General features: G+C 35.2%; 106 protein-coding genes, 8 tRNA genes, 2 rRNA genes, 2 pseudogenes and 2 riboswitches (2 of these 120 cut by a window edge). Of the genes and pseudogenes, 98 read left to right on the forward strand and 20 right to left on the reverse strand.

Features of this window, described 5'->3' with window-relative positions:
- The 8 genes from TETH514_RS04590 to TETH514_RS04625 all read left to right on the forward strand — a co-directional run.
- Window positions 1–1,800, forward strand: a 23S ribosomal RNA gene (locus tag TETH514_RS04590); it begins 1,498 nt to the left of the window's first position.
- Window positions 1,801–1,832: 32 nt separating this feature from the next.
- Window positions 1,833–1,984 (forward strand): 5S ribosomal RNA (gene rrf / locus TETH514_RS04595).
- Window positions 1,985–1,993: 9 nt separating this feature from the next.
- Window positions 1,994–2,068 (forward strand) — tRNA-Asn (locus TETH514_RS04600).
- Between the two features lie 6 nt (window positions 2,069–2,074).
- Window positions 2,075–2,149 (forward strand) — tRNA-Glu (locus TETH514_RS04605).
- 9 nt (window positions 2,150–2,158) lie between these two features.
- Window positions 2,159–2,234 (forward strand) — tRNA-Ile (locus tag TETH514_RS04610).
- Between the two features lie 25 nt (window positions 2,235–2,259).
- Window positions 2,260–2,336, forward strand: a tRNA-Asp gene (locus TETH514_RS04615).
- A 9-nt stretch (window positions 2,337–2,345) separates the two neighbouring features.
- Window positions 2,346–2,421 (forward strand) — tRNA-Phe (locus TETH514_RS04620).
- 28 nt (window positions 2,422–2,449) lie between these two features.
- A tRNA-Thr gene (locus TETH514_RS04625) sits at window positions 2,450–2,524 on the forward strand.
- Between the two features lie 169 nt (window positions 2,525–2,693).
- Here TETH514_RS04625 and TETH514_RS13135 read toward each other — a convergent pair.
- Both TETH514_RS13135 and TETH514_RS12250 read right to left on the reverse strand, forming a co-directional pair.
- Window positions 2,694–3,005 (reverse strand): CGNR zinc finger domain-containing protein, encoded by a 312-nt coding sequence (locus TETH514_RS13135; RefSeq protein WP_367670395.1) that lies wholly within the window; start codon window positions 3,003–3,005, stop codon window positions 2,694–2,696.
- A 25-nt stretch (window positions 3,006–3,030) separates the two neighbouring features.
- Window positions 3,031–3,282: pseudogene (locus TETH514_RS12250) on the reverse strand (ATP-binding protein); the annotation flags it as partial.
- A 253-nt stretch (window positions 3,283–3,535) separates the two neighbouring features.
- Between TETH514_RS12250 and TETH514_RS04630 the strand changes: the two are divergent.
- From TETH514_RS04630 to trxB, 21 genes are all read left to right on the forward strand, one after another.
- A complete protein-coding gene (locus tag TETH514_RS04630; RefSeq protein WP_003868477.1) occupies window positions 3,536–4,030 on the forward strand; it encodes a ferritin-like domain-containing protein in 495 nt (164 codons plus the stop codon).
- Between the two features lie 21 nt (window positions 4,031–4,051).
- Window positions 4,052–4,426, forward strand: coding sequence for a class II SORL domain-containing protein (locus tag TETH514_RS04635; protein ID WP_003868478.1), 375 nt, complete (start codon window positions 4,052–4,054; stop codon window positions 4,424–4,426).
- Window positions 4,427–4,642: 216 nt separating this feature from the next.
- Window positions 4,643–4,728 (forward strand) — tRNA-Tyr (locus tag TETH514_RS04640).
- A 3-nt stretch (window positions 4,729–4,731) separates the two neighbouring features.
- Window positions 4,732–4,807, forward strand: a tRNA-Lys gene (locus tag TETH514_RS04645).
- Window positions 4,808–5,150: 343 nt separating this feature from the next.
- A complete protein-coding gene (locus tag TETH514_RS04650) occupies window positions 5,151–5,663 on the forward strand; it encodes a hypothetical protein (protein WP_003868479.1) in 513 nt (170 codons plus the stop codon).
- Window positions 5,664–5,681: 18 nt separating this feature from the next.
- Window positions 5,682–7,322 (forward strand): carbon starvation protein A, encoded by a 1,641-nt coding sequence (locus tag TETH514_RS04655; RefSeq protein ID WP_003868480.1) that lies wholly within the window; start codon window positions 5,682–5,684, stop codon window positions 7,320–7,322.
- Between the two features lie 351 nt (window positions 7,323–7,673).
- Window positions 7,674–9,038: a sodium:alanine symporter family protein gene (locus TETH514_RS04660; RefSeq protein ID WP_009052830.1), complete on the forward strand. Its 1,365-nt coding sequence runs from the start codon at window positions 7,674–7,676 to the stop codon at window positions 9,036–9,038.
- Window positions 9,039–9,440: 402 nt separating this feature from the next.
- Window positions 9,441–9,941 carry a Na+/H+ antiporter subunit E gene (locus tag TETH514_RS04665; protein ID WP_003868482.1) on the forward strand — a complete coding sequence of 167 codons (501 nt, stop codon included), beginning with the start codon at window positions 9,441–9,443 and terminating at the stop codon, window positions 9,939–9,941.
- Window positions 9,922–10,197: a monovalent cation/H+ antiporter complex subunit F gene (locus tag TETH514_RS04670; protein ID WP_003868483.1), complete on the forward strand. Its 276-nt coding sequence runs from the start codon at window positions 9,922–9,924 to the stop codon at window positions 10,195–10,197. Before TETH514_RS04665 ends, TETH514_RS04670 begins: the two co-directional genes overlap by 20 nt.
- A 1-nt stretch (window position 10,198) precedes the next feature.
- Window positions 10,199–10,516: a monovalent cation/H(+) antiporter subunit G gene (gene mnhG / locus TETH514_RS04675; protein WP_003868484.1), complete on the forward strand. Its 318-nt coding sequence runs from the start codon at window positions 10,199–10,201 to the stop codon at window positions 10,514–10,516.
- A gap of 1 nt (window position 10,517) precedes the next feature.
- Window positions 10,518–10,769 (forward strand): hydrogenase subunit MbhD domain-containing protein, encoded by a 252-nt coding sequence (locus TETH514_RS04680; protein ID WP_003868485.1) that lies wholly within the window; start codon window positions 10,518–10,520, stop codon window positions 10,767–10,769.
- Between the two features lies 1 nt (window position 10,770).
- On the forward strand, window positions 10,771–11,496 hold the full coding sequence (locus TETH514_RS04685; RefSeq protein WP_009052829.1) for an MnhB domain-containing protein: 726 nt from the start codon (window positions 10,771–10,773) through the stop codon (window positions 11,494–11,496).
- A complete protein-coding gene (locus TETH514_RS04690) occupies window positions 11,493–11,858 on the forward strand; it encodes a sodium:proton antiporter (RefSeq protein ID WP_009052828.1) in 366 nt (121 codons plus the stop codon). Before TETH514_RS04685 ends, TETH514_RS04690 begins: the two co-directional genes overlap by 4 nt.
- Before the next feature lie 8 nt (window positions 11,859–11,866).
- Window positions 11,867–13,327 carry a complex I subunit 5 family protein gene (locus tag TETH514_RS04695; protein WP_012268645.1) on the forward strand — a complete coding sequence of 487 codons (1,461 nt, stop codon included), beginning with the start codon at window positions 11,867–11,869 and terminating at the stop codon, window positions 13,325–13,327.
- A 101-nt stretch (window positions 13,328–13,428) separates the two neighbouring features.
- The gene (locus TETH514_RS04700; RefSeq protein WP_003868490.1) at window positions 13,429–15,021 is read left to right on the forward strand and encodes a complex I subunit 5 family protein; all 1,593 of its coding nucleotides are present in this window, start codon (window positions 13,429–13,431) and stop codon (window positions 15,019–15,021) included.
- Between the two features lie 29 nt (window positions 15,022–15,050).
- A complete protein-coding gene (locus TETH514_RS04705; RefSeq protein WP_009052825.1) occupies window positions 15,051–15,713 on the forward strand; it encodes a transporter associated domain-containing protein in 663 nt (220 codons plus the stop codon).
- A 158-nt stretch (window positions 15,714–15,871) separates the two neighbouring features.
- Complete coding sequence (locus TETH514_RS04710) at window positions 15,872–17,392, forward strand: FAD-dependent thymidylate synthase (RefSeq protein WP_009052824.1); 1,521 nt, start codon at window positions 15,872–15,874, stop codon at window positions 17,390–17,392.
- Window positions 17,393–17,409: 17 nt separating this feature from the next.
- On the forward strand, window positions 17,410–17,724 hold the full coding sequence (locus TETH514_RS04715; RefSeq protein ID WP_003868493.1) for a MazG-like family protein: 315 nt from the start codon (window positions 17,410–17,412) through the stop codon (window positions 17,722–17,724).
- Window positions 17,725–17,802: 78 nt separating this feature from the next.
- Window positions 17,803–17,985, forward strand: a complete 183-nt coding sequence (locus TETH514_RS04720) for a hypothetical protein (protein ID WP_003868494.1) — start codon at window positions 17,803–17,805, stop codon at window positions 17,983–17,985.
- 15 nt (window positions 17,986–18,000) lie between these two features.
- On the forward strand, window positions 18,001–18,276 hold the full coding sequence (locus TETH514_RS04725; protein ID WP_003868495.1) for a spore coat protein: 276 nt from the start codon (window positions 18,001–18,003) through the stop codon (window positions 18,274–18,276).
- A gap of 56 nt (window positions 18,277–18,332) precedes the next feature.
- Window positions 18,333–19,280, forward strand: coding sequence for a thioredoxin-disulfide reductase (gene trxB, locus TETH514_RS04730; RefSeq protein WP_255345463.1), 948 nt, complete (start codon window positions 18,333–18,335; stop codon window positions 19,278–19,280).
- Between the two features lie 28 nt (window positions 19,281–19,308).
- On the opposite strand, the gene TETH514_RS04735 is transcribed toward trxB, so the two are convergent.
- Window positions 19,309–20,292: a LysM peptidoglycan-binding domain-containing protein gene (locus TETH514_RS04735; protein WP_009052822.1), complete on the reverse strand. Its 984-nt coding sequence runs from the start codon at window positions 20,290–20,292 to the stop codon at window positions 19,309–19,311.
- A gap of 105 nt (window positions 20,293–20,397) precedes the next feature.
- Here TETH514_RS04735 and cwlD point away from each other — a divergent pair, with 105 nt between their 5' ends.
- From cwlD to TETH514_RS04765, 6 genes are all read left to right on the forward strand, one after another.
- On the forward strand, window positions 20,398–21,078 hold the full coding sequence (cwlD, locus tag TETH514_RS04740) for an N-acetylmuramoyl-L-alanine amidase CwlD (protein WP_003868498.1): 681 nt from the start codon (window positions 20,398–20,400) through the stop codon (window positions 21,076–21,078).
- Between the two features lie 83 nt (window positions 21,079–21,161).
- Window positions 21,162–21,794 carry a pyrophosphatase PpaX gene (gene ppaX, locus TETH514_RS04745; RefSeq protein WP_003868499.1) on the forward strand — a complete coding sequence of 211 codons (633 nt, stop codon included), beginning with the start codon at window positions 21,162–21,164 and terminating at the stop codon, window positions 21,792–21,794.
- 18 nt (window positions 21,795–21,812) lie between these two features.
- Window positions 21,813–22,757 carry a MoxR family ATPase gene (locus TETH514_RS04750; protein ID WP_003868502.1) on the forward strand — a complete coding sequence of 315 codons (945 nt, stop codon included), beginning with the start codon at window positions 21,813–21,815 and terminating at the stop codon, window positions 22,755–22,757.
- Complete coding sequence (locus tag TETH514_RS04755) at window positions 22,750–23,904, forward strand: DUF58 domain-containing protein (protein ID WP_003868503.1); 1,155 nt, start codon at window positions 22,750–22,752, stop codon at window positions 23,902–23,904. The genes TETH514_RS04750 and TETH514_RS04755 overlap by 8 nt, the downstream gene beginning before the upstream one ends.
- Window positions 23,873–26,065: a transglutaminase domain-containing protein gene (locus TETH514_RS04760; protein ID WP_003868504.1), complete on the forward strand. Its 2,193-nt coding sequence runs from the start codon at window positions 23,873–23,875 to the stop codon at window positions 26,063–26,065. Before TETH514_RS04755 ends, TETH514_RS04760 begins: the two co-directional genes overlap by 32 nt.
- An 88-nt stretch (window positions 26,066–26,153) precedes the next feature.
- Window positions 26,154–26,567 (forward strand): universal stress protein, encoded by a 414-nt coding sequence (locus tag TETH514_RS04765; protein ID WP_003868505.1) that lies wholly within the window; start codon window positions 26,154–26,156, stop codon window positions 26,565–26,567.
- 9 nt (window positions 26,568–26,576) lie between these two features.
- Here the strand turns inward: TETH514_RS04765 and TETH514_RS04770 are convergent, their stop codons facing one another.
- Window positions 26,577–26,972 (reverse strand): BON domain-containing protein, encoded by a 396-nt coding sequence (locus TETH514_RS04770; protein ID WP_009052821.1) that lies wholly within the window; start codon window positions 26,970–26,972, stop codon window positions 26,577–26,579.
- Window positions 26,973–27,473: 501 nt separating this feature from the next.
- On the opposite strand from TETH514_RS04770, the gene TETH514_RS04775 reads away from it, so the two are divergent.
- From TETH514_RS04775 to TETH514_RS04865, 19 genes are all read left to right on the forward strand, one after another.
- Window positions 27,474–28,712 (forward strand): IS110 family transposase, encoded by a 1,239-nt coding sequence (locus tag TETH514_RS04775; protein WP_172632714.1) that lies wholly within the window; start codon window positions 27,474–27,476, stop codon window positions 28,710–28,712.
- 272 nt (window positions 28,713–28,984) lie between these two features.
- Complete coding sequence (gene cdaA / locus TETH514_RS04780; protein ID WP_009052820.1) at window positions 28,985–29,818, forward strand: diadenylate cyclase CdaA; 834 nt, start codon at window positions 28,985–28,987, stop codon at window positions 29,816–29,818.
- Window positions 29,808–30,998, forward strand: coding sequence for a YbbR-like domain-containing protein (locus TETH514_RS04785; protein WP_009052819.1), 1,191 nt, complete (start codon window positions 29,808–29,810; stop codon window positions 30,996–30,998). Before cdaA ends, TETH514_RS04785 begins: the two co-directional genes overlap by 11 nt.
- 200 nt (window positions 30,999–31,198) lie before the next feature.
- Window positions 31,199–32,263, forward strand: coding sequence for a butyrate kinase (gene buk / locus TETH514_RS04790; protein ID WP_172632713.1), 1,065 nt, complete (start codon window positions 31,199–31,201; stop codon window positions 32,261–32,263).
- A gap of 13 nt (window positions 32,264–32,276) precedes the next feature.
- On the forward strand, window positions 32,277–33,173 hold the full coding sequence (ptb, locus tag TETH514_RS04795; RefSeq protein ID WP_003867443.1) for a phosphate butyryltransferase: 897 nt from the start codon (window positions 32,277–32,279) through the stop codon (window positions 33,171–33,173).
- 25 nt (window positions 33,174–33,198) lie between these two features.
- A complete protein-coding gene (locus TETH514_RS04800; RefSeq protein WP_009052817.1) occupies window positions 33,199–34,266 on the forward strand; it encodes a Glu/Leu/Phe/Val dehydrogenase in 1,068 nt (355 codons plus the stop codon).
- A 120-nt stretch (window positions 34,267–34,386) separates the two neighbouring features.
- Window positions 34,387–35,460 (forward strand): butyrate kinase, encoded by a 1,074-nt coding sequence (gene buk, locus TETH514_RS04805; protein WP_172632711.1) that lies wholly within the window; start codon window positions 34,387–34,389, stop codon window positions 35,458–35,460.
- A 14-nt stretch (window positions 35,461–35,474) separates the two neighbouring features.
- Entirely contained in the window at window positions 35,475–36,149 is a 675-nt protein-coding gene (locus tag TETH514_RS04810; protein ID WP_009052816.1) for a hypothetical protein, read from the forward strand.
- A 14-nt stretch (window positions 36,150–36,163) separates the two neighbouring features.
- The gene (locus tag TETH514_RS04815; RefSeq protein ID WP_003867447.1) at window positions 36,164–36,376 is read left to right on the forward strand and encodes a 4Fe-4S binding protein; all 213 of its coding nucleotides are present in this window, start codon (window positions 36,164–36,166) and stop codon (window positions 36,374–36,376) included.
- Window positions 36,377–36,391: 15 nt separating this feature from the next.
- Complete coding sequence (locus TETH514_RS04820) at window positions 36,392–37,459, forward strand: 3-methyl-2-oxobutanoate dehydrogenase subunit VorB (RefSeq protein WP_009052815.1); 1,068 nt, start codon at window positions 36,392–36,394, stop codon at window positions 37,457–37,459.
- Window positions 37,459–38,208, forward strand: coding sequence for a thiamine pyrophosphate-dependent enzyme (locus tag TETH514_RS04825; RefSeq protein ID WP_009052814.1), 750 nt, complete (start codon window positions 37,459–37,461; stop codon window positions 38,206–38,208). The genes TETH514_RS04820 and TETH514_RS04825 overlap by 1 nt, the downstream gene beginning before the upstream one ends.
- A 2-nt stretch (window positions 38,209–38,210) precedes the next feature.
- Window positions 38,211–38,768 carry a 2-oxoacid:acceptor oxidoreductase family protein gene (locus TETH514_RS04830; protein WP_009052813.1) on the forward strand — a complete coding sequence of 186 codons (558 nt, stop codon included), beginning with the start codon at window positions 38,211–38,213 and terminating at the stop codon, window positions 38,766–38,768.
- Between the two features lie 38 nt (window positions 38,769–38,806).
- On the forward strand, window positions 38,807–39,697 hold the full coding sequence (locus TETH514_RS04835) for a bifunctional enoyl-CoA hydratase/phosphate acetyltransferase (RefSeq protein ID WP_003867451.1): 891 nt from the start codon (window positions 38,807–38,809) through the stop codon (window positions 39,695–39,697).
- 28 nt (window positions 39,698–39,725) lie between these two features.
- Complete coding sequence (gene iorA / locus TETH514_RS04840; RefSeq protein ID WP_003867452.1) at window positions 39,726–41,459, forward strand: indolepyruvate ferredoxin oxidoreductase subunit alpha; 1,734 nt, start codon at window positions 39,726–39,728, stop codon at window positions 41,457–41,459.
- Between the two features lie 6 nt (window positions 41,460–41,465).
- Window positions 41,466–42,041, forward strand: coding sequence for an indolepyruvate oxidoreductase subunit beta (locus TETH514_RS04845; protein ID WP_003867453.1), 576 nt, complete (start codon window positions 41,466–41,468; stop codon window positions 42,039–42,041).
- Window positions 42,042–42,162: 121 nt separating this feature from the next.
- Window positions 42,163–42,762, forward strand: coding sequence for a 1-acyl-sn-glycerol-3-phosphate acyltransferase (locus TETH514_RS04850; RefSeq protein WP_009052812.1), 600 nt, complete (start codon window positions 42,163–42,165; stop codon window positions 42,760–42,762).
- Window positions 42,763–42,830: 68 nt separating this feature from the next.
- Window positions 42,831–44,174 carry a phosphoglucosamine mutase gene (gene glmM / locus TETH514_RS04855; protein WP_003867455.1) on the forward strand — a complete coding sequence of 448 codons (1,344 nt, stop codon included), beginning with the start codon at window positions 42,831–42,833 and terminating at the stop codon, window positions 44,172–44,174.
- Between the two features lie 260 nt (window positions 44,175–44,434).
- Window positions 44,435–46,261, forward strand: a complete 1,827-nt coding sequence (gene glmS / locus TETH514_RS04860; protein WP_003867456.1) for a glutamine--fructose-6-phosphate transaminase (isomerizing) — start codon at window positions 44,435–44,437, stop codon at window positions 46,259–46,261.
- A gap of 467 nt (window positions 46,262–46,728) precedes the next feature.
- Entirely contained in the window at window positions 46,729–47,118 is a 390-nt protein-coding gene (locus TETH514_RS04865; RefSeq protein ID WP_009052811.1) for a secondary thiamine-phosphate synthase enzyme YjbQ, read from the forward strand.
- A 2-nt stretch (window positions 47,119–47,120) separates the two neighbouring features.
- On the opposite strand, the gene ligD is transcribed toward TETH514_RS04865, so the two are convergent.
- Both ligD and TETH514_RS04875 read right to left on the reverse strand, forming a co-directional pair.
- Window positions 47,121–48,044, reverse strand: coding sequence for a non-homologous end-joining DNA ligase (ligD, locus tag TETH514_RS04870; protein WP_009052810.1), 924 nt, complete (start codon window positions 48,042–48,044; stop codon window positions 47,121–47,123).
- A 13-nt stretch (window positions 48,045–48,057) separates the two neighbouring features.
- Window positions 48,058–48,870: a Ku protein gene (locus TETH514_RS04875; protein ID WP_009052809.1), complete on the reverse strand. Its 813-nt coding sequence runs from the start codon at window positions 48,868–48,870 to the stop codon at window positions 48,058–48,060.
- Window positions 48,871–49,002: 132 nt separating this feature from the next.
- Here TETH514_RS04875 and TETH514_RS04880 point away from each other — a divergent pair, with 132 nt between their 5' ends.
- The gene (locus tag TETH514_RS04880) at window positions 49,003–50,271 is read left to right on the forward strand and encodes a serine hydrolase (protein WP_009052808.1); all 1,269 of its coding nucleotides are present in this window, start codon (window positions 49,003–49,005) and stop codon (window positions 50,269–50,271) included.
- A 93-nt stretch (window positions 50,272–50,364) separates the two neighbouring features.
- Here the strand turns inward: TETH514_RS04880 and ytaF are convergent, their stop codons facing one another.
- The gene (ytaF, locus tag TETH514_RS04885) at window positions 50,365–51,033 is read right to left on the reverse strand and encodes a sporulation membrane protein YtaF (protein WP_081448146.1); all 669 of its coding nucleotides are present in this window, start codon (window positions 51,031–51,033) and stop codon (window positions 50,365–50,367) included.
- 98 nt (window positions 51,034–51,131) lie between these two features.
- Here ytaF and TETH514_RS04890 point away from each other — a divergent pair, with 98 nt between their 5' ends.
- Window positions 51,132–51,419 (forward strand): DUF503 domain-containing protein, encoded by a 288-nt coding sequence (locus TETH514_RS04890; protein WP_004403250.1) that lies wholly within the window; start codon window positions 51,132–51,134, stop codon window positions 51,417–51,419.
- A gap of 116 nt (window positions 51,420–51,535) precedes the next feature.
- On the forward strand, window positions 51,536–53,179 hold the full coding sequence (hcp, locus tag TETH514_RS04895) for a hydroxylamine reductase (RefSeq protein ID WP_004403247.1): 1,644 nt from the start codon (window positions 51,536–51,538) through the stop codon (window positions 53,177–53,179).
- A 70-nt stretch (window positions 53,180–53,249) separates the two neighbouring features.
- Here the strand turns inward: hcp and TETH514_RS04900 are convergent, their stop codons facing one another.
- On the reverse strand, window positions 53,250–53,648 hold the full coding sequence (locus TETH514_RS04900; RefSeq protein WP_003867464.1) for a helix-turn-helix domain-containing protein: 399 nt from the start codon (window positions 53,646–53,648) through the stop codon (window positions 53,250–53,252).
- A 177-nt stretch (window positions 53,649–53,825) separates the two neighbouring features.
- Here TETH514_RS04900 and TETH514_RS04905 point away from each other — a divergent pair, with 177 nt between their 5' ends.
- The 11 genes from TETH514_RS04905 (at window position 53,826) to TETH514_RS04955 (ending at window position 62,541) form a co-directional block, all read left to right on the forward strand.
- Entirely contained in the window at window positions 53,826–54,011 is a 186-nt protein-coding gene (locus TETH514_RS04905) for a helix-turn-helix transcriptional regulator (RefSeq protein ID WP_003867465.1), read from the forward strand.
- 298 nt (window positions 54,012–54,309) lie between these two features.
- Window positions 54,310–54,675 carry a DUF6514 family protein gene (locus TETH514_RS04910; protein WP_003867466.1) on the forward strand — a complete coding sequence of 122 codons (366 nt, stop codon included), beginning with the start codon at window positions 54,310–54,312 and terminating at the stop codon, window positions 54,673–54,675.
- A 95-nt stretch (window positions 54,676–54,770) separates the two neighbouring features.
- On the forward strand, window positions 54,771–55,187 hold the full coding sequence (acpS, locus tag TETH514_RS04915) for a holo-ACP synthase (RefSeq protein WP_003867467.1): 417 nt from the start codon (window positions 54,771–54,773) through the stop codon (window positions 55,185–55,187).
- Window positions 55,150–56,682 carry a bifunctional ADP-dependent NAD(P)H-hydrate dehydratase/NAD(P)H-hydrate epimerase gene (locus TETH514_RS04920; RefSeq protein WP_009052807.1) on the forward strand — a complete coding sequence of 511 codons (1,533 nt, stop codon included), beginning with the start codon at window positions 55,150–55,152 and terminating at the stop codon, window positions 56,680–56,682. Before acpS ends, TETH514_RS04920 begins: the two co-directional genes overlap by 38 nt.
- 11 nt (window positions 56,683–56,693) lie before the next feature.
- Window positions 56,694–57,704: an outer membrane lipoprotein carrier protein LolA gene (locus tag TETH514_RS04925; RefSeq protein WP_003867469.1), complete on the forward strand. Its 1,011-nt coding sequence runs from the start codon at window positions 56,694–56,696 to the stop codon at window positions 57,702–57,704.
- Window positions 57,705–57,725: 21 nt separating this feature from the next.
- Window positions 57,726–58,892: an alanine racemase gene (gene alr, locus TETH514_RS04930; RefSeq protein WP_003867470.1), complete on the forward strand. Its 1,167-nt coding sequence runs from the start codon at window positions 57,726–57,728 to the stop codon at window positions 58,890–58,892.
- An 89-nt stretch (window positions 58,893–58,981) separates the two neighbouring features.
- Window positions 58,982–59,257, forward strand: coding sequence for a CopG family ribbon-helix-helix protein (locus TETH514_RS04935; RefSeq protein WP_003867471.1), 276 nt, complete (start codon window positions 58,982–58,984; stop codon window positions 59,255–59,257).
- A gap of 2 nt (window positions 59,258–59,259) precedes the next feature.
- Window positions 59,260–59,610 carry a type II toxin-antitoxin system PemK/MazF family toxin gene (locus TETH514_RS04940; RefSeq protein ID WP_003867472.1) on the forward strand — a complete coding sequence of 117 codons (351 nt, stop codon included), beginning with the start codon at window positions 59,260–59,262 and terminating at the stop codon, window positions 59,608–59,610.
- Window positions 59,611–59,937: 327 nt separating this feature from the next.
- Complete coding sequence (locus tag TETH514_RS04945; RefSeq protein ID WP_003867473.1) at window positions 59,938–60,783, forward strand: YitT family protein; 846 nt, start codon at window positions 59,938–59,940, stop codon at window positions 60,781–60,783.
- A gap of 15 nt (window positions 60,784–60,798) precedes the next feature.
- Window positions 60,799–61,620 carry a transketolase gene (locus TETH514_RS04950; protein ID WP_012268649.1) on the forward strand — a complete coding sequence of 274 codons (822 nt, stop codon included), beginning with the start codon at window positions 60,799–60,801 and terminating at the stop codon, window positions 61,618–61,620.
- Window positions 61,621–62,541 (forward strand): transketolase family protein, encoded by a 921-nt coding sequence (locus TETH514_RS04955; protein WP_003870015.1) that lies wholly within the window; start codon window positions 61,621–61,623, stop codon window positions 62,539–62,541.
- 28 nt (window positions 62,542–62,569) lie between these two features.
- On the opposite strand, the gene TETH514_RS04960 is transcribed toward TETH514_RS04955, so the two are convergent.
- Window positions 62,570–63,085, reverse strand: coding sequence for a ferredoxin domain-containing protein (locus tag TETH514_RS04960; protein ID WP_003871225.1), 516 nt, complete (start codon window positions 63,083–63,085; stop codon window positions 62,570–62,572).
- A 183-nt stretch (window positions 63,086–63,268) separates the two neighbouring features.
- On the opposite strand from TETH514_RS04960, the gene TETH514_RS04965 reads away from it, so the two are divergent.
- A complete protein-coding gene (locus TETH514_RS04965; RefSeq protein ID WP_009052805.1) occupies window positions 63,269–64,513 on the forward strand; it encodes a 6-phosphofructokinase in 1,245 nt (414 codons plus the stop codon).
- 13 nt (window positions 64,514–64,526) lie between these two features.
- Here the strand turns inward: TETH514_RS04965 and TETH514_RS04970 are convergent, their stop codons facing one another.
- The 3 genes from TETH514_RS04970 to thiC form a co-directional block, all read right to left on the reverse strand.
- Window positions 64,527–65,891, reverse strand: a complete 1,365-nt coding sequence (locus TETH514_RS04970) for a Na+/H+ antiporter NhaC family protein (protein ID WP_009052804.1) — start codon at window positions 65,889–65,891, stop codon at window positions 64,527–64,529.
- Between the two features lie 257 nt (window positions 65,892–66,148).
- Window positions 66,149–66,307 (reverse strand): rubredoxin, encoded by a 159-nt coding sequence (gene rd, locus TETH514_RS04975; RefSeq protein WP_003867480.1) that lies wholly within the window; start codon window positions 66,305–66,307, stop codon window positions 66,149–66,151.
- 85 nt (window positions 66,308–66,392) lie between these two features.
- On the reverse strand, window positions 66,393–67,691 hold the full coding sequence (thiC, locus tag TETH514_RS04980) for a phosphomethylpyrimidine synthase ThiC (protein WP_009052803.1): 1,299 nt from the start codon (window positions 67,689–67,691) through the stop codon (window positions 66,393–66,395).
- Between the two features lie 45 nt (window positions 67,692–67,736).
- Window positions 67,737–67,844: riboswitch (TPP riboswitch) on the reverse strand.
- 184 nt (window positions 67,845–68,028) lie between these two features.
- A riboswitch (SAM riboswitch) is annotated at window positions 68,029–68,140 on the forward strand.
- A 67-nt stretch (window positions 68,141–68,207) separates the two neighbouring features.
- On the opposite strand from thiC, the gene TETH514_RS04985 reads away from it, so the two are divergent.
- The 19 genes from TETH514_RS04985 to TETH514_RS05075 all read left to right on the forward strand — a co-directional run bounded on the left by TETH514_RS04985 (window position 68,208) and on the right by TETH514_RS05075 (window position 98,613).
- Window positions 68,208–69,500, forward strand: coding sequence for a homoserine dehydrogenase (locus tag TETH514_RS04985; RefSeq protein WP_009052802.1), 1,293 nt, complete (start codon window positions 68,208–68,210; stop codon window positions 69,498–69,500).
- Window positions 69,501–69,539: 39 nt separating this feature from the next.
- The gene (locus tag TETH514_RS04990) at window positions 69,540–70,823 is read left to right on the forward strand and encodes a homocysteine synthase (RefSeq protein ID WP_009052801.1); all 1,284 of its coding nucleotides are present in this window, start codon (window positions 69,540–69,542) and stop codon (window positions 70,821–70,823) included.
- Window positions 70,824–70,843: 20 nt separating this feature from the next.
- On the forward strand, window positions 70,844–71,944 hold the full coding sequence (locus TETH514_RS04995) for a homoserine O-acetyltransferase (protein ID WP_009052800.1): 1,101 nt from the start codon (window positions 70,844–70,846) through the stop codon (window positions 71,942–71,944).
- 97 nt (window positions 71,945–72,041) lie between these two features.
- Window positions 72,042–73,178 (forward strand): Gfo/Idh/MocA family protein, encoded by a 1,137-nt coding sequence (locus tag TETH514_RS05000; RefSeq protein ID WP_003867486.1) that lies wholly within the window; start codon window positions 72,042–72,044, stop codon window positions 73,176–73,178.
- 44 nt (window positions 73,179–73,222) lie between these two features.
- The gene (locus TETH514_RS05005; RefSeq protein ID WP_012268650.1) at window positions 73,223–74,605 is read left to right on the forward strand and encodes an RsmF rRNA methyltransferase first C-terminal domain-containing protein; all 1,383 of its coding nucleotides are present in this window, start codon (window positions 73,223–73,225) and stop codon (window positions 74,603–74,605) included.
- 108 nt (window positions 74,606–74,713) lie between these two features.
- Window positions 74,714–83,377 (forward strand): GH36-type glycosyl hydrolase domain-containing protein, encoded by an 8,664-nt coding sequence (locus TETH514_RS05010; RefSeq protein WP_009052799.1) that lies wholly within the window; start codon window positions 74,714–74,716, stop codon window positions 83,375–83,377.
- A 440-nt stretch (window positions 83,378–83,817) separates the two neighbouring features.
- Window positions 83,818–84,795, forward strand: a complete 978-nt coding sequence (locus tag TETH514_RS05015) for an ABC transporter ATP-binding protein (protein WP_003867490.1) — start codon at window positions 83,818–83,820, stop codon at window positions 84,793–84,795.
- Window positions 84,761–85,468 carry an ABC transporter permease gene (locus TETH514_RS05020; RefSeq protein ID WP_003870609.1) on the forward strand — a complete coding sequence of 236 codons (708 nt, stop codon included), beginning with the start codon at window positions 84,761–84,763 and terminating at the stop codon, window positions 85,466–85,468. The genes TETH514_RS05015 and TETH514_RS05020 overlap by 35 nt, the downstream gene beginning before the upstream one ends.
- An 11-nt stretch (window positions 85,469–85,479) precedes the next feature.
- Window positions 85,480–86,868 (forward strand): GldG family protein, encoded by a 1,389-nt coding sequence (locus TETH514_RS05025; protein ID WP_009052798.1) that lies wholly within the window; start codon window positions 85,480–85,482, stop codon window positions 86,866–86,868.
- Window positions 86,865–87,767: a DUF4340 domain-containing protein gene (locus TETH514_RS05030; protein ID WP_009052797.1), complete on the forward strand. Its 903-nt coding sequence runs from the start codon at window positions 86,865–86,867 to the stop codon at window positions 87,765–87,767. Before TETH514_RS05025 ends, TETH514_RS05030 begins: the two co-directional genes overlap by 4 nt.
- A gap of 727 nt (window positions 87,768–88,494) precedes the next feature.
- Window positions 88,495–89,514, forward strand: a complete 1,020-nt coding sequence (locus tag TETH514_RS05035) for a LacI family DNA-binding transcriptional regulator (protein ID WP_009052796.1) — start codon at window positions 88,495–88,497, stop codon at window positions 89,512–89,514.
- A 58-nt stretch (window positions 89,515–89,572) separates the two neighbouring features.
- Window positions 89,573–90,394, forward strand: a complete 822-nt coding sequence (locus tag TETH514_RS05040) for a sugar phosphate isomerase/epimerase (RefSeq protein WP_004400615.1) — start codon at window positions 89,573–89,575, stop codon at window positions 90,392–90,394.
- Between the two features lie 25 nt (window positions 90,395–90,419).
- Window positions 90,420–91,598 carry a substrate-binding domain-containing protein gene (locus tag TETH514_RS05045; RefSeq protein WP_004400613.1) on the forward strand — a complete coding sequence of 393 codons (1,179 nt, stop codon included), beginning with the start codon at window positions 90,420–90,422 and terminating at the stop codon, window positions 91,596–91,598.
- Window positions 91,599–91,726: 128 nt separating this feature from the next.
- Window positions 91,727–92,899 (forward strand): Gfo/Idh/MocA family protein, encoded by a 1,173-nt coding sequence (locus TETH514_RS05050; RefSeq protein ID WP_004400611.1) that lies wholly within the window; start codon window positions 91,727–91,729, stop codon window positions 92,897–92,899.
- Window positions 92,900–92,987: 88 nt separating this feature from the next.
- A complete protein-coding gene (locus TETH514_RS05055) occupies window positions 92,988–94,487 on the forward strand; it encodes a sugar ABC transporter ATP-binding protein (protein WP_004400609.1) in 1,500 nt (499 codons plus the stop codon).
- Window positions 94,471–95,451: an ABC transporter permease gene (locus TETH514_RS05060; RefSeq protein WP_004400607.1), complete on the forward strand. Its 981-nt coding sequence runs from the start codon at window positions 94,471–94,473 to the stop codon at window positions 95,449–95,451. The genes TETH514_RS05055 and TETH514_RS05060 overlap by 17 nt, the downstream gene beginning before the upstream one ends.
- A gap of 44 nt (window positions 95,452–95,495) precedes the next feature.
- On the forward strand, window positions 95,496–96,410 hold the full coding sequence (locus TETH514_RS05065) for a sugar phosphate isomerase/epimerase (RefSeq protein ID WP_004400606.1): 915 nt from the start codon (window positions 95,496–95,498) through the stop codon (window positions 96,408–96,410).
- A 79-nt stretch (window positions 96,411–96,489) separates the two neighbouring features.
- On the forward strand, window positions 96,490–97,428 hold the full coding sequence (locus tag TETH514_RS05070; protein WP_009052795.1) for an ROK family protein: 939 nt from the start codon (window positions 96,490–96,492) through the stop codon (window positions 97,426–97,428).
- A gap of 27 nt (window positions 97,429–97,455) precedes the next feature.
- The gene (locus TETH514_RS05075; RefSeq protein ID WP_004400602.1) at window positions 97,456–98,613 is read left to right on the forward strand and encodes a Gfo/Idh/MocA family protein; all 1,158 of its coding nucleotides are present in this window, start codon (window positions 97,456–97,458) and stop codon (window positions 98,611–98,613) included.
- Window positions 98,614–98,666: 53 nt separating this feature from the next.
- On the opposite strand, the pseudogene TETH514_RS13140 reads toward TETH514_RS05075, so the two are convergent.
- From TETH514_RS13140 to TETH514_RS05095, 4 genes and pseudogenes are all read right to left on the reverse strand, one after another.
- A pseudogene (locus tag TETH514_RS13140) lies at window positions 98,667–100,613 on the reverse strand (FAD-dependent oxidoreductase).
- Window positions 100,614–100,774: 161 nt separating this feature from the next.
- Window positions 100,775–101,068: a HEPN domain-containing protein gene (locus tag TETH514_RS05085; RefSeq protein ID WP_009052794.1), complete on the reverse strand. Its 294-nt coding sequence runs from the start codon at window positions 101,066–101,068 to the stop codon at window positions 100,775–100,777.
- Entirely contained in the window at window positions 101,052–101,399 is a 348-nt protein-coding gene (locus TETH514_RS05090) for a nucleotidyltransferase domain-containing protein (RefSeq protein ID WP_003870621.1), read from the reverse strand. Before TETH514_RS05090 ends, TETH514_RS05085 begins: the two co-directional genes overlap by 17 nt.
- A 144-nt stretch (window positions 101,400–101,543) precedes the next feature.
- Window positions 101,544–102,116 (reverse strand): Uma2 family endonuclease, encoded by a 573-nt coding sequence (locus TETH514_RS05095; protein ID WP_009052793.1) that lies wholly within the window; start codon window positions 102,114–102,116, stop codon window positions 101,544–101,546.
- A gap of 339 nt (window positions 102,117–102,455) precedes the next feature.
- On the opposite strand from TETH514_RS05095, the gene hisZ reads away from it, so the two are divergent.
- The 9 genes from hisZ to hisIE all read left to right on the forward strand — a co-directional run bounded on the left by hisZ (window position 102,456) and on the right by hisIE (window position 109,979).
- The gene (gene hisZ / locus TETH514_RS05100) at window positions 102,456–103,598 is read left to right on the forward strand and encodes an ATP phosphoribosyltransferase regulatory subunit (protein ID WP_009052792.1); all 1,143 of its coding nucleotides are present in this window, start codon (window positions 102,456–102,458) and stop codon (window positions 103,596–103,598) included.
- A 1-nt stretch (window position 103,599) separates the two neighbouring features.
- Entirely contained in the window at window positions 103,600–104,241 is a 642-nt protein-coding gene (hisG, locus tag TETH514_RS05105) for an ATP phosphoribosyltransferase (RefSeq protein ID WP_003870626.1), read from the forward strand.
- Window position 104,242: 1 nt separating this feature from the next.
- Window positions 104,243–105,526 (forward strand): histidinol dehydrogenase, encoded by a 1,284-nt coding sequence (gene hisD / locus TETH514_RS05110; protein ID WP_009052791.1) that lies wholly within the window; start codon window positions 104,243–104,245, stop codon window positions 105,524–105,526.
- 1 nt (window position 105,527) lies between these two features.
- A complete protein-coding gene (gene hisC / locus TETH514_RS05115; RefSeq protein WP_009052790.1) occupies window positions 105,528–106,583 on the forward strand; it encodes a histidinol-phosphate transaminase in 1,056 nt (351 codons plus the stop codon).
- A complete protein-coding gene (hisB, locus tag TETH514_RS05120; protein ID WP_009052789.1) occupies window positions 106,580–107,164 on the forward strand; it encodes an imidazoleglycerol-phosphate dehydratase HisB in 585 nt (194 codons plus the stop codon). Before hisC ends, hisB begins: the two co-directional genes overlap by 4 nt.
- 61 nt (window positions 107,165–107,225) lie before the next feature.
- On the forward strand, window positions 107,226–107,837 hold the full coding sequence (hisH, locus tag TETH514_RS05125) for an imidazole glycerol phosphate synthase subunit HisH (protein WP_006569521.1): 612 nt from the start codon (window positions 107,226–107,228) through the stop codon (window positions 107,835–107,837).
- The gene (hisA, locus tag TETH514_RS05130) at window positions 107,828–108,535 is read left to right on the forward strand and encodes a 1-(5-phosphoribosyl)-5-[(5-phosphoribosylamino)methylideneamino]imidazole-4-carboxamide isomerase (RefSeq protein WP_009052788.1); all 708 of its coding nucleotides are present in this window, start codon (window positions 107,828–107,830) and stop codon (window positions 108,533–108,535) included. Before hisH ends, hisA begins: the two co-directional genes overlap by 10 nt.
- Complete coding sequence (hisF, locus tag TETH514_RS05135) at window positions 108,536–109,297, forward strand: imidazole glycerol phosphate synthase subunit HisF (RefSeq protein WP_003866545.1); 762 nt, start codon at window positions 108,536–108,538, stop codon at window positions 109,295–109,297.
- 22 nt (window positions 109,298–109,319) lie between these two features.
- Window positions 109,320–109,979, forward strand: a complete 660-nt coding sequence (hisIE, locus tag TETH514_RS05140; protein WP_009052787.1) for a bifunctional phosphoribosyl-AMP cyclohydrolase/phosphoribosyl-ATP diphosphatase HisIE — start codon at window positions 109,320–109,322, stop codon at window positions 109,977–109,979.
- Between the two features lie 32 nt (window positions 109,980–110,011).
- Here the strand turns inward: hisIE and glyA are convergent, their stop codons facing one another.
- Both glyA and TETH514_RS05150 read right to left on the reverse strand, forming a co-directional pair.
- Entirely contained in the window at window positions 110,012–111,253 is a 1,242-nt protein-coding gene (gene glyA / locus TETH514_RS05145) for a serine hydroxymethyltransferase (RefSeq protein ID WP_003866547.1), read from the reverse strand.
- Window positions 111,254–111,582: 329 nt separating this feature from the next.
- A complete protein-coding gene (locus tag TETH514_RS05150) occupies window positions 111,583–112,518 on the reverse strand; it encodes a dipeptidase (protein ID WP_003866548.1) in 936 nt (311 codons plus the stop codon).
- A 137-nt stretch (window positions 112,519–112,655) separates the two neighbouring features.
- On the opposite strand from TETH514_RS05150, the gene TETH514_RS05155 reads away from it, so the two are divergent.
- On the forward strand, window positions 112,656–114,065 hold the full coding sequence (locus tag TETH514_RS05155) for a PIG-L deacetylase family protein (RefSeq protein ID WP_009052786.1): 1,410 nt from the start codon (window positions 112,656–112,658) through the stop codon (window positions 114,063–114,065).
- Window positions 114,066–114,077: 12 nt separating this feature from the next.
- On the opposite strand, the gene TETH514_RS05160 is transcribed toward TETH514_RS05155, so the two are convergent.
- Both TETH514_RS05160 and TETH514_RS05165 read right to left on the reverse strand, forming a co-directional pair.
- Window positions 114,078–115,163 carry an endospore germination permease gene (locus TETH514_RS05160; RefSeq protein WP_004400576.1) on the reverse strand — a complete coding sequence of 362 codons (1,086 nt, stop codon included), beginning with the start codon at window positions 115,161–115,163 and terminating at the stop codon, window positions 114,078–114,080.
- 54 nt (window positions 115,164–115,217) lie between these two features.
- On the reverse strand, window positions 115,218–115,343 hold the 3' portion of the coding sequence (locus TETH514_RS05165) for a Na/Pi cotransporter family protein (RefSeq protein WP_004400573.1). It continues 801 nt past the right edge of the window; the window shows 126 of its 927 coding nt (coding positions 802–927); its start codon lies beyond the right edge, outside the window; the stop codon is at window positions 115,218–115,220.

A 115,343-nucleotide genomic window follows, 5' to 3' on the forward strand; every position in this document is an offset into this window, starting at 1 on the left:
GACTTAGGATATATAGATAAGACATTGCATAACGAACTAATAGAAGAATACACAGCTTTAAGGAAGCAAATATACACGATGATAAAGAAGTGGAGAGTATCCGACATCTGACTTCCGACATCTGACTTCTGTTTGGGGTAGGGGAGCGTACTGTACGGGTAGAAGGCCAAGCGGAAGCGAGGCTGGACTGTACAGTAGAGAGAATGCCGGCATGAGTAACGAGAGTAAGGTGAGAAACCTTACCGCCGGAAGCCTGAGGTTTCCTGGGGAAGGGTAATCCACCCAGGGTAAGTCGGGGCCTAAGCCGAGGCTTAAAGCGTAGGCGATGGGGAACCGGTAGAGAATCCGGTACCACCGAGGGCCGCAAAGAGATGCGGGGACGCAGCGAGATAGGTGGAGCGTGCGGTTGGTAGGGCACGTCCAATCAGGCACCGAAGGGTACGTAGGCAAATCCGCGTACTGGCAGGGGTCTGAGAAGGGGAGCCGGAAGGCGAAGCCACCGAAGCAGCTGCCGAGAAAAGCCGCTATCGAGGCCTGAGGTGCCCGTACTACAAACCGACACAGGTAGGCGAGGAGAGAATCCACAGGCGAGCGGGAGAACCCTCATTAAGGAACTCGGCAAAATGACTCCGTAACTTCGGGAGAAGGAGTGCCGAAAGGCCGCAGAGAAGAGGCCCAAGCGACTGTTTACCAAAAACACAGGTCTCTGCTAAGTCGGAAGACGAAGTATAGGGGCTGACGCCTGCCCGGTGCTGGAAGGTTAAGGGGAAGTGTGAGAGCACTGAACCGAAGCCCCAGTGAACGGCGGCCGTAACTATAACGGTCCTAAGGTAGCGAAATTCCTTGTCGGGTAAGTTCCGACCCGCACGAAAGGCGTAACGACTTGGGCGCTGTCTTGATGAGGGGCCCGGTGAAATTGTAGTACTCGTGAAGATGCGAGTTACCCGCGATTGGACAGAAAGACCCCGTGGAGCTTTACTGTAGCCTGTCACTGGATTTTGGTAATTCTTGTACAGGATAGGTGGGAGACAGAGAAGGTAGGGCGCCAGCCTTACTGGAGTCGACGTTGGGATACCACCCTGGGATTACCGGAATTCTAACCTATAGCCGTGAAACCGGCGTAGGGACAATGGCAGGTGGGCAGTTTGACTGGGGCGGTCGCCTCCTAAAGGGTAACGGAGGCGCCCAAAGGTTACCTCAGCGCGGACGGGAATCGCGCGAAAGAGTGCAAAGGCAGAAGGTAGCCTGACTGCGAGAGAGACATCTCGAGCAGGGACGAAAGTCGGGCTTAGTGATCCGGCGGCAGTGAGTGGGAACGCCGTCGCTCAACGGATAAAAGCTACCCCGGGGATAACAGGCTGATCTCCCCCAAGAGTCCACATCGACGGGGAGGTTTGGCACCTCGATGTCGGCTCATCGCATCCTGGGGCTGAAGTAGGTCCCAAGGGTTGGGCTGTTCGCCCATTAAAGCGGTACGCGAGCTGGGTTCAGAACGTCGTGAGACAGTTCGGTCCCTATCCGTCGCGGGCGTAGGAAACTTGAGAGGCACTGCCCCTAGTACGAGAGGACCGGGGTGGACGAACCGATGGTGTACCAGTTGCACCGCCAGGTGCACAGCTGGGTAGCCAAGTTCGGAAGGGATAAACGCTGAAAGCATCTAAGCGTGAAGCCCGCCTCAAGATTAGGTTTCCCATCCGAGAGGGGTAAGACACCTCGAAGACCACGAGGTAGATAGGCCGGGGGTGTAAGAGTGGAAACACTCTTAGCTGACCGGTACTAATCAGTCGAGGACTTGACCGAGAAGGCTTTGTGCAGTTTTGAGGGTCTAGATTTCCGGTGGCGATAGCGGAGGGGAAACACCCGTTCCCATTCCGAACACGGTCCACAAGGGGCCCCCAGACGGTCGCAAGACCGGCTGGGGTGCTAGTTAAGCCCTCCAGCGCCGATGGTACTGCTTTCGCGGGAGAGTAGGTCGCTGCCGGAATTAAAATATTCCTCAGTAGCTCAATGGTGGAGCAACCGGCTGTTAACCGGTAGGCTGTAGGTTCGAGTCCTACCTGAGGAGCCAAATCGTGGCCCCGTGGTCAAGTGGTTAAGACACCGCCCTTTCACGGCGGCAACATGGGTTCGAATCCCGTCGGGGTCACCAAATAAATATGGGCCTTTAGCTCAGCTGGCAGAGCGGTCGGCTCATAACCGATTGGTCCGGGGTTCAAATCCCTGAAGGCCCACCATTTCAATAAAATTAAATAATAATGCGGCCCAATAGCTCAGTTGGTTAGAGCGCCAGCCTGTCACGCTGGAGGTCGAGGGTTCAAGTCCCTTTTGGGTCGCCATTATGTTATGCCTCGATAGCTCAGTAGGTAGAGCAAGGGACTGAAAATCCCTGTGTCAGTGGTTCGATTCCACTTCGAGGCACCATAATTTTTTTATGGAGGTTTTAGTTATTGCTGGCGTAGCTCAGTGGCAGAGCAGTTGATTCGTAATCAACAGGTCGTGGGTTCGAATCCCACTGCCAGCTCCAGTTAAATCAAGGTTTCCAAGCCCATCGGTAAAGTGAATCGATGGGTTTTTTCTTGTTTTCGCTGCAAAAACGCTGCAATCTGATGATGTAAATGTTTCAAAGTTGCTTTGCAGCATTTGAAATTGCAGCGGACTTTTCCCTCCTGTAGAGCAAAAGGAATTCCGGGCCTCTATGAGGAGGCTTTTTCTTTTTGCCTGTAATAGTGCGTTAAGCGGTTTGCTTTATTTCGACATTCCTCACTGCAAAAGCGCTTATTGGGTTTATCAGCATAAAACAGCCTCTCACAATAATTGTGTGCACATCTTCTTATTATTCTGCCTTCTGCGAGGTCAAACCACAACCCCAAATAGCAAGCATGAAGCAAAGAAGGGCAATGCCATGCCGGCTCAAAGGTGCTATTCTGAGAAGAAGTGTAAAAGTCAATATATTTTTGTACAAAAAGTGGAATATAATTTTGTACAAAAAATGTACTAAGATACATTCGAAGAACTGTTAAAATATTCAACTTATGACTTTAATCTATATGAAGGCCCTTTTATTGATATAACATGCGAATGATGAAGTAATCTATCCAATATTGCATTAGTTATTGTTGCTGATCCAAATACTTCTGCCCAATTAGAAAAGGGCATATTAGTTGTAATAATAGTACTATGTTTTTCATACCTTTTAGATATTAGCTGAAAAAATATATTTGAAGTATCTGTGTCTATTGGTAAGTAACCTACTTCATCTATTATTAGTACTTTATACTTTGAAGACTATTATTTATGACTTTCTTTTAAAAGAAAATAGTTAGTTTATAATTTTTTGTTAAATATATGTTAAATATAAAATTTTTAGAGCTTTTTGACTTTGGGATAAAGTTGTGGTATAATGAAAAACAAGGATGTAGTAGAAAAAAATGCTGTATCAATATAAATAGACGGTATTTGAAGATAGCTTTAAATTCAGTTTACACAAGCTAAAGATAAAAGAATAAACTAAAAATATGTGGGAAGGAGAGTTTATATGGGAACAAAGGGAAGAGAGATAGTGGGAAAAGAGGTTGACAAGATAATTGAATTTTTAAACAAAGCATTAGCTGATGAATGGTTGGCTTATTATCAGTATTGGATTGGGGCAAAAGTTGTAAGAGGGCCAATGAGTGGAGCAGTAGCTGCTGAACTAAGTGAGCATGCAGGAGAGGAATTAAGCCATGCTGAGAAGTTGGCAGAGCGCATCATTCAATTAGGTGGAACACCTATATTAAAACCAGAGGATTGGTATAAGCTTACCAATTGCGGTTATGATACGCCAGACAATCCTGAAGTTAAAGTTATTTTGGAGCAAAATATAAAAGGAGAACAATGTGCTATAGAAGTTTACAACAAAATGTTGTCAGAACTTAAAGATGTTGATCCTGTGACATATCATTTAATTTTAGAGATATTAGAAGATGAGATAGAGCACGAAGAAGATTTAGAGAACTTAAAAGAAGACATGGATATGATGAATAAAAAATAATAAAAAGTGAGGAGGATATTTATGGAGAAATTTGGTTCATTATATCAAAGTGGAGATTGGAAAGGAGAAAAACACGTTCCTGTCATACATATCTCTGACAAGGTCAAAAAAGAAGAGGTAGTTGAATTAAGAGTCAATATAGGAGAAGAAATTCCACATCCAAATACGCTAGAACATCACATCAAATGGATTAAAGTGTATTTTCATGGTGAAGGAGATAAATTCCCTGTTGAGATAGGTAATTACAATTTCACATCTCACGGAGAGTATGGAGTGTTTACAGAACCCGACTTGACAATAAAGTTTAAAGTTGAAAAATCAGGGACAATCTATGCGGCAAGTTACTGCAATATACACGGTTTGTGGGAGAATAGCAAAAAGATAGAGGTTGAGTAAAATATCAAAGGGCTTTCATCTTTAAATTTATCCAGATGAAAGCCCTTTGTTGCTAATTTAATGAAAGGAGTAAATCAAATTATAGAATCATTCACATATTTTAACATAAAAATAGTTGCATAAAAGCCCTTTACAAATAGGGCTCTATATGATAAAATAAGCTACGTGGTTTTTCTTAAAGTTTTAGAGTAAAACTTTTTATTGTCTTAAAAATGTGGAGGGATACCCAAGTGGCCAAAGGGGGCAGACTGTAAATCTGTTGGCTATCGCCTTCGATGGTTCGAATCCATCTCCCTCCACCATATGACCCATTAGCTCAGGAGGTAGAGCACCTGCCTTTTAAGCAGGGTGTCCCGCGTTCGAGTCGCGGATGGGTCACCAGTCATGAGAAAAACAGTTATCTTTTTAGATAGCTGTTTTTTATCATAGTGTAAAATTATCCTAAAAGTATCTTGACACTATCGGAATATGTGCTATAATGATAACGTAACCATGCAGCAATTGATATTACGGTTTATCATGATTAGGTTTTAAAATATGGATATTAGAGCTTTAAATACGATTACATTTTATAAAAAAGTTTTAATAAAAAAAAGAAAGAGAAGTGATTTTGCTATAGGGACAATAGGTTAAACCGAATTTTATTTTAAAATAATGAAGGAATTTCTATAACTATGTAGACTATATACATAAAGAAGATAATAATCTTGCGGGGTGCATATAAATGGTTAAGGAAGAATATTTAGATTTATTGGAAAAGAAACATAGTGTTTACTATGACGTGTATAGAGACTATGAATTAAACGGTAGATTTCTGGATATATATGCAGAGTTTCATATGAGGAATGAGAGGTACTTTTTGATAGATGTGCTGGATGCATACGAGACCCATGAGTATAGGCTCGTGAAATATTATGAAAATCTAAAACTTGATGATGCAGCAGAGTTTGGCACATGGTTGAAAGAGCAGGTTGAAGTCCTCATTAAACCTCATACGGAGCATATGTGCACCATATTGACCGGAGTAATGGTAACTGATAGAGGCATTAACAGGAATGTGGAGAAATTTATTAAAGATTACAGGTATACAAGATACTTCACATTTGGAATAAAAGGCTGGGGAGAAATAAGACTTGTAGGCGTTGACATTGCTTCCAATAGGGTGGTGGCAAACAGGAAGGGAAGAGAGGTGATAAAGGATTTTATGATTCCTATGCCAAAGCCCAATTATAAATAAAAGGGAGGTAACATTTAAATGAGTGCAATAATTTTACTGATAAGTGCTATTATTCTTTTTGTACTTGCTTATATCTTTTACGGAGGCTGGCTTGCAAAACAGTGGGGTTTGCAGCCAGACAATAATACCCCTGCACACACCATGTATGATGGCGTGGACTATGTCCCTGCAAAGGCACCTGTCCTTCTGGGCCATCACTTTGCATCCATAGCCGGTGCCGGTCCTATAAACGGACCTATACAAGCCGCTATATTTGGATGGGTACCAGCAACACTCTGGATTCTTTTAGGCGGTATATTCCTAGGTGGAGCCCATGATTTTGGTTCACTTCTTGCATCATTGAGGCATAAGGGCAAGTCCATAGGTGATATCATACAAGCAAATGTTGGCTTGACAGCAAAGAGGTTGTTTCTTTTGTTTTCCTGGTCGACACTGGTACTCATAGTTGCAGCCTTTACAAACATAGTGGCTGATACTTTTGTCTCTACACCCCAGGCAGCCACTGCTTCACTGCTTTTTATACTATTTGCCGTGGTATTTGGATTTGCTGTATGCAGAAGGAATGCACCACTTGGCTTGAGTACCGTGTTGGGTGTGGCGGCTTTGGCGTTATCTATATGGATAGGTTATATAGCCCCGTTATCATTGCCTAAGACCACATGGATAATCATCCTTGCCGTGTATATAGTAGCTGCATCAGTTATGCCTGTATGGATACTCCTGCAGCCAAGGGATTACTTGAACTCTTTCCTTCTCTATGGAATGATGATTGGCGGTGTTGTTGGTATACTGCTTTATAACCCGAGGATTCAACTTCCAGCGTTTACAAGCTTTAAGGTTGGTACGCAGTATCTCTTCCCGATGCTGTTCATTACCATAGCATGCGGTGCCATATCCGGTTTCCACTCACTGGTGGCCTCCGGCACCACAGCAAAACAGCTGGACAAAGAAGGGGATGCTAAGTTAATAGGCTATGGCTCTATGCTTATAGAGAGCACCTTAGCCATAATTTCTATAATTACCGCAGCGTATCTTACTCAAGATAAGTTTGCAGAGCTTATTAAGTTTGGTCCAACCAATGTGTTTGCTGATGGATTAGGTACATTCATGGCCAGCTTTGGTATAAATCAGGTTGTAGGAAAGACCTTTGCTGCCCTTGCTGTGTCTGCATTTGCCATGACCACGCTGGATACAGCCACAAGGCTCGGCAGGTTTGCCTTCCAGGAGTTTTTTGAAAATATATCGGAGTCTGGAGAGACAGTGGCATCTTCTAACCCTGTGGCTAAATTCTTTAGTGACAGGTATGTGGCATCTGTAATCACTGTGGTTATTTCTATTGTACTTGCATTTACAAGCTGGAAGGCTATATGGCCTATATTTGGTGCGGCTAACCAGCTCCTCGCAGCGGTAGCACTGCTGGCAGTGGCTGCATGGCTTGCCAATGCAGGTAGGAACAATAAAATGCTCATTATCCCTATGATATTTATGTTTATAGTTACTTTGACAGCCCTTGTACTTCTGATTCAATCTAATATTGCTTCTGGTAACTATATACTGGTGTTATTTGCCGTCCTGCTGTTTATCCTGGCTATACTATTAATACTTCAAACATATGGAGTGCTTACAGGAAAGAACAGAAGAGAAGGGGTAGCAAAATAGATAAAAAGCCTGCCGCAGGGAAGGCTTTTTAAGTGCGCCCGGCATGGGCGATAGCTAGGCGGTGAAAGTCCGCTATGGCCATGGCGGTGGGAACCATTAGCCAAAGGCAAGGGTGTCCATCGTAATTGGACGTTAATTGTTTAGCTTTGTTTTCAAAGGATTTCCTCCATTATAAGAATTCGACAAAAAAGGAGGAATTCCTTTAAAAATACATAGCAGAACCCCTTAATTTGTGAGGATTTTGGGGTTTTGTAATCTCTAATGAATGTATTTTGAAAGAGGGAATATTAGGTTAAATTTTGTTTATAATTAAGAAATTTATAAAAATTGAGTGTTTAGAGGGGTTATATTATGGACAAATTATTGGAAATCAATAGTACTGTCAATGGTATAGTATGGGGTCCACCTATGCTTATTCTTATCGTTGGAACGGGCCTTATACTTACCATAGGTCTGGGATTCATACAGATTAGAAAATTCCCTTATGTAATGAAAAACACGTTGTTTAAAATGTTTGAAAAGTCCCAGAAGGGAGAAGGAGAAATAACTCCCTTTCAGGCTCTGGCAACGGCTCTGGCGGCGACGGTTGGAACCGGCAATATCGCGGGTGTCGCTACGGCTATTGCACTTGGCGGACCGGGAGCTATTTTTTGGATGCTCATCGCTGCTCTCGTCGGCATGGCAACCAAATTCAGTGAAGTCGTGCTGGCGGTTCATTTTAGAGACAGAAAACCCGACGGAAGTTTTGCCGGTGGGCCTATGTATTATCTGGAGAAGGGGCTTAAACAGAAATGGTTAGCGGTGCTTTTTGCCATGTTCGGTGCACTAGCTGCTTTTGGTATAGGCAATATGGTTCAGGCCAATTCGGTAGCTGCTTCTCTTGAAACGACTTTCGGGGTCCCGAAGTTATATACCGGTGTAGCCCTTGCAATATTGACCGCCCTTGTAATCCTTGGAGGTTTAAAGAGGCTAGCTGCAGTTACTGAAAAACTGGTGCCCTTTATGGCTGCTTTTTATATTATTGGAGCTCTAATAATAATTTTATTGAATATATCAAAACTACCCTCAGCCATCGGTATGATAATAAATCAGGCCTTCACGGGATCGGCTGCCGCTGGTGGATTTGCCGGCGCTACAGTTATGATGGCGATGCGCTATGGTGTGGCCAGGGGTATTTTTTCTAACGAAGCCGGTTTGGGTAGCGCTCCCATAGCCCATGCTGCGGCTACCACTGACCATCCGGTCCGCCAGGGTCTGTGGGGAATTTTCGAGGTTTTCATGGATACCATCGTTATATGCTCGCTAACTGCCCTTGCAATACTCACCACTGGTGTATGGGCCGAGGTGGATGCGGCTGGCAAGCAACTTACCGGCGCTGCGTTGACCACCGCAGCGTTTAACAAGGGGCTCCCAGGACCGGGCGGCATTATAGTGGCTATAGGTATACTGCTTTTCGCGTTTTCAACCTTGCTCAGCTGGTCCTATTACGGAGAAAAGTCTGCCGAGTACCTTTTCGGCGTAGGCGTAAAGATTATATACAGAATTATATGGATACCTTTTGTGGTAATAGGTGCAGTGGGTGGACTCGAAGCACTGTGGGATCTGGCGGATACTTTGAACGGTCTTATGGCGATACCGAACCTCATTGGTCTTATAGGTTTGAGCGGAACAGTCTTTAAATTAACAAGGGAGTTTTTTAAAAAAGAGGGCGCGTAACTCGTCTTTACGTAGCAAGAAGGATATTATTTTCCCGCCCTGAAATTTCTTTCTAAGTGAGGGGTCTAAGGCGGGTATTGTTTTTTTGGAATTATTTGAGTATAATGCTTCTATACATTATTTCATTATTTACATTACGGGTGGTGCTGTTGTTCAGTGTTGTGGGATTTGTCGTTTTTTCCGACATCGGAAAAGAGGAGAATGGCCAATGTCAAATCACTAAAGGAAGCTATTTTAAAAGAAATATATGTAATTATATATTTCCATCCCTGGGGTTGTAGAAGGAGAGGTCTTATTGAATAAAAAACCTAAAAATACTTGATACGTTCTTTTATTTATGATACCATTTTTATTGGTATAATATTCTTAAGCTATAAAATTTATATTTGAGGTAATGATAATATGACGAATCTCATATATTTTTATACTGTTCTTTTCATTTTTTGGTTTGCTTCGTCTGGAAAAACAGATTTCATAAATCTATCTTTAGGGTTTTTGGCAAGTATTTTTGCAATGGAAGTTTATAAAAAATTCTTTTATATTTCAAAGATGAAGGAAATAAATCTTATAAAATTTCTTCTCTCATTCTTTAATTATATAGTAAACTTGATAAAAAATATTTTAATGGCAGGAATTCAGGTAACGAGGATTGTCCTGTCGAGAGAAATGAAGATTTCACCGAGGATTATAAAAGTTCGGAAAAAATTTAAGACCAATTTTGGAAGGGTTATAGCTGCTACAACAATAACGTTGACTCCGGGCACATTGACAATAGATTTTTATAACGATACTTTTATAATACATGCTTTAAATTCCCAAAATGCTGAAGAAATGCTGGAATGGCCCCTGGAAAAAGTTATTTTGGAGTTGGAGGATGTTTTTTATGGAAATGGAAATACTTAAGACTCTAGGGGGCATAATCCTATGTATTACAATAATAATATCTATTTTGGCCAGCATAAATAGAAAGGGAGTTCTTGAAAAAGTCGTAATAACAAATATAGTCAATACAAAGACGGTAGCTCTTATTTTTATTTTATCTTATATTAGGAATAAACCTGTTTTTCTTGACGTAGCTGTAGTATATGCTTTGATAAACTTTATCGCAGCTATTGCAGTTTCCAAATTTTTTGATGGTTATCATAAGCAGGGTGATTAATATGGTGATATTATCTTATATAACCTTTTACATGGGAATATTTTTCTTCGTTGTTTCAACAGTAGGGGTAGTACGCCTTCCCGATTTGTATTCCCGGCTTCATGCAGCTACGATATGTGATACCCTAGGTTTAGGCCTTGTTGCTCTTTCGCTGACGATGATGTACGGTATTTCTATCGAATCCCTGAAACTCCTTTTTATAGTTGTTTTGATTTGGATAGCAAATCCAGTAGCTGCACATTTGGTTTCGAAAGCAGCGTACATTAATAAGCTGCCGACTGTTCAGGGGAAATTTGTCATCGAGGAAGGAGAAAAGTAGAATGCGATGGTTGGAGGAAGCTTTTAATCTTCTTCTGCTGGTGATATTGATTCTCTGCTCCTTGGTAGTATACATTAAAAAAGAAATAATCTCAGCTGTAGTTATATTTTCAATTTACAGTTTCGTGATGGCCATTGTTTGGCTCGAATTGAAAGCCCCTGACCTGGCGATTACAGAAGCAGCCGTTGGAGCTGGGATAACAACCATTTTGTTCGTCATTGCAATTAAGAGAATGGGTGGTCGGTGGGATTGATATGAAAAAATATATTTATTTTATTATTTCTGTATCGCTTTTTATACTTTTGCTTTTTGTAAATTCGGAATTACCACCTTTCGGTAGTGGAGAAAATACTTCTTATCTAAATAACTATGTTGTAAAAAAATATGTCGACGATGTATTAGACGATACTGGGGTTTTAAGCTCAATTGCTGCAATCCTTTATGATTACAGAGGTTTTGATACACTCGGTGAAGCCACTGTGCTTTATACGTCTGTGCTGGCGGTATCTGTGATGTTAAAAAACGAAAAAAAATATTACTTTAGACATACTGAAAGCACTTATCTTAAAACCGTAAGCAAATTAATATTTCCATTTATATTTGTTTACGGTATCTACATAACTCTTTATGGTCATATTTCACCTGGAGGAGCTTTCTCCGGAGGGGTTGTCATTGCAGCTGGTTTTATTTTAATAATGCTCAGCTACGGAAAAAAATATTGTGAGTATTTTCTTGATTATTACCGGGCTTCAATGATTGAAAGCCTTTCAATGCTGTGGTACATTACAGTAGGCCTTTTCTCGGTTTTAGCAGGATATCAATTTCTCTCAAACAAAATTGCAGGGATTCCAACGGGGGTTGCTGGCAGCGTTTTTAGCGGAGGTTCAATTTTTTTATTAAACGCAGCGGTGGCCATGAAAGTATTTGGAACTATATATATACTCTTTTACTTTATTGCTCTTGAGGAGGTCGAAAGGTGAAGGTATTATATGGAATTTTAAATAATTATTATTATTTAGCGGCGTTTGTTCTTTTTTGCATAGGGTTTTATATAATACTTGCAAGCCCCAATTTAATCAAAAAAGTTATTGGTATGAACATTATGGATACCTCCGTTTTTCTATTTATAGTGGCTTCTGGCTATATCAAGGACGGAAAGGTACCAATTATGTCAACATCAACACCAGGGCCTACAGTTTATGTAAACCCATTAACCACAGCTTTTGTCTTAACAGGAATCGTAATTGCAGTTAGTAAGACTGCATATGCTCTTACGCTCATTACTAAGATTCACGATTTTTACGGTTCTATAGATATTGATAATATTTATAAGTCCGGGTGAAAATGGTTATGAATCACATTCCAATTGTATTAATAATATCCCTTTTCAGCCATGCTTTTTTAACTCCTCTGTTAAAGAAAAAATTTCGCAGCCTATACATATTCAGTCTTGCTTTATATTCTTTGTTGCTTTTTCTAACAGGTAAAACATTTTTTTACGTCGAATCGATGGGGCCTATTAGGTACTGGATAGGAGGATGGATCCCTCCGATAGGTATAGAACTTTATGCGGATAAACTTTCGGTCTTTATGGCTACTCTTTTTTTGAGCTGCGCCTTATTAATTCTTGTTAGCTTTGAGTCGTTTAAGTACGAGATAGGAGAAGAAAAGGCAGCATATTATTTTATGCTAGTTTCAATTTTAATTGGCGCTATGCTGGGCATAATCTTTACCAGGGACCTCTTTAATTTATATGTTTTTGTAGAAATTACAACAATTGCTGCTTGTGGAATTATATCTATAAAAAATGAAAAGAAAGCGGTGGAAGCTGCTCTTAAATATTTTATATTGAGCTCTATAGCATCTACCTCTATATTACTTGGCCTGATCCTCATATACAATATAGGTGGTTATTTACACTACGATACATTAAAATCTGTTTTGCTAGAATCTAAGGATGTATTTCCGAAGATTATATCTGGATCTTTAGTACTTATAATATCAGGATTTAGCTTGAAATCTGCTCTCTTTCCTTTGCACATATGGCTCCCCGATGCCCACTCTGCCGCCCCTACAACATCAAGCGCTCTATTGTCCGGATTAGTTATAAAAGTTTATGTTTTCGCCATAATACGCCTGCTAAACGATGTTTTTGGTCTAATGTATACATACACTTCAATTTTGTTGGAGGTCCTTTTAGCATTAGGCAATGTTGGTGTATTTTCTGGGGCTGTTTTGGCGGGATTTCAAAACGATATAAAAAGAAGGTTAGCTTATTCAAGTGTATCTCAAATGGGCTATGTTTTTTTAGGTCTCGGCTTTAATAATCAGTACGGATTTGAAGGAGCATTGTTACAGGTATTAAACCATGCCCTTGCCAAAAGCGGTTTGTTTTTAGCTGCAGGCTGGATGGTCAAATTCACTGGCACAAGAGATATAAAAGGACTAGAAAAAATCAGTGACAAATTGCCGCTGACAGCTCTTTGCTTTTCTGTATGTGCCATGTCTTTGGTGGGGATGCCTTTTACCTTGGGATTTTTATCAAAGTGGCACTTGGCTATGGCCGCTATAGAATCGGGAAGGCCTTTACAATTAATTTTTATAATATTATCTGCCCTTTTGACATTAAGTTATTATTTTCCCATCATAGTAAAGGCCTTTACAGGCGATAAATCCTTTGAAAGAAAGTTAGAATTTGAAAAGATAAAGGGCGGTAGTTTGATTTCCATTCTTATATTTACTTTTGTTATCATGTTTTTAGGCATTTATCCTAAATTTTTGTTAAAATATTTGTTGCAGAACATGTTCTAAGGAGAGTGAAAGCAATGAGCTCATTGAGCTTACTTTTTATATTGGTACTCCCAATTATAGGTACGCTGGTAATATGGCCTGCCAGTAAAAAAAATGATAAGATGGGGGAGATTTTTGTCGCATTGATATGTGGCATCTGTGTATTATTTGCAGCATTTACTCCAGCAGGAGATTTTTTGAGTATAAACACAGGTTTTCACTCAATTAGGTTTACTTTAGGTGATATAAATCGCATATTCCTGCTTTTTTCCACCTCTATTTGGTGTTTAGTTGCACTTTTTCTGACGGGCTATGTTCATCATATGGAAAATAGGGCAAGGTTCTGGGGCTTTTTCATGCTAACGTTATGGTCGGTTATATGTGTTTTTTTAGCTGGAGATCTTTTGACCTTTTACTTTTTTTTCGAATTAATGGCTTTATTTTCTTATTTCTTAATTATACACCAAGAGTCAACTGAAGCCCTATCGTCAGGGAATTTATATATCTTTACCACATTTGTAGGGGGTCTTGCAGTTCTAGGTGCCATACTGATAATATACAATAATGTTGGAACTTTTGAGTTTGAAAAATTAAACCTTGTCATAGAACATGGGGGATTAAAGGGGTATTTGGCCCTCGTATTATTATTTGTAGGATTCGGGATTAAAGCAGGTTGCCTGCCTTTTCATTTTTGGCTCCCAAGAGCTCATCCAGTAGCGCCGGCTCCAGCCAGTGCCTTGCTCTCTGGGGTACTTGTGAAATCAGGAGTCTTTGGCATTCTGCAGATTTTGCGATATACAAATTCGCATTATTTAGGGCTGGTCCTGATAATTTTAGGAATTTTGTCAACATTATACGGCGGTTTTATGGCTCTGTGTGACAATTACCCCAAGCGTCTTTTAGCATATGGTACTATAAGCCAGATAGGATATATTTTTGTAAGTATTAGTGCAACGATTTTAGCAGGGGCACATTCTTTGGTCGCTCCTTACTTGCACATATATGCTCACGGTCTTTCTAAAACAGCATTGTTTCTTGTTGTTGGGTATATATATTTAAAGACTTATGAAATGAAACAACTAAAAAATCTTACTTTAGTCCCGCTGGCAGCAATTGCACTTGCGGGACTAAATCTCGCGGGATTCCCGGGATTTATAGGTTATACCGCAAAAATTTTAACAAAAGATTTACTTCTACGTCTTTCGACTCAAGGAATGTTTTTTCATTGGGTGGAGGTAATTTTTAGACTTTCTGGCATTCTGACGGCGGCTTATCTAACCAAGATCTTTTTCTGCTTTTATGAGTCTTACTTAAAACACAGGGTAAAAAATCCATTGAGTAATCAAAAAGAGTTTAATATAATGATATTCGTGCTGTTTTTGTTGGTTTTTATGACAATCATCCTTGGATTCTTACCAATTGCGGCTAGCGATGTTGAAATTAATCTATATTCTCCAGCTAAAATAATTGCATCGATATTTGATATTATTACAGGTATTATAGTTTATTTGAAGTTCAAAGGTCACATAAAAAGACCTGTATTAATACCACAGCCTTCATACAGAAATACAGTTTTCAAACTTACCGGTTATTTTGGTAATTTAGTCCAAAGGTATATTCATCTTCCTATAAGTATAGATCTCAGCATTGCGCTTTTTGGCATCTCAATTCCGTTGCTGTATTTACTGTTAATATTATACCTAAAGCCTTATTGAGTTTGAAAAAACGAGGAGGTTAGAGCCTTATGTTAAACTTTTGGGAAAAGTTCAAGTGGCGATTGCCCAAAAATTTTGCGAGGCTAGTGTTTTTTTTGGAAGCATTGCTGGCTTTATTCATAATTAGTGGGGTTGCAATTAGCTTTTTGGACCTTATAAGGTATTTAAACCTTATTATAAGCCAACCACCATTGCAAACTTATGAGATATTGAGGACCTTTTTAGGTCATATACTTTTACTCGTAATCGGCCTTGAGTTGGTTATAATGCTAGTTAGGCACACTCCTTCAAGCGTGGTAGAAGTTCTTCTTTACGCTATAGCGCGAAAAATTATTATGGAAGCCAAAACCACCCTCGATGTCTTGATAGGTGTTGTGGCTCTAGGAGGTCTATTTTTACTTATTAAAATATATACCCCAGAAAGACTTCATGCAGAAAAAGGCGCTATAGTAAGTTCAAGTATGCCAATATGGGAGGTAAATGAGATAGCAAATGTAAATATTCCCGAAAATATGGCAAATACTATAGGAGGACTTATATCAATTTTGGCCAGCAATGAAGGGAAAAACATAGCTATTGGTCAAGTGTTTAGAATAAATGATGCAGAAATCTCAATTTATTCTATGGAAGGAAACCTAGTAAGGTCGGTTTTTGTCAAAAGAAGCGAAGAAGCTAACGAGGTGCATTGTTGATTATGAAATTTAGGAAAAGCCGGCGGGCTGTACAGATTTATAAACTGGGAGTGTTCTATACTTACCGATTTTATTTCCCTTTTTAAAAAAGGTTTTATGGTATAATAATATAAAGTGGAAAAAGTGATGATTTTACGATTTTGAAGGGAGTTTTTGACATGAAAATGAGAAAATTGACTCTTGAAGAGGAGAGGCTTTTAGAGAATTTTGTAACAGATGTATACGGACCCGTTTATTTTATACATTCACTTCCAGAATTTATCATACCGCCTATAAATTCAAAAGTGAGTAGAAGAGACACCAGCTGGAGGCTTAATATACTTGAGTCTTTGACAGATGGAGATTTAAACATAACTGACTATATACCCAAACACAACATACCTTTAGAAAAAGCAATACAAAAAGCGAAAGAATTTCACGAAAAGTGGGTGGAAAGGTTTGGACATTCTTCTATTGCTGAGCAGCATTTAATGCACCTGTGTGTGGAAGATGTGTCGAGGCTTTTGTCAGGGGATATTGAGCTTATGAACAGAAGACCTGCTTTTATAGAGTGGAGTCAGAGGTATCAAAAGCCTACAAGAGATAAAGTAGTGATACCACAAGAATTAGAAGAAAAGCCCGATTTGAAAGAAAAGTTTTTAAAAGTCTGGAACAACTCCTATGATGCTTATGAAAAACTTGTAGAAGTTTTGACGGAATATTTAGCTAGGGCAGAAGAGAAAAAAGAGGGAGAAAGTGAAGAAAGATTTTACAATAGGATTAGTAAGATTGCCTTTGAAGATGCGAGATATGCCCTTCTTTTAGCTACTAAGACAAGTTTTGCAGTGGCTTTAAATGCCCTAGATTTACAGGATATAGTGCGAAAACTTTTTGTACATCCTACTAAAGAGGCGAAGTTATTAGCTGAAAGAATAGTCGAACAAGGGGAAAAAATTGCACCGAGTATGTTAAGACATACAGCTCCTACTGTTTATCAATTAAAAGTTCACGATAGATTAAAGAATTTAGCGAGTGTTGTAAAAGAAGATGAGCTTTCAGATTCAAATGAGGATGTTATTTTAATAGATTATACAGGGAAAGATAGCGAATATTCTCCTGTAGATATTGTAATTATGCATATTTTGTTTACATATTCAGGTAAAAATTTTGAAGCAGTGAGAAAAACAGTGAAGAATATGTCCGAAGAGGAGAAAAGTAAAATCCTGCAGCAGGCAGTTGAAGATATAGGGGAGTTTGACCATTTAATAGAGGCATTTAAATCGATCAGATTTAAATTTCAACTGAAGATAAGTGAAGCCAATTGGCATCAGCTTTTAAGACATAGAACTATTGTCTTTGATTACAGTGAACCGACAATTGAAAATGGCTTTGTTATTCCTCCTAATATTGAAAAAGCGAATGCTTCTGAAATTTTAATAGAAGCAATAAAGGCTTCAGAGGAATTATTTATAGAATTAAAAGAAAAATTGCCTGAAGTAAGTCCTTACGTGGTAACAAATGCACACAAACGCTTGGTTCTTATGAATGCGGATTTATGGGCTTTTGATCATTTTGCAAATTTGAGATGCACTAATGAAGCTCAGTGGGATATACGGAATGTTTCTTTTAAGATGCTTGATTTGATTAAGGAAGTAGCTCCCCAGTTGACAACCTTTATGGCAAGGCGAAAAAAAGCTTAAAAGATGGAGATGAAATCATGAAAACCAGTTTTAAAGAAATAAGTTTGCCAAAGCTTAATAATTTGACACCATCACTGGAATCTACTGCCCTTAAATTAATGGAAGAAGCAGGAGAATTAGCACAAGCTATAGGAAAATTTAGAGGTTTAAACGGAGAAAATGTCACTTTAAGCGAAAAAGAGATAATGGAAAAAATTTCAGAAGAACTTTTAGATGTTGCTCAAGTGGCAGTTTCAATGATGTTTGTATTAGAGGAAAAGTATAATATAAATATTGAAGAAAAACTTAAAGAACATATCGAAAAATTAAAAAGGAAAGGGTATATAAAATAAAAAATATGCAGAAAAACTCTGCATATTTTTTGTTTTTGTGCACATATTAAAATTGAAATCTAAGAAGGGAGGATAAATATGCAACTTTCAACCAAAGAGTTACTTTATTTGGATGATATTTTATCATTACAGCAAAATATGACAAAAACTTTAAACGATTATGCTTCAAGATGTCAAGACCCACAGCTTAAAGCTTTATGCCAAAATCTTGCGGATAGATGTCAAAACAATTTCAATTCTCTGCTAAAACATTTAAGTTAGAAGGAGTGTTAAAATATGTATGGAAATACGCAAATTAGTGACAAGGATATTATGATGAATGTACTGGGCAGTTATAAATTGGCAATAGAAATGTTCAGTCATGCAGCAGTTGAGTCTGCAAATGAAAGCATAAGAAGAGAATATATCAATCTTTTAAATTCTACTTTAGAAGACCAAAGGACAGTTTGGAATGCTGTAAATCAAAGAGGATGGTATCCTGTCAAACCGGCTCCACCTCAGGATATACAAGAGGCAAGGAATAAATTTAGACAACCAGTTGGGATGATGTAAATATAAAAAGTTTGTGATATAATAATGGAAGTAGTGTTTTTACTACTTCCATTATTATATTTTATTTTCAAAGGAGGAGTGATTTTATTATGTACGATCTAATTATTTTAGGAGGAGGTCCTGCGGGACTTACTGCTGGATTGTATGCTGCAAGGTCAAGGCTTAAAACGGTACTTATTGAAAAAACTTATCTGGGAGGGCAAATAGTAAATACTTATCAGTTAGAAAATTACCCGGGTTATGAAGAGATAAGTGGTGCTGACCTTATTGCCAAGATGGAGGCACAGGTGAGAAAACACGGCCTTGAGATTGTTAATGAAGATGTTGAGAGTCTAGATATTACAGGAGATGTAAAGAAAGTTAAGACTTCTAATAAAACTTATGAAGCAAAAGCTATTATTTTAGCGATGGGCGCTACACCTAAAAAGTTAGGTGTTCCAAATGAGGATAGATTTATAGGGGCAGGTATCTCCTTCTGTGCTACCTGTGACGGAGCTTTTTACAGAGATGCCACAGTGGCAGTTATAGGCGGAGGAAATACAGCAGTAGAAGACGCGTTATACCTTACTAAATTTGCAAAAAAAGTCTATATAATTCATAGAAGAAATGAACTTAGAGCTACAAAGATTGAACAGGAAAAAGCCTTCGCAAATGAAAAAATTGAGTTTATTTGGGATACTGTAGTAGTTGATGTAGAGGGAGAGTATGGAGTAGAAAGACTCAAACTTAAAAATGTTAAAACAGGAGAAGAAAGCACACTAAACGTAGATGGTGTCTTTGTAGCTATTGGATATGCTCCTAATACAGAATTGGTGAAAGGCATAGTAGACCTTGATGAATATGGATATATCATGACAGATGATGATATGAGGACAAATATACCTGGAGTTTTTGCAGCTGGAGACATAAGGCATAAATCTTTAAGACAAGTTATAACGGCTGCTGGAGATGGCGCAATAGCGGCTTATGTAGCAGAAAAATATATAGACAGCCTAAAAAAATAGTCAGGATTTTTCCTGACTATTTTTCACTTTATTCTTCTTGCTCTTGTTCTTGTTCTGCATTTATTTCTTGTACTTCTTGGTTATAGACTATTTCTTGTGAAGATGTAGGAATTATAATTCTCTGACCGGGATAAATCAAATTAGGGTCTTTAATATCTGGATTTGCCTTTAATATAACGTCTACTGTTGTATTGAAAGTTTTTGCTATATTCCATAAAGTGTCACCAGGTTTTACTATATAAACTTTTCCTGGTGGTGTAGGGGTAGTAACAGGAGGAGTTCCAAACAAGAGTGCATTCCATGTCACATTATCGACAATTCCTGTTACTGGAAGTCCTCTGCTTTGCTGATACGCTTTTACGGCTTCTTCTGTTTTTCTTCCAAAGATACCATCAATAGGACCAGGGTCAAAGCCCAAAGATTTTAGTCTTGCTTGGAGATTTACTACAAAGGGTCCTTTATCTCCAATCTTTAGTGTGGGATATTCAATGGGTGGCGATGTGGGACAAGGAATTATTAATGTTTGCCCAGGGTATATCATATTTGGATTTATTAAATAGTTTGCTTTAATTAGCTCCTCCAATGATACTCCAAATTTTTGTGCTATAGTCCATAAAGTATCTCCTGGCTGTACTGTGTAATAAGTTGGACAAGGCTTTTGTGCGGGAGGTGGTGAAGGTAGTGGTGGTTGTGGTGCGATTATTTTTGCTCCAGGGATGAATAGCTTTTGACCCGGATATATTGTATAAGGGTATGTGAGATTATTTGTATAAATGATAGCTTCGTAAGGAACATTAAATTTTTGAGCAATAAGATATAGAGTATCTCCAGGTTGGACAGTATAATAACTTCCTTGTACTGGAATGACAAGCCTTTGTCCAGGATATATTAAAGATGGATTTATAATGTTGTTTCTTGTGATTATAGCGTCAACTGAGGTGTTAAATTTTTTAGCAATTGAAAATATCGTGTCTCCTGGTTGTACTACGTATGTGAATTCTAAAGTGACCATATTTTTACCCCCTTCCTTTAATCATAATATGTGGATTTTATTATTAAGTGACATATAAACTTTTTTAGATGAATAATTTTTACTAAAAGATAAGGGGATGGGGACATGGTATTTAAAAGGTGGATGATGTTTTTACTAATTGTAAGTTTAATAGTAGGGTTATATAGTTTTAAAAAAGGGTATTATATAGCTGCTTTTAAAACTGTTCCAATAATGAATAAAGTTATTGTCATAGATGCGGGACATGGAGGACCGGACCCTGGGAAACCTGGAAAATATGGAAAAGATGAGGATGAGTTAAATCTTGAGATTGCTCAAAAATTAAGAGAACTTATTGAAGAAAGTGGTGGGATTGTAGTGATGACAAGGGAAGACGACACTTTGTCAGATAGCTCTCTTTCAAAGGATTTAAAAAATAGAGTGGTAAAAGCAAATGAAGTAATAGCAGATGTTTTAATTAGTATTCATTTAAATAGCTTTAGTCAATCTAAATACAAAGGGGCACAGGTATTTTATCAAAACAATTCTGAAAAAGGTAAACTATTAGCAGAACTTATTCAACAAGAGTTAAGAAATACGTTAGATCCGAATAACGACAGGATGGCTAAAAGTTCTAATAGTTATTACCTTTTGCGAAACGCTAAAATGCCGGCAGTTATTGTGGAATGTGGCTTTATGTCAAATCCTGAAGAAGAAAAACTTTTAAATGACGAAAATTATCAATATAAAATTGCTTGGGCAATATATAAAGGTTTAATACATTATTTTCAAAAAGTTTCAGAATAGAAAAATTTTTCACTTCATGTCTTGTTATGAAGTGATTTTTTTTGTATACTAAAAGAAGAAGAGAATTTATGAAGGGAGATAATATGGGGATAAAAACAGTACTTTTCGATTTAGATGGAACGATTATTGATACCAATGAACTTATTATTGAGTCTTTTAAATACACAATAGAACGGCATTTAGGATATACCGTAAAACCGGAAGACGTTACTCCTTACTTTGGAGAACCCCTTCCAATAACTTTAAAAAGATTTAGCCAAGATAAATGGGAATTAATGCTGGATACTTATAGACAATACAATGAGTTTAATCATGATAAATATACCAAAATAAGAAAAGATGTAAAAGAAGCCCTTGAATTTATGCATAAAAAAGGTATAAAAATGGGTATAGTTACATCTAAAAGGAGAGAATTGGCTATAAGGGGATTAAGGCTTTTTGACTTGGAAAAGTATTTTAAGGTAATTGTAGCATTAGAAGACACTGAAAAACATAAGCCAAATCCGGAGCCAATTTTAAAAGCTTTGGAACTACTCAATGCTAATAAAGAAGAGACTTTAATGGTGGGAGACAGTCCTTATGACATATTATGTGCTTCTAATGCTGGGGTAAAAAGTGTGGCTGTTAAATGGACAATCTTGCCCTTTAATCTCTTAGAGGAAGCAAAACCGGATTATGTCATAAATGATATGTTAGAAATTCTAAAAATAATTTGAATATATGGTGGGGTAAAAATGGATAATATTGCTGTAGAAAAAATTATAGAGAATATAGAAAGAGTAATAATAGGGAAGAGAAAAGTTATTGAACTTGTGGTAATAGCTTTATTGGCTGAAGGTCACGTCCTAATTGAGGATGTTCCTGGTGTAGGAAAGACTTCTTTAGTTAAGGCTTTAGCTAAATCAGTAAATCTTAAATTTAAACGAATACAATTCACACCGGACCTTTTGCCTTCAGATGTTATAGGCATAACTATTTACAATCAATTAAAGAATGACTTTGAATTTAAAGCAGGTCCTATAATGAGTCAGATAGTTTTAGCTGATGAAATCAACAGAACTTCTCCTAAGACTCAATCTAGCCTCTTAGAGGCAATGGAAGAAAGACAAATAACTGTTGATGGGGTTACTTATTCTTTACCTAAGCCTTTTATGGTATTGGCTACCCAAAATCCAATTGAATATGAAGGGACTTTTAGATTGCCAGAAGCTCAATTGGACAGATTTATGATAAAAATAGAGATAGGTTATCCCGATGAATATCAGGAAATGATGATTTTAAAAAATTTCGAGAGAGAGGACCCTTTAGAGTCTCTTTCTCCAGTAGCCGATGCTGAAGACATAAAGGAAATGCAAGTGAAGGTAAAGTCTGTCTATGTAGATGATCTAGTCAGAAATTATATTGTCACATTAGTTGCTAATACCAGAAAAAGCAAAGCAATAAGGTTAGGTGCAAGTCCAAGAGCTACTGTAAATTTAATGAGAGCTGCTCAGGCAAAGGCCTTTTGCGAAGGAAGAAATTATGTTTTACCAGATGATGTAAAAGAATTAGCGGTACCTGTGTTATCTCATAGAATCATTTTAAAAAATGAAGAAAGATTTGAAGGATTGGACGAGAAAATGTTTATTAAAAATATTGTAGATACCACAAAGGTGCCGGTGATAAAAAGATATGCATAATAAAATTTTTCTTTTATTGCTCCTAATAGTTTCTTTTGCCTTTGCCATTTTTAGCGGCGGGAAAATACTTTATTTGCTTGTCTATGAATTTGCATTTTTTATCCTTTTGAATTACCTGTATATAAGGCATATAAAGAATTCTATATATATCCATGTTATATCTCATAAAAATGAAATTACTGTTGGAGAAGAGATAGCCTATGAAATAACTTTGATAAACAATAGTTTTCTTCCTGTTTTTAATCTTAAAATTATTGACTATTCTCCTCTAAATGCTAAATTTAAATCAGAAGAATGGTATCTTATGCCTTTTAAAAATAAAAAGGTACAAAAAAAAATTGTGATTTCAAAAAGAGGAATATATTTTCTTGGACCTTTTGAAGTAGAAATAAAAGATCCTTTTGGAATTTTTAATGTAGTAAAAAAATATGATTTTAAATTAAAATTTGTAGTGCTACCAAGGATTCATAATATAAATGTGGAATTGAAGGCAAGACAACAATTAGGAAATATAGAGGCGGAAAATAAAGCTTTTGAAGATTATACTAATATATCGCAATTAAGAAAGTACAATTATGGTGACAGCATTAAAAGGATTCATTGGAAGGTGTCAGCAAAGAAAAGAGAACTCTACGTGAAAGAATTTCAAGTATCCGCGATGAGTGAAGTTTATATTTTGTGGGATTTAGATAAAAACCATTTTGCTATGGATACCCAAGGAATAATAGATGAAAATTGTGCTGAATGCATGTTATCTATAGCGAAATTTTGCCTTTTACATAGTATTCCTGTAAGTGTTATAGATTACAATACTGGTAAGGTTCATATAAAAGGAAGAACGATTAAAGATTTTAAAAATTTTATTGAGGCTTCTTTAAGGAATTTTCCAGTTTACGAAAAAAGTCTAGAGGACTTTTTGAGATTATATAAAAGTATTCCCTATGATGTGACTCTTATTTTAATAACTCCTTATTTGAATAATGTAATTTTAGGAGAATTAGCGGATTTAAGAAGCAGTAATAGAGAATTAATAATCTATTATGTTAATGACCCAAAAGAAATTGAAGATAAAATTAGCAAATTAGATATCGAAGTTGTTTTCTGGGGGAAGAAAGATGTCAAAAGAGCTAAAAAAGAGTTTGCATGAACACATTATGACAATTGCCCTATCTCTTGTGGTTATATTATCTGCTGTTAGCGGCTTTAGATTCTCATATCCTTTCTATTATCTTTTACTATTAGATATAGTATTAGTGATATTTTTTGCTTTTTTGCTCAAAAGGCCACAATTGATAATATTTTTGCTTACAAGCCTTTTACTTATAGATGTCATAGTTTTTATCAAATATCGCAGCTTATTAGTGAGTATTGTATCTTATATTGATGGTTTTATAAAATGGGCGGATATTTATATGAATTATACAATTTCGCCTCCAGGCTTTGACCTTTTAACAGAAAAATATAGATTTTTTATGATTATAATGACCGTTGTTATAGTAACACTGATTATTACGTTATTAAATATTATCATAAGGAGTTGGTTTTTAACTTTATTTTCAGGAATATTGTTTTTTGTTGTGCAGTGGTATAATTATGTAGATGCTGCTTACCTCTATATGACAGTTTATATTACGCTTTGTTTTATAGATATTGGAATAAAGAACTATTTTAAAAAAGGCAGTGCCAAAGCACCTATTGCAGTTTTTTTGATTGTTGTAATCTTTCTATCTTCTATTACCTCTATCAGTGCTCAATTGATGCCGAAAAACTTTAAACCCGTTAAGTGGGAAACATTGAATAATTGGTTTTATGATACTTTCCCTTTTACTAGAGATTGGAGAAATGGCGAAGGAACTAATGATGATTGGTTTGGGGAAACGGTTTTTACTACTTTTGCCAATGAATTAGGCGGAAATGTGAAACCGAATAATTTTTTAATAATGGAAGTAGAAGCCGATGAAAGTACTTACCTTAGGGGAATGGTCTATGATACTTATACTTATTCCTCAAAAAGTCCTTTAATTTATGATAATTTTTCTAATAGATGGGAAAATTCCAGACAACAGTATATGTATGTAGAAAGCAGCGATAAAATTCCGCCAACTTTCAGTAATAATGTAAATTTTGAAGTAAAAACTATCACAGTAATTCCACTAAAAATTAAGTCAGATATTCTTTTTTCCCCTTGGCAACCTCATAAACTAAGCTATGATTTTTATTATGAAGTTGATAATTTAAACTTAAGAGCAAAAACCTCTCATGGTACTGGAGAGCCTTATGTTGTCACTTATTTAAAGCCACAAATTGATTTAAATTCACTGAGGCAAAAAGGTAACGAGACTTTAAAAGGCGAAGAAAGAATAAGATATTTGTCTTATCCAGCTACTCTTCTACCAGAAAGAGTGAAAGATTTAGCTTATTCTATCACAAAAGACAAAAAAACTCTTTATGATAAGGTAAAAGCAGTGGAAGAATATTTAAGGCAATACCCTTATTCTTTAGATGTTCCTCCTACTCCTTCGGATAGAGATTTTGTTGACTATTTTTTATTCGATCTAAAAAAAGGATATTGCTCTTATTATGCGACGGCAATGGTGATTATGCTCAGGACGATTGGAATTCCTGCACGATATGTAGTGGGATTTAGAATGCCATCAGCACCTAGTAGTGATGGCAAATACAGGATTACCGCTGCCAATGCTCACGCGTGGGTAGAGGTATATTTTGATGACTACGGTTGGATTACTTTTGAACCAACACCTAATTATCCCTCATTAGAATTTCCAATGTTCCTTTCCAATAATAATCACTTAAATTTAGAAAATGATATGGAATTACAACCAGATAACGAAAATAAAGATTCTCATAGTCCAGTTGATAAACTGCAACAAAGTGATAATACTAAGACAACTTCTCAGGAAATTGCTTCTTCTAATGATAATAAATTTAATATTTTGCCTTTTGGTTTAATATTGATAGTGACTTTAGTGACAATAACTTCTTTATATTGGTGGGATCGGAAGAAAAAAATTAATAATTTGGACAATAAGTTTTTGGTGATATATTATTATGAAAAAATTGTAAAGTATTTAGCTAAAAAAGGCTTGAAAAAGTTAGATACAGAAACTCCTTTAGAATATCAAAAAAAAGTGTTGGGAAATGGGTATATAGGTTTCAGTGAAGTTACGCGGATATACAATGAAACAGTTTATGGAGGTAAAACACCTTCTCAAGAAGAGGTAGGTTATCTAAAAGAATTTATAAAAGAGTTAAAGAAAAAGAGACAGTTAAATCTAAAAAGAATATAAGGTTTATTAATGAATTTGACATAGGTTAGAGAACTAACATATAATAATATTTGGAAGGAAAGTATGCATCTGAAAGGGGTTTATTAAAATGGTTTTAAGTTACGAGCCTGGCGTGAAAAGCAGGATCATGGTGTGCGTAACCCCGCAGAAAAGTTGCCGCAGGCTTGTGGAAAGAGGCGCTGAAAGAGCAAAAGAGACTAATGGTGAGTTTTGCGTTGTATACGTTAACAAAAACAACGACATCTCAAATGATTTAAAGCAAAACAAAGTATTGCTGGAGCTCTTTGATTTAGCACAAAAAATGGGTGGCAGAGTTTCTATTTTGGTGGGTAAAAAAATCTCAAAAACGCTGGCAGAATTTGCGAAAGAAAACAATATAACCGAGATAATAGTAGGCAAGTCTTTAAGGTCTGCTCTGGATGTTATACTTCATGGAGATGTGATAAATCCATTGAAAAAAGAAGTAGAAAAGAATGATATAAGAGTAGAAGTCATAGAATAACATATCCTTCTATGACTTCTCTCTAATTTTTATATGATTTATTACTTTTTTTACCCCATTTACGCTTTGAGCTGCTTCATTGGCTAATTCTTTTTCTTTTAAATTATTTACATATCCACTTAATGTTACTGTCCCATTGTTTGCTGTAATAACTAAATCAGGTAAACTCAAATCATAACGAGACAGCTTTTGTACTACTAAATTTACAAGAGACACATCTTTTTCTACACCTTCCACGCTTTCTGCTATTTTTTGAGCGTGATTTTTTTTGGATAAGTTATCTACTATTCCGTACAAAGTTACATGTCCATTGATACACCGAACATTTATATCTACCCCGTAAGACACCATTTCCTTTTCTAATTTTTCCCTTATATTTTTTTCTATAATTTTATCTTTATTCATTTTCATCCTCCTCGTATAATTAATTTTAAAGACAATAAATTTGTCTCACTTCTTAAAAATTTAATAAAGCGCATTTATAACTGGAAATCTTTAATATTCTCATCTTGTCTAAAATCTTATCTATTGCCATGAATCCGTAATATTGCGCAATATGCAGGATTCATGGCGCGGCCGTCTCATCTTTTTTCGGCCTTATTATTTACTTTTGAGATAACTTGTAGCATTATTATACTGTAAAGTTAATGTGGGACAGGCTTTCGTCCTCCATGCGGCTTGACCGCTCTTTTAAGTGTGGTCCCTACACCAGATTTGCCATCTCTAACGCGAAATCTGCTTTGTCATATATAAGCCCCTGGCAGCAGAGGATTCAGGCTTATATATTAAGAGCTAATTGCGAGGTTGCTACATAATCTGGTTGCTAGGGTTATCTCAAATTAACTTTTACTTACTATATCAATTTTGAAAGGAGGTGTAACAATCTTGAATAAGCTTTTTGTTGGTATGGATGTAAGCCTGAATGATGTCAAGGTTCATATTCTCGACCAGGAGGGTAATGATGCTTCCTCTCGTTTTTCTGTAGAAAATAACCCTCATGGTTGTGATGTTATAGTATCACGTATCTTGGAGTGTTGTAATAAATACAATATCCAAAAGGTCTTTATTGGTTTGGAATCTACTTCAGTCTATGGCTGGCACCTCCAGTATTATTTGGCTGATCATTCTGCTCTTAAGCCTTATCAACCTTCTATTACTACTTTTAATGCTAATATTATTAATGCTTTTAAAAAGTCTCTCGGTAATTTGCCTAAAAATGACTGGATTGATGCCTTTGCTATTGCTGAAAAACTGAGATTCGGTAGACTCCCCAAATCTTGTTCTGTAGATTTTAGATATCTTGCTCTCCAGAGGCTTACTCGCCATCGCTTTCACATTGTTAATAGTATTGTTAGAGAAAAAAATTATTTCCTCAGCAATTTGTTCCTTAAGTTTAGCGGTTTGTGCCAAAATAAAGTCTTTAGTAATAATTTTGGAGCAACTGCTACTGAAATGTTTAATGAGTTTTTCACCCTTGATGATATTGCGGCTCGACCGCTTGATGAACTTGCCGGCTTTTTGGTTGATAAGAGTAAAGATCGTTTTGATGATCCAGAAGCTACAGCTAAATTGCTTCAAGAGGCTGTTCGCAAGTCTTATAGAATTAATGCTACTGTAGATGATTCTTTAAACTTTGTTATCAAGTCTTGCTTTGATAATCTACAGTCCCTTGAAAAACAGAAGAAAGCTGTAGAAAAAGCCATTATTAATGAGGTCAAAGGATTTAACAATGAATTCCTTTGTCTTACATCAGTAAAAGGTATTGGCCCAACCATCGCAGCCGGCTTAATATCTGAGATAGGCGGAATTTCAAGGTTTGATAATGATAATGCCCTTGCAAAGTTTTCCGGCCTTTATTGGTCAGAGTACCAGTCTGCTGATTTTAAAGCGGAGGACACATATCTCAAGCGTACTGGTAATGAGTATCTCAGATATTATTTTATTCAAGCAGCTGACCAGCTCAGGAAGTATTTACCTGAGTTCTCACAATACTATGCCCGCAAATTTAAAGAAAGCAAAACTCACAAGCATAAACGTGCTCTTGTATTGACTGCACGTAAAACTGTAAGGTTAGTCTTCGCTCTGCTGCGCGAAGAAAAACTTTATAAATCCCCAATAATGAAAGGAGATGATTGTATAAGTTAACATATTATCCCATAACCATATTTTACATTAATTTCCATCAGCTTATTGCGTGATGGTTAGCTTTGCTATGCCCTTTTTTAGGTTATTTTATTAAATTTTTTTTGAATTTTTTTATCACCCTCTTGACATATTACCGAAATACTTATTTTTTGCTAAAATAATTTTTCCACTTTAATTAAAATTTAATTCAGTTTAAATTATTTTTTATTCAAATTTGTTGTATAATTAATATGTACACACAATTTACCACAAAGCCTTGAGAGGTGAATTTTTTGTTTAATGGACTTATAGATATCATAAAAACAATGCGAATTAACGATGTAATAGATATTTTAATAATAGCTTATGTCCTGTACCGCTTAATTTTGGTAATACACAAAACACGAGTAGAGCAGTTGCTTAAAGGGCTTGCTGTGTTAATTGTAATTACCAAAGTGAGCGAATGGCTACAAATTAGGACAGTCAATTATATATTGCGAAATGCTATGACTGTAGGAGTTATTGCGCTTTTAATTGTTTTTCAGCCGGAGTTAAGGCGTGGATTAGAGTCTTTAGGTAGGAGCGGGTTCTTAGGCAAAAATTTCTTCTTTTTTAATGAAGAGGAAAAAGATATGTCAGAGGTTTTGGGAGAGATATGCGATGCGGTGCAATTTTTGTCCCGCTCAAAAATAGGGGCTTTAATTGTTTTAGAAAGGGAGACAGGCCTTAATGAGCTCATTGAAACTGGCATAGCCATGGATTCTAAAATTTCCAGTGAGCTTTTAATAAATACCTTTATACCAAATACGCCCTTACACGATGGAGCTGTCATAATTCGTAGAGATAGGATTATGGCGGCAGGTTGTTTTTTACCTTTAACAGACAACCAAAATCTAAGTAGTGAATTAGGAACACGCCATAGAGCGGGAATAGGTGTTACTGAAATATCTGATGCGGTAGCGATAATCGTTTCTGAAGAGACAGGCACTATTTCTCTTGCACAAAATGGCAGGATTTCAAGACATTTAGATGCAAAAACTTTAAAAGAGGTGTTGTCGAGCATATTTGAAGTAAAAGATACCAAAAAGCCCGTATGGAAAAAATGGGGGAACAAACATGCTGACTAAAGATTTTACAATAAAATTGCTGTCACTGGTATTGGCTTTTTTACTGTGGCTTTATGTAATGGGAGAAGAAAATCCAGAAATTCCTTATGAAATAAGCAATGTGCCTGTCAAATTGATTAATAGCGATACTTTAGAGAAAAAAGGACTTATTGTTTTAGATGAAAAAAATTATACGGTAAATGTAAAAGTAAAAGGAAGACGAAGTGATGTTCTGAATATAGCAGCCCAGAATATATCAGCTTTTGCAGATTTAAGCAGAGTAAATTCTAATGGGACAAATGTCATTCCTGTTACAGTAGAAGGATTACCTAGAAATGTCTCCTTAGTTTCAATAAATCCATCAGAAATAAAGGTAGAAATAGATAATATTGCGAAAACGCAAATGCCAGTTACTGTAAAAGTAATTGGCAATGTGATGGATGGCTATGCTATGCAACCTGCTGTCCCCACGCCGGGAGAGGTATTGGTGATTGGACCAGAAAGTAAAATTAATCTTATAAAAAATGTGATAGCTGGGGTCAATGTTTCTTATAAAAAAGAGGATGTAAAAATCTCTGTTCCAGTGGTTGCTGTTGACAGAGAAGGAAAAGAAGTAAAAGGCGCTACTATTACTCCTAATCTTGTTGAAGTATATATTCCTGTAAATAAATCTATACGTGTGCCTGTAGTTCCTAAAATATTCGGGAAACCAATGGAAGGATATATGATAGCATCTGTAAATGTACTGCCAGAGTACGTGTATATTACTGGTGATGAGACTGTCCTAAATACGATAAAATCTATAAGTACTAAGCAAATCGATATTTCTGGGAAAAATGAACCTGTCACTGAAAATGTACCTTTTGATTTGCCAGATGGTGTGAAACTTGTTAAAAGTGATATTAATGTAAAAGTATATGTGGATATACAAAAAATAGCGACTAAAGAGATTACTATAAGCAATATAGATATACGAGGAGCAGACAACAAAAATGTTGTAATTCAAAATCCAGATTTAGTCATTACTATATCTGGCCCAGAAAGTGTAGTTAATGGAGCGAAAGCTTCCGATTTTAACGCATATATAGACGTAACCAATCTGCCAATGGGTGATCATTCTTTAACTGTAAATATAAATACTAACTTGAACTTGCAAATAATTAGGATTAAACCTGACAAAGTAACTGTTAATATTCAATAGGCGGGTACTTCCCGCCTATTAATTTTGCTAAAAATCTATCAATTCCACAAAATATAAAGTCTTTATAAAAAAATTTTAATTTAAGAGAAGGATTTTTGACAAATATGTAGAATTAAAATATTGTAAGGTTAAAAAATTTTTAATAACGCTCAAAAATTGTAATAGAACTTCATATTATGTATTAAGAAGGGCAGGTGAACCTGTTGAAAGTTTTAGTTATTAATCCGGGTTCTACTTCTACTAAAGTGGCATTGTATGAAGAGGAAAAAGAAATTGTAAAAACGGAGATTGTCCACGACATTGAAGCGCTTAAAAGATATAAGAGTATCATTGAGCAATTTGATTTAAGGTTAAATGCTATAAATGATTGGATAGAGCAAAACAACATAAACTTGAAAGAAATATCTGCAATTGTGGTAAGAGGAGGACTTATTAAACCCGTTCAAAGTGGTACTTATTTTGTAAACGATATTATGCTTGAGGATTTGAGAAGGGGAGTTGGAGGTGAACATGCTTCAAATCTCGGTGGACTAATTGGAAGAGCTATAGGAGATAAGTATAATATTCCCGTTTATACATTAGATCCTGTAGCTGTTGATGAAATGGAAGATGTTGCAAGAATTTCTGGCCTCCCTGAACTTCCAAGAAAAAGCCAATCTCATGCTTTAAACATAAAAGCGTGTGTTCATCGATATGCAAGGGAAAATAGCATTAATGAGGAGAATTTAAATCTTGTTGTTGCTCATATGGGAGGAGGTATTTCAGTAGCGGCGATAAAGGGAGGAAAAATTGTAGATGTAAATAATGCAAATCAAATGGGGCCCTTTTCTCCTGAGAGGACAGGCAGCCTGCCATCGATGAAAGTTGTTGACCTTTGTTATTCTGGTAAATACAGTTTTGATGAGATGAAGAAAAAAGTTGTAGGTATGGGTGGAATGGTAGCCCATCTTAGGACAAATGATGCGAAAGAAATAGAAAGACGCATACAAAATGGTGATAAAAAAGCTAAATTAGTTTTTGAAGCTATGGCTTATCAAATTGCAAAGGAAATTGGCAGAATGGCGGCAGTATTAAAGGGGGACGTAAAATCAATTATTTTAACTGGTGGACTTGCTTATTCTAAACGACTAATAGAGATAATCATTGATATGACCAGCTTTATTGCACCGATAACTCTTTATCCAGGGGGAGATGAAATGGAAGCCTTAAGAGATGGTGCATTAAGGGTTTTAAGAAATATTGAAAAGCCCAAGATTTATAGCTGATGAGGTGTAGGATATGAGAACATTTGAAGAAATGTATAACTATGTAAAAGATTTACCGCCTAAAACAATAGCAGTAGCGCAGGCAGCCGATGAAGATGTATTGGAAGCGATTAAAGAAGCTCATGAAAGAGGCATAGTAAAAGCCATATTAGTTGGTGATAAAGAAAAAATAGAAAGGATAGCATCTTCAATATTAATGCCTTTAAAAGAGCACGAAATAATAGATACAAAAAATAACTTAGAAGCTTGTCGCGAAGCTGTAAAGATTGTGAGTGAAGGCAAAGCGGACATATTGATGAAAGGCCTTGTACAGACGGCGGAGATATTAAGGGTTGTTTTAGATAAGGAAATTGGTCTTCGAACTGGTAGAACGTTAAGCCATGTGGCTGTTTTTGAGTCTCCTTATAACAGGCTTATACTTTTGACAGATGCGGCAATGAACATTGCCCCTGATTTGAAAGTGAAAATAGACATAATTTTAAATGCAGTAGACGTTGCAAGGCAAATTGGAATTGATGCTCCAAGGGTTGCAGTTTTAGGAGCTGTCGAAACAGTTAATCCTGATATGCAAGCTACATTAGATGCAGCAATACTTTCAAAAATGAGTGAAAGAGGTCAAATCAAAGGGGCTATAATAGATGGGCCGTTGGCTCTTGATAATGCTTTATCAGTAGAAGCAGCGCGGCATAAAGGGATAATAAGCCCTGTTGCAGGTAATGCTGACATTCTTTTAGTTCCAGATATTGAAGCTGGTAATATGCTGTATAAAGCTATAACCTATATAGCAGAAAGAAGGATAGCAGGGATAATAATGGGGGCAAAAAGGCCGATTGTCTTGACTTCAAGGGCAGACTCCAGTGAAGCTAAATTTAACTCTATAATGTTGGCATCTCTTGCTTCTAATGTTTGATTATTAAAGAGGGGGGAAGATATTTATGAAAATATTTGACATAATGGAAACTAAAGATTATGAAAATGTGATTTTATGCCATGACAAGACTTCAGGTCTTAAGGCGATAATTGCAATTCATGACACAACTTTAGGTCCTGCTTTAGGCGGATGTAGGATGTGGACTTATGACTCAGAAGAGGATGCAATAAACGATGCATTAAGGCTTGCAAGGGGAATGACTTACAAAAATGCTGCTGCTGGTTTAAACTTAGGTGGTGGCAAAACAGTTGTAATTGGAAATCCGAGAAAAGACAAATCAGAAGCATTGTTTAGAAGTCTTGGAAGGTATATAGAGTCCCTTAAAGGAAGATATATAACTGCTGAGGACGTGGGAACAAACTTAAAAGATATGGAATATATACGTTATGAGACAAAATACGTTGCAGGGCTGGCTGAAACCAGTGGTGACCCATCTCCTTTTACAGCATATGGGGTATTTAGAGGAATACAAGCAGCAAGCGAAGAAGTTTTTGGTACTTCAGATCTTAAAGGCATGAGAATTGCAATACAAGGAGTAGGAAATGTAGGATACAATTTAGCAAAGCACCTATATGAAGCAGGAGCAAAGCTAATTGTGACAGACATATTTGAGGACAATGTAAAAAGAGCAGTGGAAGAATTCAAAGCCGAATATGTAAAACCAGATGAGATATACGGAGTAGAGTGTGACATATTTGCGCCTTGTGCTTTAGGAGCGATAATAAACGATGAGACAATTCCACAGCTTAAGTGCAAGATAGTAGCAGGTTCAGCTAATAACCAGTTAAAAGAAGAAAGGCATGGAGACATACTGCAGGAGAAAGGGATACTCTATGTTCCGGATTATATCATAAATGCGGGTGGAGTTATAAATGTAGCTGATGAGCTCAATCCTTCTGGTTATAACAGAGATAGGGCTATGAGAAAGGTTTCAATGATATTTGATACAGTGAAAAAGGTGATACAGAAGTCCAAAGAAGAGAACATTCCGACATATGTTGCAGCTGACAGAGTTGCGGAAGAGAGGATAAAAACTATTGCTGCCGTAAAAGACAATTATATTGTTAAATAATGAGCAGGATCTTCCTGCTCATTCCTTAAAATTTTGAAATAACATTAATAAATTTTTGAAAAAACTTTAATGTAAAAACGAAGTGTAATATAATATAAATTGAGGAAATAGACGGAGGGGATTGTTTTGTTTTTGATTCTCGTAATAAATCCCGGTTCTACATCTACAAAAGTTGCCGTGTTTAGAGACAAAGAGCCGGTTTTTACTGAGACTTTGAGACACAGTACTGAAGAACTTAGCAAATACAAAAGTATTATTGACCAGTTTGAATTTAGAACTCAGGCGATTTTAAATATGTTAAAAGAAAAAGGCATTTCTCTTTCAGAAATTGATGCAATAGTAGGGAGAGGCGGACTTTTAAAGCCAATAGAAAGTGGAACTTATATTGTAAATGAAAAAATGATAGAGGATTTAAAGAAGGCTGAAAGAGGAGAACATGCTTCCAATTTAGGGGGTATAATTGCTTATACTTTAGCTAAAGAACACAATATTCCAGCTTATATAGTAGACCCTGTAGTAGTAGATGAATTAGAGGATATAGCAAGAATAACAGGAATGCCTGAGATTGAAAAATCTAGTATATTCCATGCTTTAAATCAAAAAGCAATTGCTCGCCGTTTAGCTGCTGATTTAAACAAAAAATACGAAGAAGTAAATTTAATTATTGCTCATTTAGGTGGCGGTATATCTATTGGGGCTCATAAACACGGCAGAGTAGTAGATGTAAATGATGCTTTAAATGGGGAAGGGCCTTTTTCTCCAGAAAGAGCGGGAGGACTTCCTGTACTTGACTTAGTAAAATTATGTTATAGTGGTAAATACACCTATCAGGAGATGAAAAAGAAGTTAATAGGACAAGGGGGAATAGTGGCACATTTAGGCACTAACGATGTAAGAGAAGTTTATAAAAAAATTGAAGAAGGAGATAAAAAAGCAGAATTGGTCTTAGAAGCTATGGCCTATCAGACAGCTAAGGAAATTGGAGCGATGGCAGTGGTTTTAAAAGGCCATGTAGATGCAATAGGAATTACAGGTGGAATAGCGTATAACGAGGATTTTGTAAAAAGGATAAGTGAAAGGGTAAAATTTATAGCTCCTGTTTATGTATATCCTGGTGAGGATGAGATGTTAGCTTTGGCGCAGGGGGCATATCGGGTGCTTAGCGGTGAAGAAAAAGCTAAAATGTATAGTTAAAGGGATGATAGATAATGGATTTTAAAAGATTGACAATTGTAGTAGGGCATTACGGTACAGGTAAGACGGAAATTGCGATAAATTATGCTAAGCTTATAAGAGAATCAGGAAAAGAGGTAGAAATAGTCGATTTAGATATTGTAAATCCATATTTTAGGTCGAGGGAAGTGAGAAAAGAACTTTTCGATAAGTGGGGAATACGAGTAGCAGGAGTAGAAGAGAAATATATGAATGCAGATGTGCCTGCTATTTCTCGTAACATCTATGGGGCATTATACAGCAAGGATAAATATGCAGTCTTCGATGTTGGAGGAGACGATGTAGGAGCAACTCCATTAGGTCAGTATCGGCATATAATAAAGGATCAAGATGTAGAAGTATTATTTGTGATTAATGTAAACAGGCCACTAACAAAAGATGTAAAATCGGTAATTGAATATCTTAAATCGATTGAAGAAGCAGCTAAAATTAAAGTGACTCATTTGGTAAACAATACCCATTTATCTTATGAAACAACAGTAGAGGATATTTTAAAAGGTCAAAAAGTGGTGGAGGAAGTCTCGAAAATTACAGGGATACCTATTAAGATGGTTACTGTAAAAAGAGAATTACTCAACCAAGTTCCTGACTTAGGATATCCAATATTTCCAATTGACCTTTATATGAAAACTCCGTGGGATAAAATGTGAGAGGAGGAATTTATGTGGCAAAAGTTATTTTTAATGAAGAGTTATGTAAAGGTTGCGAATTGTGTGTTAATGCCTGTCCTAAAAATATTATTGAGATGGATTTAAGTAAAATAAATGTGAAAGGATATCATCCTGCTACTGTTAAGCCTGAAAATATGGACAAATGTATAGGTTGTGCATTTTGCGCGATGATGTGTCCTGATACTGTTATAACAGTTATAAAATAAATGGAGGGGAGTAAGATGGCTAAGGTATTAATGAAAGGTAATGAGGCGTTAGCGGAAGCAGCTATTCAAGCTGGGTGTAGACATTACTTTGGTTATCCTATAACACCTCAAAATGAGGTTACGGCTTACATGGCAAAAAGAATGCCAGAGGTAGGTGGCGTATTTTTACAAGCAGAAAGTGAAGTTTCTGCTATAAATATGGTATATGGGGCAGGTGGAGCAGGAGCTCGTGTTATGACTTCCACCAGCAGCCCTGGTTTGAGTCTTATGCAAGAGGGTATCTCATATCTTGCAGGTGCTCAAATACCTTGTGTAATTGTGAATATAATGAGGGGTGGCCCAGGATTAGGGGATATTCAAGGAGCTCAAGGAGATTACTTTCAATCTACAAAAGGAGGAGGCCATGGAGATTATAGATTGATTGTCCTTGCTCCTTCTACAATCCAAGAAATGGCAGATTTAGTCCAAGAAGCTTTTGACATTGCAGATGAATATCGAAACCCTGTTGTAATATTAGGGGATGGAATGTTAGGTCAAATGATGGAGCCGGTAGATTTTGATAATATTCAGAAAAAGACAAGGAATATTCCTGAAAAAATGTGGGCTACTACAGGCAGAGGAAATAGAGAGCATAGAAACATAATCAACTCTTTATATATCGATCCACCTGTATTAGAGAAATATAATTATGAATTATTTGAAAAATATGCAAAGGCTGAAAAGAATGAAGTTAGATATGAAATGATAAATTGCGAAGATGCGGATATTATTTTAGTTGCTTATGGTACTATTGCCCGCGTAGCAAAGAATGTAATGAATATTGCAAGAAGAGAAGGGTATAAAGTAGGATTAATAAGACCTATTTCCTTGTGGCCTTTCCCGAAAGAGCCTTTTGAAAAGACAGTTGATACAGCAAAAGCTTATTTGACTGTAGAAATGAGCATGGGACAAATGGTAGAAGATGTAAAACTTGCAGTACAATTCAAAAAACCGGTCTATTTCTACGGAAGGCCGGGTGGTATGATACCAGAACCAGCTGTGATGCTAGAACAAATTAAGAAAATAGCAGGGGGTGTGAAATAATGGCTGTTGTATTTCAAAAAACAAAGGGATTAACAGATACGCCTTTCCATTATTGTCCCGGTTGTACCCACGGTATAATCCATAGGCTGGTAGCTGAAGTTATGGAAGAATTAGATGTTTTAGATAAAGCAATAGGAGTTGCTCCTGTAGGATGTGCTGTATTTGCATATGAGTATTTTAATTGCGATATGCAAGAGGCTGCTCATGGAAGGGCTCCAGCAGTTGCTACAGGTATAAAGAGAGTTCATCCTGATAAAATTGTGTTTACTTATCAAGGAGATGGAGACTTAGCAGCTATTGGAACGGCAGAGATTGTTCATGCGGCTGCAAGGGGAGAAAATATAACAGTTATTTTTGTCAACAATGCTAACTATGGAATGACAGGAGGACAAATGGCTCCTACTACATTAATTGGTCAGGAAACAACTACTACTCCTTACGGAAGAAAGCCAGAAATAAATGGTTATCCCATTAGAGTGAGTGAAATGCTAGCAACACTTGAGGGGACAGCGTATATTGAAAGAGTAGCGGTTTATGATGTGAAACATGTAATGCAGGCTAAAAAAGCTATAAAAAACGCATTTTTAGCTCAAATACAAAAGAAAGGATTTGCAATGGTAGAAGTTCTATCTAGTTGTCCTACTAACTGGGGTATGACACCGATAGAGGCATTAAATTGGATAAAAGATCATATGGAACCTTATTACCCTTTGGGTGTGTATAAAAACACCTTAGAGGAGGTTAAGTAATTATGGAAGAAAGAATAATCTTTGCAGGCTTTGGTGGTCAAGGAGTTTTGTCAATGGGGCTTATAATTACCTATGCGGGAATGTTTGAGGGAAAAAATGTGTCTTGGACTCCTTCTTATGGTCCTGAAATGAGAGGAGGAACAGCCTACTGCAATGTCACAGTATCAGATGAAGAGGTAGGCTCTCCGGTTATTACAGAGGCTACTTCTGTAATTGTAATGAATAGGCCTTCTTTAGACAAATACGAATCTTATGTAATACCAGGTGGTAAATTATTCATAAATACTTTATTAGTAGACAGAAAAGCAGAGAGAAAAGACATAGAAGTGTATGAAATACCTGCTAATGATATTGCTAATGAATTGGGTAATTTAAAAATTGCTAACATGGTGATGTTAGGAGCTTTCATAGAAGCTACTAAAGTTGTAAAATTGGAAACAGTGTTAAAAGCTCTGCCTGAGGTCTTTGGCAAAGGTAAGGAGCATTTGATACCTATAAATGAAAAAGCCTTAAATAAGGGAGCAGAATTAGTAAAAAATCTCATTACAACTAAAAAATAACCTCTTCGGAGGTTATTTTTTCTACAGGAGGTGCTAATTTGAAAAAATTAAGTGAAATTGTGGAAAGAGCCAAAGGAGTTAATAAAAAATTTACGGTGGCAGGGGCAGAAGACAGTGAAGTGCTTTTAGCTTGTGAAGCTGCGAAAAAAGAAGGCATAGGACAGCCTGTATTGATAGGTTCAAAAGAAAAGATAGAGACATTATCTAAAGAATTGAATATTAATATAGAGGATTATGAAATAATTGACGAAGCAGAAGAAGTGCAAAAATGTAAAAAAGCAGTCATAGAAGTTAAAGAAGGTAGAGCCTCTTTTGTGATGAAAGGCCTTGTTCCTACTGCTACTCTTTTAAAGGCAGTTCTTGACAGCGAATACGGCATTAGAGGAGAAGGTTTATTAAGTCATGTAATGGTTTACGAAATTCCAAATTATCATAAATTATTACTTTTAACCGATGGAGGAATGAATATAAGTCCTACATTAGAAGAGAAAGTGCAAATTTTAAGAAATGCTATCAAAGTAGCAAAAGCTATAGAAATAGAAAATCCTAAAGTAGCCTGTTTGTCGGCGGTAGAAGTGGTAAACCCTAAAATGCCTTCTACTGTTGAAGCCGCTAAATTAAAGGAAATGAACCAAAGAGGTGAGATAGAAGGAATAGTAGATGGTCCTTTAGCATTTGACCTTGCCATAAGCAAAGAGGCAGCAATTCACAAAGGAGTAAAAAGTGAGGTTGCAGGAGATGCAGATATATTATTAGTACCTTTTATAGAAGTTGGAAATGCTTTGGGTAAAAGCTTTACTTACTTTGCGAAGGCAAGAAGTGCGGGAATTGTGGTAGGAGCAAAAGCACCAATTGTCTTAGTGTCAAGAGCTGATTCCCACGAAGACAAGTTCAATTCCATAGCTTTTGCATGTGCTGTCTCTGTTTGATAAAGATAAATTAAATGGGGGGAAATGAATGAAAAAAATAATGATGGGGGATGAAGCAGTAGCCCGTGGTGCTTATGAGTACGGCATCACTTTTGCTGCTGCATACCCTGGTACACCAAGCACAGAGATATTAGAGAATATAGCTAAGTACAAAGAAATATATTCGGAATGGGCTCCAAATGAAAAAGTTGCTATTGAAGCAGCGATCGGTGCTTCTATCGCTGGAGCTAGAAGTCTTGCTGCAATGAAACATGTTGGCCTTAATGTGGCAGCAGACCCACTTTTCACTTTTGCTTATACGGGAGTTAATGGTGGATGTGTAATTGTGACGGCAGATGACCCCGGAATGCATTCTTCTCAAAATGAACAGGACAATAGGTATTATGCAAAATTTGCTAAGATACCAATGTTAGAACCTTCAGACAGCCAAGAATGTAAAGATTTTGTAGAATACGCATTGGATATCAGCGAAAAATACGATACTCCTGTTTTGCTGAGACTTACTACAAGAGTAAGTCATGGAAAAGGAGTAGTGGAGTTAGGGGAAAGGCAAAAAATTGAAATGAAACCTTATAAAAAAGATATTCCTAAATATGTAATGGTGCCTGCTAATGCACAAAAAAGGCATGTAGTTGTAGAAGAAAGGTTAAAGGCTTTAAGACAATTGTCAGAAGAAATTTCTATTAACAGAATAGAATGGAATGATAGAGAAATTGGCATAATTACCAGTGGTATAAGCTATCTTTATGTAAAAGAAGTTTTTGGAGATGAAGTTTCAATCTTAAAATTAGGAATGACTTATCCTTTGCCATCAGAGCTTATAAAAAAATTCGCAGAAGGAGTTAAAAAACTATACGTTGTAGAGGAATTGGAACCTTACATCGAAGAACATGTAAAAAGCTTAGGAATAAAAGTCATAGGCAAAGAGATATTGCCGATAGTAGGGGAATTAAATCCTGGTATAATAAGAAAAGCTATAAAGGGTGAAGAATTAGAGCATATATCAGTTGATACAAAAGTGCCAGGTAGACCTCCTATGCTTTGTGCAGGATGTCCTCACAGGGGAGTTTTCTACGTATTGAAAAAAAAGAGAGTTCCAGTCTTAGGCGACATTGGATGTTATACTTTAGGGGCAGCTCCTCCACTGGAAGCTATAGATACCTGTGTTTGCATGGGAGCAAGTATTTCTGGATCTCACGGATTCCAAAAGGCCAATGAACACAAAGGAAGGAAACAAAAGATTTTTAGTGTAATAGGTGACTCAACTTTCTTCCATTCAGGAATAACAGGTTTGATTGATATAGTCTACAATAAAGGAAATGCTGTACCTATAATTCTTGACAACCGCATAACAGCTATGACGGGGCACCAGCACAATCCTGGAACTGGGAAAACTTTGATGGGAGAAGAGGCTCCAGAAATAGATATAGCGAAATTAAGTGAAGCAATAGGAGTAAAAAGAGTAAGAGTGGTTGATCCTTTTAACTTAAAAGAAGTTGAAAATGCTGTTGATGAAGCTATGAATACTGACGATACAATGGTAATTGTAGCAAAGGGACCTTGTGCTTTGATTCCTCCGAGACCTCAGGGAGAGTGTAGAATAGACCAAGATAAATGCAAAAAATGCGGTTTGTGTCTAAGGATAGGTTGTCCTGCTATAAGCAAAAAAGATGGAATATTTAGCATAGACCCTGACCAGTGTACAGGATGTACAGTTTGTATGCAGGTATGTCCTTTCGATGCTATAGAAAAGGTGAGGTGAAATAAAGTGCAAGAAGTGAAAAGCATATTAATGGTAGGGGTAGGAGGGCAAGGCACTATTCTAGCCAGTAATGTTTTGGCGGAAGGACTATTAAAAAGTGGTTATGATGTAAAAATGTCAGAAGTCCACGGCATGTCTCAAAGAGGAGGAAGTGTCAATACTCAAATAAGGTTTGGAGAAAAAGTTTATTCTCCAGTCATTGAAGTTGGGGCTGCTGATGTTATCGTAGCCTTTGAAAAAATGGAAGCTGTGCGATGGTTAAATTATCTTAAAAAAGACGGCGTTGTCATTGTAAATACGGTAGAAATACCTCCACTTTCTGTGCTCATAAGCAAAGAAGAGTATCCCAAGAACTTAATTGAGGAAATATCAAAAAGCGTAAAGATAATTGCAGTAGATGCAGATAAAATAGCAGAGAGCCTTGGAAATATAAAGGCTCAAAATATAGTTCTTTTAGGAGTACTTGTTAAATATTTAGGACTACAAGGCATTGATTGGGAAGAGGTAATAAAAAATAACGTGCCACAAAAATTTGTTGAATTAAATACAAATGCCTTTAGAAAAGGGCTGGAGGTAATCTAAGAGGGGGAGATAATTTCCTCCATTTTTTATTAAAAGAAGGATTGTTAAAGATTGTGGCGAATATATCTTATAGCGCTGACTTTATTGAATTTGTCATTAAAGGAAGGGAGGTATTATTTTTTTGTTATATAGAATTTTCCGGCTTATTGCTAAATTGATTCTTAAGATATTCTATTCCTTTGAAGTAAAATATGAGAAAAATTTGCCTGAGGGAGCTTGTATTTTTGTTGCAAACCATCAAAGTTTGCTAGACCCAGTTGTGGTAGCCTGTTCTGTAAAAAGACCCGTTATATTTTTAGCAAGTTCTGAACTTTATAAAAGGCGTTTTTTAAAATATTTTTTAAAAATTGATAAAGCAATTCCCATAAAGAAAAATTCGCCTGATTTAAATGCCATAAAACAAGCATTATCTAGGTTAGAAGAAGGACACACAATAGGATTATTTCCAGAAGGTAGGATATCGCCAACTGGCAAAGTAGAAAAAATGTATGAAGGGGCTATGTATCTAGCATATAAATCGGGAAAGCCCATTGTGCCAGTGGCTATAAAAGGCACAAGAGAAATACTACCTTTTGGCAAATATTTTCCCAAATTTAGGGGAAAAATTGAACTAAAAATAGGGGAACCAATTTACCCAAATCTGAATATTGATATAAAGATGGAAATTGTTGAATTGAGAGACAAAGTCATGCAAAATATATTAACAATGTTGGAGAAATAGTGTAAATTGAAATGTAGTTTTCACTGTGATAAAATATTATCGTATGATTTATTGAGAGGAGATAGAAAATGGCAAGGTTGTTTGGTACAGATGGTGTTAGAGGTATAGCTAATTATGACTTGACTCCACAACTTGCTTTTGAACTAGGGAGAGCAGGGGCTTATGTGTTGACTCACGGGACTCATAGGCCTAAGGTTGTGGTTGGTAAAGACAGTCGTATATCTGGTGATATGTTGGAATGTGCCTTAACTGCAGGCCTTACCTCTGTAGGGGCAGAGGTCATAAGTGTGGGGATAATTCCTACACCAGCGGTAGCTTACCTTACCCGATTATATCAAGCAGATGCTGGAGTTATGATATCGGCATCTCATAATCCCGTAGAGTACAATGGGATAAAATTTTTTGATAAAGATGGGTATAAATTGCCAGATGAAGTAGAAGATAGAATAGAAAATATAATAAAAGAAAAAATTGAGTTGCCTTCTCCTATTGGGACGGGAATAGGTACCAGGAAAGAATACACAAATTCTCATAGAGATTACATAGAGTTCTTAAAGTCTACTATTGATGGGGATTTAAAAGGAATGAAAATTGTAATTGATTGTGCTTATGGAGCTAGCAGCACAATAGCGCCAATTCTATTTAAAGAACTAGGGGCGGAAGTCATATTACATGGAGCAGAGCCTATAGGGGAAAAGATAAATGTCAATTGTGGGTCTACTCATCCTGAAAAATTGCAACAACTCGTCATAGAAAATGGGGCCGACATCGGTTTAGCCTTTGACGGAGATGCTGACAGGCTTATTGCAGTTGATGAAAAAGGAAATGTTGTTGATGGAGACCACATAATGGCAATATGTGCTATAGATTTAAAGAAAAAAGGTAGGTTAAAAAATAACACAGTTGTGGCAACAGTTATGAGCAATATCGGTTTTGAAATTGCACTTAAAGAGCAAGGGATTAATCTCATTAGAACAAAAGTAGGGGACAGATATGTTTTGGAAGAAATGACAAAAGGTGGATATTCTATTGGTGGCGAACAATCAGGCCATATTATTTTCCTTGATGACAATACTACGGGAGATGGGGAAATTACTGCTTTAAAGCTTTGTTCTATTTCAAAAGAAAGTGGTAAAAAATTGTCAGAATTAGCTGCCTGCATGATTACTTACCCACAAGTCCTTATAAACGCAAAAGTAAAAAATGAGTTAAAAAATGCCTATTTAGAGGATGAAGAAATTAAGAGGGAAATTGAAAACTTAGAAAGGGAAATGAGGGGAGAAGGTCGAGTACTTATAAGACCATCAGGTACTGAGCCCCTTGTGAGAGTTATGGTAGAAGGAAAAGATTATGATAAAATTAGTCAAATGGCAAAAGAACTTGCTGAATTAATAGAAAGAAAATTAAATTAAATAAAAGTACGAAAGGTATTATTTGAAAGGGGGGATGCCTATTGAAGAAGAGTAAAAGAAGGTAAGGATTAAAAATTTAAAAAGCGCCTGGGCTTAAAGTGTATACTTTAAGCTGACGAGGACAGGGTTTATCGAGTTATCGGCGGGTGCCCTGCGGTTTCCTGCGACCGATAAAGGACTGGTAAAACCACAGGCGACTGTGGCATAGAGCAGTCTGGGCAGGGAGGAATCTTTATTACAAAAGTGAGAGGAGACCGAGTATGTGTGGAATTGTAGGATATATTGGCGATAAACAGGCGACGCCAATACTTTTAGAAGGATTGACAAAATTGGAGTATCGAGGCTATGATTCAGCAGGAATTGCCATTTTAAATGATGGCAATATAAATATAAAGAAAGCAAAGGGAAGATTAAACGTCCTAAAAGAGCTTGTTGAAAAAGATAATATGGTAGGGACAATAGGCATAGGACACACAAGGTGGGCTACGCATGGTGAACCATCTGATACAAACTCTCATCCTCATTTATCCCAATCAGGGCTAATTGCAGTAGTCCACAATGGCATAATTGAAAACTATCTTCCACTGAAGAAATGGCTGTTAGAGGAAGGTTATACCTTTAAGTCTGAGACTGATACAGAAGTTGTAGCAAATTTGCTGGAGTATTATTACAATGGCGATATAGTAGAGGCTGTGAAAAAAGTTTTAGACAGAATTGAAGGTTCTTATGCCTTAGGCGTTTTGTGCAAAAACAATCCCGATATGATTGTAGCTGCAAGAAAAGAAGCACCTCTTATAGTTGGAATAGGCAATGGTGAAAACTTTATTGCATCTGATATCCCAGCTATATTAAAACATACAAGAAGTGTATATTTTCTTGATGATCATGAGATTGCCATAATTAAAAAAGACAGCGTAGAGTTTATAGACATGTTTGGAAGGCAAGTAGAAAAATCGCTTTTTGAAGTAAAATGGGATGTAGAGGCGGCTGAAAAGGGCGGTTATGAACATTTCATGATAAAAGAAATTCACGAGCAGCCAAGCGCTATAAAAGATACGTTAAGAGGCAGAATAATTGATGATTCAGAAATAGTTTTAGATGATGTGAAAATTACAAAAGAAGACCTTGAAAAGATAGATAAAATTTTTATTGTAGCCTGTGGAACAGCTTATCATGCAGGTGTTGTTGGGAAATACGTCATAGAAAATCTTGCGAGAATACCTGTTGAAGTAGATGTCGCTTCAGAATTTAGATATAGAAACCCCTTAGTAAATGAAAGAACTCTTACAATTGTAATAAGCCAGTCAGGGGAGACAGCAGATACTATAGCTGCGTTAAAAGAAGCTAAGAAAAAAGGGTCAAGAGTTATAGCCATTACAAACGTCGTTGGAAGTTCTGTCTCCAGAGAAGCAGATGATGTACTATACACATGGGCAGGACCTGAAATAGCTGTAGCTTCTACCAAAGCTTATACTACGCAACTTATAGCCCTTTATCTTATAGCTATGGACCTTGCAATAAAAAGAGGGATAATAACTAAAACAAAGGTTATGGAACTTTGCACAGAATTAAAGAAGCTCCCAGAAAAAGTTCAGTACCTTCTTGACAACAAAGAGACAATTCAAAAATTTGCTTATGAACATTACAACGCAAAAGACGTTTTTTACATTGGAAGAGGACTGGACTATGCCGTTGCTATGGAGGGTTCTTTAAAACTCAAAGAAATATCTTATATTCATTCAGAGGCTTATCCGGCTGGTGAATTAAAACACGGTACTTTGGCCCTTGTAGAAGAGGGAACACTTGTGATAGCTCTTGCAACACAAGATGACCTTTTTGAAAAGATGCTTAGTAATATAAAAGAAGTAAAAGCAAGAGGTGGTTTTTTAGTCGCCTTTGCAAAGCAAGGTAATTTGCAGCTGGAGGGCGTTGTAGATAAAGTAATATATATACCTGAAACGCTTAAAGAGCTTACTCCAGTATTGACAGTTGTGCCTTTGCAACTTTTAGCATATTATATGGCAGTAGAAAAAGGATGTGACGTAGATAAACCGCGTAATCTTGCAAAGTCAGTAACTGTAGAGTAATGGAGGTCAAAAGGCTGAAGAGTTGTTGTATATTTCATTTAAATCTTTTCCCTGTGTGAAAAAAGTGGTTCCGTTGAGTGAGTGTTAAGGGAAAAGGATTAAGGTTCAAGCAGTAGTGAGGAAGAGGAGGGATAAGTGGTAAGGAGTTGAGAAATGCAGCTACGATGCCACTTATCCCTTTTTCCTTTTCTTCTTGTCCCTGTTCCATTTGGAAAGACTTTTTTTGCACAAAATAGGAGCATGATTGGGAATTTTTAGTCGAAATATAGCTTATTTACGGAAAAACTTTATTACCTCCCAGAAAATGACATGTAGAGTTTATGCGGGTTTGAGGGATTGGAAATGGAAAGGGTTTTTTTTAAATCAACAAGTTTATGAACTAATAATATTAAAGGCATGTTGACATGCCATTAAACAATTTGCTATTATAAAAAGCAAATCCAGAAAACAAAAATGGAGGAGTTCTTATGGCTGTTCTGGAGATAAATACATCGGCAAGAGAAGTGATGGTGGATATTACTGATATAGTGATGCAAGAAATTAAGAAATCTGGTATTGTTGATGGGGCTTGTGTTATCTTTGTGCCTCATACAACAGCGGGAATTACAATAAACGAAAATGCGGATCCAACTGTAAGAGAAGATATAATGGCGGCTTTAGAAAGAATAATTCCTAATATACGTTTTAAACACATGGAAGGCAATTCTGATGCGCATATAAAGGCGTCTCTTATGGGAAGTTCAGTAACTCTCATTATTGAAAATGGAAGGCCACTTTTAGGAACTTGGCAGGGTATTTACTTTTGTGAGTTTGATGGTCCAAGGAGAAGGGAAGTTTATATCAAATTTTTGAAGTGAGGTTATTCAAACCTGCACTCTTCTGGCTTTACATTATACTCAAATTGGATAAAAGAAGGTGTCCTCATCTTCATGTTTTCAGACCATTCCATAAATCTCACTTTACATGTCAGTAGGGGTTTTAACCACTGCACATTTTTTTCTTTAAAGTTATAATAATTATCTGGGGCTTTTATCTCCTTGGCAACTTCATAGAATGCTTTTAATTCCTTCTGGGATAGGCCTGATTCACAACTTCCTATGTTTATTAAATTATTTTCCTCATCGTAAAGCCCCAGTATGAGGGCTGTTTTGTCAGTTCTGTACCCTATAATAACAGCATTTATTACAATAAAATGTTTTGACTTAAGCCAGAGTTTACTCCTTTTTCCTATTAAATATTTTGAATCTGCTTTTTTGGCAACAATTCCTTCAAGTCCTCTTTTGCCTGTCTCTTCAAAAAGCATTTTTCCATGTTCAAATATAAAATCTGATATTTTTATGATCTCATTTTCTTTAACTGTTTTTCTAAGTATATCTTTTCTCTCTATAAGTGGCAATTCTACAAGAGATTTGCCGTTTAAGTATAATATATCCCATGTTATGAAAATTACGGGCATTATCTTGCTTAAAAGATTTATTTTTACTAAATTTTGTTGATGCTTTCTCGACATAATGCTTTTGTAACTGGGCTTGCCGTTTTTTAAAACTACAAGTTCACCGTCAAGTATTGCTTCTTTTGCTTTTATTTGCTTATAAAGTAATGCCAAATCTGGAAACTGATGGGTTATATCAACAAGCCTTCTATCTTGAAGTCTTGTTTTATTTGAAAGAAAGGCAATAGTCCTTGAACCATCCCATTTGATTTCATATATCCATTCGGGGCTATCAAAAGGGTCACTACTGGATGCCAGCATAGGTGATATTTTTTCTTCTATCATAGACATATTCAATCTTCCTTTATGCGCCTTTTCTTTTGTGTCCTTTTTTTGCTTTTTCTTCATTCTTTACAGATTCAATGCTTGCTTTTAGTGCACTTACTAAATCAAGAACATTATCGGCTTCAGGTGCTTTTTGGGGAATTTCTATATCTTTGTCCTGTATCTTTGACTCAATCATTTCAATTAACGTTTTTCTGTAGCTATCATCATATTTTTCGGGTTTAAAATCGGAGGTCAAAGTATCAATAAGTTGTTTGGCCATTTTTATTTCATTTTCATGCAAGCTGACTTCTCTTAAGGGAGGAAGCTGGTTTGTGTTTTTTATTTCATCAGGAAAATGCATTGTTTCCATGACCAGGTATTTTTCCTCATACACTCGTATGCATGCGAGGTTTTGCTTGGACCTAATTACCACTTTCGCTATTGCAACTCGTTTTGTTTCTTTCATAGAATCTCTTAAAAGTACATAAGGTTTTGTACCAATATCTTCGGGTACAATGAAATATGTTTTGTCATAATATATGGGGTCTATTTGTCCTATATCGGTAAAATCTACTATATCAATGGTTTTAACTGTTGGCATAGGTATCCTTTCCAAATCTTCATCATCTATAATGACAAATTTACCTGGTTCGTATTCATATCCTCGTACTATTTCCTCATCTGAAACGGGTCTATTACATACAGGGCAAATTTTTTCGTATTTTATGGGGGATTTACATTCTTTGTGAAGTTGCCTAAAATGTATGGCATGGTCTTCTGTAGCGGTATACAGTTTTATGGGGATACTTACAAGACCAAAACTTATTGCTCCTTTCCACATTGAGCGCATTTTTAAATCACCTCATATTTAATATTTCCATTAAGAAACTTTTTATTTATAAAAACATATATATAAATTGGTATATATGGATATATATATTTATTGAAATATGATATTATATACAATATAATATGGAGTTGAATGGGGGGGATAAAATTGAAGAATATAAAAAAGATACTTTCATGGATTCTTATTATTGCTATTGTTGTATTGATACCTATATTTTCGTATGCAAGAAATCTTCCAAAATTCACTTTTGGGTCAAGGCTTTTATATAGCGGGACGTATGGGACTGATGTAGAAGAATTACAAGCTATGTTAAATAAAGCGGGATTTGATACAGGTACTGTTGACGGCATATTTGGTAAAATGACATTAAATGGAGTTTTAGACTTTCAAAGGTCCAAAAATCTTGTACCCGATGGAATTGTAGGTCCTAAGATATATGCTGCTCTTGAAACTGTTTCCTGGGCTGACCCGATAGTTTACTCTGTCAAACCAGGGGACAACTTATACTTTATAGCAAAGCGCCATGGAACGAATGTCCAAAATATAATAGATGCAAATGGATTAAATGATGGGGATAGTTTATATATTGGGCAAAAGATTTTAATTCCTCATCCGCCTGTTGAAGTGCCGCAACAATTGAACAATGCTACAAATTATCAAGAACTTAAAAATAACATTCAGGCATTAATATCTCAATATCCTGGCAAATACGGAGTTTACTTTATTGACTTAAATACAGGGCAAACTTTTGAAATAAACGGTTATGATTCGTTTATTGCGGCAAGCACTTATAAAGTACCTCTTAACTTTTACCTTTATACTCTTATAACCGATGGAAAAATAGACCCTAATATGAAAGTGCAATACACTCAAGCTGACTATGAAGGGGGTGCCGGTTCTATACAGGCAGACCCTGTTGGAAGTTATTATACCATAAGAGAGCTTTCAAGACGCTCCATTGAAGAAAGTGACAATATTGCATCAAATATGATTATGAGAATTGTAGGAAGGGATAATTATATAAAATTTATGGAAAAGTTAGGGGCCTATGTAATACCCTACAGTAACAATGTCACTTCTCCAAGAGATATGAGCATGTATATGAAAAATCTTTTAGATTATGTAAATGCTCATCCGGATACTGCAGGAGAATTGATGTATTATCTTAAAAATACCATATATAATGATAGAATATCTTATCCTATACCAGATGGAATAGAGGTTGCACACAAAATAGGTAATTTGTCCAATGTAGTAAATGATGCAGCGATAGTTTTCCATCCTACAAGGCCATATATATTAACTGTACTTGCAAATAATGTAGACGGTTCTGACGACTCTTATGCTTATACTGTAATAAGGCAGATATCAAAAATGGTATATGACTTTCAAAATAGATAAAAGTTTAAGCCGGGTTTTCCGGCTTAAACTTTTTTATAGCAGAGATTCCAATCTGTGAAGTTATATCTTTCAACATTGTGTAAAAGCTAAAAATTAGAACAAGGCTTTATAAGCTATTATAAGTAAAATAACTCCACTTATAATTGTGCCAAATTGTCCAATGGTAAAAGAGCCTATTCGTATATTAGCAACTTTTGTCCCTAATTGTACTCCTGTCCATACAGAAACAAAGCTTCCAATTGATGTAGTGAAAGATATAGCAAAGGGAGAAAAACCCAAAAGCCCTGCTCCTAGTCCGTTTGTCAGAGCATTTGCTGAAAGGGCTATTCCCAAAAGGATTGCTTCCCATAAATTGATTTCTCCGGATTTGTCCAAATCTACAATTTCGGGATTTTCCAAAATTTCTTTTATAGAAGTAGTCTTTGATGATACTTGTTGTATATTTTTGGTAAAAGATTTACGAGGGATAGCCAGCAAAATAATTCTAAGTCCTATTATAAAAAGCAGAAATGCTCCTACAATTATAGGTAATGATCCTGGAAGGATTTTGTTTAACCATTTACCAAAAAATATCCCAGATATGCTAAATAAAAAAGAGATTACTGCAATAATTGTATTGGAAAAAAGACTTATTCGTATATTTCGTATACCATAGGAAATGCCTACTCCAAAATTATCTATGCTTGATGATATTGCAAAACCTAAAATGATTAGCCATTTCATATGTTCACACTCCTCTCTATCTACCTTTATAGTACGCATTAGATAGAGAAGATGTGATTTTATTGAAAAAACATAATATTGTAAGGTATAATTATATTGTAAAAATTTTCTGAAGGAAATTAGGTAAGGCGATATATATGATTGTATCTTATTGTAAAATATATCTGAGAGCAAATTGGGTTCATTCTTTAAAAGAAAAAAGAATGATTGTAAGAAGTATTGTAGGTAAAGTAAAAAGTCACTATAATGTTTCTATATGCGAAATAGAAAATCAAGATTTACACAAATCAATTGTCATAGGTTTTTCGGTGTGTGGCAGTGATGCTGTTTTAACAAATAAAATAGTTCAAGAGGTTGTAGACTATATTGAAGAAAATACAGATGCTTATATAGAAAATATAGAAATGGATACAATAAATGTGTGACTCCAAATGAATATGCTCATTTGGAGCTTTTATTTTGTGATTTTTATCACAGATTCTTTTGAGTTTTTAGCTTATCATAATTTGTGGGCAAAAACTTAGAAAAAGGAGGAAGTAAAATGAGTATGTTTTGTTATCAATGTCAAGAAGCCTCTCAGGGCATAGGGTGTACAGTGAGAGGTGTATGCGGTAAGACAGACGACGTTGCAAATCTGCAAGATTTGTTGATTTTTACATTAAAAGGCATATCTTTTTTAAATTTAAAAGCAAGAGAGGCAGGAGTAAATAAAGAGAAGACGGACAGATTCCTTTTTGAGGGATTATTTTCCACAATAACTAACGTTAATTTTGACAGAAACTTCTTTATTAACAAAATAAAAGAAGCTGTTGCATTAAGAGAAGAAATAAAAGAAGACCTCAAAAAGGCAGGAATTGAAGTAGACGAATCCTGTGAGGCAATAAACTGGGTTTATGATACAGATGAAGATATAGAAGCAATAGCAGCTGAAGTAGGAGTTTTATCTACGAAAGACGAAGATATAAGGTCTTTGAGAGAGCTTATCACTTATGGTGTAAAAGGTATGGCGGCTTATGCATATCACGCATATCAGCTAGGATACAAAGATGATAATATATTTAGGTTTATGGAAAAGGCTTTAGCTAAAGTTTTAGATGACAGCTTAACTGCAGATGATTATGTGGCTCTTGCACTCGAGGCAGGAAAATATGGTGTTGATACAATGGCGCTCCTTGACAAAGCAAATACCTCGACTTATGGCCATCCTGAGATAACAAAAGTTAATATCGGTGTGAGAAATAATCCTGGAATATTGATAAGCGGTCATGATTTGAAAGACTTAGAGCAATTGTTAGAGCAAACTGCTGGTACAGGGGTAGATGTTTATACACATGGAGAAATGCTTCCTGCTCATTATTATCCAGCTTTTAAGAAATATCCGCATTTTGTTGGTAATTATGGAAATGCATGGTGGCAGCAGGATAAGGAGTTTGAGCTATTTAACGGACCAATTTTAATGACTACAAACTGCCTTGTGCCTCCAAAGGATTCCTACAAGGATAGAGTTTACACTACAGGTGTTGTAGGCTTTGAGGGAGTAAAATACATTCCAGAAGGTCCCGACGGAAAGAAGGACTTTTCAGAAATAATTGAACATGCAAAGAGATGCAAGCCACCTGTGGAGATTGAAAGAGGGGAAATAATTGGTGGTTTTGCTCACAACCAAGTTTTAGAGCTGGCGGATAAAATTGTAGAAGCGGTAAAGACAGGAGCTATAAAGAGATTTTTCGTAATGGCAGGCTGTGACGGCAGAATGAAGAGCAGAACCTATTATACCGAATTTGCTAAAGCTCTTCCTAAAGATACAGTCATTTTAACTGCAGGCTGTGCAAAATACAGGTACAACAAGTTAAACCTTGGAGACATAAACGGAATTCCAAGAGTTTTAGACGCAGGACAGTGCAATGACTCTTACTCATTAGCTGTGATAGCCATGAAGCTTAAAGAAGTCTTTGGTTTAAATGACATAAACAAGCTTCCTATTTCTTACAACATTGCGTGGTATGAACAGAAGGCTGTTATAGTGCTTTTGGCACTTTTATACCTCGGAGTAAAAAATATTCATTTAGGACCTACGCTTCCTGCTTTCTTATCACCAAATGTCACAAAAGTATTAGTTGACAAATTTGGCATTGGTGGTATCACAAACGTAGAAGATGATATGAAAATGTTCATGGGTGAGTAAAGATTACGGCTGCAAAATGCAGCCGTAATCTTTTGTCATTATGATTAATAATTAATCATAATGGTTAAAATTATACTTTCTTTTCTTTTTTAATGAACTCTTCTAAATCAGTAGTATTCAAACTCACTTTTATGTATCCTTCTATATCTCTCTTTCTTTCCTCAGGCAATGTTTCAAAGGCTTTAAAAATTATTTTATCCTTTTCACTGATGCTTTCAAACTCTTCTCTCGATAAGTATTTTTCCTCTTCTTCTTTTACATATTCTATTTGTTGGCCAGTAAGAAGCCAATCTATTGAAACATTAAGAGCGTTTTTTAACTTTATCAAAGCATTGGAAGAAGGCATTGATTTGTTATTTTCAAGGTCACTTAAATTTCCAACAGATAAACCTGTGAGTTTGCTCAAAGCTGTTATAGTTAAATTATTTTTTTTACGAGCATATTTTATGCGTTCGCCGACTGTATCCATAACACTCCTCCTTTGTTTTTCTGAATTACGATATTAGTATTGACATTTTCGTAATTCAGATATATATTTAAAATAGTTAATTTTTAATCATTATCTATTTTAACACAAATATTTTATTATTCCTACTGCATAAGTATGCTAACTTTTGTTTGTAGGAAAAAATAAGGGGGTGCTTTGATGAAGAAAAGAAAGTTGACAGATTTTGGGAAATTAGTGAATGACAGATTGGCGGAACTGAATATGACACAAAAAGAATTGTCGCGATTGATAGGTACCAGTGAGCCATATTTAAGCATGATTTTACATGGTGAAAGGTCAGGGAAAAAATATATGGATAAAATAAAGGAGATATTAAAACTTTAAAAAAGAGTTTTAGTATTTTATGAAATTTTCCTGATAGAAATTTTTTATAAATTTTTTTCGACAATTATAGTTCTAATATTGAACATAGACAGAATAATTTACAATTTTCGATATCGCAAAAAACACCAAATAGTTTTACATAGACTTGTTAAATGTTTGTTAAAGTAAAAAAAGTGTCTTTTCTGTCGATAAAAAATTTTCAAAAAAATAAAGGATTTTTTAGAAAAAAATAGAATATATTAATATGTATTGTAAGTTAATAATTAATCTTAAAAAATAAATTGGAGGGGATAGTAAGATGTATTACAGGAAAGTGAGCGAGTACATATCGACAAGGGAGGAAGAAAGGAGAAACATAACTACTCACTACACAGTGGTCATGTCAGAAATAAGTGTTTTTAACGGAAAAGAGGAAGTAAAATTGCCGTCGTATGGGATCAAAATTCTTCAAGAAATTTTTGATGGAGAAAAGGAGAAAATTGAAATAATAGAAGAAAAAGTGACAAATATAAGTCCTTACTTTGAAAAAGTGGACAAGCTAGCACAATTCTTTAAAGAAATGACGGTATCGCCTGTTCATCTGTATGAAGTAATTGACGATATGTGTGAAGATTATATAAGTGACTATGATAGACAAGCTAAATTGTGTAAGGTTGCTATTTAAGAAGGTGTCATGCCTTCTTTTATTTTTTTGAAGGATTTTGTGAATTAATAGAGAAATAATATAATGTAATTAGGATAATTGGAGGAACTGTATATATGGAACTGTTTGTGGGAACGGATATTGTAGAAGTTGAAAGGATAAAAAAAGCTTTTGATGCAAATTCTAAATTTTTGGAACGGTTATTTACTCAAAAAGAGATAGAGTATTTTAACAGTAAAAGGATGAAATTACCTCATATAGCGGGTTTTTTTTCAGCAAAAGAAAGCATATCAAAAGTCTTAGGAACAGGTATCAGTGGTTTTAGCTGGAAAGATATTGAAATATGTCACGATGAAAAAGGAGCCCCTGCCGTAATTTTAAAGGGGAAGGCTAAAAATATTGCAGACAAAAAGGGAATAAGGGATATAAAGCTGTCTATTTCTCATACGAAGACCTATGCTATAAGCTGTGCTATTGCTATTGGAGGTGAAAAAAATGATAGTGCTGACCTCAAAACAGATGAGAGGAGTTGAAAAAATAGCTATAGAAAAAATAGGAATTCCTTCTATAGGTTTAATGGAGAATGCGGGAAGAGAAACAGCGCTAGAGGTAAAAAAGATTTTAGAGGAAGAGAATTTAAACTCTGTAATAGTTATATCTGGAAAGGGGAATAATGGTGGAGATGGTTATGTAGTGGCTAGAAATCTTTATAATTGGGGAGTCGATGTAAAAGTATTTTTAACTACAAGTTTAGGTGCTATTTCAGGTGATGCAAAAGTAAATTTAGATGCAATCCTAAATATGGGGATTTATGTAGCGGAAATTACTCAAAGAGAACATCTAAAATTTTTGGAAAAAACCATTAAAGACAGCGATGTGATTGTGGACGCAATTTACGGAATTGGGCTTAAAGGAGAAATAAGCGGTATAACAAAAGAGATTATAGAAATGATAAACCAAGCAAATAAAATTGTGGTATCTGTCGATATTCCTTCTGGGTTAAATGCTGATACAGGTAAAATAGAAGGATGCGCTGTTAGGGCTACTAAAACAGTTACTATGCAATTTCTAAAGCCGGGTTTATTAGTGTATCCGGGTGTCGATTATGCAGGAGAAGTTCGTGTTGCTGAAATAGGGATTCCTTACCGGTTAGCAGCAGAGGTAGGTTATAATTATAACCTTGTGACTTCAGAGGATGTAAAGCTTCCAAAAAGGCATGGAAATACTCATAAAGGAGATTATGGTAAAGCTTTGATTATAGCTGGTTCTAAAAATATGACAGGAGCAGCATATCTGTGTGCTAAAAGCGCTATTAAGGCAGGTTGCGGATTGGTGAAATTAGCAGTTCCCCAAAGTGTGCAATCAGTAATTCAAGGGGGACTTTATGAGGTTATAACCTATGGATTAGAGGAACAAAATGGTATTTTATCCCATAATGCTTTAAGTAGTGTACTAGAGTTAATAGAGGAAAGTGATGTTATTGCTATAGGACCAGGATTGACTCATGATAGAGATATTTCACAATTGGTATATGACATTGTAAAAAATACGGATAAGCCTGTAGTTTTAGATGCTGATGCTCTCAATGCTTTGGTAGGAAGATTGGAAGTTATACAAGGTAAAAAAATTATTCTAACTCCCCATTATGGCGAAATGTCAAGATTGACAGGCCTAAAAATTGATGAGATTAAGAATTATCTTTTTGAAGTAGCAAAAACTTTTATTGATAGGTATAAAGTGACACTTGTACTTAAAGGTGCTAAAACTGTAATAGCGACAAAAGAAGGAAGCATATATATAAATAGCACAGGCAACCCTGGAATGGCAACTGCTGGTAGTGGAGATGTTTTGGCAGGAATGATTACAGCTTTTTTGGCTCAAGGGTTTAGCGAAGAAAAAGCAGCAATTTATGGGATATTTTATCATGGAAAGGCAGGAGATATTGCTAAAGAATATGTAGGAGAGTATGGAATGACAGCGATGGATATCCTTGAGAACATTCCGGAGGCTCTTAAATGTAGTTTGTAAGAGGGTGAGAGTTGTTGAAAAAGAGCTTTTTTGTAATTGTTTTTGTGCTTATATTTCTTCTTTCAGGGTGTGGAATAAAAGCAAAAAAAGTTAAAGATCCTTTTATTTCTATTAAAGAACAATTAGATAAATTAGAAAGTTATACTGCCACAGCAATTGTAGAGCTTTATAACAACAAGATAGGTAACAAATTTTCAGTTGTGCAGTTTTATAAAAAAGGTAAATTTCGCTTAGAAGTTTTAGAGGAAAGTGGGAGTCCGGATAAAATTATTGTATATGACGGCAAAAGAAGTTATGTGTATTTTGCAAAGGTGAATCAAGTTTTTGTAGCAGAAAATACAGAAGAGATTCCTTTGTATTCGCTGATTACTTCTTTTATAAAAAACTATATTAATTCAGGTGGAGAGATAGAAAAAAGAGAGATGGATAAATTTTATTTAATAACAGTTCCTATTTTGGATAAAAATATTTTCATGTACAAAGAACAAATGGCTTTTTCTAAAGAGGATTTGACACCTAAAGAATTGACAATTTTTGATATTAATAATGAAATTTTTTCAAAAATTACTTATAAGGATTATAAATATAACCCTGAGATAAATGACAAGTTATTTACTAAGGATAGCGTAACGACGTTAGCGGGAAATCTTTTAGATTCTCCAGTAATAGAAATAGATGCAAAAGAGGTTTATAAATATTGCGGCATAAATCCTGTAATGCCTGTGTATTTACCACAAGGCTTTAAACTTTTAAATGTATTAGTGAATGTTAATGAAAATAATGGAGTTACTTTTGTGTATACTTTGGGTAAGAATTTGATGGAAATTTTTGAGACTGTGGTTGACCAAAACGAAATAGTTAATGAAAAAGGATTTCTTTTGAGTGAAGGAGTGTATTATAAAGAAAAAGACAATGGGGAAAAGGAATATACTACGATGGTAAATGGTATTCAAATAAAAATTACAGTAACAGGAGATTTGAGTGAAGAAGAGATACTTAAGGTGATAAAATCCTTGAGGTGAAAAACAAAAGGGGGATTTTTAATGTTTGATAATATAAGGCCAACAAGAGCAGAAATATATTTGGATAATATAGTGCATAATTTGAGTGAAGTAAAGAGATGGGTGGGGAAGAAAGTAAAAATAATGGGGGTAGTGAAAGCCAATGCTTATGGTCATGGAGCTTGTCAAGTAGCAAAGGTTTTAATAGAAAATGGGGTTTCTTATTTGGGAGTAGCTACAATAGAAGAGGCGTTAGAATTAAGGGAATGCGGAATTAATATTCCCATACTCGTTTTTGGATATACGCCTTTACCTCAGGCCAAAGAATTAATTGTGCACAATATAACTCAAACTGTTTTTGATATAAACTATGTTAAAGACTTAGAAAGAATTGCCTTAAATGTGGGTAAGAAGGCTAAAGTTCATGTAAAAGTTGATACAGGTATGGGACGGATAGGATATACAGATTTAAATGTAGCTGAAAAAGAGATAGAAAAAATGATGGAAATGGAAGGGGTAGAGGTAGAAGGCATATTTAGTCATTTTGCTACTTCTGATGAAAAAGATAAAACATATGCTGAACAACAGTTTGATATGTTCAAGAAATTGTTAGAAAGCTTAAAGCAAAAAGAGATAAACATTCCTTTAAAGCATATAGCTAACAGTGGAGCAATTATTGACCTTAAATATACTTATTTAGACATGGTAAGGCCAGGAATAGTTCTATACGGTAGTTATCCTTCAGAAAATGTTGAAAGACCATTGGATTTAAGACAGACTATGGGTTTTAAAACTAAAATAGTGTATATAAAAGAAGTACCTGAAGGTACTTCCATTAGTTATGGAAGGACATTTATAACTAAAAGAAAAAGCAAAATTGCCACATTGCCTGTAGGATATGCTGATGGTTTTAATAGATTACTCTCTAATAATCATCATGTCTTAGTAAAAGGGAAATATGCTCCCGTAATTGGGAGAATTTGTATGGACCAAACGATGTTAGATGTCACCGATATAGAAGGAGTAGAAGTAGGTGATGATGTAACTATTTTTGGAAATCAAGATGGAGAAAAAATAACAGCAGAGGAGATTGCTAAAAAATTAAATACTATACCTTATGAAGTATATTGTGGAATATCTAGAAGGGTACCTCGAATATATATTTACAAAGGAGAGGTAATTGAGGTAAAAAATTATTTAAAAATTTGACTTTTATAGTATAAAATTTACAAATGATTGACATCATTATATATAGTAATATATAATAAATTATATAAGTGCGTAAGGAGGTCCTAAAAGTGGGCGAAACAAAGCGAATACTTGTAAGCTTGCCGCAAAGTTTATTAGAAGAAGTTGATGTTCTTGCCGCTATGGAAAACAGGAATCGCAGTGAATTTATAAGAGAAGCGATGAAATTATATATACGCGAGAAGAAAAAAATTCAAATACGAGAGAGCATGAAAAAGGGATATCTTGAGATGGCAGCAATTAACAGTGAACTTGCGGAAATGGGCCTAACCGCAGAAAACGAATGTTTTACAGGATATGAAATGAAATTGAAAAAGTGTGATTAACTATGGTGATAAAGAGGGGAGACATTTTTTATGCCGATTTAAGCCCTGTAATAGGCTCTGAACAGGGCGGAATTCGGCCTGTACTTATAATTCAAAATGATATTGGTAATAAATATAGTCCAACAGTAATAGTAGCGGCAATTACATCTCAGATTAACAAAGCCAAATTGCCCACTCATGTTGAAATAAATGGGGCAGAATATGGACTTAACAAAGATTCTGTAGTATTATTGGAGCAAATAAGGACTATTGACAAAAAACGTTTAAGAGAAAAAATTGGTCATTTTGACCAGGAAATGATGGAGAAAGTCAATGAAGCTTTGCAAATAAGTTTAGGGTTGATTGATTTTTAAAAGGTTAACTAATTATAAGGCAGCGCTTAGCGCTGTTTTTTTGTACGGCGAAAAAAGTTTTATGATATAATTATAATTAAAGTCTTTTATAGTTTTTCCTTTAAAAAAGAGAATAGAATTTTTATCCTTTATGTTAGTAATAAATTCATAAACACAAGAAGGATATACGAATAAGATGTCTAAATATTTAGATGAGTTAAGGGAAAAAACCAAAAAGAATTTTGATATATTATTTGAGCACAATATTTCTTAAGCGAGGATGAAATAATAAGTCTTATAAAAGATTGCTACTATTCAAAAACTAACAGAATCTTTAAGGAGGATATTATGAAAATTACCGCTAAAAAAATAATAATAGATTTTTTTGGGGTTAGTGTAGGAACATTACTTGTGGCTTTATCCTTAGATTTGTTTTTGGCACCTAACAAAATTGCTCCTGGTGGAGTAAGTGGACTTGCAGTTGTTCTACAACATTTGTTTGGATGGCCAATAGGAGCAGTTACCTTGGCAATAAATATTCCGCTTTTTATCATCTCGACTAAAGCTTTAGGAACAGGTTTTGGAGCTAAAACACTTTATTCAACTATTTTATTAGGTGTTTCTATTGATGCATTGGCTTTTTTAAAACCTCTTACCCATGATACAATATTGGCGGCAGTATATGGTGGTATAATAATGGGTGTAGGGATAGGTATTGTGATAAAATATGGAGCAACAACTGGTGGAACAGACATGGCTGCTATGACTTTGCATAAATACATACACTTTTTAAGTGTGGGCAGAATACTGCTTATAATAGACTTTGTAATAATAACTTTAGCAGGCATAGTTTTTAGCCCGGAACTTGCCCTTTATGCTTTAGCTACTGAATTTATTTCTATCAAAGTTATTGACCTCATACAAGAAGGTAGTGGCGATGAGAGAATTGCTATAATTATTTCTGATAGGTATGAGGAAATTAGTAAATCAATATTGGAGGAAATGGAAAGGGGGGTAACAGAACTAAAAGGAAGAGGGGGTTATTCAAAAAAGGACAAAAATGTTTTGTTGTGTGTTGTAACTCGTAGAGAAGTTACAACCTTAAGAAGCCTTGTGAAAAGAATAGACCCCAACGCTTTCATGATATTATCAACAGCCCATGAAGTTTTAGGAGAAGGATTTAAAAACATGTGAAATGGAGGTATTGGTATGGACAAAGAATTTTTAAAGCAAAAGGCAAAAGAAGTGAGAATAGACATCATAAACATGTTGGCAGAAGCAGGATCTGGCCATCCTGGGGGGTCATTATCCTGTGCAGATATTTTAACCCTGCTCTATTTTGACAAAATGAATGTAAAGCCTGACAATCCCAAATGGGAAGATAGGGACAGACTTGTGCTTTCAAAAGGTCATGCAGCTCCTGCCCTGTATGCTGTATTAGCTGAAAAAGGGTTTTTCCCGAAAGAAGAGTTAAAAACTTTAAGAAAGCTTGGCTCAATACTTCAAGGGCATCCCGATATGAAATCCACACCGGGACTTGATATGACCACAGGGTCATTAGGGCAAGGACTTTCTGCTGCAAATGGAATGGCATTAGCAGGTAAATTAGATAAAAAGGGCTATAGAGTCTATGTAATATTAGGAGATGGAGAATTACAAGAAGGGCAAATATGGGAAGCAGCTATGACAGCAGCCCATTACAAATTGGACAACTTAACAGCAATACTTGACTTTAACGGCTTACAAATAGATGGCCCAAACAGAGAAGTAAAAAACATAGAACCAGTAAATGAAAAATTCAATGCTTTTGGATGGCACGTAATAGAAATAGACGGTCACGACTTTGACCAAATAGACAAAGCCATAGAAGAAGCAAAAGCTACAAAAGGAAAACCCACTTTGATAATAGCTCATACAATAAAAGGAAAAGGCGTATCCTTCATGGAAAATCAAGTAGGATGGCATGGCAGTGCGCCTAACGAAGAACAAAGACAAAAAGCTATACAAGAACTTGAAGGGAGTGGAGTATAAATGGCTATGGCGACAAGAGAAGCCTATGGGAAAGCCTTAGTAGAATTAGGCGCAAAAAACAAAGATGTAGTGGTATTAGACGCTGACCTATCAAAATCCACAAAGACGGCAGATTTTCAAAAAGTATATCCAGATAGATTTTTTAACATGGGAATATCAGAGCAAGATATGATGGTAACAGCAGCAGGACTCGCTACCTGTGGGAAAATTCCTTTTGCCAGCACTTTTGCCATATTTGCAACAGGAAGAGCTTATGAGCAAGTGAGAAACTCCATAGGTTATCCACACTTAAACGTAAAAATAGCAGCTACCCATGCTGGCATAACAGTAGGAGAAGACGGAGCGACACACCAATCAATAGAGGATATATCCCTTATGAGAGGAATACCTGGGATGGTGGTAATAAACCCAGCCGATGCAGAAGAGACGAGACAAGCCATATTTGCGGCTGCAGAACACTATGGACCAGTATACATAAGATTGGGGAGGATGGCAGTACCAGATATACACGATCAAAACTACAAATTTGAATTAGGAAAAGGTGAAGTAATAAGAGAAGGGAAAGACGTAGCGATAATAGCGACAGGGATAATGGTAGCCATAGCGATTGAAGCAGCAGATAAACTAAAAGAAGAGGGAATAGAAGCGACAGTGGTGAACATCCACACAATAAAGCCGATAGACAAAGATTTAATAGTAGAAGTAGCTAAAAAGACGGGCAAAGTTATAACAGCAGAAGAGCACAGCATAATAGGTGGGCTTGGTTCGGCGGTAGCAGAGGTTCTTTCAGAGGAATATCCAGTGAAGATAAAGAGAATTGGAATAAGAGATGAGTTTGGACAATCCGGTTCACCTAAAGAGCTTTTAAAACATTATGGTTTGACAGCGGAGGATATTGTAAAAGCAGCTAAGTCATTTTAAAAAATGCCAGGATTTAACCTGGCATTTTTTATCTATCAAAGTATATGTTTTTGCCTGTAGCAGAAAGAGGAATGCCTATAACAATTTCTCCTTCAATTAATTTTAACCTTCTTGCACTTACACCTATTCTATACATAACTCGATTATCCACATTCAAGAGACTGGCGGTTTTAACTGCAGACCCTACTGCTATTCCTAAGTCGATGAGCCTCCAGGCACATATGGGACCTGCGAATTCTGTACCTTCTCTAAAATCCCTTAGACTAGTGCAAAGATTATAACCGCAGGCGCCGCAATTTAGTCCAACTTTTTCTGGTTTATTTAATGAAATTAAAAGTACTGCACTGGAGTTAGCGACGTTTTTTGCATCCCTGTCAAAATTTTTCTTTCCGGATTCTTCGCCATATTTCATCATATCCTCTTTTAACATTACGAGGTCTTCACCTGTAATTACTTTTGTTTCTATAAAGTCTTTTCCAGTTGCTTTAGGTGCTGTTCTCGCTGATAATGCCATCAAATGAGCAGCTAATTCAATTACATCCATAATGTCTCCCTCCGTATTTTTAAGATGAATGCGTTATTTATTATAATTTTGCTATATTTTTTTGCTTTTTGCAAGAAGGGTTGATAAAATTTTATCAAAAATTATTATTATATTTCTTTTTGTGATATAATATATCTGAATTACTTTATAATTTATAATAGAATATCACAATGGGGGTATATTATGTATACTAAAAGCAATTGTCTTATAGCACAATCAGGTGGTCCTACAGCTGTTATTAATTCCAGTCTGTATGGAGCTATAATGGAAGCTTCGCGCTCGGAGAAAATTGGCAAAGTTTATGGTGGGATAAACGGCATAGAAGGTATAATAAAAGGCAATATTATTGACATATTTGATATTCCCTATGAAAGAATAAAACAAATGAGATTTAGCCCTGCGGCTGCATTAGGGTCGTGCCGATATAGGTTAAAAGACTATTTAGAGGATGAAGAGGAATACAAAAAGTTAATAGAAATTTTTAAGAAATACAACATTAAATATTTTTTCTACATAGGTGGCAATGATTCTATGGATGCCGTTGACAAAATCAGTAAATATGCAAGAGAAATAGGTTTTGAAATAAATGTAATTGGAATTCCTAAGACTATTGATAACGATTTGATGTTTACAGATCATTCTCCTGGTTTTGGAAGTGCGGCAAAATATATAGCCACAACTACTTTAGAACTTGCTTTAGATGCGGAAGTGTATGAGACTAAAACAATTAACGTACTCGAAGTGATGGGCAGAAATGCAGGTTGGCTTACCGCTTCTTCTGCTTTGGTTAAAGAAAGATTGCCCCATTTGAAACAACTTATTTATCTTCCTGAGATACCTTTTAATGAGGAAAGATTTTTAGAGGATGTAAATAAAGCTTATAAGGAATATGGCAATGTCTTTATAACTGTGTCAGAAGGACTTATGGATGAAAAAGGGAATTACATTGGAAGAAAAGAAAATGCTTATCATAAAGATGCTTTTGGTCATCCTCAACTGGGAGGAGTAGGAGACTATATAGAAAAGCTTGTAAAAGAGAAAATATATAAACGTGTCAAAATGACCAGACTTGGTGTAACGCAAAGATGTGCAATGCACTTGGCATCTAAAGTGGATTTTGAAGAAGCTGAAATGTTGGGGAGGGAAGCAGTAAAGTATGCGTTATGTGGTGAAACCGGGAAAATGATAAGCCTTGTAAGAGAAAGAAATTACCCATACACTGTTAAAACAGATATTGTAGATGTTGATAAAGTGTGTAACAAGGAGAAAAAAATGCCTTTAAATTGGATAAATGAAGAAGGTAATTATGTTACTGAAGAATTTTTTGATTATGCAAGACCACTTATACAAGGAGAAGTGAAGGTCCCTATGGCAGAAGGGTTACCTTATTATATAAACTTAAAATATGCGATAAAAAAGCAGGAATAAAATCCTGCTTTTTTTAAAATTCTTCCATTAGAACATTGCTATATTGTTTATTACTTTCTATAAACACGATAAGTATTGATAATATAGGGAATAATAGATTTAAATAAGCATAGGGAAGGTAATCAATGACTTTTACTCCTAAAACTGCAGAAAGAAACATTGCTGCTAAATTCCAGGGTATTATGCCGGCAAGTATCATGCCTGAATCTGCTATTGCTCTTACCATCATATCACTTTTTACGTTAAGATTTCTAAACACTTCTAACATTATGCGGGAAGGTAAAATTACAGAAAGGGCTTGATTGCAAGTTATTACTGCCATTAAAGTGCTTAATAACATTGTGACCAAATAGGCAATTTTAGGGTTTTTAATTTTTTGAGCTTTTTTAAAAACTGCTTTTATAATTCCTGTCCCTTCTAATATTCCAGAAAGAGCGGTAGCAAAGGTTACTACTCCTATCATTGGGAAAATTGAAACCATACCTCCTCCTGAAAAGAAAGATTTAAATTCTGGAATATTAGATACATTTCCCATCATAATGACTTTTAAAGAATCTATAAGGTTATAACCATTTAGTAAAGAGACAAAGTAGGAGAGAAGGACAGCAATTGAAAGATTTATCTTTGTAGGAATTCTAAAAAAAGCTAAGGTTATAATCATTATAGGAGCTAAAAACAAGAAGAAGTTTATTTTATAATTTTTCAAAATTATAGCTGCAAGATTGTCAAAAGTGTAGGGCGAAGAAATATTAATGTGAAGACTTAAAAGATAGTACAATAAACCAGTTAATATATAAGTAGGAATTGCAGTTTTAAAAAGAGATTTAAGTACATTGTATTGCTCAATTTCTCCCATATCCGACAGAAGAATGACATTTCCTGCAAGGGGAGAGGTCCTATCTCCTATAAAAGAACCGGATATTACTGCACCAGCAACTATTGGAAGAGGATAGCCAAAGCCATGGGCTAATCCCATTATTACTATTCCAATAGTACTGGCGGTTCCTACAGCTGTACCTAAAATCATTGAGATAATAGAGGTTGTGATAAAAGACAATAATAGAAAACCTTGTGGTTTTAAAAAGTGGGAGGCATAGTAAACAAGAGCCGGAAGCGTTCCATTCTGTTTCCACAAGGCAACTAGGGCTCCTATCAAAAGGAGTATAATCATCACATTTATACCTTTTTTAAATCCATCAATTGACATATTGACAAGTTCTTGAGGCGAAAAACCGTTTATCAAAACAATAGCAAAGGTTATTATATAGCTTATAAAAAGCGGTATATAGGGAGGTTGGTGAAAAACTAATACCATTGTCATGGTTATGGCCAAAATCAACAAAAAAGTTATAAGTGAGATTCCAAATTTGTTTTCCATTTTTCACTGCTCCTTTTAGTAATGAAGAAGTTATTTATAAGGTATTACGTGAATTTCTATATTTTTTGCTTTTTTGATTAACTTTATAACAAAGCATCGGGTGCTTCTTCAGGAGTTAACCTCTTAAAACCTTCACTCATTAAAATTACACGCCCTCCACAGTTTGATTATATCTTTGTTTGAGCATAATGATTTCATACAACTATAATAATATGAATCTTATTAAAAATCAATAAAAAGAGAGAGCAATTGCTCCCTCACATTTTTTCAAACATATCTTTTGCTACTCCACAGTCCGGACAAACCCAATCATCAGGCAATTCTTCAAAAGGTGTTCCTGGTGCAATTCCTTGAGATGGGTCTCCTTCTTCTGGATCGTATATGTACCCGCATACTGTGCACTGCCACTTTTCCATAAAAATTACCCCCTTGATGTTTTCCTTTATTATAGCAGAAATTAGCAAAGAAAATCAAGGGGGGAATGTAAATAAGGCAAAGGTATTAGCAAGTCATAGCTGAAGTTCCAAGGTACTCACTGACAATTTTCATAGCGCAGAATTTTCCGCACATACTGCAAGTTTTGGCTGTAGATATGTTTTTATTGATGCGATATTTAAAAGCTTTATCAGGGTCTATAGAAAGCTTTATTTGCTCATCCCAGTTTAAGGCTTTTCTAGCTCTAGCCATAGTTAAATCTTTTTCTTTAGCACCTTTTACGCCTTTTGCGATATCTGCAGCATGGGCGGCAATTTTTGCTGCAATAACGCCTTCTTTGACATCTTCTTTGTCTGGAAGTCCGAGATGTTCAGCGGGTGTAACATAGCAAAGGAAATCAGCACCAGAAGCTGCTGCAATTGCTCCTCCGATTGCTGAAGTTATGTGGTCATAACCAGGAGCTATATCAGTCACAATAGGGCCAAGCACATAAAAAGGAGCATTATGACAAAGTTGTTTTTGAAGTTTTACATTTGCTTCAATTTGGTCAATTGGCACATGCCCGGGTCCTTCTACCATCACTTGAACTCCTGCTTTACGAGCCCTTTTGACAAGTTCCCCAAGGATGATGAGCTCTTGAATTTGTGCGCTATCTGTAGCGTCTTCGAGACAACCTGGACGCAGTCCATCTCCTAAGCTTAGAGTTATGTCATATTTTTTAGCAATATCAAGGAGCCTATCAAAATGTTTATACAAAGGATTTTCTTTGTCGTTATGGAGCATCCAAGCAATTGTAAAGGAGCCACCGCGGCTTACTATATCCATCACTCGGCCGTTGTCTTTAAGCTTTTTCAATGATTCAAATGTTAGACCACAGTGGACTGTAATAAAATCAACCCCGTCTTTTGCTTGTTCTTCTATAACTTCAAAAATGAATTCTTCAGGCATAGCTACAATGCTACCGTATTTGGATATAGATTCTACAGCTGCTTGATACATGGGGACAGTGCCTACAGGGACAGGGGAATTTTCAAGTATTTTTCTACGAGATTGGTTAATGTCGCCCCCTGTGCTTAAATCCATTACCGCATCTGCTCCAGCTTTTACAGCAACATTTAATTTTTCAATTTCTTTTTCAATTTCAGGGTATGCATCAGAGGTTCCTATATTGGCATTTACTTTTGTCGATAAACCCCTTCCTATGCCTTTGGGAATGAGGTTTTTGTGGTTGATGTTTGATGGTATTACTATTTCTCCTTTTTTAACTCCTTCTAAAATAAATTCTTCGTCTACTCCTTCATACTCTGCAACTATTCTCATCTCTTTTGTGACAATGCCTGAAAGGGCGTATTCCAATTGTGTCATAATAAAAACCTCCTTAAAAAATAAATAAACCATGGGGATTATAGCCATGGCAGATGACCACATCCCTACGCAGGTACTAACCTAACAGGTTCGATGGGTTAAAAGGCAACACCTTTTTCTCAGCCGGTTACGCCGGCACCCCATGTGGCAAATATTAAATTTTTATAATCGATAGAGTATAAATATTATACAATATTATTATACCACTAAAAAAAATCGGCGTATATTAAAATTTAGAAAAAATTTAAGAAAGAGTACAAAAAAAGTTCTTGACTTTACAGTTTCAAAGTGATAACATAGATTACAACATGCAAAATTGAATATATTACACACAAACCTCTTATCAAGAGTGGTGGAGGGACTGGCCCGATGAAACCCGGCAACCGGCATTTATATGCGTCTGGTGCCAAATCCTGCAGGTTAGATTATTCTAACCTGAGAGATGAGAGGAGTGGCGGATTATTAGGCCCTCTTCTCATTGAGAAGAGGGCCTAAAAATTTATTTGGAGGTGTGACATGAAAATAAAAATCGGATTATTAGGACTTGGAACAGTAGGAACAGGAGTATATAAATTGATAACTTCAAGAGGAGGTCATATGTGGGAGAGTACAGGGTTTTATCCTGAGATAAAGAAGATACTCGTGAAAAATCTCAATAAGCCAAGGAAAGTGAAGGTAGAAGGACTACTTACCCAAAATGCTGAAGAAATTTTGAAAGATAAAGAGATAAAAATAGTTATTGAAGCAATAGGAGGTATTTCTCCAGCTTACGAATATGTGAAGGAAGCCTTGTCTTCAGGGAAGCATGTAATCACTGCAAATAAAGAATTGATGGCTAAACATGGGGAAGATTTAAATGAAACAGCAAAAAAAAATGGAGTGTTTTTAAAATGCGAAGCAAGTGTTGGAGGAGCAATACCTATACTTCATCAAATTGATAGATTAAAAATCACAGATGAAATAGATTTTGTAGGAGGTATAGTAAACGGCACTACTAACTACATTCTTACGCAAATGTCTACTAAAGGAAAAAGTTATGAAGAAGCACTTAAAGAAGCTCAGCAATTAGGTTATGCAGAAGCAAATCCCGATTATGATGTAAAAGGTTTTGATTCACTGTATAAACTGATTATTCTAATGCGCAAAGTATTTAATGTAAATGTGCCGGTAAATTCTATAAGGAGAAGTGGGATTGATGGGATTGCAAGAGAAGATTTAGATTATATCACTGAATGGGGGTATAAATTAAAATTGTTTGCATGGGGAAAAAAGATAGAAAATGGTGTTTTTGCAGGAGTAGAACCCGTTTTGGTTGAGGAAAGCAATATTTTGTCGAGGGTAAACGACGTAAATAATGCTGTTATTCTTAAAGGAGATAGTTTTGGCGAATATGTATTTGTGGGCAAAGGGGCAGGAGAGCTTCCTACTGGAGATGCAGTTGTCGCGGATTTAATTGATATACTGTTAAATTATAATATCAAAGATAATGATGCAGCAAAGCTTCTTCCAGTTCGTCAAGGAAGCTTTACAGATACGTTTTATATAAGACTCAAAATGCATAAAGGAGATATTTTAAATCTACAAAAGATTTTGAATTTCTTTAAAAGAGAAGAAGCTTTAATCTTAGAGTCCTCTTACGAAAATGACACATTTGCTGCTGTAATTAAATTAAAGACAAATATTGATGTATTTGTAGAAAAGCTAAATGACAAAAAAATTGGAGAACTAAAAGCAATTTTTAAAGTGTTACAAGAGGATATAGATGAGTTACAGTTAAAAGAATTTGAAGATTTGGTAGGAGTAATTTAGAAATCAAATATTTATATTTGATGAAAGGGGATAAAGATTATGTCTAAAAAATATGGTTTTTCAACTTTGGCAATTCATGAAGGGTGGGAGCCTGACCCAACTACGGGAGCTGTAGCACTTCCTATATATCAAACTTCTTCCTTTGCTTTTAAAAGTACACAACATGCTGCAGACCTCTTTGCCTTAAAAGAAGAAGGGTATATATATACTCGAATGATGAACCCTACTGTTGATGTTTTTGAAAAAAGAATAGCTGCATTAGAAGGTGGGGTAGGTGCCCTTGCTGTATCTTCAGGTCAAGCAGCTATAACGCTGGCAGTTACTAATATCGCAGGAGTAGGAGACGAGATTGTATCTTCTACCAATCTTTATGGAGGGACTTATAATCTTTTTGCGACTACTTTGAAAAAGTTTGGTATAAATTTTAAGTTTGTGGACCCCAGCAATCCTGAAAACTTTAAAAGTCAAATAACAGATAACACAAGAGCTTTGTACGTTGAGACTATTGGCAATCCAAAGATTGACGTGGCTGACATTGAAAAAATAGCAGAAATTGCCCACACTGCAGGAATTCCTCTCATTGTAGATAATACTTTTGCAACTCCTTACCTTGCACGGCCTATCGAGTTTGGGGCTGATATAGTGGTACATTCGGCGACTAAATTTATAGGTGGACATGGGACTTCTATAGGTGGAGTTATAGTAGATTCTGGAAAATTTAATTGGGACAATGGAAAGTTTCCAGAACTTACAGAACCAGATCCAAGTTATCATGGTATAAGGTATGTAAAAGATGTAGGCGAAGCAGCTTATATTGTAAAAGCGAGGGTGCAGCTTTTAAGGGATTTGGGTACTGCTTTGAGTCCATTTAATGCATTTTTATTCGCACAAGGATTAGAGACTCTATCTCTTAGGATGGAAAGGCACAGTCAAAATGCTTTAAAAGTTGCAGAGTTTTTAGCTTCTCATCCCTACGTTTCGTGGGTGAATTATCCAGGACTTAAATCAAGTCCCTATTATGCTTTGGCACAAAAGTATTTGCCAAGAGGGCAAGGAGGAGTTTTGACTTTTGGCATAAAAGGCGGATTAAAAGCAGGCATTAAGTTTATAGAGAGTTTAAAATTATTTACTCATCTTGCTAATATAGGGGATGCAAAGTCTTTGGTTATACATCCAGCCAGCACGACCCATCAGCAGTTATCAAAAGAAGAACAGTTAGCTTCTGGTGTTACGGAGGATATGATAAGACTTTCTGTAGGGCTGGAAGACATAGAAGATATATTAGAAGACCTTGATAATGCCCTTTATGCATCGCAAGAATAGATAAGGAAAGGTTGATGTAGATGATAGTTGAGGAAAAAAAGGTTACACTAAAAGGGAAAAATATATTCACTACAGAAAGTGGATATAGCTTTGATGAACTTACTATTGTTTATGAAACTTATGGAAAATTAAATAAAGAAAAAAATAACGTGATACTTGTGGAACACGCTTTAAGTGGCAGTGCCCATGCAGCAGGTATGCATCCTGGGAAAAATAACGTGGGCTGGTGGGACCCTTTAATTGGTCCGGGCAAGTATATTGATACAGATAAGTATTTTGTCATATGCTCTAACTTTCTTGGCAGTTGTTATGGAACGACAGGCCCTTCTTCTATAGACCCTAAAACAGGAAAACCTTACGGTTTAAGGTTTCCAAAAATTAATATAAGAGACATGGTGAGAGTGCAGAAACTTCTTCTAGATTATCTTGGCATAGACCGGATAAAAGTCGCTATTGGAGGGTCTATGGGAGGAATGCAGGCTTTAGAGTGGGCAGTGACATACCCGGATTTAGTGGATAAATCTATTGTCATAGCTGCTGATTATAAGCTTACTCCTCTTAATATTGCGTATAATCATGTAGGAATACAATGCATACTAAATGACCCACATTTTTACGGCGGTGATTACTATGATAAGCCCCATAAACCTGATAAAGGATTGAGTACTGCCAGAATGCTGGGAATGATAACCTACAAAAGTGGCGATTTATTTGACTATAGATTTGATAGGTTAAGAGATGAAAACAATTTTGAAGTGGAAAATTACCTCAACTATCATGGTTTGTCTTTTATAAACAGGTTTGATGCAAATTCATATTTATATATTTTATGGGCTATGAATGAACATGACATTACGAAGCCTTATGGTTCTTTGAAGATGGCACTTAAAAGGATTAAAGCGGAAATACTCATGATAGGGATAGATACAGATATGATTTTTCCTTCTAAGTACATGAGGGATTTCATTAAAAAACTTAATGCTTCAGGAGGGTGTGGCAAATTTGAAGAAATATCTTCAATGCAAGGTCATGACTCTTTTTTGGTGGATATAGATAAGATTGGACCTATTATTTCGGATTTTATAGAAGAAACATACAATAAAGAAATGGTTTGTGTATAATTGTAAAAGAACAGTCCCTTTTAAAAGGGGTTGTTCTTTTTTATGCTTTATTAATGTTATAATTAATATATCGGAATTTTAAAAAGAGGTGATTTTGATGTCAAAAAAAGAAATAAAACTTGGTTTTGTAGGGCTTGGCTTTATTGGGACAATCCATTCTATAGCTTGTTTTTCAATGCCTTTGATATTTAAAAACCTTCCTTTTGAAGTGAAACTTGGACCTGTGTACAAGAATAACATAGAAGATATACCACATTTTTTTGAAAAAGGTGTAAAAAGTATTGAAGAAATGTTGGAAGAGGGCGACCTTGATGCTGTCGACATATGTACCCCTAATTACCTTCATTATGAACAGGCGATGAAAGTGATAGAAAAAGGCATTCCATTATATCTTGAGAAGCCAATAGGAGTTAACGGCAAAGAAGCCTATGAAATAATGGAAAAGGCAAAAGAAAAAAGGATAATACATCAAACAGCTTTAATGTATAGGTTTATGCCTGCTGTAAACCAGGCAAGAGATATGATAAAAAATGGAGAAATAGGTGAAATTTTAAATTTTAAAGCTTTAATGCTTCATTCAGGATATATGGACCCTAAAAGGCCTATGTCCTGGAAAATGAAAAAAGCCACTTCTGGCGGTGGAGCAATAGTTGACATGGGGATACACCTTGTGGATGCAGTAAGATTTATGATGGGAGAAATAAAGTCTTTAAGAGCAAATTCTAAGACATATTTTAAAAAAAGGCCTGTATCCAAAGGCTCTGAAATTTATGAAGAAGTGGATGTAGATGACTGGACAAATGTAGAAGTGGAAATGAAAAATGGAGGATGGGGAAGCATCGAAGCTTCAAGGATATCTGCCGACCTTGAGGAGGAGACTCGATTTGAAATATACGGTACAAAGGGCTCAATAAAAATATCTACAAAACATCCTCGTTATGCTGTATTATATAAAAAGCAAGAGAATGTCCAAATAATTGGCGATTACGATACAAAAAGCAAATTTAGCGAGTATGTGGAGTCAATATATCCTCCAGAAAAATATTCTCTTGGATGGATGGTAGATTTACACATGGCAAGCCTTATAAATTTTTTTACAAATATTGTAGAGGGTAAAATTGAATTTAGTGAGACACCCACTTTTGAGGAAGCCTACAAAGACCAGGTTATTTTGGATAAAATATTATTATCAGCTGAAAATAATGGGAAAGTTATTAGTAATCTAAAAGATTAGTTGTCAATATATTATTCAATCAATAAGATAGGGGTAGTAATAAGATGAAAATTACAGTAAAAAAAGAGTTTTTGAAGAGAATGGAGCAATTACTTAAAGAAGAGTATGAAGATTTTTTAAAGGAATACGACAAAAAGCCTCAAAAAGCCTTAAGAGTGAATACATTAAAAATCGGTGTAGAAGAGTTTAAAAAAATTGTTCCTTTTGAGATAACCCCAATTCCTTGGTGCCCAACTGGGTTTTATTATGATAAAGAAGAAAAGGCGGGCAACCATTTGTACCATATTTTAGGCCTTTACTATATTCAAGAACCGACAGCGATGGCAGTTGTGGAGGTATTAGACCCTAGGCCGGGGGAAAAGATTCTCGATGTAAGTGCAGCGCCGGGAGGTAAAACCACCCACATAGCTACGAAAATTGGCGATGAAGGAATAATTGTTGCTAATGAAATAGATAAAAAAAGAATAAAAGCACTGGTGGAAAATGTAGAGAGAATGGGAATAAGAAATATTGTCATAACAAATGAAACTCCTGAAAAGTTGGCTACCGCATTTGAAGGATATTTTGATAAAATTTTGGTAGATGCTCCTTGCTCAGGAGAGGGAATGTTTAGAAAAGACCCTACAGCAAGGAAAATTTGGTCTTTAAATAATGTCATGAGTTGTTCTATTACACAGAAAAATATACTTAGAAATGTAGTATCCTTATTAAAGCCAGGAGGTATTTTAGTCTATTCTACTTGCACTTTTTCGCCAGAAGAAAACGAAGGGGTTATAAAAAATTTTTTAGAAGAATATCCGGAGTTTGAAGTTGAAGAAAGTGAAATGAGCAAATTCTTTGACAGAGGGCATCCCGAATGGGTTGAAGGTCCTGAAGATTTAAAAAAATGCATGAGATTATGGCCACATAAGGTGAGAGGAGAAGGACATTTTATTGCGAAACTGAGAAAAAAAGAGGAAGAAGAGCCAGACTCTAGATTTAAAAAAACAAAAGGCAGAAAAAAGCAAAAAGAATTACAACTATTTTACGATTTTGCTGATAAATATCTTAATTTAGACTTAGATAATCTAAATATTGAAGTGCATAATGATTTTGTTTACCATGTACCAGAGGGTTTACCGGATTTGAGTAATATAAAGGTATACAGATACGGTTGGCAGTTAGGAGAGCTTAAGAAAAACAGGTTTGAGCCTTCTCACTGGTTGGCAATGGGAATTAAAACTTTCCAAGCTAAAAGACTTTTGGAACTTGAAAGAGAACAAAGGGAAAAATATTTAAAAGGTGAAACTTTTGAATTGGACTTAGAAGACGGATGGATTTTTTTTACTATAGAAGGGTTTCCTGCGGGATGGGGCAGAATTGCAAAAGGGGTAGTTAAAAATTATTATCCTAAGTGGCTTAGAGATATAAAAGTTTGGGAAGAATAGTTGTGTAATGCTCGCGTATGCGAGCTTTTATTTTTATGCTTTAAAATCTCAATTTTGGGGGAATAATATTTTTAGCTGAAATTGCAGTGGAGAAGGAGTTGACAGACCGTGTGGTACATAGTAGCTTTAGTTTTGCTTTTAATAGCAACTTCAATAGTACATATTTCAAAAAATCAGAGATTAAGTAGAGAAGATTCGATTAGGGATTTTGACGATATCATTTTAAATTCGGAAGAAATGGAAAAGCATGCAGCAGAAATAGCGCAGAATCACAACATAATGAAGAGAACTAAATTATCCTATTTGCTAATTCCGCGGATGAATAAAAACTACAACTACATAAAGAATGTTTACAGAAATTTGAACAGCATTTTAAAAGAAGAGGATGTCTATATTTCTCAAGAAGAGGAGTGGTTGTTAGATAACTTTTATATAATCGAAGAGCAAGTTAAGGAAATAAGGAAAAGTTTGTCAAAAAGTTATTATTCGGGGCTTCCAGGGCTTAAAAATGGTTTATTCAAAGGTTACCCAAGAATATATGCTATAGCCTTTGAGCTAGTTCTTCACACTGATGGGAAAATTGATGAAAAAGCCATAATTAATTTTATAAAGGCTTATCAGACAAAGGCTTTGCTTTCCAGCTCTGAGCTGTGGGCTTTAAGCCTTATGATACGTATTGCTTTGGTGGAGAAAATAAAAAAGATTTGCGAGAAAATTGTAGAAACTCGCCACCAAAGGGAAAAAGCAGAAAAGATACTCACATTGCTTTTGGAAAAAGAAATGAAATATGAAGAAGTGAAAAAGCTTATAAGGAACAATATCAATGTTGCAGACAGATTCCCTCTACAATTTATTGAACATTTGGTAAGTAGACTTAGAAAAGAAGGGAGTAATTCTGTTAATGTCATACAGTCTATAGAAAAAATTTTAATGGAGTATGATACTAGCATTAACGATGTAGCAGAAAAGGCTCATCAAATACAGGCAAAAAGGCAAATTTCTATAGGCAATGCTATTACCAGTTTAAAAACTGTTTCCTCTCTCGATTGGGCACAAATTTTTGAAAGTTTGAGTTCCGTAGAGCAAGTTTTGAGGCAAGACCCGGACGGTACATATCCTAAGATGGATTTTGAATCAAGAGATTATTACAGACATGAAATAGAAAAAATAGCTAAATATTATAATACTTCAGAAACTTATGTTGCTAAAAAGGCAATTGAATGTGCAAAAGAAGTGACAGAACAAGAGGGAAAACTAGGATATATAAACCATGTAGGATTTTACCTTGTAGGCAAAGGAAGAAGTATTCTTGAAAATAAGCTGAGTAACAAATCAAAAAGGACAATAAGCTGGAGAAAAATTGCCAAAAAATCTCCAGAGACTTTGTATGTAGGTTTAATTTTAATCTTCCTATTGGTGGAGGAGTTTTTTGCATTAAAATATATAGCAAATTTTTCTAATAAATGGGGGCTATTATTTATCTCTGGTGTAATTCTTCTAATACCTTTTAGTGAAATGTCAGTTCAATTAGTAAATTGGATTTTAGTGCATATTTTTAAGCCAGTAGTATTGCCAAAAATTGAGTTAAAAGAAGGTATTCCTGAAGATGCTAAGACAATGGTAGTTATTTCTTCTCTTTTGCCAGATGAAAAAAGGACAAAAGAGCTGATTGAAAATCTTGAGGTGTATTATCACGCCAACAGAGAAAAGAATTTGTATTTTGGCTTATTAGGGGATTTTAAAGACGCTCCTTTTGAGGTTATGTCGGAGGATGAGAAGATTGTAAAGTGTGCTTTGGAACAAATTGAAAAGTTAAACGAGAAATATTCTAAAAACGGCGAAAAGATATTTTACTATTTCCACAGAAAAAGAAAATACAATCAAATGCAAAAAAGCTGGATGGGCTGGGAAAGAAAAAGAGGAGCTCTTGTCGAATTTAATGAACTTTTAAGAGGGAAGGAAGATACGAGTTTTTATGTAGTTAGTGGAGATGTTGCCAAACTAAATATAAAATATGTAATAACTTTGGATGCAGATACAAATTTGCCTATTGATACTGCTAAAAAATTAGTAGGTACTATGTTGCATCCCTTAAACAAAGCAGTGATTGACAGAGATTATGGTGTAGTAGTAGAGGGATATGGACTATTGCAACCTAGAATAGGCATTGATATAGAAAGCGCAAATGCTACACTGTTTTCTAAAATCTATGCTGGAGAAGGCGGTATAGATCCATATACTACAGCAGTATCAGATGTTTATCAGGATTTGTTCGGAGAAGGCATATATACAGGTAAAGGAATATACGATGTAGATGTATTTAGAGAACTTTTAAGAGATACTATACCGGATAATTCTATTTTAAGTCATGACCTTTTAGAAGGGTCCTTTGTGCGAACCGGTCTTGTCAGTGATATAGAATTGATTGATGGCTATCCTGCTAAATACAATTCCTATATCATGAGACTGCACAGATGGGTAAGAGGGGATTGGCAGTTATTGCCTTATTTGAAATCTAAAATAAAAAATAGAAAAGGAGAAATGGTAAAAAACCCCCTTTCTTTAATAACTAAATGGAAAATTATAGACAACCTAAGAAGAAGTGTTGTTTCAGTTGCCTTGATGTTAATGCTATTTTTAGGATTTAGCCTTTTGCCGGGAAGCAGTTTTTTATGGTTAGGGGTTGCGATTTTAACTGTATTCTTCCCAATTCTACCTGCTTTAGTTGACACTATTTTTAAAGGCCAGTTCAGACACTATTGGGAAAAAAGACATAAAGCCGTGATAACAAGCATAGAAGCCGCTTTTTATCAATCATTACTTAATTTTGCGTTTTTACCCTATCAAGCTTATATGATGGCAGATGCAATAGTTAGAACACTGACGAGACTGTATATAACTCGAAAGAATTTATTAGAATGGGTTACGGCTGCTGACATGGAGAAGCGACTTAGAAATGACTTTGCAAGTTTTTTTAAAAGAATGTGGATAGTTTTAGTAGAGGGATTAGCATTAGTTGCATTAGTTATGTATTTTAAACCCCAAGATTTAATTGGGGCAATAGTGCTTTTTTTCCTTTGGGCAATTTCTCCCTACATTGCTTTTTATATAAGCCAGCCAATAATTTCAAAAGAAAAAACTGTGTCACAAGAGGAAATGGAGGAATTGCGACTAATTGCGAGAAAAACCTGGAGATTTTTTGAAGACTTTGTGACAGAAAGCCAGAATTATCTACCACCAGATAATTTTCAAGAAGACCCGCCTAATGGGATTGCGGAGAGAACGTCACCTACAAACATAGGACTTTACTTGGTTTCAGTAGTTGGAGCAAGAGATTTAGGCTATATAACCACAACTGAGATGGTAGAAAGAATCAAAAAAACCCTCACTACAATTGGAAAAATGGAAAAATGGAACGGCCATTTGTACAATTGGTACAATACGAGGACTTTAGAGCCTTTAAGGCCCTATTATGTGTCTACTGTCGATAGCGGAAATTTAGTAGGTTATTTGATTACAGTAAAGGAAGCAATAGGTGAATTTTTAAATAAACCTCTTATAGATATTGAATTGGCAAAAGGCTTAAAAGATACTATCAAAATGTTGAATATAGAAGGAATTACTGAAGATATTTTTAGAAACATTTTAAATAAAAAAACTTTAATGCCATCTGATTGGGAGGTATTCTTAAGTAAAATTAGTGAGAAACTTTCAAGTACAGAAGATGAGGTAGGAAATATTGAAAGGTTAAAGAATATAATTGGGGCTTTAAAAAGGGAGATGAAAGAATTTTTAGCATGGACAGAATTTGATGAAAGACAGAAAGAGCAAGAAATTTTTAAAAGATATAAGGAGGTTTTTGAAGAACATTCATCTCCAAAAGAATTGGAAAAAGTCTATAAAAACTATTTATTAGAAATAGAAGAAGTTTTTGAAAAAGCTACAGAAGAGGAGAAAGCTTTGTTAAAAAGTCAAAAAGATAAAGTTGCCCGGGCTTTGGAGAAAATCAAAAACTTGGAGGCAGAGATTGAAAATATAAAGAGTATAATTGAAAATTTGGTAGAAAAAACAGAGTTCAGACATTTGTATGATGAAAAAAGACAGTTATTCTCAATAGGATACAATGTTGAGGAGGAAAAACTTACAAAGTCTTATTATGACTTGTTGGCTTCGGAAGCAAGGCAAGCAAGTTTTATTGCTATTGCAAAAAGAGAAATTGATAAAAAACATTGGTTTAAATTGGGCCGGATGCTTGCCATTGAAAATCGTTATAAAGGCTTGGTATCTTGGTCTGGAACGATGTTTGAGTACTTTATGCCCCTTTTAATAATGAAAAATTACCAAAATACTTTATTGGATGAAACTTATGCCTTTGCTGTAAGAGTGCAAAAAAATTATGCTAAAGAATTAGGAATTCCATGGGGTATATCGGAGTCCGGATTTTACGCTTTTGACATAAATTTGAATTATCAGTACAAAGCTTTTGGAGTCCCAAGTCTAGGTCTTAAAAGGGGATTATCCCACGACAAAGTAGTAGCTCCTTATGGGTCTTTGCTGGCTATTGGAGTAGATGTAGAAGGGGTACTACAAAACATAAGGTTCCTTAAAAAAGAAGGAGTTGAAGGGAAATACGGTTTTTATGAAGCGATAGATTATACACCAGAAAGATTTCCTTTTGGCAAGAAAAGTGCGATAGTCAAAAGCTTTATGGCCCATCACCAAGGTATGGTATTTGTAGCTTTGGACAATTTTATAAATAACAATGTAATGCAAAAAAGATTTCACAAAGACCCAAGGATAAAAGCTGCTCAAATATTGTTGCAAGAAAAAATGCCAATGTATTTAGATATAACGAGAGAAGAAAGAGAAGAAGCAAGAAAAATTCAAAAAGTTCGCAAAGAAGATGGGGACTTTGTAAGGATTTTGGGAGAATCAAAAACTTGGCTGCCAGAGGTTCATATTTTGTCAAGCGGAAGATATTTCGTAATGCTTACAGAAAAGGGAACGGGATACAGTAAAAATAGCAGAGGTATTTTCTTGACAAGGTGGAGGAAAGACTTGGCGCAAGATTTTGGTACCTTCATATTTGTTCAAAATATAAACTCTAATACTGTATGGTCAGTCACTTACGCTCCCTTTTACGAAAAAGGTCAAAATTACAGGGTTGTTTTTTCTGCCGATAAAGCAGAGTACTTTAAAAGAGTTGGAAATATAGATACCCACCTAGAAATAGTTATTTCGCCAGAAGATGATGTGGAGATAAGGCGACTTACTTTAAAAAATCATAGTAAACATCCGAGAATATTAGAAGTTACAAGTTTTGGAGAAATAAGCTTAATAGATTTGCCAACAGATGTGGCACATCCTGCTTTTAATAAACTTTTTGTAAAAACAGAATTTTTAAAGGAAGAAGATGCAATTTTAGTCTGCAGAAAGCCAAGGGAACAAGGAAAAAATAAACTATGGGCTGTGCACAAGGTAGCAGTTTTAAGTGGAGAAATTGTGGGAGATACTCAGTTTGAAACTGATAGAGCAAAATTTATAGGAAGAGGAAGAAGTCTAAAAAATCCAATTGCTTTAGAAGCTGATCAGCCCCTTTCCAATACAGAAGGAGCAGTTCTTGATCCTATTGTAAGTTTAAGAAAAAGAGTAAAAGTAATGCCAGGGGAAGTAGCAAAAGTAGTATATATTTCTGCAATAACTGAAACTAAAGAAGAAGCCATAAAAATTGCTGCAAAATACAAAGAGGAAAATGTAGTAGAAAGAGATTTTGAAATGTCGTGGACAAGAAGTAGGGTAGAATTAGATTATCTTAATTTAAAACCCAGAGAATTAGGCCTTTTGCAAAGAATGTTGGCTCACATTTTATTTGTGAGTCCTCAACGCAGGTATAGAGAAGAGATGATTTTGAAAAATGTAAAAGGTCAATCTGGTCTGTGGGCATATGGGATTTCAGGAGATTTGCCAATTGTGTTAGTAGAGATAGAAAAGATGGAAGAAATAGAAATGGTAAAGTGGTTTTTAAAAGCTTATGAATATTGGAAAATGAAAGGGATAAATATTGACCTTGTGATATTAAACAAAGATAAAAGCGGTTATCTACAGCCCTTACATGATAAGATAAAAGAATTAATTAATACTACCTTTTCTTATGACATTTTTGGCAAATATGGAGGCGTATATTTGTTACAGCAAAATAATTTAAAAGAGGAAGATGTATATCTTTTAAATACTGTTGTTGCCCTTAAGTTTGAAGGAGGAAATGAATCTATTTACGACCAGATAATGATTAAAGAGACAAAAAACGCTCCAAAACTTAAAAATTGGGTCAAAAAAGTACAAAATTTTGAAGAAATCAAATTAGAGGAATTACCATTAGATTATTACAATGGTTTTGGAGGATTTAGCTATGATGGCAAAGAGTATATCATAAAGTGGGAAGGCAAAAGTACTCCTGCTCCTTGGATAAATGTGATTTCCAACCCTTCTTTTGGCTTTCAGGTGTCAGAAACAGGAGCAGGGTATACTTGGGCAGAAAACAGCCGGGAATACAAATTGACTCCATGGTACAATGACCCTGTTTTAGACCCCCATGGAGAGGTAATTTATTTAACAGATGAGGAAACAGGGGACAGATGGTCAATTACTCCTTTACCTGCTGGTAAAGCAAAAGTTCATTATATAAAACATGGTTTTGGGTATACTTCATTTGAAACAATATGCTGTGGTTTAAGCCAACACTTAAAGATGTTTGTAGCAAAGGAAGATTCTATAAAGATAAATTTAGTTACCATCAAAAATTTAGGGAATGAAAACAGGAAACTTACAGTATCTTATTACATAAGGCCAGTTTTAGGAGTAACTGATGAGATTACTTCACCGTATCTATTTACAAAATACGATGAAAAAATAGGAGCATTAATGATTAAGAATGTGTACAATGAAGATTTTACTAACAGATTAGCATTTTTGTCAGCTTCGGAAAAGATAAATTCATTTACATGCGACAGGTCAGAGTTTATAGGAGTTGCTTCAAGTTTAACTTCACCCCAAGCATTGGAATATGAGACTCTATCAAATTCTACAGGAATATCATTAGACCCCTGTGCTGCAATACAATTTCATGTAGAAGTAAAAGCTTATGAGGAAAAACAATTTGCAATCTTGTTAGGGCATGGAAAAAACGAAGAAGAAGTAGCGAGGTTGATTTCAAAATATACAAATGTTGAAAATTGTAAAAATGAATTGCAAAGAGTGAAAGAATTTTGGCAATACCTTTTAGGAAGAATACAGGTTAAAACTCCTGACAGGTCGATGGATTTGCTTGTAAACGGATGGCTGCCTTATCAAACAATTGCATGTAGATTGTGGGCAAGGTCAGCTTTTTATCAATCAGGAGGAGCTTATGGCTTTAGAGACCAATTGCAGGATGCTATGAATATGGTATATCTAGAGCCAGAATTTACAAAAAATCAAATAGTCAACGCTTGCCAGCATCAGTTTGTTGAAGGAGATGTGCAACATTGGTGGCATCCTGTATTAAATAAAGGTATAAGGACAAAATTTGCCGATGACTTGTTGTGGCTTCCTTACGTCACAGCTGACTATATAGAAAAGACAGGAGATTGGCCTATACTGGACATAGAAGTAAATTACTTAGAAGATTTGCGTTTAAAAGAAGAAGAGGAAGAAAGATATTCAACACCTCGTATATCTGAAACAAAAGGTACAGTATATGAGCATTGCATAAGGGCTATAGACTATTCATTAAAATTTGGAGAACATGGTTTGCCTTTGATGGGGGCTGGCGACTGGAATGACGGAATGAATAAGGTAGGAAACAAAGGAAAAGGGGAAAGTGTATGGCTTGGCTGGTTTTTGTACACTATTCTTCAGAAGTTTTCGCCCATATGTCAAACTAAAAAGGATGAAGAACATGCAAAAAAGTATCAAGAAATAGCTAATAAATTAATAAAAGCTATAGAAGAAAATGCATGGGACGGAAGTTGGTACAGAAGGGCTTACTTTGACGATGGGACACCTTTAGGATCTGTAGACAATTCAGAATGTAAAATTGATTCCATATCTCAATCTTGGTCTGTTATATCTAAAGCGGGAAAAGAAGTAAGAGTAAAAGAGGCAATGAAGGCTGTTGTAAATTATTTGGTCAATGAGGAAGAAGGGATAATAAAGCTTTTAACCCCTCCCTTTGACAACGGGGATTTAAATCCGGGGTATATAAAAGGATATGTTCCAGGAGTTAGAGAAAATGGGGGTCAATACACTCATGCGGCAGCATGGGTAATACTCGCCTTTGCAGAGCTAGGAGAAGGAGATAGAGCATGGCAACTTTACAATATGGTAAATCCTATAAATCACACCAGGACCCCTATTGAGTGTATGAAGTACAAAGTAGAGCCCTATGTCATGGCTGCAGATGTGTATGCGGTAGAACCTCATGTAGGAAGAGGAGGTTGGACGTGGTATACTGGCGCAGCAGGTTGGATGTACAGAATAGCAATTGAGAACCTCTTGGGTTTGAAAAAATACGGAGAAAAACTTATAATAGACCCTTGTATACCAAAAAATTGGGATAAATATGTGATAGAATATAACTATAAGAATACGAAATACCTAATAGAGGTAAGAAATCCCGAAGGTGTTAACAAAGGTGTAAAAGAAGTATATATAGATGGAGAGCTTGTCACAGATAAGACTATTGATTTAACAAAAGAAGGAAATGGTCATCAGGTGTTAGTGATAATGGGATAAGAAGAAGCTATGACGACTTTTGTCATAGTTTCAATTTGTAGACAAACTTTCGTAAAGTAGATATTTTGCATAAGGAGCGACTTGTTACAAAGCGGTAACAAAACTTAGCGAGACCGAGGGTGGAGGCAGGGCCGAAGCCAAGGATGGCGGAGGCGGGCACCTGAGACAGGACGTCGATTGTGCCCGGGACCCTGCCGGAACCCGAAGGTAAAGCTTAGTTTTGTCGCTTTGGAACACCGGAGCGACGATGCAAAATATCTACTTTAAAAAATTTTTGACTTTGTCAACAAACTAAAGCTATGACGACTTTTGTCATAGTTTCTTATTATCATTTTGCTTTAAGTTACAATCTTAACTAATGCTTAACAATTTGTACACAAATTTTTAATAATTTTGTGATATAATTTCCACACTATGTAAAATGGAGGGTTGAGACTGCTATGATGATAGAGCTAAAAAACGTCACAAAAGTTTATGGTACTCGTAAAGCAGTAGATAACATAAGCTTTTCTGTCGATAAAGGAGAAATAGTTGGTTTTTTGGGGCCCAATGGTGCTGGTAAAACTACCACTATGAAAATGATAACAGGATATATGCCTCCTACCAGCGGTACTATAAAAATTGCAGGATATGATATTGTTGAACAACCGATAGAGGCAAAGAAACATATTGGTTATTTACCAGAGGTACCTCCTTTGTATTTAGATATGACCGTAGAGGCATATCTCCATTTTGTAGGAGGTATAAAAGGTGTTCCTCCAAAAAAGAGAAGAGAAGATGTTGAACGAATTATACATGAAGTTGGTTTGACTGATGTGAGAAAAAGGCTTATAAAAAACTTGTCTAAAGGTTATAAACAAAGGGTTGGACTAGCACAAGCAATCATAGGAGACCCTGATGTTTTGGTATTAGATGAGCCGACAGTAGGTCTTGACCCTAAGCAAATTAAAGAAATAAGAGATATTATAAAAGAGTTAGGGAAAAAGCATACAATAATTTTAAGCACTCATATATTGCCAGAAGTTAGTATGGTATGTGACAGAGTTATTATAATAAATAAAGGGAAAATTGTTGCAATAGATAAGACAGAGAATTTATCAACTGCATTGCAAAATTCAAGGAGATATTTTATAAAAGTGGAAGGGCCTTATGAAGAAGTAGTAAACAGTGTAAAAGAGATTGAAGGAGTAACTAATGTAGAAGCAGAAGTTGATTCAGATAATACGATAAAGTTGACAGTGGAATCTTCTGCTGATAAAGATGTTCGAAAAGATATGTTTTTTGCTTTTGCCAAAAAAGGCTTTCCAATATTAGAACTTAAAATGCTAAATTATAGTCTTGAAGAAGTATTTTTAGAACTTACAACAGAGGAGGAAAGTTACGATGAAAATGTGGGAAATACTAAAGAGGGAGCTTAAAAGCTATTTCTTTTCCCCCCTTGCCTATGTGCTGCTAGGATTTTATCTTTTGATATCTGGATACTTTTTTACAACCTATGTGTTATCTACTCATTATGCTATATTAACTCCAATCTTAGGTAGTATGGTCACTGTTTTTATGTTTATAAGTCCTATTTTGACAATGAGACTTATTTCAGAGGATATGAAGACGGGAACAGATCAACTTTTACTCACGTCACCCGTTACAGTTACTGATATAGTGATTGGCAAGTTTTTTTCTACAGTGTTTGTGTATTTAGTAGCACTTGTAATAACTTTTTTATACCCCATTTATCTTAAATTGTATTCTTCACCAGATATGGGTTCTATCATAGCAGGTTATATTGGAGTGTTTCTAATAGGAGTGACTTTTATATCAATAGGGCTTTTTGCTTCTTCACTTACAGAAAATCAAATGATAGCTGGAGTAATTGGATTTGCTTTAATTCTTGTGCTTTGGTTGATTAGTTGGCTAGGAGACGTGTTTAGTGGAAAAGCAAAAACTATTTTTCAGAATCTGTCTTTCTTTGACAGGCTAAATAATTTTCTAAATGGATTAGTGAATTTAAGTGATGTAGTCTTTTTCATAAGTGTAATTATATTCTTTATTTTCTTGACAATTCGTGTTGTAGACAAAAGACGTTGGAGTTAGGAGGAGAAAAGATGAATAATATAAGGCTAAAGTACGGGACTAATGCTTTTATAATGACAGCTCTTTTACTGGCTATTTTAATATTGGCAAATGTTATAGTCACGCAAAAGCCTGTCAAGTGGGATTTGACTAAAAACAAGCAATATACCCTTTCTGACCAAACAAAACAAGTTTTGAAAAGTCTAAAAACAGATGTAACTGTCTATGCCTTTTTCAAAGAGGGTACTACTTCAAGAGACATGGTAAAAAGTTTGTTAGATCAATACAGAAATGTTTCAAAGAGAATAATTGTCCATTTTGTAGACCCAGATAAGGAGCCGGCAACTGCTCAAAGATATGGAATTACGGATTATGACACAGTGCTTTTTATTGCAGGAAGTGGTGCTAATGAAAAAAGACAGATAGTAAATTCTTATGATATTTTTGGCATGGGTAGTCAGCCTAATACTGCTACTTTTAATGGAGAAGAACAGTTTACACAGGCTATAATTGATGTTACACAGCCTAAAAAATTAAATGCGTATATTCTTCAAGGACATGATGAATTAAACAGTATTGACTATTTGGTGACTTTTAAAAACGCTTTGAGAGGAGAAGGATATAATGTAGAAGATTTAAATATAGGACAGGCAGGAGGAATACCAAAAAATACAGACTTATTAGTTATTGTTAACCCAAGAAGAGACTTTACTGACAAGGAAATGGCTGCTTTAAAAGAATACTTTGACAAAGGCGGAAAAGCAATCATTGCAATGGGGGCAGAATATGGGCCTTTGACTCAAAAATCTGTAAATGAGCTTTTGTCTACTTGGGGTGTAAAATTTGACAATGACGTTGTAGTAGATCCAGGAAGGAATTATTTTATGGACCCGCTTTCTCCAGTTCCTCAGTACAAATTTCATACTATAACTAATAAATTGGATTTATCAAACTTGTACGTTGTAATGCCAATGTCAAGAAGTATTTCTTATCCTGATAAACCAACAGAAAATATAACTATAGAGCAATTGCTTTCAACCAGTGATAAAGCTTGGGGTAAAACCGATTTTAACTCAAAAGATGCTAATTTTCAAAAAGGTGATATCAAAGGTCCTTTAAGCTTAGGCTTAGCTATATCCGATTCAAAGACAGGAATGAAGATTGTAGCTATTGGAAGTAGCATGATGTTTACTGATAAAATAATTACATTGGAAGCTAATAGAGACTTTTTAATGAACAGTGCTAACTGGTTAGCGGATAAGACAACACAGATTTCTATACGTCCCAAATCCCTTGAGTTTAATCAGATTTTCCTAACCGGCAAACAAGCTGCTATGCTTTTTTATACCACAGTTGTAATTATTCCACTGGTGATGTGGATAATTGGAGGATACATGTGGTATAGGAGGAAGACATTATGAAGATTTTTAAAACCACTATTGTTTTGCTGGTAATATTCGCTGTTCTTTTTGGCTACTATTTTTATGAAAGTAAGACCAATAAACCTGTTAAAGAAGACAACAAAATTTTTACCTTCAAAAATAACGATGTAAATTCTTTAAAAATAGAAAAAGAAGGGAAAACTTTAATTGATTTTAAAAAAGAAGGCGATACATGGTTTATAAAAGAACCTATTGACTACAAAGCAGATAGCATTTATGTTGATGAATTATTAGACAGCTTGACATCTCTCACTTTTGATAGAACGTTAGAAGGTGATTTATCCACTTATGGTCTTGACAAACCTTCTTATGCGATAAAAGTATCTTTGAAAAATGGAAAAAGCTATTCACTTTTTATAGGTAATAAATCTCCTGTAAAAGAAAATTACCAAGAGGGTTATTATGCAAAAACTGATGGAGATAAAATTTACAGAGTCAATGCTTCTTCTTTAGAGAATTTCTTTCTGACAGATGATTACGTATATAAATATATGGAAAAATTTGTAGTGTCTATTCCAAAGAATGAAATAACTAAATTAGTTTTCTATCAAGATAGAAAAGAGTATCAAATACAAAAAGATGAAAAAGATAACTGGCAAATTGATGGGAAAGCTATTAAAGCTGATGATGTAGACAATCTCTTAGACGGAATAGTATTACTTCAAATTAGTGGATTAGATGAAGGAAAAAATATTTCACAGGGAGAAACACCTTTTGCTTTTGATGTGTATGGCAAGAGCAAAGTAGAAAAAATAAGCTTTGCTAAAAGAGATGCAGAAAATAAATATGTGCTTATTAATGGACATTGCATAGGACAATATGTAACTTTGAAAGACATAAAAAATCTGCAAGATACTTTTGATAAGCTTATTAAATGAATTATAGAAAGGCAGAAACTGTTAGTTTCTGCCTTAAATTTATACTAAGCTTTTAAATGCAAAGTGCGTTGGAGGAGTATTTAATGTAATTTTTACTGCGAACAGTAAGTAGTTTGAATATGTTGAGCTTTATAGAAGAGTTTAAGGCATAAAAAGGTTTTTGGGGAGTTTAAAAATTTTTATAAATTTTTTTCTCTGTAAAAGAAGGAATTTTAAAAAAGATGTCGAATATATAATATAAAAAGATAGTTACCGATTACATGAATTATTAAAAATATCCTGAAAATATCGCATTTATCGTGTATGTAACAGGTTTCGAAAATAAAAATAAAAAATAAGTTTGGAGGATAAGTTGTGATTTTTAAGAAAAATAGTGGCTGGGAGAAAGAGAAAAAATTTTTTAAAAATAAGGAGGAATTTTTGAAAAAATGTCGAATATATAATTACATAAAGATAGTTACCGATTACATTAAATGACGATAAATATGTAGATTCGCAATTTAACACTAATGTAACAGATTTCATTAACTAAATTTAATAAACAGCTGTAGAAATCCCAAACAATATACAAATTACAAGTTTTAGTATTCAAAAACAAGAAGGAATTTACAAATTTACGTCGAATATTTATATTATACAAATAGTTACCGATTACATATACAATCGGTAAATCATATTAAAATAAGTCTTTGAATCATACGTAATAGATTACAAGGAGTGTGAGCAAATGGCTACAATAAGGGATGTTGCAAAGTTGGCTGGGGTTTCTACAGCTACAGTTTCAAGAGTTTTAAATGAACAAGGAGGTGTGAATAGCGAAACAAAACAAAAAGTTTTGGATGCAATTAAAAAGCTAAATTACAAACCGAACACTATAGCTAAAAATTTTAGACAAAATAAGACTGACACGATTATTGTTGTGATTCCCGATATTACTAACACTTTTTTCTCAAAAATACTTTTGGGTATGCAAGATGTTGCAAATGCAAACGGATACAATGTGCTTTTATGCAATACCAATAATGATGTGGAGAAAGAACTTGAATATATAAGGTTTACAGAAAGAAGAGGAGCAGATGGAATTATCTTTTTAACAGCAAGAGTTAATTATACTAACATTTTGGAATTAACTAAAACTTGTCCAGTAGTTGTGGCTTGTGAATATATAGACAATTTAGACATTCCTACTGTTTCTATCAACAATTTTAAAGCTGCTTATGAAGCTTCTGAATATTTAATAAAACTAGGGCATAAAAAGATTGCGTATATAAATGGTCCTGAAGGTATTGTATTATCCAGAGATAGATTAAGAGGATATAAGGCGGCTCTTGAAAGATATGGAATAGAAATTGATGAAAAACTTATTTTTGAAGGAGACTTTTATTACGAAAGTGGTTATAAACATGCAAAGCAAATCTTAGAAAACGAAGCAACTGCTGTATTTACTGCATCGGATGATATGGCTGCAGGCTTTATAAGATATTGCATAGATAATAATATTAAAGTACCGGAAGAGGTTTCAGTGGTAGGATTTGATAATATTAAATTGGCTTCTATTATAAAGCCTGAATTAACTACTATAGCTCAGCCAATGTATGAAATTGGGACTACTGCAATGGATATGCTCATCAAATTGATTAAAGGGGAGGAGGTGGAAAAGAGAAACATAGTGTTAGAACACCAATTGATTGTGAGAGAAAGTTGTATGCCCTATGAAAAAAATTGTGTGAAAAGTAAAGGATACTGAGTAAAAAGTTTGGAGAAAATGCAACAAATATTTCGAATAATTAGAAAGGAGATTTGATATGAAGGTAGGTTATATGACCAATGCATGGGGGAGTGTAGTAGGACATCCTGCGGGTGTCACTTCTGTAAAAGATCTTTTTTATCTATCTACTGGACCTACAGAAGAAGCAGTTAAGTCAATTTCAAAAGTCGGATATGAAATGATTGAAATTTTTGATGGAAACCTAGCTCAATATGAAAATGATAAGAAAAAGTTTAACGATCTCTTGAAAAGCTTTAATTTGAAACTTTTAGCTGTGTATTCTGGAGCCAATTTTATATTTGATGAAATACTTGAGGACGAATTTTATAAGCTTGAAAAAGCTATGAAATTGGCTGTTGAGTTTGGAGCAAAACATTTTGTGGTTGGTGGAGGCGCAATTCGTGCCAATGGTATTACGAATGACGATTATAAAAAACTTGCTGACGGGTTAAATAGACTAGTAGATTTATCGAGTAAATATAATCTTATTGCAAGTTATCATCCTCATTTAGGAACTATTGTTCAGGCTCCTGATCAACTTGACAAACTTATGGAACTTACAAAAATAAACTTGTGTCCTGATACAGGTCATATAGAGGCAGGGGGTGGTAATGCTGTAAAAGTTGTAGAAAAATATAAGGATAGGATAAAGTATATACATTTGAAAGATTATCATGAGGGCGGCTTTTATCCTTTAGGTAAAGGCCATATAGATTTTAAACCTATATTAAACACGTTACTAAATTGTGGACATGAAGTAGATTTCACTGTTGAAGCTGACGGTTATAATGGGGACCCAGAAGAAGCGGCGATTGAGTCATATAAATACCTGTCTCAGGTATTTAATGAAAATAAATAAAAAATAAAAAAAGGGGGAAAGGAATATGAAAAAAATAATGGTGGTGCTTTTAAGCATAATTTTCATTCTTAGTATAGCTTTAGTAGGATGTGGAAAAAGTTCACAAAGCACACCTAATAACTCTCAAACATCAAATTCATCTACAACGTCACAAAGTGAAACTTCACAAACACAGGACATGGCTGTTTCTTCTCAAGACCAAGTATTGAGTACTGGTCCGCACGGAGAAAAAGCAACTTTAGCTACAACTTTAAAACTTACAGATGAAGAAATTGCAAAAATTAAAGAAGGGCATTATACTGCTGCTATAGTACTGCATTATGCAGGTAATGACTGGTCTACTGCTCAAGTTGAAGGTTTGAAAGATACCTTTGCTAAATTAGGAATTAAAGTAGTAGCTGTAACTGATGCTAATTTTAAAGCGGAAAAGCAAGTGTCAGATATTGAAAATGTGTTGGCATTAAAACCAAATATAATAGTAAGTATTCCAGTTGATCCTGTTTCTACTGCTCCAGCATACAAAAAAGCTGCTCAACAAGGGGTAAAGTTAGTATTTATGGATAATGTACCAGATGGTTTACAACAGGGCAAAGATTATGTAAGCGTTGTTTCTGCAGATAATTATGGAAATGGTGTTATAGCTGCAGACATCATGGCAAAAAATTTAGGATATAAAGGGAAAATTGGAGTAATCTATTATGACGCTAATTTCTTTGTTACAAATCAGAGAGTGGAAGCTTTTGAAAAAACTATTAAAGAAAAATATCCTGATATCAAAATTGTAGCTCGTGGCGGTTTTACTGATCCTAATGCTGTAGGTTCTGTAGCGGACGCCATGTTGACAAAACATCCAGATCTTAATGGTATTTTTGCAGTTTGGGATGTTCCTGCAGAGCAAGTAGTAGCATCTGCAAAAGCAGCAGGAAGGAATGATCTTGTGATTACTACCATCGATTTAGGAAATAATGTTGCTAAGATTATTGCAGAAGGAGGACTTGTTAAAGGACTCGGAGCTCAAAGACCATATGATCAAGGTGTGGCTGAAGCCACACTGGCAGCTTATGCGCTTTTAGGAAAGGAAGCTCCTCCTTATGTAGCTGTTCCTGCATTAGCAGTCACTAGAGATAACATTCTTGAAGCTTATAAACAGGTCTATCATAAAGATCCGCCAGATTTTTTGGTAAATGCAGTTAAAGGGAAATAAGATGTATTTTGATTGTTAGCCATTCTTTTCTCAATTTAAAACAAAAAGGAGACAAAAAATTAGTTAAATTAATTAAAAATAAAATTAAAAGTTAAAAAATAAAAAAGATTAAAAGGAGTGGTTGTGTTATGAAAAAACTTAATGTCGGATTAATTGGTGCAGGTTTTATGGCAAAAGCACATGCTATGGCTTATGCAACTATGCCAATGTTTTTCTGGCCAGCGCCTGCTATTCCAGTAAGAAAAGTGATTGCTGATATTACAGAAGAAGGTGCTAAAATTGCAGCTGAGCGATTTGGGTTCGAAAAATATACTTCAGATTGGCGGAAAATTATAGAAGATCCGGAAATAGATATAGTAGATATTGTCACGCCTAATGATACTCATGCTGAAATAGCGATAGCTGCTGCTAAAGCAGGAAAACACATTTTTTGTGAGAAACCAATTGCCCGAACTAGTGAAGAAGCAAAGAAAATGTATGAAGCAGTGACAAATGCGGGTGTAAAAAATATGCTTGCTTTTAATTACAGGAGAACACCTGCTGTTGCACTTGCAAAGAAGTTTATAGAGGAAGGAGCAATAGGGAAAATTTTAAACTTTAGAGGTACTTATCTTCAAGATTGGTCAGCAGATCCTTCTTCACCATTATCTTGGAGATTTCAAAAGTCTATTGCAGGTTTAGGAACATTGGGGGATATTGGAACACATGTAATTGATATTGCAAGATATCTTGTAGGAGAATTTGACGAAGTAGTTTCTATGATGAATACTTATATAACAGAAAGACCTATTCAAGAAGGAGTGGTTGATAAGCTTGGGACAGTAAAACTGGAAGGAAGTGTAAAAAAAGGACCTGTTGATGTAGATGATGAAGCATCTTTCATGATAAAGTTCAAAAACGGAGCTGTTGGGAGTATAGAAGCTACTAGAAATGGATGGGGCAGAAATAATTTCCTTACATTTGAGATACATGGTGAAAAAGGTTCTATTTTCTTTAATTATGAAAGAAGAGACGAGTTACAAGTGTATTTTGCAGATGATCCAGTAGATAGGAGAGGTTTTAGAACTATATATACAGGTCCTGCTCATCCATATGGTGAAGCTTTATGGCCAATTCCCGCCTTAGGAATCGGATATGGAGAAACAAAGATAATAGAATGTCATGATTTTATAAAATCAATTATTGAAGATGTAGAAGCGTCACCAAACTTTGAAGATGGTTATAGGATTTCGTTAATATGTGATGCAGTAGTAAAATCAGCTGAAGAGAAGAGATGGGTAAAAGTAGATTTTGGTAAATAAAAATTGTTACAAAATTTGATTTTTCAGTCCCCTTGTAATAAGGGGACTGAAAAATCCTTGATTATAGATTTATTCGAGGTGTAGAGAAATGAATGAACAGTATATACTCGAATTAGAAGGTATTCATAAATCTTTTAATGGAGTTAAAGTACTTGAAAATGTGAATTTTAAAGTAAAAGCGGGTGAAGTTCATGCCTTGGTGGGAGGCAATGGAGCAGGAAAGTCAACACTTATGAAAATTTTAACAGGAGTTTATAAGTGTGATAAAGGTGTTATAAAAATAAATGGAAAAGTAATAAAAATTGAAGATCCTAATGATGCAAAAAAATATGGAATACGCATGATTTTCCAAGAATTAAGTTTGGTTCCTACTTTAACAGTGGCTGAAAATATTTTTCTTACGAATGAACCAATTACAAAAGGATTTGCAATTAATAAGAGAATTATTCAAGAAAAAACAAGTAAACTTTTGAAAGAATTTGATATAGATGTAGACCCAAATGCACGCGTAAGCTCATTAGGAGTGGGATATTGTCAACTTATTGAAATAGCAAAGTCTTTAGCTACAGAGGCAAATATTCTAATAATGGATGAACCCACAGCATCTTTATCTGAGGCAGAGACAAATATTCTTTTTAATTTTATAAAAAAGTTAAAAGAAAAAGGCGTATCAATTATATATATATCACACAGAATGAATGAAATCTTTAAAGTAGCTGATAGGATAACAATTTTAAGAGATGGGAAAAATGTTATAACTACTGAAATTGATAAGATAAATATTCAAGAAATTATTGAGTATATGATGGGGTCGAAAGTTGAAAAGATTTTTGAATGGCAAGAAAGAGATCAGATGATAGATAATGACTATATTTTAGAGGTAAAAGAACTTACTGTTAATTCTCAAATAAAAGACATCAGTTTTAAATTGAAGAAAGGGGAAATTTTAGGTATTGCGGGTTTAATGGGAAGTGGACGAACAGAAATTCTAGAAGCAATATTTGGAATAAGAGAAAAAATAAAAGGTGAGATTTTAATAGAAGGAAAAAGAACTGAGATAAAAAGCGTTAAAGATGCAATTTCAGCAGGAATAGCATTAGTCCCGGAAAACAGACGAGAACAAGGACTTGTTCTGATGCACTCGGTAAAAGAAAATATTATATTGCCAAATTTGCAAAGATTACTCCATGTTTTTGCAATAAATACTAAGAAAGTTAAGATGCTAGTAGAAACGAGTATTAAAGAATTTTCCATAAAAACTGATAGTATAAATAAACCTGTAAGATTTCTTTCAGGTGGTAACCAGCAAAAAGTAGTTATTGCTAAATGGTTAAAGACAAATCCGAAAGTATTGCTACTTGATGAACCTACAGCTGGAGTAGATGTAGGTGCTAAAGGTGAAATTGTTAACATAATTCGGGAATTTGCTAATAGTGGTAAAGGTGTGATTGTTGTTTCGTCCGAATTGGCAGAATTGCTTGCTGTATGTGATAGGATATTGATATTAAGTAAAGGTAGGATAATAAATGAATATTTACGAAAAGATATTGAATCTGAGGAGGTCTTACAACATGCCATCCAACAATAATACTAGCAAAATAAGATATTGGAATATAAAAAATATCGAATGGCGAAAATATATAGTCTATATTGCGTTTGTAATAGTATTTTTATTCTTTGCCATTACTCTTCATGACCAAGGTTTTACGAGTATTTCAAATATATTGAATATTACTCGACAGACTGCGATGATTTCTATCATGGCAGTAGCTATGACTTTTGTGATAGGTGCAGCTCAAATTGACTTGTCGGTTGGTTCTATTACTGCTCTTACTTCTTTAGTTACAGCGTTAATATTAGCTAACAATGGTGGAATCATCATGGCAGTATTGGGAGGTTTAGCGACGGGAGCAATAATAGGTGCTATTAATGGCTTTTTTATAACCAAGATTAATATTCCTGCTTTTTTAGTAACCTTAGGAACAATGGGAATTACAAGAGGTTTGGCGATGTGGATTACAGATACTGCGGCAGTACCAATTTCTAATAACACTTATAATTTCATTTTTGGATTAGGAGATATTTATGGCTTCCCTATACTTTTTATATGGACATTAGTTATCTTGATAATAGGACATTTTGTTTTGAATTATACCCCCTTTGGCAAATATACGTTAGCGACAGGTGGTAAGGAAGAAGCTGCAAAATATACAGGAGTAAATACTCAAAAGATAAAATTTATGGTAATGCTGTTTTCGGGTATTATGGCAAGTTTTGCAGGATTATTGTATGCAGGTAGAATGCAAGCAGGAAGATATAGTTATGGCGAGGGGGATGAATTATCAGTTATTGCAGCTGTAATTTTAGGTGGTACAAGTCTCTCGGGTGGTACAGGATCAGTCATAGGGTCGGTTTTTGGTTCGCTGATGATGGGAATGATCAATAACGGCCTTATTATTGCGGGACTGAGTGTAAGTCAGCAAATGATCGTGAGAGGTGTTATTATAATTTTGGCAGTAGCTTTGGGAAGCAAAACAAATACAAAAAATTAAAGCATTATCAAAATTTTAATAATAAAAGAGGAGGAACTCATCGAATGAAACTGGGTTTTGTAAGCGCAATATTGGAAGAATTAAGTTTTGAGGAAGTTATAGATTTTGCTTCGCAAAATGAGTTTTCATGTGTGGAGATTATGTGTTGGCCCAAAGGAGAAGCTGAGAGACGATATGCAGGAGTGACTCATATAGATGTTTCCGAAATTGATGAGGGAAAAGTAAATTATATTAAGAATTACCTCAATAAAGCAGGTATAGAAATTTCAGCGCTAGGATATTATCCTAATCCTTTAGATCCCGATCCGGAAAAGCGTGAATTTTATATAGAACACATAAAAAAAGGAATAAAAGCGGCAAATAAACTTGGCATAAAAAATTTCAATACTTTTATTGGAAGAGATCAAACTAAAAATGTTGAAGAAAACTTAAAAATGTTTGTAGAGGTATGGAAACCAATAATCAAATTCGCTGAAGAACACAACGTGAGAGTTTTAATTGAAAATTGTCCTATGCTTTTTACAAATGACGAATGGCCTGGTGGGAAAAATTTAGCAACCACTCCTGCTATATGGCGAAGAATGTTTGAACTTATTCCAAGTGAGAATTTTGGGTTAAATTACGATCCTTCACATTTTGTATGGCAACAAATGGATTATATAAAGCCATTATATGAGTTTAAAGATAAGATACATCATATACATTTTAAAGATACTAAAATTTTTAAAAATAAATTGGATGAAGTTGGAATTCTTGCAACACCTCTCGAATATCAATCACCAAAAATTCCGGGTCTTGGCGATATAGATTGGAAAAAATTTATATCAGCGCTTTATGACATAAAATATGAAGGTCCTGCTTGCATAGAAGTGGAGGATAAAGCTTTTGAAGATTCTTTAGAGCATAAAAAACGTGCATTAATAATGAGCAAGAATTATCTAAAACAATTCATTGTATAATTTTACGAAACTTGCATTTCATGAGGTTAAATTTTCTTAGAAAATATAGCTAACAAAAATAATAAAGGTGATGAGAAGAATGAGAATTGGCGTTGACCTTGGAGGCACTAACATAGCTGTTGGATTAGTGGATGAAGAAGGACGTATAGTAGCTACAGATAGCAGACCGACAAAACCGGAAAGAGGTTATGAGGCGATTGCCAAAGACATAGCGGATATAGCTTTTGAACTTATTAAGAGGAGTAATCTAAGTGTAAGTGACATTAAGTCAATGGGAATAGGAGTCCCGGGTGTAGCAGATAGCGAAAAAGGCATAGTAATACGAGCGGTGAATCTCTTTTGGACAAAAGTTCCCCTTGCAAAAGAAATAAGAAAATACATTGATTTGCCAATATATATGGGCAATGATGCAAATGTAGCGGCTTTGGCAGAGGCGATATTTGGCGCTGGTAAAGGCTCAAAGTCCTCTATCACGCTTACTTTAGGTACAGGAGTAGGATCTGGCTTTATTCTCGACGGCAAAATATACAACTGTGCTCATCATTTTGCACTTGAGCTTGGACACATAGTGATAGGAGACAATGGTGTAAGGTGTAACTGTGGTAAGATTGGATGTTTGGAAACATATGCTTCAGCTACTGCTTTAATAAGAGAAGGGAAAAAAGCAGTAGAGAAGAATCCCAATTCTCTTATTTTAAAATTGGCAAATGGGGATATAGAAAGCATAACAGCTAAAAATGTAATTGATGCTGCAAAGCAGTATGATGAGCAAGCGATGAGAATTTTCAATGATTATGTCAAATACCTGGCTGTTGGAATTGTCAATGTCATAAACATGTTTGACCCTGAAGTGATAATATTGGGTGGCGGCGTTGCAAATACGGGAGATTTTCTCATAAAACCCCTCAAAAAAGAAGTGGCGGAAAATATTTTGTTTAAAGACCTTCCTTATGCTGACATAAGGAAAGCAGAACTTGGAAATGATGCGGGAATAATTGGTGCAGCTATATTAGATTAAATTATGGTAGAGGAGGAGATGTAAAAAATGAGAAAAATAAAGGTTGGAATAATAGGTACGGGTTTTATAGGACCTGCACATATTGAAGCTTTGAGAAGATTAGGGTTTATAGAAGTAGCAGCAATTGCAGATGTTAATCAAGAAATAGCAAAGCAAAAAGCAGAGTTATTAAATGTAGAAAAATATTATGGTGATTACAAAGAATTATTGAAAGATCCAGAAATAGAATCAGTTCATGTGTGTACTCCTAATTACCTCCATTATAAAATTGCTAAAGATGCTTTATTGGCAAACAAACATGTAATATGCGAAAAGCCTTTAGCTATGAATTCTTCTGAAGCTGACGAACTTATTAGAATTGCAAAAGAGAAAAAACTTGTGAATGCGGTACATTTTAATTTAAGATTTTATCCTTTAATGCATCATGCAAAAAAAATGATAGAAGAAGGTGAATTAGGGCAGATTTTTGCAATAAATGGTTCATATCAGCAAGATTGGCTTTTTTATGATACAGATTTTAACTGGAGACTTTTGCCTGAATTTAGTGGAGATTCTAGGGCGGTTGCAGACATAGGTTCCCATTGGTTGGATCTAATCGAATTTGTTACAGGAATTAAAGTAAATGAAGTGTGTGCGGATTTTGCAACATTTTATCCTATAAGGAAAAAACCACTAAAACCTGTTGAAACCTATGCAGGGAAATTGTTAAGTCCAGAGGATTATGAAGAAGTAAAGATTGAGACTGAAGATTATGCTACAGTACTCTTAAAATTTAATAATGGAGCACATGGATCAATGACTGTAAATCAGGTTGCAGCAGGACGAAAAAATAGATTATATTTTGAGATTTACGGTTCTAAAAAGTCTATAAGTTGGGATTCAGAGAGACCTAATGAACTTTGGATTGGAAGAAGAGATGGGACTAATGAAATTTTAATTAAAGACCCTTCGTTATTAAATCCTTATGCTAGAGAAATAACTAGTTTCCCTGGAGGACATAACGAAGGTTTTCCTGATACTTCTAAACAGATGTTTAAAAAAGTTTACAAATATATACTTCAGGATGGTCATCTTAAAGGAGAAACTCCTGATTTTCCAACTTTTGAAGATGGACGTCGCGAATTATTCTTATGTGAACAAATAGTAAAGTCTGCAAAAGAAAATAAGTGGGTTGTAATTGAGTAAAATCAAGTAGGAGGGAGGCGAATCATCCCTCCTACTTGATAAAATTTTTAAAATTACAAATTATACGCTATGCGAAAACCTTCGTGAATGGCATCTATAAATTTTCTAGGCTTGATACAATCCCCAATAGCATAAACAGGTATATTTTCTTCTTCAATGGACTTCAATAAATCATTTTTGGGTTTAGAACCAACTGCCATTACGACTGTATCTATACCAGTTATTTCTTGAGTTCCACTTTTACTTTCTATAATAACTTTATCTCCTGATATTTCTCGAACTTTGCTCTTCGTCAATACGGTTATTTTTTTCTCGGCCATTCTATTTAGTAAGAGAACTCTAGTCAATGCCCCAACATCTATTGCTATATCATCCAACATTTCCACTACAGTTACTTCTTTATCTTGATCAGCTAAAAATTCGGCAGTTTCACAACCTACCAATCCACCACCAATGACAACTACTTTTTTACCGACAATAACCGCATTTTTAAGGACATCATGCGCTGTAACAACGTTTTTCTGATTAGCTCCAGGAATTTCAGGAATTATTGGTTCAGATCCTGTTGCTAAGATTACCACATCTGGTTTAACCTCTTGAATTGTCTTCATATCTGCTTCCTTGCCTTTTACAATTGCAATGCCAGATTTTTTTACTTGATTAATAAGATAATTAGCCAAATCATTTATTTCTCCTTTATAAGGCGGTACAGCAGCAATTCGCATTTGTCCACCCAGATCTGTTTGCTTTTCGTAAAGAATCACTTCATGTCCTCGCAAAGCGGCTACCCTGGCTGCTTCTAGACCACCAGGTCCACCACCAACTATTAATACCTTCTTCTTTTTCTCTGCCGGGTTTTCTATATCAAATTCTGTTTCATGTCCAGTTAATGCATTAGCTATGCAAGTAATATCAAGGTCTTGGAATAAACGATCAATACAACCTTGATTACAACCAATGCATTTTCTTATTTCTTGAATTTTACCTTCAGAAACTTTTTGAGGCAAATTTGGATCTGCTAGTAGAGCTCTTCCCATAGATACTAGATCAGCTTTACCTTCACGGATGATTTGTTCTGCCATAAGAGGATCTTTGATTCGACCAACAACAATTACAGGTATTTTGCTATTAATTGCTTTCTTTATAGCAGCTGCGTTTTCTACAAAACAACCCTGAGGAATGGCTGCGGGCTGGATAATCATTGCCGAAGATTCATATACTCCACCTGAAATATGCAGGGCATTAACTCCTGCTTCTACCAGCTTTTGAGCAAATATCTTAGTATCTTCAATCGTAAGTCCTCCAGGAACATATTCTTCGGCACTCATGCGATATATAATAGGGAAATCTCCACCAACTTCTTCTCTTACTCTTCTGACAACTTCCAATGGAAATCTAATTCTATTCTCAAAACTTCCACCGTATTCATCGGTTCGTTTATTGCTATACGGCGATAAGAATTGGTTAAGTAGGTAACCATGGGCGCCATGGATTTCGACAGCATCAAACCCTGCTTCTTTAGCACGTCTCGCAGCTTGTCCAAATGATTCCACCAATTCTTTTATTTCGTCTACTGATAATTCTTTGGGCATTTCTTGCTTAACTGGGCAAGGAATAGGGGAAGGGGCAACCACTTTCATTCCAGTAACTTTCGAAGTTGTTTGCCTACCAGCATGATAAAGTTGCACGGCAATTTTTGCTCCATACTTATGCACCGTCTCAGTCAATTCTCTCAAGCCAGATATTAATTCATCTTTCTAAATACCAACTTGATTTTGAAAACCTTTACCACTTGGATGAACATATGTTGCTTCTACAATAATTAAGCCTACTCCACCTTTTGCTCTGGCTTGGTGATAAGCTTTAAAACGTTCGGTAACTGCACCATCAGCAGCTGCATAATTTGTAACCATTGGAGGCATGACAATTCTGTTTCTCAGTTTCATCGGTCCAATTTGAATTGGCTCTAAAAGCTTTTCGAACTCTAATGATGAGTTCATTTTAAACCCTCCTCCATTTTTGATTTTTGGGGTTATTGTTAAAAATATAACTATACCTACTTTAAATATAATGATACTCCAAATTATTAGTAATGTCAAGAGCTTTGTGTAACTTTAGTAAAACTTTGTTTGCTTTTTATGGGTTCATTCCATTTAATACACTAAGCTGAGGAAGACGACCATTTTCTCTTACTGTTAGACTTAGCATCAACTAATCTCAAAATTTCAAATTCTTTGTCCAAGTTTATACACAATTCTAACAAAGTGATCAAATTGTGGACTTGAGGAGGATTTACATTATTAAAAACCAAGTAGGCTTTTAAAGCTTTTTCTACAGCTTGCTGCGAATGGAAACAAACAATATTATGCAAATCAGTTTTTAACAGTTCTTTTGCTGCCTTCAAATCGTCATTAGCATAATCTAACCACTGACTATATTTATGAACTTCTGTCATACAATATGACCCCCTTCTTGAGTACCTCTTCGGTATAAAATAGGTCTCTATTCTTCTTAAACAACTCTTCTTCTTCTGGTGTATATACTAAAAAATCAACTCCTACTCTAGGATGGGTAAGCCTCATTAAATATAAAGTTCTATCAGCAAATCTTAAATCTGTATCCATTATCACGACTAAGTCAATATCGCTCCATTCCTTAGCAGTACCATTAGCCATTGACCCGAAAAGTATTATCCTCTCTGGATTGCACTTTTCAATAATAATATTCGTTATCCTCTTTAGCTCATCTTCTAAGGAATACTTTAATAATTCAGTAGCTTCTATCATAAAAAACACCTCTTTATTAAACTCTCCCTTTTATCCATCAACGTTTGCTAGGAGTAGCGACTGTAACATTTTTAGTTCCGGAAGAAATGTTAAAGAAAAAAGGAATTCAGTCTACACAAAATTTTCTACAGTCTCAGTTTCTATTCATATTAGTACTGCTTTTAAATCAATCACAAGATCTTCAAAAATAGAAACTTTAACTTTATCATCTTGTGTATATATGTCAGGTCGTCCATATCTTTCATTATCCTGTAAAATAAACACACTTAGGATTTTGTTTTCGGGTTCTACTATCCAATATTCTTTCACACCATACTTTTCATACAAGTTAAACTTGTGGAGTTTATCTTTCTGCGCTGTTGAAGGCGAAATAATTTCGATTATCAAATCAGGAGCTCCCGTACATCCCTTCTCATCAAGCTTGGATTCATCACACACAACAACTATCTCAGGCTGAACTACAGACTTTATATTTTCTTCGTCCTTCTCATTTCCGTCAGGAAACCTTACATCAAAAGGTGCCATATATACTTCACACGATTTATCTTTGAGATAATCAAAAAATTGGTAAAAAAGCTGTCCCAAGATCCTTTGATGAGTTCTTGAAGGGGAAGTCATCAAGTAAATTTGGCCATCAATCAGTTCTATTCTTTCATTTTCTGGCCACGCTATATAATCTGCATAAGTATATATTTTATTTTCTTTTGGCAACGGCATATTTAACACCTTCTTTCAAATTAGATTAAAAGCTTTTATTCCTCTTATGTAAATTGCCAAAAATCCACACCTTTTTCATCTAACAGTAAATACATTATTCACATTTAACTCCTTTTATATTTAATTATACCACAAACAACCTTAAGTTTTCTTCAAATAATGTAAAATTTCACTTTTTTGATTTTGCGTGTGGATTTACAATGTGAGCAGGATAATAATCAGTACGTTTCTGCCTATTTGTCTGTGCTTGACATACATTGAAAATTAGGATACAATAAAAGAAATACAGTTTATTACTTTATCACGTTACAAAGACAGAGTAAATTGTGGGGTGTTTTAATGATATATTTGCCTGATGGTGTACAAGATTTTTTGCCAGAGGAATATAAGTTTAAGCGCAAAATAGAAGAAAAGTTTAGAGAGGTTTTTATAAAATTTGGCTATCAAGAGATAATGCCTCCTACTTTTGAATATAACGATAATTTTTCTGTTTTGTTTGATGAAAACAATTTGTACAGATTTTTCGATAAAAAGGGAAATATATTAGCTTTAAGGCCAGATGTGACTACTCAAATAGCGAGAATTGTGTCTACAAAGTTAAAAGGTAGTTTCCCACTTAAGTTATGCTATGTCGCTAATGTCTATCGCTATGATGATCCCCAGGTAGGAAAAATGAGAGAGTTTACTCAGGCAGGGATTGAACTTATAGGTACAAATCATGAAGAATCTGATGCAGAGATAATAGCAGTTGCGATAGAGGCTTTAAAAAGTATTGGAATAGAGGACTTTAAAGTGGACGTGGGACAGGTGGAATTTTTTAAAAGAGTAGTGGAAGATTTAGAGTTACAAAATGAAGAAATAAACCTTTTAAGAGAGTTTTTGCAACAGAAAAATCAATCTGCGATAGAAGAATTCATAAATGATAAAGGAATTAGGGGCAAAAAAGCAAAGTTTTTAAGTGAACTTCCTCTTTTATTTGGTGGCGAAGAAGTGCTTAAAAGAGCAAAAGAGCTTTATGATACTCCTAAACTAGGTGAAACGATAGATTACCTTGAAAGAGTATATAGAATATTAAAAGATTTTGGTATGGAAGAGTATATAAGTTTTGACTTAGGAATGGTGCAAAATCTTAATTATTATACTGGTATCATATTCAGGTGTTTTGTTAAAGGGATTGGTTATGCTATATGTACCGGAGGAAGGTATGATGGTCTTTTAGGGATTTTTGGAGAGCACATTCCGGCGACAGGTTTTGCTATAAGTGTGGAAAGGTCAATGTTAGCACTTCAAAAACAGAAAAAAGATATTATTGATAAATCCTGGAGAGTTTTAATAAAATACAAGGAAAACTTAAGAAGTAATGCTTACAAGAAAGCCACTTTGTTAAGAGGTGAGGGAAAAATTGTAGAGATGTATAGCTATGAAAAAGCGAAGCATGTTGATGAAAATAGCTTTGACGAAATTATAGATATGGAGGAATAATATGGAAAATATTTCTATTGCACTGCCAAAAGGTAGAATGGCAGATAGTGCTATAACTTTGTTTGAAAAGGCAGGAATTGCTGAGAATATTTTAAAAGATATTTCTCGAAAACTTGTTGTTAATGACCATAAAAATTTAATGAAGTTTATGTTGGTAAAGCCGATGGATGTGCCCACATATGTAGAACACGGGGCAGCTGATTTGGGGATTTGTGGAAAAGATATTCTCTTAGAGCAAAAAAAAGATTGCTATGAAGTTTTAGATTTAAAATTTGGTTTTTGTAAAATGGTGGTTGCGGGGCCTAAAGAGGCAAAGGACAGTTTTCTTACTAATAAAAGAGTTGCAACAAAGTTTCCCAATATTGCAGAAGAATTTTTCAGGCAAAAGGGAGAAAATGTAGAAATAATTAAGCTGAATGGTTCTGTGGAGCTTGCTCCTATTGTGGGGCTGTCAGAGGTAATTGTAGACATTGTAGAGACAGGCAATACTTTAAGAGAAAATGGTCTTATAGTCATTGAAGAAATTTTTCCTTCCAGTGCGAGATTGATAGTGAATAAAGCCAGTCTTAAAACTAAAAGCCAGAGAATAAAAGAGATAATTATAAAATTAAAAGAGGTTGTGGAAACTTTTAAGGAGGTTTAAAATGATTGAGATATTTGATTTTCGAAAGGGAATTGACAATGGTATTTTACAAAAGCTTCACAACAGAAGTAAATTAGAGAATAAAGAAATAGCAAAAAAAGTGGAAGAAATAATTTCAAACGTAAGAGAGAGAAAAGACAAGGCTTTGTTTGAGTATACTTACATGTTTGACGGAATAAATCTTGACAAAAGTACTGTAAAAGTTACGAAAGAGGAAATAAAAAATGCTTATAAAGAAGTGGAAGGAGAATTTTTAAAAGCGATTGACAAAGCTATCAAAAACATAACAGAATTTCATGAAAAGCAAAAACAGTCTACATGGATGGATTTTAAAGAAGGTATAGTTTATGGGCAGATAGTAAGACCTCTTTCTCAAGTTGGAATTTATGTGCCGGGGGGAACCGCTTCTTATCCTTCTTCAGTTTTGATGAATGGAATACCTGCAAAGGTGGCTGGTGTAGAGAAAATAGTGATGGTTTCTCCAGCTGGTAAGAAGGGAATAAACCCTTATGTGTTAGTGGCTGCAGATAGGATAGGAATAGAGGATATATATAAAGTTGGAGGCGCACAGGCTGTTGCAGCCTTGGCATTTGGGACAGAGTCAATACCTAAGGTTGATAAAATAGTTGGCCCGGGAAATATTTTTGTCGCACTGGCTAAAAGAGCTCTTTACGGACATGTGGATATTGATATGGTGGCAGGCCCCAGTGAAGTTTTAGTTATAGCTGACGAAACTGCTAATCCTAAATATGTGGCGGCGGACCTGTTGTCACAGGCGGAACATGATGTAATGGCATCTTCAATACTTGTCACAACATCTTTGGAGGTTGCGCAACAAGTAAAAATAGAAATTGAAAGGCAAATGGAATATCTTGAAAGGAAAGAAATAATTGAAAAGTCTTTAAAAAATTTTGGTGCGATAATTGTTGTAAATAATTTAAAAGAAGCAATTGGTATTGCAAATGACATAGCTCCGGAGCATTTAGAGCTTAACATTTCCAATGCCTTTGAAATAATTGGTGAAATCAAGAATGCAGGAGCAGTCTTTGTGGGAGAATATTCTCCAGAACCCTTAGGGGACTATCTTGCTGGCCCTAACCATGTGCTTCCTACTAGTGGAACAGCAAGGTTTTTCTCGCCTCTTTCTGTGACGGACTTTATCAAAAAGATGAATATTCTCTATTATTCTAAGGATTCTTTGAGAGAGGTAAAAGAGGATGTAATAACTTTAGCAAATTCAGAAGGGCTTACCGCTCATGCTAATTCTATAAAAGTGAGGTTTTAAAATGATTGAGAATTTGGTGAGAGAAGAAATTAAGGGATTTAAAAATTATGAAGTGCACAGTATTCCCTACAGATATAAGATGGATGCAAATGAAACGCCTTTTGAACTTCCTGAAGAAGTGATAAAAAATATTCAAGAGATTGTAAAATCTTCTCAAGTAAATGTATATCCAGACCCTACTGCAGAAAAGTTAAAAGAAGAATTGGCACGATATTGTGGAGTAGTGCCTACAAACATATTTGTGGGAAATGGCTCGGATGAGATAATCCACCTTATTATGCTGGCTTTCATAAACAAAGGTGATGTGGTAGCATATCCTCATCCTTCTTTTGCTATGTACAGTGTATATAGCAAAATTGCAGGAGCAGTCGAAATACCTGTAAGGTTGAGAGAAGATTATAATTACGATGTTGATAGTTTTATTAAAGTTATAGAAAAATATCAGCCTAAATTAGTGTTTTTGTGCAACCCTAATAATCCAACAGGAAGTGTTATAGAAAGAGAAGATATAATTAAAATAATACAAAAGAGCAATGGAATTGTAGTTGTTGACGAAGCTTATTTTGAGTTTTATGGTAATACAATTGTAGATGCTATAAATGAATTTGAAAACTTGATTGTTTTAAGGACCTTATCTAAGGCTTTTGGACTTGCCGGTTTGAGAGTAGGATATGCTGTAGCTAACGAGAATATTTTAAAGTATTTAAACCTTGTGAAATCACCTTATAACATTAACTCTTTATCTCAGATAATAGCTTTGAAGGTTTTAAGGACAGATGTTTTAAAAGAAAGAATTAACTACATTTTAGAAGAAAGAAAGCGTCTTATAAAAGAGCTAGGCAAAATTCCTGGCGTTAAAGTTTATCCCTCAAAAACGAATTTTATATTGGTAAAATTTAAAGATGCAGATTATGTGTACCAGGGGCTTTTAGAAAGAGGAATTTTGGTGAGAGATTTTTCAAAGGTAGAAGGGCTTGAAGGAGCTTTAAGGATAACAGTGAGTAGTTGCGAGGCTAATGATTATTTAATAAATGGGTTAAAGGAGTTATTGCTATGAGGAAGGCGGAAGTTAAAAGAAAAACTAAAGAGACGGATATATACGCTGAACTTAATATTGACGGAAAAGGAAATTATGACATAGCTACAGGAATAGGTTTTTTTGACCACATGCTTTCTTTATTTGCCAAGCATGGACTTTTTGATTTAAAAGTAGTGGCAAAGGGAGATTTAGAGGTAGACACTCATCACACTGTTGAAGACGTAGGTATTGTATTGGGCAATGCTTTTTTAAAGGCTGCCGGCGATAAAAAATCTATTAAGAGGTTTAGTACATTTTATGTACCCATGGACGAAGCCTTAGTGAGAGTTTCTGTAGACATAAGTGGAAGGTCTTTTTTATACTGTGATTTGCCTTTAAAAGCTGAAAGAGTTGGAAATTTTGAAACGGAAAATGTGGAAGAATTTTTAAGAGCCTTTGCTTACAACTTTGGCATTACACTACATGTAGAACTTTTGCACGGCGGTAACAGTCATCACATTATAGAGGCAACTTTTAAAGCACTGGGGAGGGCTCTTGATGAGGCATTGAGAATAGATGAAAGGGCAGAGGGTATACCTTCTACTAAAGGGATTTTATAAAGATACAGTTTAAGGGAGATTGCATATACTTTACACGTAACTTAAGTGAGGCGGTGAAAAATTGATAGGGATTATTGACTATGGAATGGGAAATTTAAGGAGTGTAGAAAAGGCATTTGAATACGTAGGCTATGAAGCAAAAATTATAAAAGATGTAGATTCGGTAAAAGAGGCTCATGCATTAGTTCTTCCTGGAGTGGGCGCTTTTCCTGATGCGATGGATACTCTCATTAAAACAAGCATGTTAGAAGAGATAAAAAGACAAATTGATAAAGGTAAGTTGTTTCTTGGGATATGTTTAGGGATGCAGCTTTTATTTGAAAAGGGTTTTGAGATAGAAGAAACTGAGGGCTTTAAGATTTTTAAAGGGCAAGTAATAGAACTTCCAAAGCATAATAAAATTCCTCACATGGGATGGAATAGTCTTGAAATAAAAAAGGAAACTCCACTTCTTAAAGGAGTGGAGAATGGAGATTATGCGTATTTTGTTCATTCTTATTATGTAGCCAACAATGAAGAGAAATATGTGTATGCAGTGACTGATTATGGTGTTCAGATTCCTGCAGTTATAATTAAAGACAATGTTTTTTCTTGTCAATTCCATCCTGAGAAGAGCGGAAAAGTGGGGCTTAAAATTTTAAAGAATTTTGGAGAGATGGCAAAATGGTTTTAATACCTGCAATTGATATTATGGAAGAAAAATGTGTAAGGCTTACAAAAGGAGATTTTAATACCAAAGAGGTTTATTATGAAAATCCCGTTGACGTAGCTAAAATGTGGGAGGAATTAGGAGCAAAGAGAATTCATGTGGTAGATTTAGATGGTGCAAAACAAGGTCATTTGGTAAATGGTAATATCATTGAACAGATTATAAAAAGTTGTAAAGCCGAGATAGAAGTAGGTGGAGGAATAAGGAATAGAGAAACTATCGATTATCTTTTTTCTGTAGGTGTTAAGTATGTAATTTTAGGTTCGGCGGCAATATATGACAAAGACCTTCTTCTTTATTCCCTTTCCAATTACGGAGAAAGGACGATAGTGGGTATAGATTCAAAGAATGGAGAAGTTGCCGTAAGTGGATGGCTTGAAAAGACTAAAATAAAAGATATGGAGTTAGCTAAAAAAATGAAAGAAATAGGAGTAAAAACGATAATTTTCACTGATATTTCTAAAGATGGAACTCTTAATGGACCAAATTTTAAAGCTTTAGAAAATATTTTAAAAACAGGTGTTCAAGTGATAGCATCAGGAGGAATATCCTCAATTGAGGATTTAAAAAAGCTTAAAGAGATGGGAGCATATGGTGCGATAATTGGAAAAGCCTTATATATTGGAAAAATAAACTTTAAAAGTGCTTTGGAGGTAATATAAATGCTTGCAAAAAGAATAATTCCTTGTTTAGATGTGAAAGACGGCAGGGTAGTAAAAGGAGTTAACTTTTTAAATTTAAAAGATGCGGGAGACCCTGTCCAGATAGCATCAGAGTACAATGAATTAGGAGCAGATGAGCTTGTATTCTTGGACATTACTGCTTCTTATGAAAAACGAAAAATAATGATAGAAGTTGTAAAAAGGACTTCTGAAAAAGTATTTATTCCTTTAACTGTTGGTGGTGGAATTTCAGACCTTGACGATATAAAAGATATTCTAAGAGCAGGGGCTGATAAGGTTTCAATAAATACCCAAGCTGTGAAACAACCAACTCTTATTCGTCAGGCCGCTGTACGTTTTGGAAGCCAATGTGTGGTTGTAGCAATTGATGCCAAGAGGCGAAGTGATGGCTCGGGCTTTGATGTGTATATAAACGGCGGAAGGGTAAACACAGGGCTTGATGTGATTGAGTGGGCTAAAAAAGTAGAGTCTTTAGGAGCAGGAGAAATACTTCTTACAAGTATGGATAAAGACGGTACTAAAGATGGGTATGATATAGAGCTTACAAGAATGGTAAGTGAAGCTGTCAATATCCCCGTTATAGCTTCTGGAGGTGCAGGAAATAAAGAGCATTTTAAAGAGGTTTTTACTGAAGGCAAAGCTGATGCTGCGTTAGCGGCTTCTGTGTTTCATTACAGGGAGTTGGAAATAAAAGAAGTTAAAAGATATTTAAAAGAAGAAGGTATACCAGTGAGAATTTAAATTTATCGAAAGGATGTAGAGAATGATTGATATAGAGGAATTAAAGTTTGATGAAAAAGGACTTATTCCTGCGATTGTGCAAGACTACAACACAAAACAAGTATTAATGTTGGCTTATATGAATGAGGAAAGTTTAAAATTAAGCTTGGAAAAGGGAGAGACATATTTTTTTAGCAGAAGCAGGAATGAAATTTGGCATAAAGGGGAAACTTCAGGTAATACCCAAAAGATAAAGAACATATTTTATGACTGTGATGAGGATGCTTTGCTAATTGAGGTGGAGCCAAAAGGGCCGGCATGTCATACAGGGAATGTAAGCTGTTTTTATAGGAGCTTTTTAGGTGAAGTTGAAAATTATGACATGGAAATACTTAAAAAGCTATATGAACGGGTAAAAGATAGAAAGACAAACCCGGCAGAAGGGTCTTATACTAATTATTTGTTTGAAAAAGGCATAGATAAGATTTTAAAGAAAATTGGCGAAGAAACTACGGAGGTAGTGATAGCTTCCAAAAATGACTCCAAAGAAGAGATAGTGTATGAGGTTTCAGATTTACTTTATCATTTAATAGTTTTGTTAGTTGACAAAGGTATAAAGCTCGAGGATGTATACGGTGAGCTTGGCAGAAGGTATTATAAGCCAAAGGAATTTAAAGAAGAACATAAAGAGAGAAAGAAATAGGGAAAGTCAGTAAAAGACTTTCCCTATCTTCTTTATATGAGGTCCTCATAAAGAGGGTATTTTTTGAGAAGATTTGCTACTCTTTCTTTTGCTTTTTCTTTATAGTTTTCATCCCTTATTACATTGACTATAATGTCCGCTATTTCTACCATATCTTCGGGTTTCATTCCTCTTGTTGTAACAGCTGGAGTTCCCAGTCTCACACCAGAAGTGACATTTGGCCCTAATGGGTCAAAAGGTATAGCATTTTTGTTGCAAGTTATGTTTACTTCATCTAATCTTGTTTCTAACTCTTTGCCTGTTATTCCTGTGTTTCTTAAATCCAACAACATCAAGTGGTTATCAGTTCCACCTGACACTAAATTTATTCCTCTTTCCATTAATGCATTTGCTAAAGCTTTTGCATTTTCGACAATTCTTTTTTGATATTCTTTGAATTCATCGGTGAGAGCTTCTTTAAAACAAACGGCTTTTGCTGCTATTATATGCATTAAAGGGCCACCTTGTGTGCCCGGGAAGAGTGCTTTGTCTATTGCTTTTGCGTATTCTTCTTTGCAAAGAATAGCTCCTCCTCTTGGGCCTCTTAAAGTCTTATGGGTGGTAGTCGTAACGACATCTGCATAAGGAACAGGATTAGGATGAAGACCTGCTGCTACAAGACCAGCTATATGAGCCATATCTACCATTAGGTAAGCTCCAACCTTGTCTGCAATTTCTCTAAATCTCTTAAAATCGATTATCCTTGGGTAAGCGCTAGCACCTGCGACAATCAATTTGGGTTTGTGCTTTTTTGCGACTCTTTCTACTTCATCGTAATCTATATATCCTGTATCTTCTCTTACTCCGTAAGATACGAAATTATAGATTTGGCCTGAAAAATTGACTTTGCTTCCATGAGTGAGGTGCCCTCCATGGGCTAAATCCATTCCCAGCACAGTATCTCCTGGCTTTATAAGAGCAAAATAAGCAGCCATGTTTGCCTGTGCTCCTGAATGAGGTTGTACATTTGCGTGTTCAGCACCAAAAAGTTTTTTGAGCCTTTCTCTTGCTAATTCTTCAGCTATATCCACATATTCGCAACCGCCGTAATACCTTTTATTTGGATACCCTTCTGCGTATTTATTAGTAAGAGGGGACCCCATTGCTTCCATTACGGCTCTACTTACAAAATTTTCAGAAGCTATGAGCTCTATTTTATTTCTCTGCCTTATAAGCTCCTTTTCAATTGCGTCTGCGATTTCTGGATCAGTTTTTCTTATTATTTCAATATCCATGACTTTACCCCCTATGTTTCATTATCTACCTCTATTATAAATCTTTTGTATACTATATTCAACAGCACTTCTTTTTGAAGAAAATAACGCCAATTAACAAAAATTTAACATAAACTTAACAAAATTAACGAGATTTTAATTTTAAAACTCACAAATTTGGTTATAATATAAGATGAGCTCCCTTAAAGATACCCCCTATCCCTCAAAAAAATTTTTTATGAGGTCTTGATTTTTTTGAAAAAGGACTGTATAATGTATACTTGGTCAAAACAATGACTCCCCCTTTAACATATGCAAGCCCTTGGAGTATTCCAGGGCTCTTTTTGTTTTTATATTAGAATTTTTTTGATAAGATTTTCAAAATTTCTGTGAGAAATCTTATCAATCTGTTCTTGGGTGTATCCTCTTTTTCTTAGTCCTTCTAAAATTGCGGGGAAATAAGATATGTCCTTTAATCCTTCAGGAGTACTGCTAATCCCGTCAAAGTCAGAACCAAAACCTATATAATCTTCTCCTACTAATTCGCATATATAATCTATATGATTTAAAACATCTTCTAATGTAGCCTTACCGTCATCTCTTAAAAATTGTGGAGCAAAATTTATTCCAATTACACCGCCTTTTTGAGCTATCGCTTTTATTTGCTTATCTGTTAAATTTCTTCTGTGGGAGCATAGGGTTTTAGCATTAGAATGAGAAGCTATAATTGGTTTCTCACTAAGTTCTACTACATCCCAAATTCCTTTTTCATTAAGATGAGATACATCTACAATCATTCCTAAGCGATTCATTTCTTTTACAACTTCTCTGCCAAAGGAAGTAAGCCCCGCTTCTTTAACACTGTCTACTCCGTCCCCTAAATCGTTTCTCAAACTCCAAGTTAAAGTGAGAGCTCTTACCCCTAATTTATAAAACATCCTAAGAAGAGAAATTTCACCTTCTAAAGCTTCGCCACCCTCTATAGAAAGCAATGCTCCAATTTTTTCTTCTTCTTTTGCTTTGTCTATATCTTCTCCCTTTAATATTAATCTAAATTCTTTTGTTTCTTCGATTACTTCATGCATTTTGTCAATCATTTTTAAAGCCATTGTGGCAGCATTTTTTCTCATCTGTTTTGGGTCTACAAATACAGCAAAAACCTGCAGATGGACTTTGCCTTCTTTCATCCTTTGTAAATCCACATGACCTTCTTTTGACCTTTCAGCGAAATCTATTTTTTTGTCCACTAAACGATAAAGAGTATCACAATGAAAATCTACAAACATATCAATCCTTCCCCCTTTTTATTTTTTCTTCATAGTATGATTGTAGCACAACAAAATATTTTTCAAAATTTGATATCATGTAATAATTTGTTCATAAATGTATAGTAAAATAATAGCATGAATGGAGGCAGAGTAACATGATAAATAAACGGACTATTTACTTTTCTTTGTTTATTGCTTTATTAATAGGAATATCATATATAATGAATTGGGGAGTGGCTATTGCAAACTTCACAGAAAAAGGTACACTGCCAATTTTTGATGATCCTGGGCAAAGAATTCTCATTGTAGTTCCTCATCCTGATGATGAGACTTTAGGAATGGCAGGAATTATTCAAAGGGCTGTAGCACTTAAAAGGCCTATTAAAGTAGTAATTGTCACCAGTGGAGAAAGTTACAAAAAAGCTGCAACGGCGTTTTGTGGTAAAACAAACCCTACTCCTCAAGATTTTTATCGCCTTGGACTGGCAAGGCAGCAAGAGAGTATTACAGCTATGAGAGTTTTGGGATTACCGCGAAAAGATTTAGTTTTTTTAGGGTTTGCTGATGGGAGCACCAGATTTTTGTGGAGCCAATATTGGGATAATGATCGTCCAAGAGTGAGTGGCGGAACTCGTGTGGCATATGCTCCTTATGATACGGTATATAAACCGGGAATCCCTTATACAGGTCAAAACTTAGTAGATGAGTTGACAGAAATAATTAAGAACTTTAAACCGACAGATATATACTATCCTTTGGCAGACGACATACATCCCGACCATTGGGCAGTAAGCAATTTTGTTAGATATACCATAACAGCCATGAATATAAATGTGCGAGAGCATATGTTTTTAGTTCACCATCCTCAGTGGCCAGTGCCATGGATGGCAGAGGAAAATAGACCCATGTTACCTCCTGTAGATATGAAAGATAGTAACACAGAATGGCAATCTTTTGATTTAACTCCAAAGGAAGTAGATTTAAAGAGGACTGCTATAAAACAATATAGAACTCAAACAGAAGTTATAAAACCCTTTTTGATGGCTTTTGTAAGAAAAACCGAATTATTTGCTACAAAACCTGTCATAAGTATTCCTGTAGTTGATTCAAAGCCAGATTTACAAACCAGAACTTTGCCCCATACTCTTTTAAAAGTGTACACTGGGGGCATATTAAATGGAAAAATATACAGAAGTGCAGTTTTAACGCGACTAGGAGCTTTTTACTACGATAATAAATTGTATATTGGATTAGAATCGGCAAGACCAATATCTAAAAAAGTAATTTACCATATTGAAATGAGGCTATTTTATAAAGATCAAAATGATATAAAACGTATTGATTTAGGAGTTGTAGATGAAAAATTGTATCAGTATAAAAGGGCGGAAAATTCTTTGACAGATGTCATAGCAGCAAAACCTATAATCCATGGAAATAAAATTTGGGTTGAAGTAAAAATACCACAGGTGAATAATTTAAGATATATATTTATGGGAGCAGATTCTATTTATAAGAATCGTCTTATAGATAAAATACCTTGGAATATGTATAAAATAGGTGAGTAAAAGAGAAGGCTTTTAAGGTTTTCTCTTTTCTTTTATGTTTAGAAATAGAAAAGTAATCATAGGTAAAATTATTTGTAGAGGTACATGTATGTAAAAAGGAGTAAATTTAAGACCTATAAGTATGTGGGTTTGATAACTGTCGGCAATTATAAAAGAAGCAGCAAAAATCATCGACAAAACAGGGAAAAGCAGGTATTTATAACTTTTTAATTCCAACGCATTTTTTATCATGGTAAGTCCCGCATAAGTAAATACGCTAATCTTAAAAAATACCCCTATAATCATTATAAATACATACAAAGTGTCTAGGTTTTTTAAATTTCCTAAATTTATTAATCTTATAACTTGATACAATGGGAAATTTTCTCTTGAAGCTTCATCTGCTCCTAAAGAAGAAATTATAATGATATTGTTAAAGGACAATAGTAGACCAGTAAAAACAGTGGTTATCAGCATTATCTTTTTTATCTTTTCCTTTTGTTTTACTTTATCAAAAACTGTAGTAAAAGCAATAAGTTCACCAAATGGAAAAGTCACAATTAGAGGAATTGCTGCTTTGATTACGGGAACAATTCCATTTTCTAAAATTGGTAAAAGCCTTGAAAAACTAAAATTATCTCCCATCATTATCATAGTTGTTTGAAAAGCCATAATAGCTAAAATAAGAGGGAGCAAAATTTTAGCAACGCGGGCAAGTACACATATATCAAATAGGAGGTAATACATTACTAATATAAGCATAAAAGAAGAAAAAATATATGTAGGTGTTCGAGAATATATTGTATTTACACTGAGTTCTACATAGTCTCTTACGTTTCTTGAAGCAATGTATAAAAAGTACAGAGCATAAATTAGAGATAAAGTTTTACCTATATATTTCCCATAAACAAACTCAAGTAACTGTGGAAGATTTTTTTGCGATTTTTCAAAAGAGGAGACGTACATAAGTGTAATTGGCAGAGAAATAAGCATTGCAATTAAAATAGAAAGCCAACAATCTTGTTTTGCTTTAATTCCCAAACAAAAGAGTACTGATGTTCCAATCTCAAAAGTTATCATTAAAAACAATAAATCGCTAACTTCTAATCTTTTGTTCATTGTTACCACCTTGAAAATAAACTTTAATATTAGGATTCCTATTAATTGAATTTTTTATTTATTTACTAATTTATCTATTAAAACAAAAAGTTGCTTAAGAAAAGGAATTATCAAAAGTGCAGAAAAAAGATTAAAAAATGTGTGGGCGTTTGCCACCTGTCTTAAAGGATTGTGGGGGGA

The sequence above is a fragment of the Thermoanaerobacter sp. X514 genome, assembly GCF_000019065.1.
Classification (GTDB): domain Bacteria; phylum Bacillota; class Thermoanaerobacteria; order Thermoanaerobacterales; family Thermoanaerobacteraceae; genus Thermoanaerobacter; species Thermoanaerobacter pseudethanolicus.

Bases quoted from the DNA above. Each gene is read 5' to 3' on its own strand.
- TETH514_RS13135 (WP_367670395.1), bottom strand. From the start codon at position 3,005: ATGTATCTTAGTACATTTTTTGTACAAAATTATATTCCACTTTTTGTA.
- TETH514_RS04630 (WP_003868477.1), top strand. From the start codon at position 3,536: ATGGGAACAAAGGGAAGAGAGATAGTGGGAAAAGAGGTTGACAAGATA.
- TETH514_RS04635 (WP_003868478.1), top strand. From the start codon at position 4,052: ATGGAGAAATTTGGTTCATTATATCAAAGTGGAGATTGGAAAGGAGAA.
- TETH514_RS04650 (WP_003868479.1), top strand. From the start codon at position 5,151: ATGGTTAAGGAAGAATATTTAGATTTATTGGAAAAGAAACATAGTGTT.
- TETH514_RS04655 (WP_003868480.1), top strand. From the start codon at position 5,682: ATGAGTGCAATAATTTTACTGATAAGTGCTATTATTCTTTTTGTACTT.
- TETH514_RS04660 (WP_009052830.1), top strand. From the start codon at position 7,674: ATGGACAAATTATTGGAAATCAATAGTACTGTCAATGGTATAGTATGG.
- TETH514_RS04665 (WP_003868482.1), top strand. From the start codon at position 9,441: ATGACGAATCTCATATATTTTTATACTGTTCTTTTCATTTTTTGGTTT.
- TETH514_RS04670 (WP_003868483.1), top strand. From the start codon at position 9,922: ATGGAAATGGAAATACTTAAGACTCTAGGGGGCATAATCCTATGTATT.
- mnhG (WP_003868484.1), top strand. From the start codon at position 10,199: ATGGTGATATTATCTTATATAACCTTTTACATGGGAATATTTTTCTTC.
- TETH514_RS04680 (WP_003868485.1), top strand. From the start codon at position 10,518: ATGCGATGGTTGGAGGAAGCTTTTAATCTTCTTCTGCTGGTGATATTG.
- TETH514_RS04685 (WP_009052829.1), top strand. From the start codon at position 10,771: ATGAAAAAATATATTTATTTTATTATTTCTGTATCGCTTTTTATACTT.
- TETH514_RS04695 (WP_012268645.1), top strand. From the start codon at position 11,867: ATGAATCACATTCCAATTGTATTAATAATATCCCTTTTCAGCCATGCT.
- TETH514_RS04700 (WP_003868490.1), top strand. From the start codon at position 13,429: ATGGGGGAGATTTTTGTCGCATTGATATGTGGCATCTGTGTATTATTT.
- TETH514_RS04705 (WP_009052825.1), top strand. From the start codon at position 15,051: ATGTTAAACTTTTGGGAAAAGTTCAAGTGGCGATTGCCCAAAAATTTT.
- TETH514_RS04710 (WP_009052824.1), top strand. From the start codon at position 15,872: ATGAAAATGAGAAAATTGACTCTTGAAGAGGAGAGGCTTTTAGAGAAT.
- TETH514_RS04715 (WP_003868493.1), top strand. From the start codon at position 17,410: ATGAAAACCAGTTTTAAAGAAATAAGTTTGCCAAAGCTTAATAATTTG.
- TETH514_RS04720 (WP_003868494.1), top strand. From the start codon at position 17,803: ATGCAACTTTCAACCAAAGAGTTACTTTATTTGGATGATATTTTATCA.
- TETH514_RS04725 (WP_003868495.1), top strand. From the start codon at position 18,001: ATGTATGGAAATACGCAAATTAGTGACAAGGATATTATGATGAATGTA.
- TETH514_RS04735 (WP_009052822.1), bottom strand. From the start codon at position 20,292: ATGGTCACTTTAGAATTCACATACGTAGTACAACCAGGAGACACGATA.
- cwlD (WP_003868498.1), top strand. From the start codon at position 20,398: ATGGTATTTAAAAGGTGGATGATGTTTTTACTAATTGTAAGTTTAATA.
- ppaX (WP_003868499.1), top strand. From the start codon at position 21,162: ATGGGGATAAAAACAGTACTTTTCGATTTAGATGGAACGATTATTGAT.
- TETH514_RS04750 (WP_003868502.1), top strand. From the start codon at position 21,813: ATGGATAATATTGCTGTAGAAAAAATTATAGAGAATATAGAAAGAGTA.
- TETH514_RS04755 (WP_003868503.1), top strand. From the start codon at position 22,750: ATGCATAATAAAATTTTTCTTTTATTGCTCCTAATAGTTTCTTTTGCC.
- TETH514_RS04760 (WP_003868504.1), top strand. From the start codon at position 23,873: ATGTCAAAAGAGCTAAAAAAGAGTTTGCATGAACACATTATGACAATT.
- TETH514_RS04765 (WP_003868505.1), top strand. From the start codon at position 26,154: ATGGTTTTAAGTTACGAGCCTGGCGTGAAAAGCAGGATCATGGTGTGC.
- TETH514_RS04770 (WP_009052821.1), bottom strand. From the start codon at position 26,972: ATGAATAAAGATAAAATTATAGAAAAAAATATAAGGGAAAAATTAGAA.
- TETH514_RS04775 (WP_172632714.1), top strand. From the start codon at position 27,474: ATGGATGTAAGCCTGAATGATGTCAAGGTTCATATTCTCGACCAGGAG.
- TETH514_RS04785 (WP_009052819.1), top strand. From the start codon at position 29,808: ATGCTGACTAAAGATTTTACAATAAAATTGCTGTCACTGGTATTGGCT.
- ptb (WP_003867443.1), top strand. From the start codon at position 32,277: ATGAGAACATTTGAAGAAATGTATAACTATGTAAAAGATTTACCGCCT.
- TETH514_RS04800 (WP_009052817.1), top strand. From the start codon at position 33,199: ATGAAAATATTTGACATAATGGAAACTAAAGATTATGAAAATGTGATT.
- TETH514_RS04810 (WP_009052816.1), top strand. From the start codon at position 35,475: ATGGATTTTAAAAGATTGACAATTGTAGTAGGGCATTACGGTACAGGT.
- TETH514_RS04820 (WP_009052815.1), top strand. From the start codon at position 36,392: ATGGCTAAGGTATTAATGAAAGGTAATGAGGCGTTAGCGGAAGCAGCT.
- TETH514_RS04825 (WP_009052814.1), top strand. From the start codon at position 37,459: ATGGCTGTTGTATTTCAAAAAACAAAGGGATTAACAGATACGCCTTTC.
- TETH514_RS04830 (WP_009052813.1), top strand. From the start codon at position 38,211: ATGGAAGAAAGAATAATCTTTGCAGGCTTTGGTGGTCAAGGAGTTTTG.
- iorA (WP_003867452.1), top strand. From the start codon at position 39,726: ATGAAAAAAATAATGATGGGGGATGAAGCAGTAGCCCGTGGTGCTTAT.
- glmM (WP_003867455.1), top strand. From the start codon at position 42,831: ATGGCAAGGTTGTTTGGTACAGATGGTGTTAGAGGTATAGCTAATTAT.
- glmS (WP_003867456.1), top strand. From the start codon at position 44,435: ATGTGTGGAATTGTAGGATATATTGGCGATAAACAGGCGACGCCAATA.
- TETH514_RS04865 (WP_009052811.1), top strand. From the start codon at position 46,729: ATGGCTGTTCTGGAGATAAATACATCGGCAAGAGAAGTGATGGTGGAT.
- ligD (WP_009052810.1), bottom strand. From the start codon at position 48,044: ATGTCTATGATAGAAGAAAAAATATCACCTATGCTGGCATCCAGTAGT.
- TETH514_RS04875 (WP_009052809.1), bottom strand. From the start codon at position 48,870: ATGCGCTCAATGTGGAAAGGAGCAATAAGTTTTGGTCTTGTAAGTATC.
- TETH514_RS04880 (WP_009052808.1), top strand. From the start codon at position 49,003: ATGGGGGGGATAAAATTGAAGAATATAAAAAAGATACTTTCATGGATT.
- ytaF (WP_081448146.1), bottom strand. From the start codon at position 51,033: ATGCGTACTATAAAGGTAGATAGAGAGGAGTGTGAACATATGAAATGG.
- TETH514_RS04890 (WP_004403250.1), top strand. From the start codon at position 51,132: ATGATTGTATCTTATTGTAAAATATATCTGAGAGCAAATTGGGTTCAT.
- hcp (WP_004403247.1), top strand. From the start codon at position 51,536: ATGAGTATGTTTTGTTATCAATGTCAAGAAGCCTCTCAGGGCATAGGG.
- TETH514_RS04900 (WP_003867464.1), bottom strand. From the start codon at position 53,648: ATGGATACAGTCGGCGAACGCATAAAATATGCTCGTAAAAAAAATAAT.
- TETH514_RS04905 (WP_003867465.1), top strand. From the start codon at position 53,826: ATGAAGAAAAGAAAGTTGACAGATTTTGGGAAATTAGTGAATGACAGA.
- TETH514_RS04910 (WP_003867466.1), top strand. From the start codon at position 54,310: ATGTATTACAGGAAAGTGAGCGAGTACATATCGACAAGGGAGGAAGAA.
- acpS (WP_003867467.1), top strand. From the start codon at position 54,771: ATGGAACTGTTTGTGGGAACGGATATTGTAGAAGTTGAAAGGATAAAA.
- TETH514_RS04920 (WP_009052807.1), top strand. From the start codon at position 55,150: ATGATAGTGCTGACCTCAAAACAGATGAGAGGAGTTGAAAAAATAGCT.
- alr (WP_003867470.1), top strand. From the start codon at position 57,726: ATGTTTGATAATATAAGGCCAACAAGAGCAGAAATATATTTGGATAAT.
- TETH514_RS04940 (WP_003867472.1), top strand. From the start codon at position 59,260: ATGGTGATAAAGAGGGGAGACATTTTTTATGCCGATTTAAGCCCTGTA.
- TETH514_RS04945 (WP_003867473.1), top strand. From the start codon at position 59,938: ATGAAAATTACCGCTAAAAAAATAATAATAGATTTTTTTGGGGTTAGT.
- TETH514_RS04950 (WP_012268649.1), top strand. From the start codon at position 60,799: ATGGACAAAGAATTTTTAAAGCAAAAGGCAAAAGAAGTGAGAATAGAC.
- TETH514_RS04955 (WP_003870015.1), top strand. From the start codon at position 61,621: ATGGCTATGGCGACAAGAGAAGCCTATGGGAAAGCCTTAGTAGAATTA.
- TETH514_RS04960 (WP_003871225.1), bottom strand. From the start codon at position 63,085: ATGGATGTAATTGAATTAGCTGCTCATTTGATGGCATTATCAGCGAGA.
- TETH514_RS04965 (WP_009052805.1), top strand. From the start codon at position 63,269: ATGTATACTAAAAGCAATTGTCTTATAGCACAATCAGGTGGTCCTACA.
- TETH514_RS04970 (WP_009052804.1), bottom strand. From the start codon at position 65,891: ATGGAAAACAAATTTGGAATCTCACTTATAACTTTTTTGTTGATTTTG.
- rd (WP_003867480.1), bottom strand. From the start codon at position 66,307: ATGGAAAAGTGGCAGTGCACAGTATGCGGGTACATATACGATCCAGAA.
- thiC (WP_009052803.1), bottom strand. From the start codon at position 67,691: ATGACACAATTGGAATACGCCCTTTCAGGCATTGTCACAAAAGAGATG.
- TETH514_RS04985 (WP_009052802.1), top strand. From the start codon at position 68,208: ATGAAAATAAAAATCGGATTATTAGGACTTGGAACAGTAGGAACAGGA.
- TETH514_RS04990 (WP_009052801.1), top strand. From the start codon at position 69,540: ATGTCTAAAAAATATGGTTTTTCAACTTTGGCAATTCATGAAGGGTGG.
- TETH514_RS04995 (WP_009052800.1), top strand. From the start codon at position 70,844: ATGATAGTTGAGGAAAAAAAGGTTACACTAAAAGGGAAAAATATATTC.
- TETH514_RS05000 (WP_003867486.1), top strand. From the start codon at position 72,042: ATGTCAAAAAAAGAAATAAAACTTGGTTTTGTAGGGCTTGGCTTTATT.
- TETH514_RS05005 (WP_012268650.1), top strand. From the start codon at position 73,223: ATGAAAATTACAGTAAAAAAAGAGTTTTTGAAGAGAATGGAGCAATTA.
- TETH514_RS05015 (WP_003867490.1), top strand. From the start codon at position 83,818: ATGATGATAGAGCTAAAAAACGTCACAAAAGTTTATGGTACTCGTAAA.
- TETH514_RS05020 (WP_003870609.1), top strand. From the start codon at position 84,761: ATGAAAATGTGGGAAATACTAAAGAGGGAGCTTAAAAGCTATTTCTTT.
- TETH514_RS05025 (WP_009052798.1), top strand. From the start codon at position 85,480: ATGAATAATATAAGGCTAAAGTACGGGACTAATGCTTTTATAATGACA.
- TETH514_RS05030 (WP_009052797.1), top strand. From the start codon at position 86,865: ATGAAGATTTTTAAAACCACTATTGTTTTGCTGGTAATATTCGCTGTT.
- TETH514_RS05035 (WP_009052796.1), top strand. From the start codon at position 88,495: ATGGCTACAATAAGGGATGTTGCAAAGTTGGCTGGGGTTTCTACAGCT.
- TETH514_RS05040 (WP_004400615.1), top strand. From the start codon at position 89,573: ATGAAGGTAGGTTATATGACCAATGCATGGGGGAGTGTAGTAGGACAT.
- TETH514_RS05045 (WP_004400613.1), top strand. From the start codon at position 90,420: ATGAAAAAAATAATGGTGGTGCTTTTAAGCATAATTTTCATTCTTAGT.
- TETH514_RS05050 (WP_004400611.1), top strand. From the start codon at position 91,727: ATGAAAAAACTTAATGTCGGATTAATTGGTGCAGGTTTTATGGCAAAA.
- TETH514_RS05055 (WP_004400609.1), top strand. From the start codon at position 92,988: ATGAATGAACAGTATATACTCGAATTAGAAGGTATTCATAAATCTTTT.
- TETH514_RS05060 (WP_004400607.1), top strand. From the start codon at position 94,471: ATGCCATCCAACAATAATACTAGCAAAATAAGATATTGGAATATAAAA.
- TETH514_RS05065 (WP_004400606.1), top strand. From the start codon at position 95,496: ATGAAACTGGGTTTTGTAAGCGCAATATTGGAAGAATTAAGTTTTGAG.
- TETH514_RS05070 (WP_009052795.1), top strand. From the start codon at position 96,490: ATGAGAATTGGCGTTGACCTTGGAGGCACTAACATAGCTGTTGGATTA.
- TETH514_RS05075 (WP_004400602.1), top strand. From the start codon at position 97,456: ATGAGAAAAATAAAGGTTGGAATAATAGGTACGGGTTTTATAGGACCT.
- TETH514_RS05085 (WP_009052794.1), bottom strand. From the start codon at position 101,068: ATGACAGAAGTTCATAAATATAGTCAGTGGTTAGATTATGCTAATGAC.
- TETH514_RS05090 (WP_003870621.1), bottom strand. From the start codon at position 101,399: ATGATAGAAGCTACTGAATTATTAAAGTATTCCTTAGAAGATGAGCTA.
- TETH514_RS05095 (WP_009052793.1), bottom strand. From the start codon at position 102,116: ATGCCGTTGCCAAAAGAAAATAAAATATATACTTATGCAGATTATATA.
- hisZ (WP_009052792.1), top strand. From the start codon at position 102,456: ATGATATATTTGCCTGATGGTGTACAAGATTTTTTGCCAGAGGAATAT.
- hisG (WP_003870626.1), top strand. From the start codon at position 103,600: ATGGAAAATATTTCTATTGCACTGCCAAAAGGTAGAATGGCAGATAGT.
- hisD (WP_009052791.1), top strand. From the start codon at position 104,243: ATGATTGAGATATTTGATTTTCGAAAGGGAATTGACAATGGTATTTTA.
- hisC (WP_009052790.1), top strand. From the start codon at position 105,528: ATGATTGAGAATTTGGTGAGAGAAGAAATTAAGGGATTTAAAAATTAT.
- hisB (WP_009052789.1), top strand. From the start codon at position 106,580: ATGAGGAAGGCGGAAGTTAAAAGAAAAACTAAAGAGACGGATATATAC.
- hisA (WP_009052788.1), top strand. From the start codon at position 107,828: ATGGTTTTAATACCTGCAATTGATATTATGGAAGAAAAATGTGTAAGG.
- hisF (WP_003866545.1), top strand. From the start codon at position 108,536: ATGCTTGCAAAAAGAATAATTCCTTGTTTAGATGTGAAAGACGGCAGG.
- hisIE (WP_009052787.1), top strand. From the start codon at position 109,320: ATGATTGATATAGAGGAATTAAAGTTTGATGAAAAAGGACTTATTCCT.
- glyA (WP_003866547.1), bottom strand. From the start codon at position 111,253: ATGGATATTGAAATAATAAGAAAAACTGATCCAGAAATCGCAGACGCA.
- TETH514_RS05150 (WP_003866548.1), bottom strand. From the start codon at position 112,518: ATGTTTGTAGATTTTCATTGTGATACTCTTTATCGTTTAGTGGACAAA.
- TETH514_RS05155 (WP_009052786.1), top strand. From the start codon at position 112,656: ATGATAAATAAACGGACTATTTACTTTTCTTTGTTTATTGCTTTATTA.
- TETH514_RS05160 (WP_004400576.1), bottom strand. From the start codon at position 115,163: ATGAACAAAAGATTAGAAGTTAGCGATTTATTGTTTTTAATGATAACT.